A 112,751-nucleotide genomic window follows, 5' to 3' on the forward strand; every position below is an offset into this window, starting at 1 on the left:
GGATGACGTGTGGCTAGGGGTGAAAGGCCAATCAAACTCGGAAATAGCTGGTTCTCCGCGAAATCTATTTAGGTAGAGCGTCGGATGAAGACCCTCGGGGGTAGAGCACTGGATGGGCTATGGGGACTCACCGTCTTACTGATCCTAACCAAACTCCGAATACCGAGGAGTCCTATCCGGCAGACAGACGGCGGGTGCTAACGTCCGTCGTCGAGAGGGCAACAACCCTGACCTCCAGCTAAGGTCCCCAAGTCATGGCTAAGTGGGAAAGGATGTGAAGATCCCAAAACAACCAGGATGTTGGCTTAGAAGCAGCCATCATTTAAAGAAAGCGTAACAGCTCACTGGTCTAAACAAGGGTCTTTGCGCCGAAAATGTACCGGGGCTGAAGCCATGCACCGAAGCTGAGGACTTGTCTTATGGCAAGTGGTAGCGGAGCGTTCCATAAGCCTGTGAAGCGGTATCCGTGAGGAGCCGTGGAGGTATTGGAAGTGCGAATGCTGACATGAGTAACGATAAAGGGAGTGAGAGACTCCCTCGCCGAAAATCCAAGGGTTCCTGCTTAAAGTTAATCTGAGCAGGGTTAGCCGGCCCCTAAGCCGAGGCCGAAAGGCGTAGGCGATGGGAACCACGTTTAATATTCGTGGGCCTGATGGAAAGTGACGGATCGCGTGTATCGTAATCTCTTATTGGATTGAGGTTGCGGTGAAGCGGTTCCAGGAAAGAGCTCCATCTTATAGACCGTACCCGAAACCGACACAGGTGGATTGGTAGAGAATACCCAGGCGCTTGAGAGAACTGTGCTGAAGGAACTCGGCAAATTGCACGCGTAACTTCGGAAGAAGCGTGACCTCCATTTACGCAAGTAGGTGGGGGTGGCACAGACCAGGGGGTAGCGACTGTTTATCAAAAACACAGGGCTCTGCGAAGTCGCATAAGACGACGTATAGGGTCTGACGCCTGCCCGGTGCTGGAAGGTTAAGAGGAGAGGTTCACGCCTTGAATCGAAGCCCCAGTAAACGGCGGCCGTAACTATAACGGTCCTAAGGTAGCGAAATTCCTTGTCGGGTAAGTTCCGACCTGCACGAATGGCGTAACGACTTCCCCGCTGTCTCCAGCACAGACTCAGTGAAATTGAATTCCCCGTGAAGATGCGGGGTTCCTGCGGTCAGACGGAAAGACCCCGTGCACCTTTACTATAGCTTTACACTGGCATTCGTGTCGGCACGTGTAGGATAGGTGGTAGGCTTTGAAGCGTGGACGCCAGTTTGCGTGGAGCCATCCTTGAAATACCACCCTTGCCGTCATGGATGTCTAACCGCGGTCCGTCATCCGGATCCGGGACAGTGTATGGTGGGTAGTTTGACTGGGGCGGTCGCCTCCTAAAGCGTAACGGAGGCGCGCGATGGTGGGCTCAGAGCGGTCGGAAATCGCTCGTCGAGTGCAATGGCATAAGCCCGCCTGACTGCGAGACAGACAAGTCGAGCAGAGACGAAAGTCGGTCATAGTGATCCGGTGGTCCCCGAGTGGAAGGGCCATCGCTCAACGGATAAAAGGTACGCCGGGGATAACAGGCTGATGACCCCCAAGAGTCCATATCGACGGGGTTGTTTGGCACCTCGATGTCGGCTCATCGCATCCTGGGGCTGGAGCAGGTCCCAAGGGTTTGGCTGTTCGCCAATTAAAGCGGTACGTGAGCTGGGTTCAGAACGTCGTGAGACAGTTCGGTCCCTATCTGCCGTGGGTGTCGGAGCATTGACAGGATCTGTCCCTAGTACGAGAGGACCGGGATGGACGGATCTCTGGTGGACCTGTTGTGGCGCCAGCCGCATTGCAGGGTAGCTATATCCGGTCGGGATAACCGCTGAAGGCATCTAAGCGGGAAACCCACCTGAAAACGAGTGCTCCCTATCAGGGCCGTGGTAGACCACCACGTCGATAGGCCGGGTGTGGAAGCAGGGCAACCTGTGAAGCTTACCGGTACTAATCGCCCGAACGAACTTGATCGTTCCCATTCGCCCATGATCATCGAAACCGGTTCGGCCGAAAGGCCGAAGGCGAACCATGTGTTCGCCAGGTTGAAATGCCCGAGCCCTCTTGGGGCGAGGGCCGAGCCAGATCAAAGGCAATCAACATTCTTCTTGGCGCTCGCGCCAGATCGCTCTCGCGATCGGCTGCGCGGGCGCGGCGCAAAAGCGCCGGCGGGCAGTCGCCCGACGCCAGCCTTCGGGGAGATCCTTCGCGGAGATCTCCACGGGACTTCACCGCGATCTCGCGCGAGCCACCACCACCGCTCGAACGAGCGCCGGCCGGTCAGGCCGCGCACGCGCAGGCGGCTTGCGATAGCAAGCCTGCCGTGAGCGACAACAAACTCCCAGCTTCTCGCCCTGCTTGGTATTTGCCGACCTGGTGGTCATAGCGGTGCGCCCCCACCCGATCCCATTCCGAACTCGGCCGTGAAACGCACCAGCGCCCATGATACTTCGTCTCAAGACGCGGGAAAGTCGGTCGCCGCCAGGTCCGCAAATCCCAAGCAAAACAAAACCCTTCTTCTCAGAAAAACACACACACACAGCACACCCAAAAACCCCGCTCCAACACCGGGGCATTTTTGCGTTTATGTCAGGGATTGCCGGACGGGTGACCCGAGATGGATCACGAACAGACGCCGTTCACTGCGCCTTTCCCTTCGACCCCCTCGACCTCACACGGTATATGCGCGACATAGGCGCAAAGATGCTTTGTCCTTTGCGGTAAAGCCGAACCGAACCGTTCGAGAGGCACGCGATCCATGTCGAAGATTCCCGCCACCGTCATCACCGGCTTCCTGGGCGCGGGCAAGACGACCCTGATCCGCAACATGTTGCAGGATGCGGGCGGTCGGAAGATCGCCCTCATCATCAACGAATTCGGCGATCTCGGTGTCGACGGCAATATCCTCACCGGGTGCGGCATCGAGACCTGCACCGAGGACGACGTCGTCGAACTGACCAATGGCTGCATCTGCTGCACCGTCGCCGACGATTTCATCCCGACCATGACAAGGCTTCTTGCCCGTGAGGACAAGCCCGATCACATCGTCATCGAGACCAGCGGGCTCGCGCTGCCGCAGCCATTGGTGGCCGCGTTCAACTGGCCGGAGGTGAAGACGAACGTCACGGTCGACGGCGTCGTGACCGTGGTGGATGCTGCCGCCGTCGCCGACGGGCGCTTCGCCGACGACGAGGCGAAGGTGGCCGCCCTGCGCGCGGCGGACGAGAGCCTCGACCATGACAATCCGCTTGAGGAGCTTTTCGAAGATCAACTGCGCGCGGCCGACCTCGTCGTTCTCAACAAGGCCGATCTGATCGACCGCGAGGTGCTGGAAAAGGTGCGCTCCGAGATCGCCGGCAAGACCGAGCGGACGGTGCGCACGGTAGCGAGCGAACACGGCAAGCTGCCGACCGACGTGCTTCTCGGCATCGAGGCCGGGACCGAGAATCTGATCCTGGACCGCAAAGCCCATCATGAGATGGAGCACGAGAGCGGCGAGTCGCACGAGCACGACCACGACGAGTTCGAAAGCTTCGTCGTCGATGCCGGCTCCCTCGCCGATCGCGACGGCTTCGAAGCGGCGTTGCCCGGGCTGATCGCACGGCACGACATCCTGCGCCTGAAGGGCTTTGCCGATGTGCCCGGCAAGAAGATGCGGCTCGTGATCCAGGCCGTCGGCAAGCGGCTCGAAACCTATTTCGACCGACCGTGGAAGGCGGACGAGACCCGGGAGACGCGCCTCGTGGTTATCGGGCTGCATCATGATCTCGATGCGGCGGCGCGCGACGAGATCACGAACGAATTGAATGCGATCGTCTCGGGAGAGGCGCGCCAGGCCGCGGAATAAGCGGCTCGAAACATGCATCTTCTTCTCGCCCAGAAAGGAACGATCGACGACAGTGGTGAGGCGGTCGATCTCGGGCAGTCGCCAGCCGATGTCGTCGTCATGACGGCGGCCGATACCGAAATTGCGAGTCTCGCCGGCGCCGCGCGCCGGCTTGGCGGCGAGGCGCCCTCGCTCAGGCTCGCGAACTTCCTGCGGCTCAAGCATCCTATATCGGTCGACGCCTACATCGAGCGGACGGCGCGGCATGCGAAGCTGATCGTCGTGCGGCTGCTCGGCGGGCGCACCTACTGGCCCTACGGGCTCGATGCGCTCCATGCCGCTGCGAAGAAATTCGGCGCGCAGCTCTGCGTGCTCCCGGGCGACGACAAGCCGGATGCTGGTCTCGACGACTACGACACACTCGATCCGGCGACACGAGCGCAGCTTTGGCGCTATCTCATCGAGGGTGGTGCGGAAAACGCCGACAGTTTCCTGCGCGCCTGCAATGCGGTTCTCGACGGATCGGAGATGCCGGAGGATGCACGGCCGCTGCTGAAGGCGGGGCGACTGGACTTGGCGCAGGACGAGCATCATCAAGACAGACCCCACGCCGCCATCGTCTTCTACCGCGCCCTCGTCCAGAGCGCGCAGACTCAGGCCATCGAGGCCTTGGCACGGGCGATGAACGAAGCCGGGCTCGAAACGCAGGTGATCTTCATCTCCAGCCTCAAGGACCCGGTTTCAATCGAGACCGTACGCGGTCTTTTCGAGAAGGACCCACCTGACGTCGTCGTGAACCTCACCGGCTTCGCGGTCTCTTCGCCCGGTGGCGAACGCGTGCCGACCGTATTGGAAGAGAGCGGCGCCTTCGTCCTGCAGGCGGTGCTGGCGAGCGGCGATGCCGAGGCGTGGGAGGCGTCGAGCCAGGGGCTTTCAGCGCGCGATCTTGCGATGAGCGTTGCCCTGCCGGAGGTCGATGGCCGGGTGCTCTCCCGAGCTGTCGCCTTCAAGACCGCCGGCGAATGGGACCAGCTCACCGAGACGGATATCGTCGCCCATAAGCCGGTGGCGGATCGGGTGGAATTCGTCGCCAAACTCGCCGCGCGATGGGCGCGACTGCGCGGCAAGGCGAATGGCGACAAGCGGATCGCGTTGATTCTCGCAAACTATCCGAACCGCGACGGACGCCTCGGCAACGGCGTCGGGCTCGATACGCCGGCCGGCACGATCGAAGTGATGCGCGCGATGGGGAAGATGGGCTTTTCGGTGGGCGACATCCCGACCGACGGCAATGCGCTGATCGAACACCTCTTGGCCGGGCCGACGAATGCCGGGATGGCTGCGCGCGAAATTCGCGAAACGCTATCATTGGCGGATTATCGCGCGTTCTTCGAAACGCTCCCCGAACTCGTCCGTACGCAGGTGATCGAGCGTTGGGGTGCTCCGGAGGCCGATCCTTTCGTTCTGGGTCACGAGACCGAGACCGTCTTCGCCCTGCCGATCGCGCGCTTCGGCGAAACCCTGATCGGCATCCAGCCGGCCCGCGGCTACAATATCGATCCGAAGGAGACCTACCACTCGCCGGATCTCGCGCCACCACACAATTATCTCGCCTTCTACGCCTATCTGCGGACGAAGGTCGATGCGGACGCGGTGGTGCACATGGGCAAGCACGGCAATCTCGAATGGCTGCCGGGAAAGGCGCTGGCGCTATCGAAAACCTGTTTTCCGGAAGCCGTGTTCGGCCCGATGCCGCATCTCTACCCGTTCATCGTCAACGATCCGGGCGAGGGGACGCAGGCCAAGCGGCGCACGAGCGCGGTGATCGTCGATCACCTGACGCCGCCGCTCACCCGCGCCGAGACCTATGGGGACCTGAAGGATCTCGAAGCGCTCGTCGACGAATATTACGAAGCCTCGGGCGCCGATCCGCGCCGGCTGGCGCTGCTGAAGCCCCGTATTCTCGATCTCGTGCGCGATATCGGCCTCGATCAGGACGCCGGGATCGGCGCAGACGAAACTGACGAGACGGCGCTCGAAAAGCTCGACGCCTATCTCTGCGATCTGAAGGAAATGCAGATCCGCGACGGGCTCCACATCTTCGGCAAGGCGCCGGAGGGCCGTCTTCTCACCGATCTCACCGTTGCGCTGGCGCGGCTGCCGCGCGGTCACGAGGCGGCGGATGGATCGCTCCATCGGGCGATCGCGGCGGACTTGCTGGGGCGGACGGACTTCGATCCGCTGGATTGCGACATGTCGCGGCCATGGGAGGGGCATCGTCCACAGCAACTTCAGACGATTTCCACCGATCCGTGGCGGACGAATGGCGACACGGTCGAGCGAATCGAACTCCTTGCAGCACAGCTGGTTGCGGGTGAGGCGAGCCCGGACGGGATGCAGCAGACGGCGGTAATTCTCGGCGCGATCCACAACCAACTGATGCCATCGGTAGAGGCGTGCGGCCGTGCCGAGATCGACGGCCTGCTAACCGGGCTTTCCGGCCGCTTCGTCGCGCCGGGTCCATCAGGTGCGCCGACGCGAGGGCGTCCAGATGTGCTGCCTACGGGGCGTAACTTCTTCTCGGTCGATACACGCGCCGTGCCCACCGAGGCGGCTTTCGAGCTCGGGCGGAAATCGGCGGAGCTGCTCGTCACGCGACACATGCAGGACCATGGCGATCATCCCGAGAGCATTGGTCTCACCGCCTGGGGCACGTCGAACATGCGCACGGGCGGCGACGACATCGCTCAGGCGCTCGCGTTGATCGGCGTGACACCTGAATGGGACCGTGCCTCGCGCCGGGTGACCGGCTTTCGCGTGCTGACACTGGCTGAACTCGGCCGCCCGCGTGTCGACGTCACCCTTCGCATCTCCGGTTTCTTCCGCGATGCCTTTCCGGATCAGATCGCCCTTTTCGATCGCGCCGTGCGCGCCGTCGCGGCGCTCGACGAGGACGAAGAAGACAACCCCATCGCGGCGAGGATCGCGGCCGAGACGAAGGAGCTCATCGCATCAGGAGCTACCGAGGACGAGGCGGCGAAGCGGGCCGGTTTTCGGGTCTACGGCTCCAAGCCCGGCGCCTACGGAGCGGGCCTTCAGGCGCTGATCGACGAGAAGGGCTGGGACTCGGCCGCCGATCTTGCCGAGAGCTACCTCACCTGGGGCGGGTATGCCTATGGCCGCGATGCGGACGGCGCGCTGGAGCGGGAAGGCTTCGAGAAGCGCCTCGCCGGCATCGACGCGGTGGTCCAGAACCAGGACAACCGCGAGCACGATCTCCTCGATTCCGACGACTATTACCAGTTCGAAGGCGGGATGACGGCCGCCGCCGAGCATCTTTCCGGTTCACGTCCCGCGGTCTATCACAACGATCACTCCCGGCCCGAACGCCCCGTCATCCGCGCCCTTGATGAGGAGATCGGCCGGGTGGTGCGCGCCCGCGTCGTCAATCCGAAATGGATCGCCGGCGTCATGCGGCACGGCTACAAGGGCGCCTTCGAGATGACGGCGACGGTCGACTATATGTTCGCCTTTGCCGCGACAACCGGCGCGGTGAAAGATCACCATTTCGACGCCGTCTACCGCGCCTTCGTTCTCGATCCGGAAGTGCGGGCCTTCATGGAAGAGAACAACCGCAAGGCGTTTGAGGAGATGGCGGATCGGCTGGCCGAGGCGATCGAACGGGGGCTCTGGACGCCGCGGAGCAATTCGGCGCGGGCCGAACTCGGCGAGATCGTGCGGCGGCGGGACGAGACCGCGCCTTCGAAACACGAGAGCGCCGGTGTCTGAACGCCCGGCGATCGAACTCCCTGAGGGCGTTCTCCGGGTGACGGCGGACAATTCAGGCCCAATGACCTTTCGCGGCACCAACACCTATGTTGTCGGATACGGCGATACCTGCTGCGTGATCGATCCCGGTCCGGAAGATGCCTTTCACCTCGAAGCGATTGTGGAGGCCGTCGGCGCGCGGCAGGTGGAAGCGGTCATGCTCACCCATCGCCATCGCGATCACAGCGGGCTCGTGAGAAAGGCAAAGGAGCGCTTCGGAGCGCCGCTTTTCGCGGCGCCGTCTCCCGCCGTCGCCTACCAGGCCTCCGTCGATTTTGCAGCGCTCGAATCAGACCGCTCGCTCATCGACGGCGGGTCTCTGCAGATTGCCGGCCACCGTATCGAAGTGGTCGCAACGCCTGGGCACACCTCCGATCATCTGGCGTTCGCGCTGCCCGAGCACGGCGTCCTTTTCACCGGCGATCACGTGATGGGCTGGTCGACTACGGTCGTGATCCCGCCTGACGGCTCGATGCGGCGGTATCGGGAATCGCTGAAGAAGTTGGTCCCACGAGACGAGCGACTCTACCTCCCCGGCCATGGCGACCCCATCGAACGACCGGAACGGCTGGTCCGCAATTTTCTTCATCATCGCCGGCAACGCGAGGAAATGATTCTGTTGAGCCTGCAGGAAGCACCCGTGACCATCACCGGCCTCGTCGAGCGCCATTATCCCGCCGTCGAGGGAGCCCTTGCGGTCGCTGCCGGCTATTCCGTGAAAGCTCACCTTGTCGAACTATTCGAGCGCGGGACGCTCGCTGGGCCCGATCCCCTCGTCAGCGACGGGCCGTTCGAACTTGCCTGAGCGCGTCGCGGTGACCCGAGCGGATTTTTCTCCATCGGTCGGCTAAGTCCCGGCACGGTTTATGCCTTCCTTAAAAACTCTGCGGCATTCTCGGCTTCGAACTTCTCCTCGAAGTGAAGCGGCCCGGTCCGATTCATCGGCCTGTTTCACGAATGGCATGAAGAGTTTTGCGTATGGTGTTCTTAGCGAGCGAGGCAGCGACTGGATCGGGCTCCGGTTCCAGGTCGAGGGAAGGGCACGCATACCAGCCTTTCTCAAGCGCGCCGGCCCGCGGATCGCTCTTAGGTTTCAAGCGCTCCCATCTCACAGGCGGCCTTCTGAGCGGCGCGTTGGTGGCATCCGTCGCAACCCCGGTCATGGCTGCGGCGGACATGAGCGGCGCGATCGTCGCCATGCCGCTGTTCTTGGCCGGTATCGCTGTCGCAGCGGCGTCGCTCTTAGGTGGATCCAACGTAACCGATGGAACCGAAGCGACCAGCATTAAGCTATCCGCGGCGCATCCGACCGCCGACGCGGCCCTGCCGCTCGCCGATCTCTTTGGGGCTGCGGCTTATGTCGTCTCCTCCGCCGGCTGCATCATGAAGGGCAACCGGGCGGGCGAGGTTCTTTCAGACGAGATCGGGACACATGCGGGTCCACCCGTTCTATTCGATCTTCTGGACTCTGCGAGCCGGGCGACTGCAATGGCCGCGCTTCGCGAACATACGTCCCACCCCGTGACCGTGCGCTTGAAAAACGACGAAACCCGCCTTCTTCACGTCCTGACGCTCGATGGTGAGACGAACGTGCTGACGGTCCTGAGACCGGTCGCCGGGGACGCGAAAGGCGCAAACCAGCTAGCCGAACCAGAACCGGGCCGTCTTTCCGAAGCGATGCTCGCGACCGTCAGCCACGAGTTGCGTACGCCGCTCAACGCCATCATTGGGTTTTCCGGCATCTTGGAGAACGAGCTTTTCGGTGCGCTGAATTCCGACAAGCAGCGCGAATATGTCGGCCTGATACAGAGTTCGGGTCGCCATCTTCTTTCCGTCGTCAACGATATTCTCGATGTCTCGAAGATCGAGGCCGGCGCATACCAACTCCATTGCGAGCACTTCTTGCTCGACGAGGTGGTCGAGGAGGCGAGCGCAATGGTTCGCTGCCAAGCCGACCAGAAGGGCGTTTCAATCGAAATCGCATGCCCGCCTGGCGGAACAACAATCCACGGCGACCGGCGGGCGCTCAATCACATGCTGGTCAATTTGCTCGCCAATGCCGTGAAGTTTACGGATGCCGGCACCGTCACGCTCTCCTGGGAACGCGCCGGGCGCGACCTCAGGCTGAATGTCGCGGATACCGGCATCGGCATCCCGGCCGACCAGATCGGCAAGCTCGGCAAGCCTTTCGTGCAGGCCTCCTGCGGCATGTCCCGCCGTTACGAAGGCACAGGCCTCGGCCTCGCCTATGTGCGGGGCATGTGCGAACTGCACGGCGGCGCAATGACCATTGAGAGTACGGAAGGCGAAGGAACGCGGGTAATGCTCGACATGCCGCTCGTGCCGCGCCAGGCAACCACAATAGAAGACAAGAACATCGTAGCGTTGAACCATGCCCGTCATTCGAAGAACACCGGTGTCACAGATACCCCTCAACGCCGCACGGCCTGACGACATGGGCCGGCTCTCGGGGCGGGTCATGAGCGGTCTCGTCGCAGGATTTCTCAAGGGGTGGAAGGCCTTGCGAACACACCCAGGCGTTTCGCTGGGAACGGCCGCGTTCGCGCTTTTCTTCATCTGGGTCTCCGGCAATGCTCTCTTTGCACAGTCAGAGCACCATCAGTCGCCGCTGATCGCAACGCGTGGAATGCCGCAGCCGAGCCTCAACACCGTGGAGGCGACCAAGGCCGATCCGTTGCTCGCCGAACTACAACAGGCCCTCGCCGAAACGGGGCATTACACGCGGGCGATCGACGGCCGGTTTGGACCCGGTACACGAGCGGCGATCGAGCGTTTCCAACACGAAAATGGACTTTCGGTGGATGGGCGTCCGTCAACGGCACTTCTGCGGCAGGTAAAGGTAATCGGTGCTTATGCAGCTCCGCGACCCTCGTCGAAACCGGTCGAGTGGACCGATGCCGAGGAGTACGAAATCGCCGAAACAGAAGACGGGCGCAGCAGCCGGGTGATTCAGAACGTCGATCAAGTCTCTTCAATCATCGAACTCGAGCGCGCCGAAGCCATGAGCGAGGATGAACTCGTTCGGAAGATACAGACGGGCCTCACCGCTATTAATCTAGCAACACTTGAAGCGGACGGTATTCCAGGCGCCCGGACCAAGGCGGCGATCCGCGAATTCGAAGAGGTCGAAGGGCTCGACATCACGGGCGAGCCTAATCTCGATCTCCTGGAACGTCTCGTGCGGGTTGGTGCCTTCTCCGGCTGAAAGAAAGCTGACGCCTCCCTCTGGTCTCGCTCTTGTTCGCCGGGTAGAGCGGCGGCATGCGGATCACCAGCGAACTCTTCGTCTCTCAGCTCATGCGGCGCGTCTTCAACGATGGTGGATTCGCTGCGGTAGAGCGAAAGGGCGCAGAGTCCGCCGGTGCGATCTATATCGTCACACGCGATCGGCTCGGTCAGGTCACGCTCTATGCCCCGGCCTTTCAGAGCCTCGTCGAGGAGAGTGGCACACGCGCCTTCGTGCGCGAGGCCCAGACGGAAGAGGTCGAGTTTAGAGCTCGTTTCGAGCGCGAGGCCCGTTTCGATCCGGACTTCTGGCTCGTCGAAATCGAGACGAGCGAGCCGGAGAAATACCTCGAGATTTTAGAGGCGTGATACCCGGCTCCGAGTATGCCGGTCAGGTCGATAGTTCCGGGCGACCTTTAAATTCCTCTAGCGCCTGAGGGTTGGCGAGCGCCTCGATGTTCTTGACCTCGCGGCCCTCGACGACTTCCCGCACCGCCAGTTCGACGATTTTGCCGGATTTGGTTCGTGGGATGTCCTCGACCTTCAGGATCTTCGCCGGCACATGGCGAGGAGAAGCGCCATTCTTCACAGCCTTCTGGATGCGTGCGATGAGTTCGTCGCTCAGTTCGACGCCCTCGGCCGTCCGCACGAAGAGGACGACGCGCTGATCTCCGTCCCACGCCTGGCCGATGCAGATGGCTTCATCGATCTCGTTGAACTGTTCGACGATGTTGTAGATTTCCGCCGTGCCGATCCGCACACCTTGCGGGTTCAGGGTCGCGTCCGATCGGCCATGGATGATGATTCCGTCGTTCTCGGTCCATTCGGCGAAGTCGCCATGGGCCCAGATATCCTCGAACTGCGAGAAATAGGCGTTATGATAACGCTCGCCGGTCTCGTCGCCGAAGAAGTAGATCGGCATTGACGGGAAAGATTTGGTGCAAACGAGTTCGCCCTTCTCGCCGCGAACCGGCTTGCCGTCGAGATTCCAGACATCGACCGCCATACCGAGGCCGGGGCCCTGGATCTCGCCTTCGTGGACCGGCAGCCAAGGCACGCCGAGCACGAAACAGGAGACGATGTCCGTGCCGCCGGAGATCGACGCGAGATGGACGTCCGGCTTGATGCCCTCGTAGACGAAGTCGAAGCCTTCCGGCGAAAGCGGCGAGCCGGTGGACGTCATCATCCGCATCGCGGACAGATCGTGCGTCTCTTTCGGTTTCAGCCCGGCATTGCGCACCGCGTCGATGAACTTGGCGCTGGTGCCGAGGAAGGTGAACTTCTCCTCGGCCGCGTAGTCGAAGACGACATTGCCGTCCGGATAGAAAGGCGAGCCATCGTAAAGCATCAGCGTCGCGCCGTTGGCGAGGGCAGAGACCAGCCAGTTCCACATCATCCAGCCGCAGGTGGTGAAGTAGAAGACCCGGTCGCCGTCGCCAATCCCGCAATGAAGCTGGTGCTCCTTGCGATGCTGCAGCAGGGTGCCGCCGGCCGAGTGGACGATGCACTTGGGAACGCCCGTCGTGCCGGAAGAGAACATAATGTAGAGCGGCGCGTCGAACGGCATCGGCTCGAAGGCGATCTCGTCGGCCTCGAAAGCCGAGAGGAAGGACTCCAGCGTGGTGCCGTTCACGGCCAAGCGGGCGACTTCATCCTCGTTCCCGACATAGGGCACCACTATGGTCGCCGTCGGCTCCAAAGCCTTCGTGATAGGCCCGAGCTTCTCGGCGACGTCAATGGTCTTACCGTTGTAGAAATAGCCGTCGCAGACGAAGAGCAGCTTCGGCTCGATCTGGCCGAAACGATCGAGCACGCCGCGTTCGCCGAAATCAGGCGAGCAGGATGAGAAGACCGCGCCGATCGATGCCGTTGCCAGCATCACGGCCACGGTTTCAGGCATGTTTGGAAGCATTGCGGCGACCCGGTCGCCCTTGGTCACGCCGGCCGCTCGCATCGCTTGGGCGAGAAGCGAGACCAGCGAATGAAGTTCCTCCCAGGAGAGCCGGCGCTTTACCTTGTCCTCGCCGCGAAAGACGATCGCGTCCTGACCGCCTCGCTTGGCGAGGAGATTCTCCGCGAAATTCAGTCGGGCCTCGGGGAAAAACCGGTCCTTTCGCATCGAGTCGGTCTCGTCGAGAACGGTGCCACCCTTCTCGCCGATCGTCCCGGAGAAGTCCCAGACAAGGTCCCAGAAGGCAGATCGCTCCTCGACGGAGAATGCATGCAAGGCGTTGTAATCATGAAACATGCGGCCGGCGATCGTCGCTGCCCGCTCGGCGAACTGCGTCATCGGGTGATGCTTCAGTCCATCCTCCGTCGGTTCCCAGAGGCGCTTTCCGCTCATAACAGTCCCCGTTCCGTCCGATTTCGACTGGTCTGTGCGGCCATGTTCATGCCACGAGGCTATCGCAAGACCGATGGTAGGCACACTGCGCTGCTGAACGCCGCCGACCTTTGGTGGTCCTCGTTGTAGCGGCGGCGCAGCGAAAGAAAATGGGTGCCGAGAGAACGCGCCGTCCCCGACCCTCCCTGTAAATGGGCCGGGGCGATGGGCCAAGAGCCAGGAGACGCATCTGCCGAATGCCCTTTAAGCGAACACTGATTTGGGGCATTTGCGCATCGCTCGTGCTGATCGTCATCGTCACGGTCATGCCGGGCTTCGTTTTGGCATCCGATGGCGCGCGCAGCGAACTCGTCGCAAAGATGGAGGCGCTTACTGGGACCCCGGTCGAAATCTCCGGGCCAATAAGCTTTTCCGTTCTGCCGCGGACGCGCCTTGTTGCGGACCGCATCTCGATCGGCTCGGGTGTCGACATCACGATCGATCGGATCGTTGCCGATTTCGATCCCGTCGATGCCCTGTTCGGGCGCGCCACGATCGCTCGGATCGTCCTGGTTCGTCCAGAACATCAACCCGAAATCATCGTAGCAGAGGGCGAAGCCGACGAGATCGGAACAACCGTATTGACGGTCGCATCCGACATCAGCGCGAGCGTTGAACGGGACCGGAATGCTGCTCAGATGATCGCCGGACTGGAAGACCTCGCGCGCCGCGCGATCGATCGTCTCGACCAACTGCAAATCCTGGAGATCCGAAACGGCGTCTGGCGCCCCGGCTTGGACGAGGCCGGGCCGACCGGGATTAGCAATGCCAATCTGACGATAACGCGCAGTTCCAGTCAGAGCGCCTTCCGGATGACGGGCGGGTTCACATGGAACGGCCAACCGGCCGATATCGACATGCGAGTCGATTCAACCGCGAACCTTCGCAATGGCGGAACGAGCAATGTCTCTCTTTCCTTCTCCTCACCACCGCTGACCCTCGATTTCGAGGGCATCATGGACTTCGGCACGCTTCCGCGATTGGTGGGGCGATTTGAGGGACGAGGCGATTCCTTCGCAACGACTGCCGCATGGCTCGCGAATTCCGATTATCGGATACCGCAGCTGGGACCTGTCAGCCTGAACGGCGACCTGACGCTTGCCGGACGCACGCTCGAAGTCACGAACGCCGAATTGCGTTTGGCGCAGAGTTCGGGCGTAGGCGCCCTCGAATACGATCTCGACGCTGACCGTCTGGACGGCACGCTGGCTTTCGAAACGCTCGACCTCACGCCGGTCGCTGAGGCGATCGTGCCGATGCCGGCCGGCCCGTTCGGTTTTGCAAGGCCGATCGAGGCCGAGTTCGCGCGGTCGGCGCACCTTGCCCTCAGAGTTTCGGCGAACCAGGCCAGGTTCGGATCTCTCGACTTCTCGGACGTCGCAGCCGTCGTCACGGTTGCAGACGGCGACGTCTCGCTTGAACTCGGCGATGCCGGTCTCTACGGCGGCCGTGCTTTTGGTCGAATCGCGCTGTCGGATAAGTCCTCGCCGTGGATCAGCGGCGAGTTGAGCGGATTTGGGGTCGATCTCGCGAACCTCTCTTCCACGTTCGGCGGCGCGAGGCTCAGACTGTCCGGGTCAGGCGAATTTCATGCAAGCCTGTCGACACCGGCCACGGACTGGCGGACCATCACGCGCAGCGCGAAGACCAGCGTATCGCTGACCGCAGGCAACGGAACGCTCAGTGGCTTCGATCCGGCAGTCTTTTCCGAACCGGGTACGAGTTTGCTTTATACGGGTCTCACGGGCGGTTCGCTTCCGTTCGAGACATTGAAGGCCGAACTCGGTACGTACGGACCAGAGCTCGCCATTGAATCGTGGTCGATGAACAATGCGAACTATCGTCTCGAAGCGCGAGGCGACGCCGCTCTCAGCAGCGGGCAACTGGCCCTTGAAGGTATCTCGGAGTCACTTTCTCAAACGGCTTCGGCGGGCCAGTCCCAGGAAGAGTTCATTCAGCCGAAACCAATTCCCTTTACCGTCGAGGGAACTTGGCCCGATCCACGTGTCGTGACCGGAACGTCAGAGCGTTCTAGAAGCGGAGACAACCCCATCGAGCCGTAATTCGTCGAGGGACGCTTCGCTTCGTAATGGCTCGTATGATCCCCGTCGTCCTGCTCGCACTTGTCGCTACAGTCTCCTCTGCCTCGGTCGAGGCTGTCGAGTTTTCGCCCGAAAGATGCGCGGAAATTCTCTACGAGGAGCTACAGGGCAAGCCGGCCGAGGCGTTTGCGGCTATCAAGCCGTTGCGCGATGTTGCCAAGGGCGGTGACGAAAGGCTGCCGGGACAATTCATCATCGATCCTCCGAGCGAACGACGCCAAGGCAATGCACGCGATGCAATCCGCATCGCCGCCGATCTCGCAAAGGGGCAGGGGCGCCCGTCTTGGGTCTCCAGCGCCAACAGTCGCTGGATCATCGACCGGCTGGTTACCGACCTTTCCGACTTCATGGGACAGGACCTCTCTCCATATCTCTGTGGAGGCGTGGAGAGCTATGTCGTCACACTTCGCGGTTACCTGGACCAGGTCTCGACGGGCAGCGGCCGTTCCCTTGAAGAAATCAAGGAAGCGCAGATCGAGCGGACTCGTGGGACTATCGAAGCAGCTCACACCGTCATGCGGCCGGTGCCAACACCACGCTACGCGCCCGATCTGCGCCCAATCGCCGTCATCGAAGTACCATCGGAACGCTACCACGGCTTTGCTCTGCGTCGCGGTCGGGACGATATCCGTTTGGTACTTCCAGCGGCGCAGAATGCCCGATCGACCGTGTACGGCCCGAGAATCGATCCTGACTTGCCGTTGAAGCAAAAGGTTGAACGGGCGCTGGATAGCGATGAAGCGCGCTTCAAGGCGATCGACGACCTCCTTGCAGCGGCCGTAGCAGGTGGTTTCGTCAATGAGGTCTCGGCAATAAAGCGGGCTTCGAACGCAACAGAGCCGTTCATGCCACCGGTGCTGGCGAAGCTCGCCGAGGCAAATCAGATACTCACGGACGACGAGGTGCGGATCAGCGATGCGCTGACGCGCGGTCGTCTCGCCGCCGCGCTCTCCGATATCGAGATTCTCGACTACGTCGCGCGAGCGGCCGATGAGGAAGCGGATCCGCTGGTCGCACAGATCGAGGCGACATTCGACGCAATTCTGGAAGCCCGGCGCGCAGCTCTTATCGAAGCCGGCGGCTAAGAGCGCAGGAAGTGCTCTCGCTTTCCTTACTCTGCGTGGTATCGGGCAAACGAACCCGATGCCGATCAGGAGCGCTCCGACATCGCCTCAGCCCCCTCAGCGAACACTGCCTTTCAGCGCGCCGAGGGTTCCGCGCGGATTCAACTCGGCTGCGTGGATAGCCGAACACGGCTTCGCACGCTACACCAGTCGGGCTGTCTGAAATTCCGCTTTCCACGTCATGCCGACGGGCGTGCGGAGGCCATTGCGATCAACACTTCGGGCGGGCTGACAGGCGGCGATCGCCTGTCATATGGCGTCGATCTCGGGACGAATGCTTCGGCGACGTTGACGACCCAAGCCTGTGAACGGATCTACAGGGCGCATTCGGGTGATGCCTCACTCGAAACAACTCTGCGAATCGGTTCCCACGCCTCGCTCAACTATCTTCCGCAGGAGACGATCCTCTTCAACGGCGGCCGCCTGAAGCGGTCTCTGGAGGTAAACGCCGAAGACACGTCGCGCTTCCTGCTTCTCGAACCCGTTATTCTTGGCCGCGAAATGATGGGAGAGCGCGTCGAGGTAGGGCTCTTGCGCGATCGTTGGCGCGTAAGGATCGCTGGCCGGTTGGTCTTCGCCGACGATCTCGCCCTTGATGGTCGGATGGCCGATCTCGCTGCAGCGAGAGCCGGCCTGGGCGGTATGCGAGCCTTCGCGACGATTTTGATGAAGGCCGAGACGACCGAGGCGCAACTCGAGACTGTGCGAGTGATCTTGGGCGAGTCGGGTGGGGCGAGCCTGATAGCCGGGCTTCTCGTCATTCGCCTTGCCGAAAAAAGCGGCTTTGCGCTCAGAAAACAGCTTCTTCCATTGCTTGAAACGCTAGGCGAAGCTCCTTTGCCGCTTGTATGGTCTCTGTGAGTTATTCGAAGGACAGGAAGCCTCTACGATGCAACTGACTCCGCGCGAAAAGGACAAGCTGCTCGTTGCCATGGCGGCGCTGGTTGCGCGCAAGCGTCTCGAACGCGGCGTGAAGCTCAACTATCCGGAGGCCGTTGCGCTGATCACCGATTTTGTCGTCGAGGGTGCTCGGGACGGTCGCACCGTCGCCGATCTGATGGAGTCCGGCGCCCATGTTCTGACCCGCGGTCAGGTGATGGACGGCATTGCCGAGATGATCCACGACGTCCAGGTGGAAGCGACTTTCCCGGACGGAACGAAGCTCGTCACAGTGCATGAGCCAATCCGGTGAACGATCGGACGACACGAAGGACGATGCCATGAAGATCTTATCCCGCGAGGAGACGATCGACGCGCTGCCTTTCAGAGAGCTCGTGGCGGCGATCGATGCGGGTTTTCGCGAAGAGGTTACATCGCCGCTTCGACATCACCATTCACTTCACAATGCGGACCGAAGCGACGACACACTTTTGCTCATGCCCGCCTGGCAGACGTCTGGGTGGGGTGGGATCAAGCTGGTAAACGTTCATCCAGGAAACAGCGAACTCAGTATCCCCGCGGTCTCGTCCACCTACGTGCTGTTCGATCGTAAGACCGGCCAGCATCGCCTGATCCTCGATGGCGGCGAGCTTACCGCTCGGCGGACCGCAGCCGCCTCTGCCCTTGCAGCGAAACGCCTTGCGCGTCCAAAAGCCTCGCGGCTGCTTGTTGTCGGCGCGGGACGCGTTGGCTCGAACATTCCGGAGGCCTATCGCGCCGTTCTGCCTATTGAAGAAATTGAAGTCTGGAACAGGACGCAGGGGAGTGCGGAGCGTTTGGCGAGAAGCTTGAGCGACGCTGGCTTATCGGCGCGCGCGGTTGTCGATCTTCAAGAATCGGTCTCTCGCGCGGACGTCATTTCTTGTGCGACGCTGGCAACCGAGCCGTTCCTCGAAGGAAAGTGGCTGAGGCCAGGCCAGCATGTCGATTTGATCGGCAGCTTCACGCCGGGCATGCGCGAGGCCGACGACGATGTGCTGCGGCGGTCCACGATCTACATCGACACCGAGCATGCCAAGGTCGAAAGCGGGGAAATCAGGACGCCGCTCGAAGCCGGCGTAATATCAGAAAGTGATATCGCGGGAATGCTCGTCGAACTCTGCCGGACGGATGTCTATCCGCGCCTTTCCGACGAGGAGATCACGCTCTTCAAGGGCGTCGGGACGGCGATCGAAGACCTCAGCGCGGCGATTCTTGCCTATGAACGTGTCGGCGGCTGAGGCCGGCCCGACGCGCGGACACAAGCTCAATCCTCGTCGCCAGTCGTGCCTTCGACAATTTCCTCACGCCGTTCCTGCTTCTTCAGCTCTTCGAGATCCGGCATCGACATGATGTTGTAACCGGCGTCGACATAGTGGATTTCGCCGGTGACGCCGTTAGCAAGGTGCGAGTTGAGATAGAGCGCCGCGCCGCCGACCTGATCTATCGTCGTGTTCCTGCGCAGCGGCGAGTTCCGACGCTGATAGTTGAACATCAGCCGCGCATCGGAGACACCAGCACCTGCAAGTGTTCGAACGGGACCGGCCGAAATGGCGTTCACTCGGATGTTACGTGGGCCGTAATCAGCCGCGAGATAACGAACCGAAGCCTCCAACGCGGCTTTCGCTACACCCATGACATTGTAGTTCGGCATGACACGCGTCGAGCCGCCGTAGGTCATGGTGATCATCGATCCGCCATTGTTCATGAGGTCGGCAGCTCGTCGCGCGATCTCGGTGAAGGAAAAGCAGGAGATCACCATCGTCCGCGTGAAGTTTTCTCGCGAGGTGTCGGCGTACAGACCCTTGAGCTCGTTCCGGTCCGAGAAGGCGATCGCGTGTATGAGGAAATCGATCTCTCCCCATTCGCTCTTAAGATCATCGAATACCTTGTCGACCGTCGCCAAATCTTCGACGTCGCAAGGCAGAATGAGCTTCGATCCGATTTTATCGGCTAGCGGCTTCACTCGCCGCCCGAACGCTTCGCCCTGATAGGTGAGGGCGATTTCGGCTCCTTCGCCAGCCAGCGCCTTCGCCGCTCCCCATGCGATGGAGTTGTGATTGGCGACGCCCATTACGAGCCCGCGCTTTCCCTTCATCAAGTCTGCCATGGTTTTCCCTCATGACCGAGTCCGCAAGTCATGCGGTACGATCGTAATGTCTGCGTCGAAATCCGGGCGGCACTAAGCAAACCGTCATTCGGCGCGTTGAAAGACCAGGCACGCGTTGGTGCCGCCAAAGCCGAACGAATTCGACATGATCCGGTCGAGTTTCACACCGTCCTGCCGCTCAAAGGCGATCGGGAACCCTTCGAATTCGGGATCAAGTTCGCCGATGTGTGCGCTTTGGGCGATGAAGTTCTCCTTCATCATGATCAGCGAGTAGATCGCCTCATGAACGCCAGTTGCACCCTGGCTATGTCCAGTGAGTGCCTTTGTGGCTGAAACCGTTGGGATTGACTCGCCGAAGACCTCGCGAATTGCGCGGACCTCTGATTTGTCGCCGACCGGCGTCGCCGTCGCATGCGGATTGATGTAGTCGATCGGACCGTCCAGCCCCTGCATTGCCATCTTCATGCAGCGAACCGCACCTTCACCGGAAGGCGCGACCATGTCGGCGCCGTCCGAGGTAAGACCATAGCCGACAATCTCGCCGAGGATGTTGGCACCCCGCGCTTTTGCGCGTTCGTATTCCTCAAGAACCAAAACGCCGGCGCCTCCCGCTATGACGAAGCCGTCGCGGTTCTTGTCGTAAGGTTTGGAAGCATGCGCCGGATCGTCGTTGAAGTCTGAGGAAAGGGCACCCATCGCATCGAAAAGATTCGACAGCGACCAATGCAAGTCCTCGCAGCCGCCTGCGAACATCGCGTCCTGCTTGCCGTAGGCGATCATTTCGTATGCATTGCCGATGCAGTGGCTTGAGGTCGAGCAAGCAGAAGAGATCGAATAGTTGACGCCCTTGATCTTGAACCAGGTCGCGAGCGTCGCCGAGGCGGTCGAGGACATCGCCTTCGGGACTGCCGTCGGACCAATTCTCTTCGGTCCTTTATCGCGGGTCGTATCAGCCGCATTCATGATGGTCACGGTGGATGGGCCACCCGAACCCATGACGATACCGGTACGTTCGTTCGAGATGTCCTTTTCATCGAAGCCGGCAGCTTCGATTGCCTGGTTCATCGCGACGTGATTCCACGCCGTGCCGCCACCATGAAACCGAAGCGCACGCCGGTCGAGCACGTCCTCCGGGTTGAGTTTTGGCTTGCCATGGACATGGCTGCGGAAGCCAAGCTCCGCGTATTCCTCGGCGAAGACGATACCTGATTTCGCTTCGCGAAGTGATTGGGTGACTTCGGCGACGTCGTCGCCGATCGACGATACGATTCCCATTCCGGTTACGACGACGCGTCTCATGATCCGCACCCCTGTTTGAAGCTTTGCTCGCTACCTCTTTCGCGGCGGCTCAGGCCGAAGCCGCTGCGGCCTGCTCATCCGTGAAAAGACCGACGCGCATATCGCTCGAGCGGTAGATCACCTCGCCATCGGCTTTCATCCAGCCATTCGCGATGCCGAGCTTGAGCTTGGAACGCATCACTCGTCGAAATTCGACGCCGTATTCGATGAGCTCGACCTTCGGCGTGACCTGTCCGGTAAACTTCACTTCGCCGACGCCGAGCGCGCGGCCGCGACCGGGTTCGCCCAGCCATCCAAGGAAGAAGCCGGTCAACTGCCAGAGGGCGTCGAGGCCGAGACAGCCAGGCATCACCGGATCACCCTGAAAATGGCACTGGAAAAACCAAAGATCGGGCTTCACGTCGAGTTCGGCGTAGATCGCGCCTTTGCCGTGCTCGCCACCGTCCTCGCTGACATTCGTGATGCGATCGAACATCAACATCGGCGGAAGCGGAAGCTGCGCATTGCCCGAGCCGAAAAGCTCGCCGCGGCCACAGGCGATAAGATCGTCGTAGTCGAAGGATGTCTTGCGCGTCATGAACGTTTGGTTTCCGCCTTCTCCGCCGCTTTTCCGCGGACGATTTTGATTTGTCTCGGCCTTACCATGGGAACCCGATTGTGGGAAACAATGGAGATGATCCGATTTCGATCCAAAACGCCGCTTGGATTGCGAGCATTTGGGCGCCTATTCGCTGGCTTCTGTGCGCTCACGATGGTCTTTGCCGCGCCGCCGGCCGGAGCGCAGATTTGGCGCAACAGCGGGACGACGTCGGGCTACTATGTCGATGACCGCCCGAACGGAATCTTCCTGCGCTGCGCGGGACCGAGCCTTACCGTGAACTTCACTGGCTACGATGCGGAGCTGCCGACAGGTGCCAGCTATCGTGTCGGGATTTCCGTAGATGGCATCGCACGCCTGTTCAGGACACGCTCATACGAGGTTCGTGGGCGTTCGATCCTCGTCCATCAAGATACGCTCGCAAATCTGCGGCCGCTGATTGAAGATCTGAGACTGGGCAAGGTAGCCGAGGTCACAACGCCGGCCGGCCGCTATAACGTTCCCCTTACGGGTTCGGGCGCGGCGCTCGGGGCCCTCTTGGAGCGTTGTGGCTGATCGCTCGTTCGTATCCGTTTGTCAGGCTACGAGGGATTTGTGATCTCGTTTTGCTTGTATTATGTAGAGGGTGCACAGGCCTTACCGATACGCCAAGACCTGTGTGAACACCGAAATCGGGCAGGCAGATAATTACCATGCAAACTCCGGCGCGTAGCCAGTCATTCTGTGTCTTTTCGAAGCTGCGATCCGTCGGCCTTCGCCCGACACGTCAGCGCGTCGCTCTTTGCAACCTGATGTTCGGACGCGGCGACCGTCACTTGTCGGCGGAAGATCTCCATGCCGAGGCTCAGGACGCGGGCGAATCGGTCTCGTTGGCGACCGTCTACAACACATTGCATCAGTTCACGGATGCCGGGCTCGTGCGTCCCCTCTCGGCAGAGGGTCAGAGGACTTACTTCGACACCAACGCTTCCGATCACCACCATTTCTTTATCGAGGACGACGGCGAAATGGTCGACATCCCGGCCGGTGCTCTCGATCTCGGCCAGCTTCCTGAGCCGCCGGAAGGCATGGAGATCGTGAATGTCGACATCGTTGTGCGCCTGCGCCGCAAACCGACGGCTTGAGCTGACCCACGACACTGAATTCTGATTTGGTTTCGGCACGTGCCGAAAAGTCAGTGCGTTTTCGTATCGATAATTCGGACGGCCGAGCAGAATTCCGTTCTGGTGTAATCCGATAAATGCAGCTTCGGTCGATCGCGTGGACTGAGGTTCATCCGTGTGACCGCGCGTACTAGAGGATCTGAAAGTCGTCGGTGGTCGAATCCTGCCGCCCGACTCTCGGCCGTCAATTCTCGATCGGCTCGTCCGGGTACACACCCCAGATTTCGTTCTGCTCCACGAAGCCGACACGCTCCGACACGGCAATCTCACACCAGCCGGCATTGCATTTTTCGACTTTCGAAACGACGCCTGGCTCCATTCTGACGATTAGCGGCGCGTCTTTCGCTGGGCTCATATGGACATCGACCAGCGCGTCCTTTCCCCGAAGCCAAGGCGCGGCGATTGCCGTACGCTCGCCCGACAGCAGCGAGTGATAGACCCATCCTTCCGTTCCGTCGGCGTCGCGTATCTTGCGCCAATGGTCGAATTCCTGGATGATTTCTACCGGGAGCCCTGACTTCAGATAGAGCCAGTTGACCTTGTGCTCGCGGCCGGGTCCGTTCCGGAGGTTCACGCGGCTCGATTTCAAGCTGACATAACGGGGTAGCGGCAGTTTCGAATAGCGTCCGACTTCGACAGCCGCGGACGGCAAGGGCATCGTTGTCAGCGAGACGACGAAGACGCTGCCGGCGAGAAGCAGACGTGAAGCTGCCTGCACGGCACTGCGGGCTGAGTGGATCGTCGACTTGATGAGCGTGCGCGGCATGAGCCCCTCGATCTGCAATGCGTTCTACCGACCTCAGCGTCCAACCTGCCGCGTGAAACCTTTTGTTTTCGCGGTCGCGACTTGTTAGGACGGTGGCGTGAGCGGTTGGAAACGATCATCGCCCCGTTCGGTTAATGATTGCTTGAGGTGGGTTCGATGTCGGAGCGCCAGAAACCGCTCGTCGTGATCACGCGCAAACTCCCCGCTCCGGTGGAATTGCGCATGGCCGAGTTGTTCGACGTCAGAACGAATGTCGACGACCGGCCAATGTCGCACCTCGATCTCGTTGCCGCAGTCCGCGAAGCCGATGTTCTGGTGCCGACTATCACCGATAGGATCGACCGCAACATCATCGAAAAGGCCGGCGAGAAGCTCAAGCTGATCGCCAATTTCGGCAACGGCATCGACAATATCGACATCTCCGCCGCGCACGAGAGAAGCATCTACGTCACCAATACGCCGACGGTGCTCAACGAGGATACCGCCGACATGACGATGGCGCTCATCCTTGCGGTGCCGCGACGGCTGGTAGAGGGAGCAAACCTTCTTCAGGCGCCGGAACCCTGGGCCGGATGGTCTCCGACCTGGATGCTCGGGCGACGTATCTGGGGCAAGAAACTCGGTATCGTCGGGATGGGCCGGATCGGGACTGCGGTTGCAAGGCGCGCGAAGGCGTTCGGCCTCGAAATCCATTATCACAACCGGCGACGGGTCAATCTGCAGACTGAGAAGGAACTCGGCGCTACCTACTGGGAAAGCCTGGATCAGATGCTGGCTCGCGCCGACATCATCTCGGTGAACTGCCCGTCGACACCCGCAACCTTCCACCTTTTGTCGGCCCGTCGACTGGCGCTCATCCAGCCGAATGCTTTTATCGTCAACACGGCACGCGGCGACGTCATCGACGAGAAGGCGCTGGTCGATCTGATCGAAGCAGGAAAACTGGCCGGGGCCGGCCTCGACGTCTTCGAGACGATGCCTTCGTCGAATCGCAAGCTGATGAAGCTTGCCGCGTCCGGAAAGGTCGTACTCCTACCACATATGGGCTCGTCTACATTGGAGGGCCGGATCGACATGGGGGAGAAGGTGATTATCAATGTGCGGACACTGATGGACGGGCACCGTCCACCAGATCGGATCCTCCCGGACCGAACCTGACCGAGGGCGGCAATTGTCGATTTTGGGCTAGAGGATCAGCACTTGCCCGTCCGGCGCGCGAGATGCGCAGAATTGCGTGTTGACCGGCGGAGACAGTCTCCACTGCCGCTTCATTGATTGAGGTCGATCCCGCGGAGCCGGGCATTCTCTAATGCAGGGCGATCGCGCCCTAACTGAAGCTATCGTATGTGCAGCTTTTCCGGTGTCTCACTAGGGAGCACGCCCGACCGCTAGAGTAGTCTTTTCTTCGCTGAACAGTTGCGCCTGAAGGCGTCTCTTGGGGTCGTGCTCGAAGGCCCCACTAACGGGCTAAAGAGAACGTGAGACCAACGGCGATCGTTGCGCGGGTTGGCAGCATCCGCCAGAGGCGCATACGCGCCCGAAAATTCAGAACTTTGCAGTCGCAGAGAGCGGCATCCGCTCGATCTTGCAGACAATGCCCTGAGTGTAATCACAGTGATCGCCTGCGATAGACGCCACAGCGCTGTTCGGACGTTCGACCGTGTTCTGAGCAAGCGCACTCATTGCCATACCGAAGAGAGCTATGAGTGTCGTTACGAACGAAAGTCGCTTAACCATGAGCGTTTCCCCCTTTGTCGTACCGTCTGTCATGTCATGCCAACCTGTACCCAGGCTGACTGCGGGGGTGCGAATGTCCGATTTTATGAACGCTGCGTCCCCAACCCCACATTGGCACCGTCCCCACGGCACCTAGCTGCCACCTAGCATAGACCACGGATGGTGGCAAAAATGGGCCGAAACAATGACGGCAAGGACTTTTCTGGCCTTAGAGGCGCTTTCCGTGGGCGAATGTGCGGCATTTTTAAGCGAAGGGTAATCATTTATGACGAGCCAAACCAAACCGATCGAGCTTTACTTCTGGCCGACCCCGAACGGCTGGAAAATTTCTATCATGCTCGAAGAGCTTGGCGTTCCCTATGACGTAAAGTTCGTCAATATCGGTGCGGGAGATCAATTCGAGCCGGACTTTCTGAAAATCTCCCCGAACAATCGAATGCCGGCAATCGTCGATCCAGAAGGCCCTGGCGGCGAGCCGGTGTCCATCTTCGAATCCGGAGCGATCCTGCAATATCTCGGACGCAAGTTTGGCCAGTTCTATCCGCAGGGCGGCCGTGAGCAGATTGCGGTGGAGGAATGGCTGTTCTGGCAGGTCGGCGGTCTCGGTCCAATGGCCGGGCAGACGCACCACTTCCGCAACTATGCGCCGGAAAAGATCGCCTACGGCATCGACCGCTACACCAACGAGACCAATCGCCTCTATGGCGTGATGAACAAGCGGCTTGCCGCGAACGAGTATCTCGCGGGCTCGCTCTATTCGATCGCGGACATCGCCTCGATCGGCTGGGTGGTGCCCTACGAGAATCAGGGGCAGGACATCAACGACTTCCCGAATCTCAAACGCTGGTTCGAAACGATGCTCGCGCGGCCGGCGGTCGAGAGGGGGCTGGCGCTTGGTAAAGAAGAGCGCGAGAAGATGAAACTCGAAAGCGACGAGAAGGCGCAAAGCATTCTCTTCGGTCAGCGTGCCAGAGACTGACTTGGGCCATCCAGGGTAACCACCAATCCGCGCTCCTGAGGCGAGTTTCGTTCCAGCCGAGCGTTCAACTTCGAGAGGCCGTCGGCCGATGCCCCATGTGACAATCAAGCATTTTCCGATCGATCTCGACGACGAACGCAAAGAGATCCTTTCCAACGAGATCACAGCGACCATCATGAAGGTGTTCGGGTCTCGGGAGGGCGCGGTTTCGATCGCGCTCGAGGCCGTTGAAAAGGATCGCTGGAAGAGCGAAGTCTACGAGCCTGATATTCAGCGGTGTCCAACGTTTCTTCTAAAGAAACCTGACTACTGAACGTAAACTGAGTCTGGTTCGCGCCTATTACGCATTCGTGTCTTGCGCGCGATGCTCGCGAAGGGTGAGCTTGCAAGCATGTCAGGACTTCTTGACCACCTTGCACCGCTCGCCCTGCGGCGTGTCGGCCTCCTGGTCGCCGTGTTCTTCGTATGCGCATTGCCGACCGAGGCCAAAGCGCAAGGACGCGGCCTCGGCGATTTCAGTGCTGGATCAAGTGCGTCGATGGACGACGGCCGGCCGGTCGATGTCGAATTGGTCGTTGCAGTCGATGTCAGCTGGTCGATGAGCGACGGCGAACAGATCATTCAGCGCGACGGTTATGCAGCGGCTTTCAGATCTCAGGAGGTCCAGGATGCTATACTGGATGGGGTCCACGGTTCGATCGCCGTTACTTACGTCGAGTGGGCCGGAGAGTTTTCACAAGCCACGGTCATCCCTTGGACTTTGCTCGATTCCAAGGCCAGCGCGGATGCTTTCGCCTATCGCTTAGCGACGGAGCCGCCCAGCCGGAGACGGCGGACCTCGATTTCCGGCGCCGTCGGCTACGGCGCCCGGCTATTTGAAGAAAACGGATTTTCCGGCATGAAAAGGGTGATCGACGTTTCGGGAGATGGGCCCAACAATCAGGGTCCTGCCATCACGAATGCGCGCGATCAGGCGGTGGCTGCTGGGGTCGTCATTAATGGTCTGCCACTGATGACAGCCGACAGATATACATCCTGGGCGGCAATCGACAATCTAGACGACTATTACGAAACGTGCGTCATCGGCGGCCAGGGCTCCTTCGTTATCCCGGTCAACGACTGGTCGCAATTTCCGCAAGCAGTGCGCCGCAAGCTGGTCCTTGAACTTGCCGCCGACTGGCCGGTGGACAGGACCGATCCGCGGCATCCTTCATTCGACGCGCCGGTCGTTCAAACCCAGCAATCCGGTGACGTCGACTGCCTTATCGGCGAAAAGCTGTGGCAGCAGCGCCAGTGGCGCTGGCTCGATGACGACCGGTAGGAACCGCTATTTTCTATTTCGAGAGGCGCTTACGATTGGCCCGCACGCGCTTGCTGTAGGGCTTTATGGCAGCGGACGCGACCGTATCCATGGATTTCGCCAGCGGATTGGCGCTCATCATCGCGAGCGGGACGTCCATCGCCGCCTTGAACATCGCTTGATTGAAGGCGAGCGCAGACTGCTGAGCCGCCGCGACCTTTTCGGCGACCATTCTCTGAGTTTCCCGCCTTTCCTTTTCGCTCGGCTGAGGTCCAGCCATTGCCATCTGCATCATGCGTGCGCCAATGACGAACGGAGCGCCCAGCATGATCGCGTTTGTCTCGATCATGGATTTGGGAAAGAAAGGGACGGCGGAGGTGCTAGTTCTGCGTCTGCGTTTGGTGGCCATCGAGTTTGCGTCTCCTTCTAGCGGGTGTCGTGACCGGAAACGCACGAAGTCCGATTTCGGCCCATCCCATCGGCAAGAAATCGAAGCAAACTGGGGATCAATCAGAACATGTGAAGCAGTGCGAGCACCGCGCCGCCGTAGACGCCGACCAGAAAGAGGACCGATGCGAGACCGAGGATCGCCGCGGCAATCAGCCACAAGCCGTCGCGCGCTGTGATCGCGATGCCCGCGATCGCGATGGCAATGCCAGGTGCCATGTTGGTAAGCGGGAAGGGGATTGTGACAATCAACGCAAGGAACAGGCAGACCCAGCCAACGAGACTTAGCAGCATAGCTTCGGGCTGAGGCCAGAGCCGGTGTCGGGCAAGTCTTTCGGCACGGCGGATGAAAGGACCGATCCGCGTCATAAGCGAGGCGAGCGTTTCCGGCTTGAGGCTGATCTTGCGCACCCGCTGGGGCAGCCAGACCTTGTGGCGACCTAGAGCAAGCTGCAGCGTGAAGAGGATCAGCGGCAGGCCGAAGATGGTGGAGGCGCCCGGTGGAAGTGGCACGAGGTTGAGGCTTCCGAAGAGTACGAAGAAGGCCCCAAAAGCCCTCGTGTCGAAGGCGAGCGAAAGATCCTCGATCGTGGGGTCGCTTGCCGTCCTGCGATTGGAGAACGCCCTGAGGATCGCCGAGATCCGCCTCTGCCGCTTGCCTTTGCGCCGGCGGAATTCACGCCGGATACGGGAGAAGGCAAGGGGCGACACGGATACTGACTCTCATTCCTGATTGGTTTCGAAGCGGCCTTCTGAGTGTTCGGGCCTTGCCCGAGCTTGACCACTCGTAGTCCTACGATGTCTGCAATCGACGACTTGCGTCGATGCGGCGCCATTAGACAGAATCTAATGTTAAGTCGAGGTCTGGAGCCGTTTCGTCAAGATGAACGGCGCTGACCGACACCGTTCGATCGGCCATGTGACAGATCCTCTCCGGTGCCGAGGTCGAGGACCTCGATTGCGATGTCGGGTTTCTTCCGATTGATATAGGCCGGATGGTTGAGGGTGCGCATGGCATCCTGATAGCCGTCGCTCCAGCGTTCATCGATCGTATGACGCGAGAATTCGTAGTCCTTCGACCCGCGGCTGTGTTCACGCGCCCGGTTGATGAGATGGACCACGGTGACCGAGGCGTCGGTTTCGTGTTCGCTTAGGAAACGCGCGTCGGCATCGTCCTTCAGCGTATCGGGCAGTTTTTGGAGAAGCCGGTGGACCGCGCGGCGCTCGCATTGACGCTCTTTCACATAGTTGGTGACAAGTCGCGTGCGGCTGGAATAGCGGATGTCCTTCTCACGCTGCGAAACGTCTTCGATCGTTTCCGGCAACTCGCCGCGCGAAGAGAAGAGATCGATCTGAAAAGCCACCATGTCGTGTACGTGATCGCGCTCCAGGACGTATTGCAGCGGCGTGTTCGAGACGATGCCGCCGTCCCAGTACCATTCACCGTCTATCTCCACTGGCGGGAAACCCGGCGGTAGCGCTCCGCTCGCGATGACATGTTCGGGCGCGAGCCGGGTGTCGGCGCTGTCAAAATAGCAGAAGTTTCCAGTTCGCACGTTTACGGCGCCGAGGCTCACGCGTGGTCCCTCGTCGTTAAGATAGTCGAAGTCGCAGAATTGCAGCAGCGTGTCCCTGAGCGGCGCCGTGTCGTAATAGCTGAGGTCGCCGGGGTCGTTGCTCGGGAACATGTAGGTCGGCGGAAAGCGCGGCCTGAAGAAACCGGGAATGCCGAGCAGCGCCGAGGCAGTGGCGCTGCCCTCGTTGAAGACACTGCGGGCGACGACGCCTGGAAGCGGCGGATCGAACGTCACCAGCGACGAGATGGTGTGCCAGAAGCCGCGCAGCGCCTCCACGCGACGCTCCGGCGGGTTGCCGGCGATCAGTGCCGCATTGATCGAGCCAATCGAAATGCCGGCGATCCAGTCCGGCCGAGCGTCCCGTTCGGCGATCGCTTCGAAGACCCCGGCCTGGTAAGAACCGAGGGCGCCGCCGCCTTGAAAGACGAGGACGAGAAGCTCACTCGGGTGGGAGATTGCCGTGTCGAGGGATGCCTGACTTGTCACGATTGGCTCTCGCTGTTCGGTAGGCTGGATCTGGAGTAGGCCGCCCGTTCGCGGCGCTCGTTCCGCAATTTGTTTCGCACTGCGGCAAATTCCAACATGTTCCTCGAATAATCCTTTGGAGACAGTTCGAGCGACACCGGTAGCCAGGCAATCTACTCTTTGGGGAACCGGCAAGATCGTTCAAGCATTTGAGAAAAGCACGATTCCTGTCACCGCAAAGGCGCCAACGATGACCATCAGATTGACCGCAGCTTTCATACTCCTCGCATCGCTCTTTGCCCTTGGTGCCTGCGCCAATACAGTTCGCGGCGTCGGCGCCGATGTCGGGAACACCGTGGATGCCGGTGAAGCCGCGGCCAATGATATCGTCTACTGAGAACAGCTCACCATCTGGTTCGGCAATTTCTGACCGATCGACGAAAGGCGTTCCGCTTCTGCGGGGCGCCTTTTATTATGTTCCCTGGCACCGGGTCGGCGCTCACCCGTCCGTCCTCCTATTAGCAGCCGATGGAGACGCGCCAGCGCGGCGTGCCGGTTGATGTCGTAGCGGGCGTCGGAAGTTCGGGCGAACCGCTTCATGGTCGCAAGTTCGCGGCGGACCCTTTCGACTAGCGTCGCCCGTTCATCATCCGGGATTGCCGAAAGAGTAGGTCCGAGTGCGCTCGCATCGCATTCCTGTCGAGAAAACCGAGTCTTCGGCATATTCCGTTCATTCAGACGGATTGAGGCCACCACGTCGCTCAGACCGGCGTTCATAGCGATGAAGCCGAGCTCGGCTACCTCAAGCGGAATCTGATGAGCCCGCCGGCAATTTTCGGCATAGGTTTTTGCCGCCTGTCGAAGCGCGGCCTTGAGTTTTCTTTCGTCCATGCAGTCCTGCCGTCAGGGTTGATCACCCTCATAATCACGGCATGCGATTGAGATGAGGAAAAAATACCTATTAACTAACGCCTGTGTTCACGATCGAGGCGCGCGTATCCCCCGCGGAAAAGGTTCGCAGGAAAGCTTGTGTGAAAACCGCCGTAGCAATATAGGAAAATTGTCCCCGTCATGAGAAATGGCTTCTCAATGAGTTCAGTCACACTCTGGAAGGACGCCATGAACCGAATTTTGGAAACCCATCAACCAGTTTTACCGGCGAAGTCTGTGCTGCCGGCCCTCGATCCGGGCAAGGACCGGCGCCTCAGCGCGCAGGAGGACGCCAAGCTCTGCCGCGTCGCCATCGCTATCGCGGCCGTGTTTCTCGATATCGATCCCGAAGCGATAGAGAAGCCGAACCGATCGCTCGCACCGGTCTGCGAGGCACGGCATGTGGCGATGTACATTGCTCATGTCGTTTTTCAGGTTTCACTCATCCGCTCCGGCATGGCTTTCGGTCGGGATCGGACCAGCATCGCCCATGCCGTGCGGCGGATCGAGGATCGCCGGGACGACCCCGAATTCGATGCGCGGATCGGCCATCTCGAACGACTGGCTCACCTCGTGCGGAGCGCACTCCTCGAAGATAGCGCACGGAACTGGCTTGCATGAACTTTCAGGCGGAGAAGGATTGGGCGGTCACACGGCTATCCGTCGAGCGGGGCCGGCAGCCGGCCTTTTTGTCCGAGGCCGAGCGTGACGCAGCGGAGCGTTTGCGGGCTGACTACACCCGTGGTTCGTTGATGCCATCGGTCGCGCAGAGTTGGAACTTCCAGCCGCGCGAGAGGTCGGTGCCGGGCGGGGCGCGCGATCTCTCCGACAACGCGATCGACGCGCGGAACCGGATCGAGAAGGCGGTTGCAGCGATCGGCCCGGAGCTTTCGGACCTCGTCCTCGATGTGGCCTGCCATCTGAAGGGGCTTGAACTTGTCGAGCGGGAGCGCGGCTGGCCGGCACGCTCGGCCAAGATGCTTCTGAAGGCGGGGCTGGGCATCCTCGCCCGCCATTACGGCTTCACCGGCGCCCCAGTTCGCCGTGCCAGCGCCATGCGGACATGGAGGCAGGCCGATGCAAGGCCGAAGATTGCTAACCGCTAGGAACCGCGGTCAGGCGGATCAGACGCTTTCGAGCGCGGCGTTCGCGTCGCGCTTGATCCGGTCGACCATCGCTCTCAGACCGTTCGAGCGTTGCGGTGTCAGATGCTCTTGAAGGCCTATCTCGTTGAAAGTGGCGCTCGCATCCGTCTCGATGATCTCCGGCGCGGTTTTGTTGGAGAAGAGCGCGAGCGCAATCGCCACGAGACCCTTCACGATATGGGCATCTGAGTCCCCGCGAAAGATGAGGCGCGGCGGCGAAGACTGGTCGATCTCACTGACGAGCCAGACCTGACTGACACAGCCTTGGACTTTCGTCTTGTCGTTCATCTCCGCCTCGTCCATGGCGGGCAACGAGCGGCCGAGTTCGATGAGGTAACGGTAGCGGTCTTCCCAATCGTCCAGAAATTCGAAATCAGAGAGGATGTCCTCGATCGATTGCAAGGAAGGCCTCCTTCGTGGCTCTGCGTATGTCCGGCATATAGACCGGCGCATGCCCGATTTACAGGCCGGGACGGGAGCGCGGCGTCGGAACCGCCGAGAGGGTAGGGGTACTCATCCATGCTTCGGTGCCCGCCTCCTTCGACGGCACCGCAGGTGATGCATCGGCTGGCGTACGGCGTCCGGCAAGATCGGCGGCTCTGCGAACCGCGTCGACAAGTTCGGGTGAGATTTCCCCCGCCTCGATTCGCCCGTCCGTTTCGACGGCGCGGAACAGTTCATTTAGCAGCGCGGGATGGATCGCGGCCCAGTCAGTCCCAGGGTCGGCTTTCTCGTCGCTGATGGCCAGACCCTCAGCGGCATTCGTTGTCACGCTCGGGCCTGCGGCGTCGAGAGCCACTGCGAATCCGCTTTCGACCCGATCGAGCGCGAACTGGCCGAGTTGCGAACCAACCTCGCAAGCTTCCGGCGCGCGGGTGCAGAACCCCATGACATCCTCGACGGCAGCGCGCATGCCCATCAGCCCCTGAAAGGGATCGAGTTCGACATCCTCCTCGCCCGAGCCAAGGCCGGGAATGAGGAGCGAGGCGAGGCCGATCACGAACGCCGATTTGAGGACGAAACGAATCATCGAACTTTACCGGAGGCGATCCCTGATCCTGAGGACTAAAGGTCGGCTCTCAAAGCCGCGTCGCCAAGGGCAGACGTCCCTCGAGCCACATGATTAGAACGCGAATTTGATAAGGAACGGTTCCGAGGGATGCCTTTGCTCGTCCATGTCTCGCGCGACCTTGAGCCGCCATGCGCCGAAGAAGCGGCAGGCGATCAGCTAGAGACATCTTCCTCGCCGGCCATGGCGAGGTCGAGCGCGGTAAAGAAGCTTTCGATGAAGCGGCGGTTCTGGCCGAAATCATAGGCGATCTCGCGGGAGGCCGCGCGAACGTCGACGATGGTGCCGTTGCCTTCGGCAAGGATACGGACCGTCACGTCGCTCGGCAGGCCGAGCAGCCAATCGGACGCAGTAGCCTCGACGTCGTAGGCCTCGCGCACCGGCAGGTCGAGTCGGTCATCGACACTCTGAGTATCGACACTATCACGCGGGGTCGGGAGCGGCACCGCGCCGCTGTCGCGGATGACGCCGAGCGGATCGTCGGTCGTGTCCGATCCGTCTTCGGCATCTACAGCCAGGATCTCTTCGATCCTCCATCCGGAATCGAGTGCAGCCGTGCGCGCCGCTTCGACCACTTCGACGGGCGGAGCGGCGTAGCGGCGGGCGGGGATTGCAGCAGCCGCGGCCGCAACGGTCACCGGCTGGCTGCCACTCGCTCCGTCCCCAGCCGTTTCCGTGGTAGCGAAGCCGCCAGTATAAGCGATGTTGGTGGCCGGATTTTCCGCGGCCAGCATCGCGATGAACGCGAAAGGCAAAAGACCGATAAAGGCAATGAAGGCAGCGCCGAATGCACTCGATCCGCCGCGTGCTGCCTGAAACCAAGCCCGCGCCATACCGGTCAGGCCGACGACGAGGGCGACGATGAGCATGGCACAGGAGAGCGAGAGCGTCGCCGTCAGTGCGGTCGTGGAAATGCCGCCCAGTCGATAGAGCGGGATGCCAACGAGGAACAGCGTGAGCCCGAACCAGGCGAGCTTCTTCGCCGGTTTCGCAAGGCCGAGCCGAGGCCGGACGAAATGGCCCTGTGCTGGCAGGAAGAGGGTTTGGCGACTCATGGACAGTGACCGGTGTACGTCTCTCGATGATATCTCGCCATCGAAGCGCAATGAAAACTTCGCAGACAATGTATGGCGCCCCGCCCACGCGCAAGGGCTCCACGGGCACTTGAAGCGAGTTCGGGCCCGCCTGTTGCCTTCCTGAGCAACCGTTTTGAATAAAACGGTTCCAGAGACCTGCTTCAGACGCGTCCAATCGCTGTTTCACCGCGTTGCGAAACGCTGTCCGATGGCTTAGATCGGTCGCGACTCCAAATCCCGCATTTGACCGATATCGGAGAGCCAAGCGCGCCATGGCACGCCAATTCATCTATCACATGTCCGGCCTTTCGAAGACCTACGGCAACAAGAAGGTCCTCGACAACATCCACCTCTCCTTTTACCCGGACGCCAAGATCGGCATTCTTGGGCCCAACGGCGCCGGTAAATCGACCCTCCTCAAGATCATGGCGGGCGTCGATAAGGAATTCACGGGCGAGGCCTGGGCGGCCGAGGGGGCGACCGTCGGCTACCTGCCGCAGGAGCCGCAGCTCGACGGAACGAAGAACGTCTTCGAGAACGTGATGGAGGGTGTCGCCGACAAGCAGGCGATCCTCGATCGCTACAACGAACTGATGATGAACTATTCCGACGAGACGGCGGACGAGGGTGCTAAACTCCAGGACATCATCGACAGCCAAGACCTCTGGGATCTGGAGAACCAGGTCGAGATGGCGATGGACGCCCTGCGCTGCCCGCCGGGCGATGCCGAGGTCGGCCCGCTCTCCGGCGGCGAGAAGCGCCGCGTGGCGCTGTGCAAGTTGCTCCTGTCGAAACCCGACATCCTGCTCCTCGACGAGCCGACCAACCATCTCGACGCCGAAACCATCAACTGGCTGGAAAAGCACCTTCGCGAATACGAAGGCTCCGTCCTCATGGTGACGCACGATCGCTACTTCCTCGACAACGTCACCGGCTGGATCCTCGAACTCGATCGCGGCCATGGCGTGCCCTACGAGGGAAACTACTCGGTCTATCTGGAAAAGAAGGCCAAGCGCATGCTGCAGGAGGGCCGCGATGACGATGCCCGCATGCGGGCGATCAACCGTGAGCGCGAGTGGATCAGCCAGGGCGCCAAAGGCCGTCAGACAAAGTCCAAGGCCCGTATCCGCGCCTACAACGAGCTCGTCGAGGCCGCCGAGAACCGCAAGCCGGCCGACGGCAAGATCGTCATCCCGACGGGGGAGCGCCTTGGTCAGAAGGTCATCGAGGTCGACAACCTCACCAAGAGCTATGGCGATCGCGTGCTCATCGACGGCCTCTCCTTTAAGCTTCCGCCCGGCGGCATCGTCGGCATCATCGGTCCGAACGGCGCGGGCAAGACGACGCTGTTCCGTATGATCACCGGTCAGGAGGAGCCCGATTCCGGCAAGATCGAGATCGGCGAGACGGTCGACCTCGGCTACGTCGACCAGAGCCGCGACGATCTCAACGCCAACAAGAACGTCTGGGAAGAAATCTCGGGTGGCGTCGACATCATGAAGCTCGGCAAATATGAGATGAACTCCCGCGCCTATGTGGGCAATTTCAACTTCAAGGGTCCGAACCAGCAGCAGAAGGTAGGCACGCTTTCTGGCGGCCAGCGCAACCGCGTCCATTTGGCCAAGATGCTGAAGTCCGGCTCAAACGTCATCCTCCTCGACGAGCCGACCAACGACCTCGACACCGAAACCCTGACGGCGCTGGAAGACGCGCTGGAGGAATATGCCGGCTGCGCCGTGGTCATCAGCCACGATCGGATGTTCCTCGACCGCATGGCCACCCACATCCTCGCCTTCGAGGGCGACAGCCACGTGGAATGGTTCGAGGGCAATTTCGAGGACTACGAGCAGGACAAGATTCGTCGTCTTGGACCGGAAGCTGTGAACCCGAAGCGGCCAACATATAAGCGGCTAACACGGTAACTTTCGAACCGGCGGCGATGGATAGGACTTCGCCGCTGTGTTCCGCCTAAGTTGTGTTGGTCCTCTGGCGGGCCGTCGGGCGCGGCCTGCAGGGCTCACTGAGGCGATACTGAAGGGCGTATTTTGTGCTTCAGATACGTCAACACAATATGATCGAGACACAGCGGCGATTGCACACTGCTCGATCGTCTCTTCCTCTGATTTCTGAAGATCTGAGCGCAAGTACTGGGCGGACCTGTTTTTCGGCAATGGTGTCCGACCGACTACGTGTGCTTTAGACGAACGCAGCTTCACGCCGCTCGCTGAAGCGGTGGGTTCGAAGCGATACGTTCCATCGAAAAAGATCCGCGCAGGTCCGCGGTGGCGACAGATTGCTGCGCTTCGCCTGGTTCGCGACGTTTCCGGACCCTGGGGCCAAGACACAGACGGCCGCCTGTGGCATCAGGGTGCTTATATGCATCGCTAGTGATCAATCCGGCCGCGCGCTCACGCTGAAACTTGGCGAACGAGGCTTGCAGTACCGGTTCGAGATCGTTCAGACGGGGGCAGGGGACATTGAGACGTCAATCACATAAGTCGACGGAAACCATTTCCGGCCTCTCGGTCTTCGTTGTTGAGGACGAGGGCGTAATCGCGATGCAACTCGAGGACTCGCTGATCGAGGCTGGCTGCGAAGTCGTAGGACCGGCCATGCGACTGAAGGTGGCGCAGCGTATGGTAGAGGCAGATACGAAAGTCGGCGTTGCGGTACTCGACGTCAATCTTGGCGATGCAACTGTGTTCCCCATCGCCGAATCCCTTCAGGATATGGGCATTCCGATCGTCTTCGCGACTGGATACGGCCGCGAAGGCGTGCCCTATGAGTGGACGCGTTATCCGATCCTCCAAAAGCCCTATACGGCGCGGCAAATTGAAGAGGCAATCCTCACGGTGATTGCCACGGAGTGAGCGGTACGCCGCTTTCTTTGAGGGAAGGCCACCGAGGTCCGAAACCCTGAACGCGCCTTTTCTTCGAAGGCCCTTTTTCCTGCGTCCCACCGCCGTATGTGCCGCCTCTCGGGCACTCTCTCAGCCGCCTGCAACGATCAAGACCAACAGAACGGGATCCATATGGACGCCTTCGTCAGCGAGATGATGAACACGCTCGGGCCGTTCGGCATCGCACTTCTGATGTTTCTGGAGAACATATTCCCACCGATCCCGTCAGAGCTGATCATGCCGCTCGCCGGCTACGAGGCGGCGACCGGTTCAATGAGTATTGCGACCGTCATTATTTCGGGCACGATCGGTTCGCTGCTTGGCATTATTCCCTGGTACTACGTCGGAGAATGGATGGGGCTGCGCAGGACCAAGCGATTCGCAGCCAAGCACGGCCGCTGGATTACCATGGGGCCACAGGACGTCGACAAGGCGAATGACTGGTTCAATCGGCATGGCCCGGAAGCAGTACTGTTCGGCAGGCTCGTACCGACCGTCCGTACGCTCATCTCGGTGCCGGCCGGCATCGCCCACATGTCGCTCTGGAAATTCCTGATTTATTCGGCGATGGGCAGTGCGGTCTGGACGAGTCTCCTAGCCTTCGCAGGGTATTTTTTGCGCTCTCAATACGAAGCCGTCGAAAACTATGTCGGTCCAGTGTCGAACGCCGTCCTCGTGATCATTCTGATTGTATATCTTTATCGAGTATGGACGTTCGATTCGGAATCGGAGAACACGGCCGGCGGAAGCTGACGGCCCCCTCAACTATTGCCAATCGACAATCTCGTCAGCCTCTGCGGGCTCGCCGCCATCGACCGGGTCCTCCGGCCGCTTCTCTTCGTCCGCATCCGGATCGAGCCGGCGAGAGGCGCCCCAATCGTCGAGGATATCGTTGGTATCGTCGAGGACGAAGAATCGCGCCGCATCCTTCTCATAGCCGTCGTTCATCAACTCGTCGTAGTCGGTGTGCTGGTGCCGGATATGGGCGATCGTCGCGAGCCAGACGGCCACCTCCGGCTTCAGACCACGCATGTGCTGGGCACGGGACGCCTGGCGGATCGCTTCGGCGTCGAGGAACGGCGCACGCGGGATAAGGGCGGTGACCGCCCTCTTGATCAGCCGGTGGCGCTCGGTCGCCATTCTTAGCCGTCGCCCTCGGGCGGTGTATCGACGCTCGCGAGATAAGGCTTGATGTCGATCAGCGGCGTGCCGTCTAAAACGTCGACAGCATCGATTTCGAGACGACCGGCTGTCTGATCGACGGAGAGAAGTTTGACGAGATGCAGCCCGATGGGGTTCGGACGCACCGGCGAGCGCAGGGAGAACGTGCCGCGCGGAGCCTCGGCATGGCGAGGCATCTGAAGTGCAAGGTGGCGCTCGGCCCGGTCGAGGAACGATAGCAGGATGACATGGGCGCCGCTCTCGATGCCGGTCAGCGCTTCTTCGAAAGGAGGAAAGATCTGAACGGCCGCCGCCTCGTCCCGCTCACGCGCCTGGCGCAGGTTCTTCGGGCAGTCGCGGCGCTGCTTCCACGGTGACTCGATGCGGCCGATGAACCGCAGACCGGCGTCCCAAGGCCGGTCTTCGGAAAACGAGAAGCGGACTTCGCCCTCTCTTGCGGCCGCGTACTCAGTCATCGGAGAAGCCTTCCCAAATACTGCGTTTCCGTGATCCGGACCGCGAAATCGATATCAGAATTCATCCCTTGCGAACCATTTTGAAATCACATAAACATATCTTTATGTCGATATAGGAGACCGCAATGGCTTCGGCCCCGACACTCGATTTCGAACGCATCGTCGATGTCCTCAAGGCATTGGCTGAGCCCACCAGACTGCGCCTCGCTATGGTGCTGAAGTCGTGCGACCTGACTGTCAGTGAATTGACGACCATTCTCGGTCAATCGCAACCGCGGATCTCGCGTCACCTCAAGCTTATGTCCGAATGTGGCGTGCTCGAGCGCTATCAGGAAGGGGCCTTTGCCTATTTTCGCGTGGCCGACCGGCACCCTGCTGGAATTCTCGCGCGTTCGCTGGAAACTGGAATAGAAGTGGACGACGCGATCATCCGCAAGGACCGCGAGCGCCTCGAAGAGGTGAGGGCAGATCGGGCTCGCCGTGCCGCCGATTATTTCGCGCGAAATGCCGAACATTGGGACAAGATACGCGCGCTGCACGTGCCGGATGCCGAAATTGCTGCTGCTCTCGACCGTGTTCTCGGCAAGCAGCGGATCGGGACTATGCTCGACATTGGCACCGGCACGGGTCGGATGATGGAGATGCTCGCAAATCGCTGTGAACGCATGCTCGGTGTCGACACCTCGCGCGAGATGATCTCGGCAGCCCGCGCCAAGCTTGACGACGCGAAGGTCAAAAATGCGCAGCTTCGCGTCGGCGACGCCTACAATCTTCCCGCAAACGGCGAGACCTATGATCTCGTCGTTCTTCACCAGGTGCTGCATTACCTTGACGAGCCCATGCGCGCCGTGCGTGAGGCGTCCTCGGTGCTTGCGCCGGGTGGCCGGCTGGTCATCGTCGACTTCGCGCCGCACGAGATGGAATTTCTGCGAACCGAACACGCCCATCTGCGCCTCGGATTTCCCGAGGACAGCCTCAAGAGCTTTCTGGACGAGGCTGGGCTCGAAACCCGTGCGGTCGAGCATCTGCGCTCCGGCGCGGCGGAAACCGGCGGGCTCACCGTCACCATCTGCATCGGCCAGGATCGGCGCATGCTTCTCGCGCCGGACGAGGTCTACCCTTCCATGGCCGTCGCCTGAACTCGTCCAGTCAGCCGTAAACCAAGTTCATCAGCCGGGCACCGGCGAAGAAACGGAGATCAGAAAATATGTTGAAACCGCGTCCGACTTCGCAGCCAATTCGCGTCTCGTTCGAATTTTTCCCTCCCAAGACGGAAAAGATGGAGCAGACCCTTTGGCAATCGATCGAAAGGCTCGCTCCTCTACAACCTGACTTCGTCTCGGTTACCTATGGCGCCGGCGGTTCAACCCGCGAACGCACGCATCAGACGATCGAGCGCATCCTGAAAGAAACCAATCTTACTCCGGCCGCACATCTGACCTGCGTCGACGCCTCGAAGGAAGAGGTGAACGAGGTCGTGCGTCAGTACCGCCAGACGGGGGTCAAGCATTTCGTCGCCTTGCGCGGCGATAGCCAGCTCGGCGTCGGCGAGGAGTGGCATGGCCACGAAGACGGCTATCGCAACGGTGCTGAACTGACAGAGGGTATCAAGGAGATCGACGAGGATATCGAAGTGTCTGTCTCGGCCTATCCGGAGAAGCATCCGGAGAGCGCCGACCTGATGACGGATATCGATCTCTTGAAGCGCAAAATGGATGCGGGCGCGACGCGCGCAATTACCCAGTTCTTTTTCGATAACGATACCTTCGAGCGTTATGTCGAGCGCGTGCGCAAGGCGGGTATCTATATCCCCATCGTTCCGGGGATCGCGCCGGTGCATAATTTTACAAAGATTGCCAGCTTCGCAGGCAAGGCGGGCGCTTCGATCCCAGACTGGGTGCAGGCCCGTTTCGAAGGACTGGAAGACGATCCGCTGACACATAGCCACGTGGCGGCGGCCTGTTGCGCCGAACAGGTGCTCGACCTGTCCCACCGCGGCTTCTCGGACTTCCACTTTTACACGATGAACAAGGCCGATCTCGTCTATTCGATCTGCCACATCCTCGGCCTCAGAGGCCGTCAGGCCGAGACGCCGGTCGCCCTGCAGGATGCAGCTGAGTAAGGTAAACCTTTCAGCACGGCCATGAAAAAGGCCCCGGATCAGGACGATCCGGGGCCTTGTTCGTGTGGACTTGGCGGTCGCGCTTACTGCGCCGACGAAGTCTGCACCGGCTTCACCAGCGGCGTGATCCGACGGACCGTCACGCGGCGGTTCTCAGCGTTCTGATCCTGAGTATCCACTTTCAGGAACTGCTCGCCATAGCCCTGGGTGATCAGGTTCTCCGGCGGAACGTCGAAGAAGTTGGTCAGTGCCGCCGCCACCGTCTCGGCCCGCTGGTCTGAGAGCTTGAGATTTGCGAGATCGGTGCCGACGGCGTCCGTGTGACCCTCGATGATGAAGGTCTCGTCCGGGTTCTGATCGATCACCTCCGAGATCGCCTGTGCAAGCGCTTCGAGATTCGAAACCTGTTCCTGTGAAATCTCGGCTGATCCAAACCCGAAATTGATCGTGTTGAGATCGATCCGGCGGACCTTGTCGCGAATGCGCTTGGAACGGCGCACCTCGTCAACCGAATAGATCCGTTCGACCGTCTCTACCGGCGGAGCGACGATGGTGCGGTAATAGAGAGCCTGATCGGGCTCGGCGACGTCGACGATGTAGTCCGATTCCGGGATCGCGTACTGGATCGGCGGCAACTCGGCGCCGGGATCGTAGTAGAATTGCGGCTCGGCGGTGTCGCTTTCCGCATAGGGATCGTAAAACAGCACGACCTCCCGGCCGTCCGGCAGGATACGCGAACGCTGGATCGTTTCACCGTAGCGATTGGTGATTGTCACGACCTGCACGCCGTTCTCGCGAACGATCGTCTCGCGCACCCGGCCACCGCCGAGTCTCTCGTAATACTGGTCCTGAGCATCGACCGCGACGCGACTCGTGTCGTCGCTACGGATGAAGTAAGCCGCGGCGGCACCCGCTGCGGCTCCGGCAAGGCCGGCTCCCACGAGCGAAAGGATTTCGCGACCGTCGTCGTCACGCTCGACCACCTCCACGCCCGGAGGTACTTCCGGCTGCGGACCTCGCACGATGGTCGTGTTGTTGACCGTCGTATTGTTGGTCGTCGTGGTGTTGTTCGTGGTCGTCGAGTTATCGGTGACCGTCGAATTGTTGATGGTCGTAGAATCGATCCGCTCACCCTCTTCGGCTGTGGCCGACGGGATCTCCCCGACAGGCGCGGCAAGCGTCTGTACGCGGGCATCGCTTGCGGCAACGCCTCCCTCGGGAACCTCTTCGGTCTGGATCTCCTCAGAAACTGCCTGCGGCTCCTCTTCGGCGGGTCCGGTCGCCGCAGCCGCAGATGGCTCCTCGCCACCATCGGCTGGCGCGTCCGATGCCGCTGGTGCTTCCTCGCCTGCAGCTTCCGGTGTTCCGCCTTCCACTTCGGCCGCCGGCTCTTCGGTGGCTTCCGGCTCTGCGGTCGCCTCCGGAGCAGCGTCTTCGGCGGGTTCCTCCTGCTGAGTCTCCTCTACGGCAGGCGGCTCCTCGGTAGCGGCAGGCTCTTGGGCCTGAGGCTCATCCGCAGCAGGAGCATCCGCAGCAGGACTTGCTTCTTCGGCCGGCGCGGCATCCACCTGGGGCTCCGGCTCGGGAGCAGGAGCTGCCTCGGGTTCCGCAGGTGCTTCAGGCTCTGGCTCTGGGGCCGGCTCTTCGGCAGGTGCGGCTTCCTCGGCAGGTGCTTGGGATTCCGACTCGGGTGCTGGCTCTGGTTCCGGCTCAGGTGCTGGCTCCGGTTCCGGCTCAGGTGCTGGCTCCGGTTCCGGCTCAGGCGCTGGCTCTGGTTCCGGTTCGGGTGCTGGCTCTGCTTCCGGCTCGGGTGCTGGCTCCGGTTCCGGCTCGGGTGCTGGCTCCGGTTCCGGCTCGGGTGCTGGCTCCGGTTCCGGCTCGGGTGCTGGCTCCGGTTCCGGCTCGGGCGCTGGCTCTGGTTCCGGCTCAGGTGCTGGCTCTGGTTCCGGCTCAGGTGCTGGCTCTGGTTCCGGCTCAAGCGCTGGTTCGGGCTCGGGTTCCGGCATAGGCTCCTGCGCGTCGGGAGCCGGCTCTTCTGCCTGCGGGGCCTCTTCGGGGGCCGGCGGTGCAGCGTCCGGTGGCAGTTCCTCTTCGGCTTGAGCAACCCGGAATGCGGCCTGATCCGCCGCAAAGGCTGAGATCGGACCGGCTAGCGCGGTCGAGGCCGCGAGCGTCGCGACGGACGCGAAGCGGCCGGCTTTCTTGATGTCAAACATGATTTTTCCACTCACGTTTCGGTTCTTAACGCGGTGTCAGACACTTAACGCCGCGCACGGTATTGTAGGTGTCCAGATAGGGCGCCCCAGATGAACGCAAGCTGACTTCTGTGCGATCAAGCCGAATCGGCCAGGTCCCAGTCGTAAAGCCAGGCTAGCGACTTCTGCAGACGAGACGGCGGCATGGCCGCCATGACGAGATCTCGACCGAGGGAGAGCGGTGGCGGGAGGTGATAGACGAAGCGGTGGAAGCGGGCCCTCGCCGCTACACGTGCGACGCGTTCGCGCCGCTGAGCCTCAAAGAGGCCGAGTGCCGCATTAATATCTGGATCGTCGTAGATCGTGCGAGCGAGTACAAACCCGTCCTCGATGGCCATTGCGGCGCCCTGTGCAGCGTAGGGCAGGATCGCATGGGCGGCGTCGCCTATCAGCACCGTGCGCCGGTCCGCCATAACCCAAGGTCGCTCGGCCGGTGCCGTCAGCAGTGGCCAGGGCGTGAAGGCGCCGGCTTCGTCGATGAGACGTCGCAAAACGGCATCCCAATTGGAGAAGCCCCGGGGAACGGTCTCGCCACCTGCTGCATGTTCGGCGCCGGCCTTTTCGACGAGAACGAGGTTGGTTTCATTTCCAAAGCGGATCGGGTAGGCGACGGCATGTCTTGCGGGGCCGAGCCACGCGGTGATGCCTCCCGAGCGCGCGTTAAAATCCAGTGCGACCTTTCCTGTCACGCGTGCCCGCCAGGCAATGGCGCCGGCGAAGGTCGCAGGGGAGAGCACGTTTAGTGATGCGACGCGGCTGTTTACGCCGTCCGCAGCAACGACGAGGTCGGCCGCGGAATGGGCGCGTTCGCCGTTCGCGCTCACGAATTCAGCGTCGACCCCTCGCGACGAGGCTGTCAGCGCGACGAGTTCACGGTCGCTTTCGAGATGGATGAGTGACTCGACGCGAACGGCATCGAGGAGAACGGACTGGAGATCGGCCCGGTGCATCGAGAAGTAGGGCGCATCGAGACCCGATCCGACCGGCACAGCGGCCAGCTTGCGTCCGCTTTTTCCAGCGCGAAGTGTGACCGAAATCGCCGAGACGGCGTATGGCCGAAGCCTCTCGGTCAGGCCCAGGCGGGTGAGGACGCGCAGGGCATTGGGCGGAATCTGGAGGCCCGCCCCGACCTCGTTGAGGGTTTCGGCGCGCTCGAAGATCGTCGATGAGATCCCATGCCGAGCGAGTGCTAGGGCTGTCGTGAGGCCTGCGATACCGGCGCCGACAATCACGATTGTCCGGTCGCCTCCTCCTCCGAGCATGTTCCCGGCCTTGGCCAGCGGCTCAGCCTTCGAACAGACAGCCGGCCGGCCTCGTCTCGGTGGCTTTCAAATCGCTGGAGTATTTGAAGAGGGTCGAGCAGTAGGCGCAGATTTTTTCCCGCTCATCGCCCATGTCGAGAAAGACATGCGGATGGTCGTGCGGCGGATTGGCACCGCAGCACATGAACTCGGTGACGCCGATTTCGATGACGTCGTAGCCTGCATCGTTCTGGAAGTGCGGGATCTGGTGTCCGGCCATACATTGCCTCGTTTTGGCGGTCGTTCCTGGTCGGCGAGACCATAGGGAGACCGTCGGTCGATTGCCAGCGCCGGAAATGCAAAAAGCGGACCGTTTGGCCCGCTTTCCAGTCGCTTCAAAATTGCTTCAGCCGATGGGTCAGCTGGTGATGTCTACACCCGGGATCGTATCGTAGCCAGGGTTGGCCTTCTTGAAGGCAGCGACCCAGTTTCTCGGGAGGTAAAGGTGATTGACGCCACGCATGCCCATGAATTCCGCAACATCGTTGTTGAAAGACGAGCAGTTGTAGGCGACAGCGCTCCATACCTTAAGGCCGGCCTGCTTGTCCCGCACGTAGGCCGAGAGACGCTGGTACTCGGCGGCGGTGAGCGGGATGGTCATTTCGTTCTGTAGGTAGGCGATCTCCGTGTCGCCGTCTGTCGGCCCGGTGCCGGACGGGACGGGGACGAAATGGCCCATCGAATACATGCCGGGTCCGCCTTCAGGCCAGAAACCGGCGATGTCTACCATTGAGGGGACCAGGACGCCCGAGCGGTCGTAGGGGACGCGCCCAGTCGAGTCGAGTTGCCCAAATGCTATGAAGGAATGGCCGTAGCTTTCCGCGTTTCGAGCGCGGAAGGACATGAAATAAGGCTTGTCCAGAATACCGACAGCGCTCCGCCCGGACCAGGGTGTGAAGCTGACCTGATCGGAAGCCGAGGTGAAGTTGGTGCTGGGTGCGCCGAGCGTTACGTTGCTGGACGTGGATGTCGAGGAACAGCCGGCGAGGGCTGCGACGACGAGCGCTATTGCGCCGATCTTTACGAAACTTTTTGCCATATCGGCCGATCCTAAACGCTTGCGACGACAGTCCTGCGTTCGAAACAAGAACGTCACGTGCTGAGTGTAGAAAGGGGAACGCTTGGCTGATACTGGCCGATTGAGGCCGAATTTGGGGGAGCGGCTACTGCCAACCCCCCCAATTTCTGCAAGGGATTAGCCCTTGGTGACGTAGGTCTCTTCATAGACAGGAGCCGGAGCAGCGACGGGCTCTTTGCCCTTGCCCTTACCCTTGCCCATGCAACCAGCGAAGGAAGCGACTGCGAGGGCCGCGACCGAAGCGATGATGATCTTTTTCATTTCTATACCTATCAGTGCCTGACGGATGATGCCGCAGTTAAGGTTCGGTCGCGTTGACCGATACCTCTCTGCAAACTGTTGCGATTTGGCGATAGGAGCAAGTGCGAAACCGCAACACTCGCCCGCCATCGCTATTACCTAAACCTCAGCGGCTTAATCTGTGGTTACCGAGGTTTGGTTCCCCTCTCTCAAAGGGCCGCAACCCCTTTATTCGCAAGCGTTTGTCACATCAAGCGCTCATTGGGCCAGACTGGTGCGCGGCGGCATCACGTCTTTTGAAACCTGGAAATTCTTCGCGAGATTGAGGGCGTGAATGGCAGCGAAGGCAGCCCCGAACCGATGACCTTTGAGAATGTCGGACACGATCTCGCCACGAAGAACCCGCCGACCCGATTCTCCTCACCCAAGCCTTTGATGGAAAAGCCCGCATCGACCCGGACGCGCGCCGTTGCCTCGTCGCTTCCTTGTTTGGCGGTAAGCGTCAGCGGGTCACGATCTCTGGTCCCATGAGGGCGTTCGGGATAAGCGTCGATAGAACTGGCACGTAGGTCACAAGGATCAGGAAGACGAAGAGGACGCAGACGAAAGGCGCTGCCGCCTTGACCACCTTCACGAGACTCATGCCCGTGATGCCGGACGTCACGAAGAGGTTCAGGCCGATCGGCGGTGTGATCATTCCGATCTCCATGTTCACCACCATGATGATGCCGAGGTGGATCGGGTCGATCCCAAGCTCCATCGCGATAGGGAACACCACTGGTGCGACGATGAGGAGCAGACCCGAAGGCTCCATGAACTGTCCGCCAAGAAGCAGCAGCACGTTCACCGCGATGAGGAAGGTGAACCAGTTGAAGCCGTAGTCCAGCATCAGCGATGTAATCGCATCCGGAATGCGTTCGGCGGTCAACGTGTGGGCAAAGAGCAGAGCGTTGACGATGATGAACATCAGCATGACGGTCGTCTTCGAGGCGTCGACCATCACTTTTCGCGTCTCGTCGTGGACGAGGGCCGGAAAGAACCGCACGGTCATCAGGCGGAGGTTGCGGCCCCATATGGGCAGGCCTGCCGCGAGCGAGCCGGGAATCTGACCAAGGACTCCTGCTCCAACGGTGCCGGTCGCGACGTAGGCCGAGCTTCCGTCAATGCCGACCGCCTGGGATGCCATGCCGTGCTGCAGGCGCCAGAATGGGTAGACGAACAGGATGATAACGACGCCGACGAGACCAATCATCGCTCGGAAGTCTATCGTGGTCACGCCCGGTTCGCCCATGGCGAAGAACGACAGGATCAGCCAGATGAAAAAGAAAGCGATCGCGTAGACTGTCGCCTTGAAGCCAACAACAGCGCGATGACTACGGCCCTGGTCGATCCAGGGTTCTTCCTTGAGCGGCCCCATGTCGCGGTAGATGAAGAGCGCGACGAAGCCGGAATAGACCGCCGCGACGGCCGCCGCTTCGGTAGGCGTGAATACCCCGCCATAGATGCCGCCGAGAATGATGACGACGAGGAAGACGCCCCAGCCGGCTTCCTTGCCGCCTTCGACGATTTCGTGGAAACCCTTCCACTCTTCGGCTGGCAGATTTTTCCAGCGGGCGACGACGTAGATCGCGAGCATCAGCATCACACCAGCGAGGATGCCCGGGATGATGCCTGCAAGGAACATGCGGCCGACCGAGACGTTCACGGCCGCCGCGTAAACGACCATGACGATCGACGGCGGGATGAGAATGCCGAGCGTACCGGCATTGGCGATAATCCCGGCAGCGAAGCTTTTCGAATAACCGACCTGCATCATGCCCGCGATTGCGATGGTGCCGATTGCGACCACGGTTGCAGGAGAAGAACCGGAAAGAGCTGCAAAGAGCATGCAGGCGAGTACCGAGGCCATTGCGAGGCCACCCCGCAGGTGGCCGATGGTCGCAATTGCGAAACGGATGATGCGTTTCGCGACTCCGCCGGTCGACATGAAGGCCGAGGCGAGGATGAAGAAGGGGATAGCGAGTAGCGTGTAGTTTTGGCTTGCTGTGAACAGTTGGAGGGCGACCGAACTCATCGAATCGGACGAGAACAGCGCGATGACCAGTATCGAGGATAAGCCCAGCGAGATGGCGACCGGCACGCCGAGAAAGAGCAGGCCGAAGACCATGATGAAGAGGAAACCCGTTTCCATGGTCCGGTCAGTCCTTCAGCGTATTGAGGTTCTGCTGGACGAGATCTTCCGCCTCGTGACCCGCAACGATCAGTTCCTTTCTGCCCTGCGCGATCTCGACGAGCGCCTGAAGCGAGCGGAAGGAAAGGAGGGCAAGCCCAACCGGCAGCATCAGATACGCGATCCAGCGTTGGACACGATCCTGAAGGCCAAACGTCGTCTGCATCCATTCGGGGTAGCGCAATTCATCGAGGCCAGTCCCGCGGTCGAACATGAAGGTCCAGTAGCCGATGGCGCCGCTCTGGCGCCAATTCGAGGACACGTCGGCGCCGAAAAAGGCGAGCCAGCCAGAGTAGAGAAGCAGCATCCCATAAGCGAAAGTCGCGAACGCGCCGAATATCGCCGCGGCTTTGAAGAGCGGTTTGGGGAAAAGGCGGATGACGGCATCGACCCCCAAATGGATTCCCACCTTGATGCCATAAGCCATGCCGAAGAGGATCAGCCAAGCAAACAGGATCCGAGTCGCTTCGAGCGCGCCCTGCCAGCCGGAGTTGAAGCCGTAGCGACCGACGACCTGGAAAAAGGAGATGAAGGTGATCAACGCCATCAGAATAGCGATTACGTTCTCTTCCAGGCGTTCGACTGCGGCGGGAAATGCCCGCTCGGCCATGAACAGCACCGCGACCAGCACAATAAGCGCAATGGTCATTCCCATGAGTTCCATGGGTGATCCTCCCCTTTAATCCCCAAGGGCATGCAACCACAGGCCGCGCGTCTACCGCGCGGCCCGCCTGTCTAGAGCGCTATCAGTTCGCAGCCTGTTCGCTGGAACCCTCGCTTCCCGCGTCTGCCTTCTGGGTTGAACCATAGCTCTCCGCGGTCTCGATGACTTCGGCACCGATATCGCCTTCGAACTGATCCCAAACGGGCTTCATGGTGTCGACCCAGGCCTGGCGCTGGCTGTCGTCGAGCTCGCGGATTTCGGCTCCCGCTTCTGTAATCGAGTTGCGGCAGTCGCCTTCCTGATCTGCGACCTGCTGGTTCGCCTGTTCAAGCGTGTCGCCAAGAATTTGCAGGAACTGCTCGCGCACGTCCTCTTCGAGGCCATCGAGCCATTCCTGGCTGGTGATCACGCCATAGGCGAGGAGCTGATGGTTCGTTTCGGTGATTCCGTCCTGAACCTCGAAGAACTTCTGGGTATAGATATTACACCAGGTGTTCTCCTGACCGTCTACGACGCCAGTCTGCAAAGCGCCATAGACTTCCTTGAACGCGAGCTTCTGAGCCGATGCGTTCATGGCTTCGATCATGGCGACCGCGACATCCGAGGTCTGAACGCGAAATTTCAGACCCGCAGCGTCTTCGGGTAGCATGAGCGGCTTGTTGGCCGAGAACTGTTTGAGGCCTGACGCGATGTAGCCAAGCCCCTTGTAGCCTTCGTCCTCAAGCGCTGCGAGGAGAGCAGTGGCGTCTTCCGAGGCGAGGTAACTGTTGGCAGCTTCCAACGTCGGGAAAAGGAACGGCAGATCGTACAGACGCAGTTGGAGAGTATAAGCTTCGAACTTGGACAACGAAGGCGCAGCAAGCTGTACATCACCGAGAAGCAGCGCTTCCATCACTTTGTCATCGTCGTAGAGCGTCGAGTTCGGGAACACCTGCATGCAGGCCTTGCCGTCCATCTGCTCGTTGATATTCTTGGCGAGCAGCTGCGCCGCATCGCCTTTTGGATGACCGCTATCGGCGACGACGTGGCTGAACTTAATGACCGTTTCGCCATCCCCGCAGGCATCGCTCTGCGCCTGCGCTGCGCCGGCGGCCATGACGAGTGCAAGGCCCGAAATCGTACCAAGCATGAGATTCTTCATCGGAATTCCTCCTCGGCGGCGAATCTTCTCGATCCGCACTCAATTGCTATTCTTCTTCGTCGAGCCGGGACGACCCGGTTCGTGGGCATAGGTTCGCATGCAATGTGCGGGATATCCAGAGAGACAGTTTCGCCAGTATGAAGATGGCTGCCGAGAGCTTCTTCTCAGACGATATGAGGTCGCTCGCTACGCGCTCCATACGGCCCGCGAGTTGACCCGGAATTACAGATTTGGGGAGGATGGCCCGTCGCGGCGCTCCAGCACAAGTCAAAGCGTTGCCGACACCGGTTCGGCTTTCTGTATCGCTCGAGCCCCTCAGAACAATTCTTTCCACGATGGAACTTCGCGTTGGACCCGAGGGTGCGAAAAGCTGAGGTATTACTTCCGATATGAGAGCCTCGCAAAGAAAAGGGCCGGCAGTGAGCCGGCCCTCAGGCATTCGAAATTTATCGCGTGATTTACGCGACCTTGCGATCTTGGTGCCGGCCTTCCTCGACTTCCTCGATGATCTTGTCGATGAAGGCGGGGAGGTCACCGGGATTCCGCGACGTAATCAGCGCTTCGTGGCAGACGACCTCCTGATCGAGCCAGTTGCCGCCGGCGTTGACGATGTCCGTCCTGATCGACTTGTACGAGGTCACGTCGCGGCCCCGCACGACGTCAGCCTCGATAAGCAGCCACGGTGCGTGACATATCGCGGCGAGAGGCTTCTTCGAGTTGAAGAATTCGCGGACAAACGAAACAACCTTCGGATCGGCGCGCAGGACATCCGGATTGATCTGTCCGCCCGGGAGAACAAGTGCGTCATAGTCGGTGACGCGTATCTCTGAAAGCTGCTTGTCTACCTTGATCTCGCGGTTCCAATGGTCCTGATCCCAACCACGGATCGTGCCGGATTTGTTCGAGATAACATGGACGTCGGCGCCCGCAGCCTGAAGCTTGCCCAGAGGTTCTGTAAGTTCAACCTCTTCAAAACCGTCGGTTGCGAGAATTGCGATCTTTGCGTTGGAAATCCTTGTCATGATCTGCTCCGTCTTGTTGCGTCCCGCGGCCGAGCAGGCCGAAACAAAGCGAATCCATCTAGCCGCGCGCACGCCTTCGAGCGCACTGGGGTGCCGATCATGATGCCGGGTTTCAGGCTTCGATCCGAACACGCGGATCGATACAAAACAGCTCGACTGCAGGACATTGCATTTGATCACAGAACGGCAGGTAACGGCGAACGTTCCATCCAATCCATGTGATGCAAAACTCATCGAATCAGTGAGCTTCGACACCTTATCTTACAGCCGGATTGGCACCCTTCGGCTCGCTTCCAGAGACCAATAGTGCGGTGTCATTCTGATACGCTGTAGTCAGAAGCGCAGATCGATCACTGCGGCTCGCCGAAGAAATGGGCGCTCGCGAGCGGGCTGGCGAATGCGCGCCAACCAACCCATGTAGCGGTGCGAAGCAAAGGCGGGTTGGCCCGCCGGAACCCGACAGGCCGGCCATGCCGCCAAACCTTAAACGAGCCATGACAGATTATTCTCCCCGCGAGATCGTATCCGAACTCGACCGCCACATCATTGGGCAAAAGGACGCAAAGCGCGCCGTTGCGGTGGCGCTACGCAATCGCTGGCGCCGGCAGCAACTTGAGCCTGGTCTGCGCGAAGAGGTGATGCCGAAGAACATCCTTATGATCGGCCCGACCGGCGTCGGTAAGACCGAAATCTCACGCCGGCTTGCGAAACTCGCGGGCGCACCTTTCATCAAGATCGAGGCGACGAAATTCACCGAGGTCGGCTATGTCGGTCGCGATGTCGAGCAGATCATCCGCGACCTCGTCGAGATCGGTATTGGGCTGGTGCGCGAGAAGAAGCGCGAGGAAGTTAAGGCCAAGGCGCACAAGGGCGCCGAGGACCGTGTGCTTGAAGCGCTCGTTGGCAAGTCCGCTTCACCCGCCACCAAAGACTCTTTTCGAAAGAAGCTGCGCAGCGGCGAACTCGACGAGAAGGAGATTGACGTCGAGGTATCGGACACGTCGAATCCCATGGGCGGAATGGATATACCGGGCATGCCCGGCGCAAATATCGGTGTCCTCAACCTGTCGGAAATGTTCGGCAAAGCGATGAATCGCACCAAGCAGGTGCGCACGACTGTGCGCGACAGCTACGATCTCCTGATCGGCGAGGAGTCCGATAAGCTACTCGATCAGGAGCAGCTGACGCGCGAGGCAGTGGAAGCGGTACAGAACAATGGCATTGTCTTCCTCGACGAGATCGACAAGGTGGCGAACAAAGACGGCCATTCCGCTGGCGTATCGCGAGAGGGTGTGCAGCGTGACCTGCTTCCCCTCGTCGAGGGCACGACGGTCGCGACGAAGCACGGTCCAGTAAAGACCGACCACATCCTCTTCATTGCCTCTGGCGCGTTCCACGTCTCCAAGCCGTCCGACCTGTTGCCTGAGCTTCAAGGTCGTCTTCCCATTCGTGTCGAGCTTCGTGCGCTTACCCGCGAAGATTTCCGGCGTATCCTTACCGAGACGGAAGCCTCGCTCATCAAACAGTACGTAGCGTTGATGAAGACCGAGAATGTCACCCTCCATGTCACAGAGGACGCGATCGATGCTCTGGCCGATACGGCGGTGAAGCTGAACGGCTCCGTGGAGAACATCGGTGCGCGCAGGCTTCAGACCGTAATGGAACGCGTCCTTGATGATATCTCCTTTGAAGCGCCGGATAAGGGAGGGGAGACGTACACGATCGATGCAGCCTATGTGCACAAGGCACTCGACGGCATCGCTGGCGACACTGACCTCTCGCGCTTCATTCTTTAGGTCAAGTCAGCCGGGCAACCGCAGCCAAAGACTTCGGGTCGATAATTTGGGGCACATCACCCGCGTGCGCCCCCCTCGTTACGCGGCCCAGGTAACCGCTAACCTCCCCGCAAAGGGTCAAGGCAAAACCCCAGCAGCTATCGTTGCCAGAAAACAAACCTTTCGTGTATGTCCGGGGCAGATCATCGCTCGAAAGGTACCCGAATGGCGACACAACCCAGCTACGACACCGACAACCCCGCAGACATGGACTATGCGGAACACCACCGCACTTACGCGCTGTTCCTCAGTCTGTTCAAATGGGGCACGATTATCGTTGTCGCACTTCTGATCGCAATGGCGGTGAGTCTGGTCGGTTCCGGCGGGATATTGGGCGGCGTCGGCTCGTTCTTGATTGTGCTCGCCATCGCCTATTTCCTAGCAAAATAACTAAGAACATACCCGTGGAAAGCGCGGGTGCAGGGGGGCCTTGTCCGGAGGCTTTTGTAGAAGCGGGAGGGAAAGCGACGGATGAAGGTCTTCATACCGCGTGAGCAGGAGGGGGAAACGCGCGTTGCGGCTTCGCCTGATACGGTCAAGAAGCTTAAAGGCCTTGGCGCTGAAGTCGTTATCCAGTCCGGCGCCGGCGAACACTCCAAAATTACCGACAAAGCGTTCGAAGAGGCGGGCGCCAAGATCGGCGACGACAAAAGCGGCGAGGATGCCGACGTCGTCCTGAAGGTAATCCGACCCACCAAGCCCGAGGCCGCCGGTTACAAGGACGGCGCCGTCGTCCTTGCTCTGATGGACCCCTATGGCAACGAAACGGCGCTCCGCGATCTCGCCGAAGCCGGTATCCTTGCGTTCTCCATGGAGCTGATGCCGCGCATCACCCGCGCACAGGTGATGGACGTCCTTTCATCACAGGCAAACCTCGCGGGCTACCAGGCCGTCATCGACGCTTCCCACGAATTCGATCGCGCGTTTCCGATGATGATGACCGCTGCCGGCACCGTTCCTGCCGCAAAGGTCTTCGTGATGGGCGCCGGTGTTGCCGGCCTCCAAGCGATCGCGACGGCCAAACGCCTCGGGGCACGCGTCTCGGCCAACGACATCCGACCGGCCACCAAGGAACAGGTCGAATCGCTCGGCGCGAAGTTCATCGCCGTCGAGGACGAGGAATTCAAGGAAGCCGAGGATTCGGGTGGCTACGCTACCGAGATGAGTGCCGAGTACCAGAAGAAGCAAGCCGAACTCGTTGAGCAGCATATCGCTGCGCAGGACGTGGTTATCACCACCGCGCTCATCCCCGGCAAGCCGGCGCCCAAGCTCGTTTCAAAGGCAATGATCGAGGCGATGAAACCGGGCTCGGTCCTCGTCGACCTTGCCGTAGAGCGAGGCGGCAATATCGAGGGCTCGAAGGCCGGCGAGATCGTGGACGTCGGCCCCGCCAGGGTGATCGGTTACAAGAATGTCGCCGGCCGGATCGCGGCGAGCGCTTCGTTGCTCTACGCAAAGAACCTCTCTTCATTTCTCGAGACGATGATCGACAAAGAGGCTGAAACAGCAGCGCTGAAGATCGATTTCGAAGACGAACTCGTCAAGGCGACGCTTCTGACGCGCGGCGGAAAGGTCGTGAACGAGCGGTTCGGTGGCACGTCTTCTGCGGATTCTCAGGAGTCCTCCGGTGAAACAGCGGCCAAGGGCAACAAGGGCGAGGGGGATAGCTGATGGAAAACGAGACCGCTCAGAACACACTCCAGAAGCTCAACCAAGCCGGCGCGGCCATACGCGAGGCGCGTCAGGGTGTCGAGCAGATGATCGGGGAGGGCGCCGTCAGCGAAGCGGCGGGACATGCGGCCGCGTCGGGCGTGCCCTTCGTCTTCTATCTCGCAATCTTCGTACTTGCCTGCTTCGTAGGCTACTACGTCGTATGGTCGGTGACCGCAGCATTGCATACGCCGCTGATGAGCGTCACCAACGCTATCTCCTCGGTGATCGTCGTGGGCGCGATACTGGCCATCGCACTCTCCACCTCATGGGCTGCCACCATCTTCGGCTTTATCGCCCTCGTCCTCGCCTCGGTGAACATCTTCGGCGGGTTCCTCGTGACCCAGCGCATGCTCGGCATGTACAAGAAGAAAAGCTGAGGGGAACGAATAGATGGCTCAAAGCCTGGCAACACTCGCATATCTCGTCGCCGCGGTTCTCTTCATTCTAGCGCTTCGCGGCCTCTCGCATCCTTCGACCAGCCGGCAGGGCAATCTCTACGGTATGATCGGTATGGGGATCGCGGTCCTCACCACGCTTATCTATGCCGGTACATCCTTCGGCTCGCTGGTTCTGATCGTGCTCGGCCTTGCGATCGGCGGTTCGGTCGGCGCCTTTATCGCCCGCAAGATTCCGATGACAGACATGCCGCAGCTTGTCGCGGCATTCCACTCGCTTGTCGGTCTTGCCGCCGTCATGGTCGCGGCCGGCGCGCTCTATTCGCCGCAGGCATTTGGGATTGGCTCGCCAGGCGACATCCAGGTCCAGGCGCTTATCGAGATGTCGATCGGCGTCGCCATCGGCGCGATAACTTTCACCGGTTCGGTCATCGCTTTCGCCAAGCTCGACGGGCGAATGAGCGGCAAGCCGATCGTTTTGCCCATGCGGCACTGGATCAATATCGGCCTGGGCGTCGCGATCTTTGTACTGATCGTCATCTTTGCGACGACTGGCAGCACGCTCTCCTTCTGGCTGATCGTCCTCGGCTCGCTCGCACTCGGCATCCTGCTCATCATCCCGATCGGTGGTGCGGACATGCCCGTCGTCGTCTCGATGCTGAACTCCTATTCGGGCTGGGCAGCGGCCGGCATCGGCTTTACCCTCCAGAACCTCGCGTTGATCGTCACTGGCGCGCTGGTCGGGTCCTCTGGTGCGATCCTTTCCTACATCATGTGTAGAGGTATGAATCGTTCCTTCTTCTCGGTCATTCTCGGGGGCTTCGGCGGCGAGAGTACCGGTCCGAGCCAGGACGACATGGGGGACAAGACCGTCAAACAGGGCTCGGCGGAAGATGCCGCCTATCTCATGAAGAACGCCAACCAGGTGATCATCGTGCCGGGCTACGGTATGGCGGTCGCTCAGGCGCAGCATGTGCTGTCGGAAATGGTGGATGCACTCAAAGAGGAGGGCGTCACGGTCAAATACGCCATTCATCCTGTGGCAGGCCGCATGCCTGGTCATATGAACGTGCTCCTCGCCGAGGCCAATGTGCCCTACGACGACGTCTTCGAACTCGACGACGTGAATTCAGAGTTCAAGCAGACCGATGTCGCCTTCGTCATTGGGGCGAACGACGTGACCAATCCGGCAGCGCGCGACGATCAGTCTTCGCCGATCTACGGCATGCCTATCGCCAACGTGGATGAGGCGCAGACTTGCCTCTTCCTCAAGCGCTCGCTGTCCTCCGGCTATGCCGGCATCGACAACTCGCTGTTCTACAAGGATGGTACGATGATGCTGTTCGGCGACGCTAAAGCGATGGTCGAAAAAATCGTGAAGTCGCTGGAGGCATAAGCGCCTCCGCCAAAGCCTTTCCATGAAACGACAAGCGGCGGGTCGTGCGGTTGCGCGGCCCGCCGCCTTTGGTTTTACAAGTTATCGAGTTTGCCTGCCAAACACTCCCGGCAATATCTTCAGCGCTCCGACATTTTAATTCAGGAGTTTCTTGTCATAATAGATCGGATGGTCTTACCGACGTGCGGCCACTTGATCGGCTGGCGGCCGGTTCGTCTGGTCACGGTCGAATGAGAATGCGCAGGTGGCAGCGCCCGCAAAAAGCCAAATCGGCGGCAGGCTCAATGCCCCGCTGAGCGCGGCGTTTCGCGCGGCTTGCACGACCTAAGCGAAAGTACGATCTAGACGGCGCATGAGCGAGCTTTTCCCACCTGCGCCCACCACACCCACGCTGTTCGACGAACCGGTGTCGTTTATCGTGCGGGTGATCGACACCGAGACGGCAGGGCTGCGGCTGGAGGAGGACGCGGTCATCGAGATCGGCTCCGTCGATCTCGATCTTGTCACTGGCGCGATCTTCAATCCGATGCAGACCTTCTGCGATCCAGGCGGAGCGGTAATCAGCGACGGCGCGCGGCGCGTGCATCAAATAACCGATGAGATGCTCGTCGGCGCTCCACCCTTCTCCGATGCAGTCAAGCCCTTCAACACGGAGACCTATGCCGCCCAGCGCGCCGATTTCGACCGCTCGCGCCTCAGACTGACGGGTCGCTGGCTCTGCACTCACAAGCTTGCCCTGCGCGCCTTTCCGAATGTTCGTGCACATGGCCTGCAAAGCCTGGTCAAATACGTTCCTCTCGATCTTTCGAGCGTCGACCAAATGCTCGCCGGCCTGCATCCCCATCGAGCCCTGTTCGACGCTGTCTGCACCGCAGTTCTCCTTCGCCGGATCGCCGAGGAGCTGACGCCACATTGCCATGACCTTTCAGACTTCCTGGAGCGGGCGGAAAAGGTGTCGAACGAACCGGCACTACTCGCGAAACTTCGCTTCGGCCGGCATAAAGGCATCCCGATCCGAGAGGTGCCGACCGATTACCTTCAATGGCTCGTCGCCGAGCCCGAGATGAACGCTGATGCGGTGTTCACGGCGAAGCGGCAACTGGCACTGCGTCAGTTTCGAGGGGAACGGGCTCCGCCATCTGCCAACGGGTGAGGAGGGACGGCGAAGTGTCCCGGCGCGGGCGACTCGTCGGGATCCAGTCGGAAGCTACTTCACGCGGCATGAAGCCATTTGCCGACCTCATCGATGCGCTGACCCTGACGCCTTCCCGGAACGGCAAATTGCGGTTGATGGTGGAGCATTTCACGTCCGAACCGGATCCTGAGCGCGGGCTGGCGCTAGCAGCGATTACGCGCGATCTCGACATCAAGTCCGTCAAGCCTGCGATGCTGCGGGAACTGGTCACCGCGCGGATGGACCCGGTGCTGTTCGGCTATTCCTACGACTATGTCGGCGATCTCGCCGAGACGATCTCGCTCGTCTGGCCATCGGTCGAGGGTGGCGGGTCGGAGAATGATCGGCCTGGGCCCGCTTTGTCAGAGGTGGTCGAGACCCTGAACGGCACGACGAGGAACGAGGGGCCAAAGCATGTCGAGGCCTGGTTAGACCTGCTGGACTCGTCAGGTCGCTATGCGCTGTTGAAGCTGGTGACCGGGTCGATGCGGATAGGCGTCTCCGCCCGGCTCGCCAAGCAGGCGCTGGCGGATTTCGGTAAGGTCGATGTGACCGAGATCGAGGAACTCTGGCACGGTCTCGCTCCGCCGTACGAGGGGCTTTTCGCATGGCTGGAGGGCCGGGCGGAGAAGCCGGTCTCGGCGGCCAAGGCGCCGTTCAGGCCGGTGATGCTCTCGACGCCGCTGGAAGAACCGGACTACGGGATCGCGAAGCCGGAGGATTATGCCGCCGAGTGGAAGTGGGACGGCATCCGCGTTCAGGCGAGCGCGGAAGGCGGCGTCGCCCGGCTCTATTCGCGCACCGGCGACGACATTTCCGGCGCCTTCCCCGATCTCATGGACTTCATGACCTTCGATGGCACGCTTGACGGAGAGCTTCTCGTCGCGACGCCGACGGCGGAAAAGTCAGGCAAGCCGGCCGTGGAAGAGCACGCCGGCAAGCGCGGTGACGACATCGTGGTCGGCACCTTCTCCGACCTTCAGCAGCGGCTCAATCGCAAGACGGTCTCGGCGGCGATGCTGAAGACCTACCCGGTCTTCCTGCGCGCCTACGATCTACTCTTTGAGAACGGCGAGGACCTGCGTGGCTTTCCCTTCGCTGAGCGGCGCAAACGCCTGGACGTCTTCGCCGAAAAGCTCGAACCGACGCGCTTCGACGTCTCTCCCTTCGTGCCCTTCGAAAGCTTCGACGATCTCTCGAAGTTGAGAGCGGAGCCGCCGCATGCGGTCATTGAGGGGCTGATGCTGAAGCGCTGGGATTCGACTTATGTTCCGGGCCGACCGAAGGGCCCATGGTTCAAGTGGAAGCAGGATCCCTATCTGATCGACGCCGTCCTGATGTACGCCCAGCGGGGCCATGGGAAGCGGTCGAGTTTCTACTCGGACTACACCTTCGGCGTCTGGACGGGCGAGATGGACGCGCCAGAACTCGTGCCTGTTGGCAAGGCCTATTTCGGCTTTACCGACCAGGAACTGAAGCAGCTCGACAAATATATCCGCGACAACACGATCGAGCGCTTCGGTCCGGTGCGCTCGGTCCGCGCCGAGCCGGACCATGGCCTCGTGATCGAGGTGGCCTTCGAGGGGCTCCAGCGCTCCGGCCGTCATAAATCCGGCGTCGCGATGCGGTTTCCACGGGTGTCGAGGCTGAGGTGGGACAAGCCTGCAGCCGAAGCCGACCGGCTGGAGACGTTGCAGGCCATGCTGAAATAGGCTTGCCTCGCGCGAGCCAAAAGCAATTCGTCCGGTGAAGAGCGAGGGCCTCGTCCATTATCGTCGAGGCCCTCGCACCCACGCGGATCGCGTATCTTCGTTCAGGCCGCTCGACCGACAACCTCGCCGCGCGTCGGCGAGGCGATCTCGCGTGCTTTGCCCTTACCGTCGGCGTCGTCCTTGAGCGACTTCATGTCGATGACGTGCCGATAGCGCGGATTGCCGTTGCGAAGTTCATCGTAGATTGCGTCGATCTCTTGGATCGTAACGACTTTCGTCAAAGGCGCGATATCGTGCTTTGCGCAGAGATCGAGAATTTCTTGCGTATCCTTGATCCCGCCAATCAGTGACCCGGCGATACCGATCCGATTGAACACGAGTGGTCCACTCTCGACATTGTCGAAGCCGTTCATGTTTCCTACCAGAAGCAGCATGCTGTTCGGCTTCATGAGCGTGACATACGGGTTGATGTCATGCTTCACGGGTATGGTGTTGACCATCATGTCGAGGCTTTGCGCGGCGTTCGCCATCGCTTCCGCATCGGTCGTGATGAGGACGTCGTCGGCACCGAGTTTCATGATCTCGTCCCGCTTGCCCGGGCTCGTAGTCAACGCGACTACTCGTGCTCCCAAAGCCTTGCCGATCTGGATCGCAATGTGCCCGAGGCCTCCTATGCCCGCAACGCCGAGCGTATCGCCCTTCTTCAGGCCGAAATGCTTCATGGGCTGATAGGTCGTTATGCCCGCGCAGAGGATCGGACCGACGACCTCGTTCGATATCGCGTCAGGGACTTTGAGTACGAATTCCTCCCGCACGATGATCGAGTCGGTATAACCGCCATAGGTGTTCGAACCATCGCCGGCCTTCGTGCCGTTATACGTCAACGTACAGCTTTTGGGTCCCGAGCAGTACTGCTCGTCGTTGTTCCTGCACGATTCGCATTCCTGGCAGGAATCGATCATGCAGCCGACACCGACCCTGTCTCCCACCTTGAATTTCTTCACGCCGTCGCCGATCGCGGTGACGACGCCGGCAATTTCATGACCCGGAACGCAGGGATAGTTCGTATTGCCCCAGTCGTTGTCGACCTGATGGAGGTCGGAATGGCAAACACCGCAGTGCGTGATGTCGATCGCGACCTCGCCAGCGCGAAGATCGGTGCGATCGAATACGACCGGCACGAAATTCGAACCCTTCTCGGTGACCCCGTATCCGTAAACTTGCATCGCTTGTCTCCAGACTTTGCAACCGACTTTCGAGCCGGTCTTACCGTTAAGCTTTGGTCGGCTTATCATGACCCCAAATGGGCAAGAACAGGCCGAAAGAAGTCAGCTCCTCTGGAAGGATCGTTCACATTCAAATGATGTAAGCGCGGCTTGGGACCGGCACCCAACCTCGTAGGGGAGGGCAGGGATCGATCGAACAGGTTGTTCACGGCGAGGGAAGTTGATCTCTGCTTACGAGAAAGGCGGCGCAGATTAGCGCCGCCTTCAAAAGCATCAGGTTCGGGTGATCCTTGCTGCGAAGGCTCTGCCGATCACATACGGTCCTCTTCCGTTGGAACGAGGATCTCGCGCTTGCCGGCGTGGTTGGCCGGGCCGACGACGCCTTCCTTCTCCATCTTCTCGATGATCGAGGCGGCGCGGTTGTAGCCAATGCCGAGGCGGCGCTGGATGTAGGAGGTGGACGCCTTGCCGTCGCGCAGGACGACCGCGACCGCCTGGTCGTAGGGATCGTCACTGTCGTCGAAATCGTCATCTGCAGGCGCCGCGTTCTTCGAGGCGGCGCCGTTGCCGCCGCCCTTTCCGCCTTTGCCCGAACCGGCCTTGCCATCGTCCTCGTCTTCGTCGTCCTCGAGAACGGCATCGAGATAGTCCGGCACCCCTTGTGCCTTCAGGTGGCTGACGATGCCCTCGACCTCGGCGTCGTCGACGAACGGTCCATGGACGCGCTGAATGCGGCCGCCGCCAGTCATGAACAGCATGTCGCCCATGCCGAGGAGCTGCTCGGCGCCGCTCTCGCCCAGCATGACGCGCGAATCGATCTTCGACGTCACCTGGAAGGAGATGCGGGTCGGGAAGTTCGCCTTGATCGTGCCGGTGATGACGTCGGTGGAGGGACGCTGGGTCGCCATGATGACGTGGATGCCTGCTGCACGGGCCATCTGCGCGAGGCGCTGGACGGCACCTTCGATCTCCTTGCCCGCGACCATCATCAGGTCGGCCATCTCGTCGATGATGACGACGATGTAGGGGAGGGGCTGCAGATCGAACTCTTCGGTCTCGAAGATCGGCTCGCCGGAATCACGGTCGAAGCCGGTCTGCACCGTGCGCGACAGGGTCTCGCCCTTCGCCTGTGCCGTCTTCACACGCTGGTTGAAGCCGTCGATGTTGCGCACGCCGACCTTCGCCATCTTGCGATAGCGGTCTTCCATCTCGCGCACGGTCCACTTGAGGGCGACGACCGCCTTCTTGGGGTCCGTGACGACCGGGGAGAGCAGATGCGGAATGCCGTCGTAGATCGACAGTTCGAGCATCTTCGGGTCGATCATGATCAGGCGGCACTCGGCCGGCGAATGCCGGTAGAGCAGCGAGGAGATCATGGTGTTGATTGCCACCGACTTGCCCGAGCCGGTCGTGCCGGCGACGAGAAGATGCGGCATCTTGGCGAGATCGGCGATGACCGGCTCGCCGCCGATCGTCTTGCCGAGCGCGACCGGCAGACGGCCCTTGTGCTGGGCGAAGGTCGGCGAATCGATCATCTCGCGGAAGTAGACGGTCTCGCGCTTCGGGTTCGGCAGTTCGATTCCGATGGCGTTCTTGCCGGGGATGACGGCGACGCGGGCGGCGATCGCGCTCATCGAGCGGGCAATGTCGTCGGCAAGGCCGATGACGCGGCTCGATTTGATGCCGGGCGCGGGCTCCAGCTCGTAGAGCGTGACGACCGGGCCGGGCCGCACTTCCATGATCTCGCCCTTCACGCCGAAATCCTGGAGCACGCTCTCCAGAAGCCGCGCATTGTCGGCAAGGGCCGCTTCCGAGAGCGTCTCATCGAGATAGGGAGCCGGCGGCGGGGTCAGGTATTCGACCGAGGGGAGTTCGAAGGTCTCCGGATCGGGAAGTTCGAGCTTGGGTTGCATGGCGAGTGCCTTGCCGGAACCGCCGCGCAGCTGGGCCTGCTGACCGGTGATAGTGCGGGTCTGAGGCATGGCGCGGGCGGCCGGCATATCCTGCGATGACGGTGAGGCCGGCACATGAGCACGCGGCATCTGACGTTGCTGGCGTTCAGCCTGCTTCGGTTGTGCTGCAGGCTGACCCGCATCGAAACCCGGCTCGTTACGCGGCGGCTGTGGTGTCTCGAACTTCGGGCGCCGGCCCGGGAAAGCGACGATGTTCCCGGGCAAGAGACCGCGCCAACCGCCTGCGGCGGGTTGGGGCGCCGGTTCCGTTTGGGGCTCGAAATATGCGTTCTCGTTGACGGAGCCGTCGTCATAGCTCTCAAAGTTTCGGTCGACCTCCGCATTCGGATCGCCAGGACGATACCAGGCGTGGTTCGCGAACGGATCGGCGTCGGCAGCCGGCTGAACTGGCGCTTCGAACGGCGCGTCGAAACGACCGGTTACCTGCGGCAGGCCATATGGGTCCCTGGCCGGTTGCGGAGCAGGGGCCGGACGGGTCTGCATCGCCGGCTGTGCAAAGTCGTCTTCGTCGATTTGATCGGCGAACGGATCGAAGAAGCCGGCATCCTGGCCTTGGCCGGGCATGCGGATCGAGACGCCACGATGTGCGACTTCCGGTTCGTGAGGCGGCTGGACGGCAGGCATTTCAGGATGAAACGAGCCAAGTTGCGGCTCGGCACGACCCAGCAATGAGGGATTGCGAACGGGTGGTGCGGGCTCGCCCTGGTCGTTCCAGTCATCGAAGCGGTCGCCAAATTCGCGGCGGCTTTCCGCGCGTTTAGTGCGCACGCGGTCGATCGCCGAGCGGGCTGAGAACACGACATGAGCGAGCGCTCCCATGACAAGGGCGAACTTGCCCTCCTGCCCGTCGAGATCGTCCTGCGGCAAACGGCGGGCGTGGGATGCATGCCGGACCGGCGTAGGGGCTGGACGATTGCCCATTTTCAGATCCCAAAGGCCGGACCCGCCGAGGAAAAGGCGCGCGCCCGGAGCAACCGCGAGAAGACCGACCAGAACTGCGAAGAAGCCGGAAGGATAACCGCCGAAGAAGAGCGCTGGCACTTTGAGAACAATATCGCCGATAACGCCGCCGAGGCCGATCGGAAGCGGCCAGCTCTCGCTTTCGGGCAGGCAGCCGAGAGCGGCGCAGACCAGGGCAATGCCTGCGACCGCAAGCCAACCCTTGCGCGACAGCCTGTCGAGCGGCTTGCCGATAAGATAGAGAACACCCCAAATCAGTGGCCAGACGACGATCAGAGCCGCACCGAGACCGAGTACCTGCATCAGGATGTCGGCGGTGATTGCGCCGGGTGCACCGGCCGCGTTCTCAATCGCCTGACGGTTTGCCTGGCTCCACGACGGATCGGCGACGTTCCAGGTGGCGATCGAGGTGGCGAAGAAGGCCGACAGGGCGATCATGCCTAGCCCCGCACCAAGTTCGGCCTGTCGCTTGAGGTTCATGCGCTTGCCGCTTGCGCCATCCGCCGTGATCGTCATTTCGCCGCCCGTCTTGAGGTGGAATAAAAGTCATTTCGCCGCGCTTCGAAGAGCCCGGACGAGTCTTCGCCACATTAGGTCCGCGCTGGTTAAGCGGCGTTTAAGCTTAAGGCGCCGTTACCTGATCCAGCTAGCGAAGGTGGATGAAAGGCTTGTAGGAAACTCGAAATATTCACTCGTCTCGAGTAGGGATTCACGTGTGATGCAGAGGCGTCACGAAACGAAAGGCCAGGTAATGTTGGATATCGAACATGAGACACGCGAAGGCGGGGGCCGTTTCACGACGTCCAGAGGAGCGGCCGAACTCACATATCGTCGCCGCGATGCCGACACCGTCGTGTTCGATCACACATTCGTGCCTCCCGAAGAACGCAGCAAAGGCATTGCAGCCGAACTCGTGAAGGCCGGCGTCGACTGGGCACGGGCGGAAAATCTGAAGGTCGTGCCGCAGTGCCCCTATGTGGCGGTGATGTTTCGGCGCGAACCCGAGAAATACACGGATGTCGCCGCCTGATTTGCCTGAGCCGAGCCCAGATCTTCGGCGTTACACTTTTGAAGAGGTTGGCGCTGCCGATCTCCCACGACTTCGTGATTGGGTCGCAAGGCCCCATGTCGCTGAATGGTGGGACGACGACGAGCCGTTCCGTGACGAGGACCTTGCCGACCCCCGCGTCGATCTCCGTCTAGTATCATTCGATGGCCGGCCGTTCGCTTTTATGCAGGATTACGACGTTCGCGGCTGGGTGGGGCACTACTTTGGCCATCTGCCGCCGGGTTCACGCGGCATCGACCAGTTTATCGCCGAGCCCGACATGGTGGGTATCGGCCACGGTCCCGCTTTCATCTCCCTGCGGATCAAAGAACTCTTCGATGGCGGCGCGCCTGCTGTGGCGACCGATCCACATCCCGATAACAAGAGAGCTGTTGCCGCCTATGAGAAGGTGGGGTTCCGCGCGACCGGCGAACCGATGACGACCCAATGGGGACTGATCCTGCCGATGGTGTTCTGGCGAAAGTCTTTGTGAAGGCGCGCCGTAGTGCCTCAACGAGAAGAAGCGTCCTCACGGACGCTTCTCTCAGATCGCCACGATCTCAATCCGATTAGGAATGATAAGCGACTTCGCCATGATAGGCGAGGTCGAGCCCCTGGCGCTCATCGTCCTGAGACGGACGAAGACCGATGGTCAGATCGACGATCTTGAACGCGATCACCGAGACGACGCCGCTCCAGACGATGGTGATGAGGACGCCGACGATTTGCGCCCAGACCTGCGAGACCATGGTCACGCCTTCACCGTAGCCGATGCCACCGAGAGCGCTCGAGGTAAAGACTCCTGTCCCGACGGCGCCGATGATGCCGCCGATGCCGTGGATGCCGAAGACGTCGAGGCTATCGTCGTATTGCAGCTTGTTCTTCACCACGGCGACGAAGAAGTAGCAGCCTGCGCTGGCGATCGCGCCGAGAACGATCGCGCCGACCGGACCGATCGTGCCGCAGGCGGGAGTTACGGCGACAAGCCCGGCAACGATGCCGGATGCACCGCCCAACATCGACGCCTTGCCGCGGGCCGCCGCCTCGATCGCGGCCCACGCGACGAGCGCACCAGCGGTGGCGGTGAATGTGTTGATCATCGCGAGAACGGCAGCCGCCGTCGACTCGAGGTTCGAACCGGCGTTGAAGCCGAACCAACCGACCCAGAGGATTGCCGCTCCCACCATGGTCAGCGTCATCGAATGCGGGGCCATATTGTCCTTGCCGAGACCGAGGCGCTTGCCAACGACAAAGGCGCCAACGAGGGCCGCGATGCCTGCATTGATATGGACGACGGTACCGCCGGCGAAATCGACCGCCGCTATGCCGCCCGAAAGAGCGCCGTTGAAGATCAGCCCCGCTCCGTCCCACACCATATGGGCGACCGGATAGTAGGAGAAGGTTGTCCAGATGAGGACGAAGGCGATAACGGCAGAGAACTTGATGCGTTCGGCGAAACCGCCGACGATCAGCGCTGGCGTGATGACAGCGAAGGTCATCTGGAAGGCGATGAAGAGGTATTCCGGTATCTCCACCCCATCGGTGAACGTCGCTGCCGTCGAATCGACCGTGACGCCAGCCAGAAACAGTTTTCCAAGGCCACCCCAGAAATAGCCGGTGCCGCCGCCGAAGGCGAAGGAATAACCGTAGACCACCCAGGCGATGATCATGATGCCGCATATCATCGTGCACTGCATCAGCACCGAAAGCATGTTCTTGGCGCGTACGAGCCCACCGTAGAAGAGTGCAAGACCCGGCATCGTCATGAAGAGGACAAGGAGGGTGGCGGTCATCATCCAGGCGACGTCGCCCTTGTCGACTGTCGCCGCGGCTGCTTCCGCTCCGGCTCCCGCATCCTGCGCTAAGGCCACCGAGGCCTGAAGAAAAGCCGCAACAGTCACGGATGCAGCCGCCATGGGCCGCAAGATGCTTTGTCTGGTCACGTCGGACGCCCCTCATACTCTCGAATGCCGGCGCAAGACGAACTGCGCAGCATCATTCGAGAGACCGGCAATCAAGCAGCGTGCCAAACTTGACATGCCCTAGCCAGAATGGCGTCTCTTCGAAGTTCAGACCAAGAATTGGTGAAAAAGCGGGCATGTGCCCATGCATCAGGCAACGTCTGCCGCGAAGCGCAATCCGTTCGATCCAATACGAAGAGGGGCCCGCCGCACGGCGAGCCCCTCTTAAGATCCTGCCTAGAAGGCGGTGTTTGACCGCCAGCCGATCAACGTTGGCCAGTCGCAAACTCCGGATAAGCCTCGACACCAACTTCGGACCGGTCGAGCCCCAGGGCCTCTTCCTCTGCCGAGATCCGCAAGCCCATGATCGCCTTGACGATGCCAAAGACTACGAGGCTCGCAACGAAGGTGAAGATACCGTAGGCGACAACGCCGATCAGCTGCGTGACGTAGCTCGCATCGCCGTTCGTCGCGGGCACGACGATCGTGCCCCAGATGCCGGCGAAAAGGTGGACCGGGATGGCGCCAACCACGTCGTCGATCTTCAGCTTGTCGAGGAGCGGAACCGTGAAGACCACGATGACGCCGCCGACGCCGCCGATGAGGATCGCCTGCCAGGCCGTTGGAGCAAGAGGTTCTGCAGTGATCGATACGAGACCGGCAAGGGCGCCGTTGAGAACCATCGTCACGTCGACACGCCCGTAGATGACCTGCAGAAGGATCATGGTCACGACGACGCCGCCGGCTGCTGCCAGGTTTGTGTTTGCGAAAATGCGGCTGACATCGGTGACGTCGCCAATCGTGCCCATTGCAAGCTGGGAGGCTCCGTTGAAGCCGAACCAGCCGAGCCAGAGAATGAACGTGCCGAGAGTTGCAAGCGGGATCGAGGAGCCCGGCATCGGAACGGCCGTACCGTCCTTAGCGAAGCGCCCCGTGCGCGAACCAAGAAGCAGAACGCCCGCGAGCGCCGCCCAGCCACCGACCGAGTGGACCAGCGTCGAGCCGGCGAAGTCGGAGAATCCCATTTCCGAGAGCCAGCCAGCACCCCACTGCCAGGAACCGGCGATCGGATAGATGAACCCGGTCAGGATGATGACGAAGACCATGAAGGAACCGAGCTTGATGCGCTCCGCGAGTGTGCCCGACACGATGGAAGCGGCCGTCGCTACGAAGACCATCTGGAAGAACCAGTCCGAGGCGGTCGAATAGCCTGTCGACAAGGCGTCCCCGCCGACTGGGTCCCATGAATAAGGCGCGAGCGTGCCGATATACCCGCCGTCTACGCCGGTATACATGAGGCTATAGCCGCAGGCCCAGTACATGATGCCGGCTGTCGAATACAGCCCTATATTCTTGAGGCACTGCATCGACACGTTCTTGGAACGGACCAGCCCGGCCTCGAGCATAGCGAAGCCTGCCGCCATCCACATGACGAGGAATCCGCCCATGAGGAAGAGAAGCGTGTTGAAAATATAGGCGGTCTGATCGCCGGGGGCTTCCCCAGATGCGGCGGCATCGGCTGCCGGAGCAGCCGCGTCTGCTGCAGCTTCGGCGGCCGGAGCCGCGGCGTCCTGCGCGAATGCCGCCGTGGCTGTGAGGCCGGCACCGAGCGCGGCGAAGTAGAAAATTTTCTTCAGATTCATTCGTTCGTCCCCTATCGGCCTCAAAGTGCGCTCGAATCGGTCTCGCCCGTGCGGATGCGAACCGCCTGGTCGATGCCGTAGACGAAGATCTTGCCGTCGCCGATCTGGCCGGTTTTTGCGGCGCTCTGGATCGCTTCGATGGTCTTGTCGACGGACTCATCGCCAACGACGACCTCGACCTTCAGCTTGGGTAGGAAACTCACAGCGTATTCGGTGCCGCGATAGATTTCCGTATGTCCCTTCTGGCGCCCGTAGCCTTTGACTTCGGTGACAGTCAGCCCCTGGATTCCGACGCCGGTGAGCGCTTCGCGCACCTCGTCGAGTTTGAATGGCTTGATGATCGCCATTACGATTTTCATGTTCACCTCGAACCTGTTGCGGCGGCTCAAGCCGCAGGTGTTGAGCCAAGAATGCGCCGCAGCAAAAACGCGGCGACTGCCCAACCCGGAATCAAGCTCCGTGCCAAACTCTTGAAATATGTTAAGATATTAATAGAATCAGAGACTTGGGAGCAGTGGAATTCTCCAGGCGATAGCGCAAGCCGAAGTGCCTCAGAAATAAGCGAAATCGCATTGCACCATCTGCCTAAAAAACGTGCAGTGCAGATACAGCGCTTCTTCGCTGTCTAAAATCAGAGCGTTTGCCCACCGCGTCTGAACAGCGCTCAGCCTTTGCGCGGTCGGATCAAGCCTTCCTGTGCGACCGAGGCGACGAGCCTGCCTTCACGGGTGTAGAGGCTTCCGCGCGTCAGGCCCCGCCCACCCGATGACGAAGGGCTGTCCTGTGCGTAGAGCAACCAGTCCGACACCCGGACAGGCCGATGAAACCACATGGAGTGGTCGAGGCTCGCTGCCTGGACGCGCTCGTCGAAGACCGAAAGACCGTGAGCGAAGAGCGAGGTATCGAGCAGCGTCATGTCGGAAAGGTAGGCGAGGACGGCCGCGTTGAGGCTCGGATCGTCGCCTATCTCGTCGTTGCACCGAACCCATATCCGTTGGATAGGCTCGAGCTTGTTTTCGGTAAGGTAGTGGTCGAGCATGATCGGCCGAAACTCGATCGGTCGCGGACGTTGCCAATAGCGCTTCACGGCCGGGGGAGCGTGTTCGAGAATCCGCTCTTTCAACGCATCCCCGTGGGGTATCTCGTCCGGTCCGAGCACATCGGGCATTTCGATCTGATGATCGAACCCTTCTTCGTGAAGCTGAAAGGAGGCCGAGAGCAGGAAGATGGCACGGCCATGCTGGATCGCGACGACACGCCTTGTCGTGAACGACCCACCATCTCGGATACGATCGACATCGTAGACAATGGGAGCGGACGGATCGCCGCCGCGCAGGAAGTAGCTGTGTAGCGAATGGCAGAACCGATCGGCAGGCACCGTGCGTTGAGCTGCGACCAACGCCTGCGCTACCACTTGGCCGCCGAAAACGCGTTGCCAGGTCTGGTCGGCACTTACCCCTCGGAAAAGGTTCTCCTCGATCTTTTCGAGATCAAGGATTTCCAGAAGTTCGGATACGGCATTCATGCTGGCGATAATCCCCTTTGTCCGGCGGCCGTGCGGCGATTGAACCATTCGAAGCTCTGGTGTTCCGTGCCCAGCAAACCATATGCTTCAGGGAGAATTCGTCCATATTGCACCGGGCTAGAGGCAAGGAGAGAGCGACAATGGCGGAGGCGACGGATCAATCGTCCAGTGGCGTCACAGCCGGCGAACGCGCCGATATCTTGATCGCGGGCGCAGGCTATGTCGGGCTGACGCTGGCAGTCGCCGTGAAAACCGCTGCGCCATCCCTCGATGTCCGTCTCGTCGACATTGCTCCGGAAGGCGTGTGGAAAAAGGATGGTCGCGCTTCCGCGATCGCTGCCGCTGCCATCCGCATGCTGGAACGGCTGAACATCTGGGACGAAGTCAGGGATGACGCGCAGCCGATCACCGAGATGATCGTGACCGACTCCAAGACGAGCGACGTCGTTCGCCCTGTTTTCCTGACTTTCGGCGGCGAGGCAGAGCCGGGCGAACCGTTCGCACACATGCTGAGCAATCAGGTGCTGAACGGTGCGCTGCGTGCGAAGGCGGCAGCACTCGGCGTCTCGGTGGAGCAAGGCATCGGCGTCTCTGCGATCCATCCGAAATCGGCCGCGATCGACATCGACCTGACCGATGGTCGCAAGTTGACGACGCGGCTGCTCGTCGCCTGCGACGGGGTCAATTCGAAGATACGCTCGATGGCCGGCATTCAGACGATTCGGAAGGAATACGATCAGGCCGGCATCGTCGCGACGGTTGGCCACGAGCGCCCGCATAATGGAAGAGCAGAAGAGCATTTCCTTCCCTCGGGCCCATTCGCTATCCTGCCGCTCAAAGGCAACCGCTCGTCTTTGGTCTGGACCGAAAGCGCTCGCAAGGCCAAGGAACTCGTCGAGGGCGACGAAATGGTATTCGAACTCGAGCTCGAACAGCGCTTTGGCCACAAACTGGGCGCGATGACCCTCGAAAGCGGTCGAAGGGCCTTCCCCATAAGTTTGACACTCGCCCGCAGCTTCGTGAAGCCACGCGTGGCGCTCTGCGGCGATGCCGCCCACGGCATCCATCCGATCGCCGGGCAAGGCCTCAATCTCGGCTTTAAGGACGCTGCGGCGCTCGCCCAGACCATCGTCGAGGCCGAACGTGGAGGGCTCGATATCGGGGCAATCGACGTTTTAGAGGAGTATCAGCGCTGGCGCCGTTTCGACACGGTGCAGATGGGCATTACGACCGACATTCTGAACCGCATGTTCTCGAACGACAGCAGTCTCTTGCGTTCGGTGCGCTCCTTCGGCCTTTCGCTTGTCGATCGCGCGCCGCCGCTTAAGGAGTTTTTCATCGCCCAGGCCGCCGGGTTGACCAAGGGGCCTTCGCCGCGCCTGCTACAAGGCGACCCGATCTGAAACATTCTCGTTTCACTTTCCGGCGGTCAGCGGAAGCGAGCGCAGAACGATTGCGGTTCTCGCCTTGGAAGGCTAGGAAGCGTTCCGAATCCATGGCCGAACCGCCTGCGGCTACATGCGGGTACGACTGAGGCCTCTATAAAGCAGATCGGAGCCACAGACGCATGACGACCGGCGGCATCATTTTCTTACTCCTCCTGATCGTACTGATCGCCGTTCTGCCAATTTGGCCGTATGCGCGCCGCTTCACGATCGGCCCGCTGATGGTCGTGGGTGTGCTCCTGGTCACCGTGCTGATGCTGATCCTCATCGGCATCTTGTGATCGCTTCAAACTGCACATGCGAAGCGAAAGCGGACATCCCTGGGGATGCCCGCTTTGCCGCAGTTATCGATTAATCCTGCCTGAGCCCGTTCAGAACTTCGGCGCTTCCTTTCCGGCGGCGCGATAGGCTGACCGGAGCGTGTTCGCCATCAGCATGCCGATCGTCATGGGGCCGACACCCCCTGGCACCGGCGTGATGGCCTTCGCCTTTTTGGCCGCTTCGTCATAAGCGACGTCGCCGACAAGGCGCGTCTTTGGCGATCCGTCTTCCTTCATACCCTTCTCGGGAGCATCAACTCGGTTGATCCCCACGTCGACGACAACTGCGCCTTCTTTGACATAGTCGCCGGTCACCATCTCCGGCCGGCCGACGGCTGCAACGAGAATATCCGCATTGGCGCAGACAGCTGCCAAATTCTTCGTGCGCGAATGGGCGATGGTAACAGTGGCATTGGCGGCGAGCAGCAGCTGCGCCATCGGCTTGCCGACGATGTTGGAACGGCCAACGATGACAGCGTTCAGCCCCGAGAGATCCTCGCCGAGCATGTCGCGGATCATGACCATACATCCGGCTGGAGTGCAGGGCACGAAGGCCTCGTCCGCCGCACCCGTTGCGATGCGCCCGACGTTGACGAGATGGAAACCGTCGACATCCTTGTCCGGGTCGATCGCCTGTATCACCTTGCCGTCGTCGATTTGTTTCGGGAGGGGCAGCTGGACGAGAATCCCGTGGATCGTATCGTCCTTATTGAGGTCGTCGACGATCTTCAGGAGATCGGCTTCGCTCGTTTCCGCGGGCAGTTCGTGCTTGACGGACTTGAAACCGCATTCTTCCGCGCGTTTTGCCTTCGAGCCGACATAGACCTGGCTGGCCGGATCAGAGCCGACGATGACCACCGCGAGGCCCGGCTGCATGCCCGTCTCGGCCTTCAGCGCTTTGGTCTTCTCGGTGACTTCCTCGAGGATCGACTTCGATCGCCCCTTGCCGTCCATGATCGTCGTGTCGCTCATGATTATGCTTCCTCCCGAATACGATGCGCGGCGCCCGCCACTTTCTTTCGAATAGGAGGAACTATAGGGCGAGGGCAAGGATGGCACGGAAGGCGGAAGAGCCCGATCGGGTGGAAAATGCTGGCCTTATGGGGATTGGATGCGTCGAAGCACTGACGACCAATCTATTCACTCTCCCTTGCCGAACATCCGCTTCAGCATCTCGGCCATCGGGCCTTTATCCGGCAGCTTGACCTGGGGACCAGTTCCGCGAGCCTGATGGATGTGACTCTTGCCCTTCGCCGGCTTGGCTGGATCATTCGGCTTGGATGAGGCGGAGGCACTCGAGCCGCCGGCCACCGAGACCTTGTTCATGAAGCTCGCGTCTTCCCCCCTCACGAGCGGCTCGAGATTTCGGGCGATGGTGGTGAGGAGGGGCTGCAGCCATTCCCTATCGGCTTTGGAGAAGTCGCCCAGGACATGAGGCGTCACCGCCTCCTTGCGGCCCGGATGGCCGATGCCGAGGCGCATGCGGCGATAGTCCTTCGTGCCGAGATGGGCATCGGTGGAGCGCAGGCCGTTATGGCCGCCATTGCCGCCGCCGGTCTTCACCTTCACGCGGCCCGGATCGAGGTCGAGTTCGTCGTGGACGACGATCACATCCTTCGGCTCGATCTTGAAGAACCGCGCGGCCTCTCCAACCGAGCGGCCGGAGTCGTTCATGAAGGTGAGGGGTTTAAGGAGCAGCACCTTCTCGCCGCCGACCTGGCCTTCAGAAATCTCGCCGGAGAACTTTTTCGACCAGGGCGAGAAAGCTGGATCGCGCGCGATCTCGTCGACGGCCATGAAGCCGATATTGTGCCGGTTGCCGGCATATTTGGGACCCGGATTGCCGAGGCCTGCGATCAGGATCATGGGGCGTTCCTTTGGTCGGGACCGTCATGCGAAAACGGCCGGATCGAGACCCGGCCGTTCAGTAAATCCATCGAAAAAAGCGTCGGATCCCGGCTTACTCTTCGTTGGCCTTGGTTTCGCCTTCGACGGTCTGAGCGTGCTGCTCGGTGACTTCGGTCTCTTCGACCTCGCCGTCCTCCGGAGCCTCCTCTTCGGAGATCTCACCTTCTTCTTCCTCGGAGCGGAGCGCTGCCGGGGTCGCGATCGTCGCGATCGCAAAGTCGCGGTCGGTGATTGTGAACTTCACGTCGTCGGGCAGCGTGATCGACGAAGAGGCCAGCGTGTCGCCGATCTCCGTGCCGGTCAGGTCGATGGTGAAGTATTCCGGAATTGAGTTCGCGGAACACTCGACCTCGACCGCATGGCGCACGACATTGAGGACACCGCCGCGTTCGAGGCCCGGCGACTCTTCCTCGTTCTCGAAGTGGACCGGGATTTCGACCGTGACGCGGGTCTTTTCGCCGACGCGCAGGAAGTCGACATGCTCCAGGAAATCACGCACGGGATCGAGCTGGTAGTCGCGCGGGAGAACCTTGATCTTCTCCTTGCCGACCGTAATCGTCGCGAGATTGGTCATGAAGCCGCCGGCGTGAAGCGCAAGGAAGGTTTCCTTGTAGGGGAGCGCGATCGGCAGGGGATCTTTGTTGTCGCCGTAGATGACGGCTGGAATCATGGCGTTGCGGCGCAAAGCTCTGGCGGCCCCCTTGCCGACCTTTTCGCGCTTCTCCGCCTTGACCTCGAAGGTCTGATGCATGGTTTCGTCCTTTGACTGTTGAGGTGGCCGTGACCGACGCTCGCGCCGGAAACGACGAAAAGCGGTTTGCCGCCGGCAAACCGCCCAACTCCGCGCTGCCTCCAAGGGTGTCTGCGCGGACGGGGAGCCTATAACGCAGGCTTGCCATCCGGGCAAGCAGGCCGCTGACGGCCAACTAGATGTCCCGTCGCTTCCAATCATCCGACAAATGCGGGTTCCGCATATAGCCAGGACCTATGGTCAACGGCGCTGGCGGTACGACCGCGTCGGACATTTGAGACGTGACAGTGAAGCTCTCTTCGAACAGCACTGCATCGTCGAGGTTCTGGATCAGCCTAACGGAGACCCTGTAAGGCACGCCCTTTTCGACACCCCGCACAGGCGGCGACCGGACGCTGTAGCGGGTCGAGCGCGGCGTCAGCTTCTCGATGATCTCGAGTGGCGGCCCGCCCATGGGGTCTTCGAAAGTCGCGATTATCCTTGAATACTTGCGGACCGGCTTGTTCACCACGGCCGCGAAGCCATAGCTGACCTCGCCGATCCGGTAGTTGAACATGAAGCCCGCGCCGGCGATCGTCAGATAGGGCGTCTGGCTCGGCGGCGTTCGGGTCGCGAAGCCGATCGCCAAGAGAAGCAGGATGAAGCCGGCAAGCCCGATGGCGATGTGGCGTAGACCGAGCTTACGGGCCTGAAAGGTGAGCGTCTGCATGAGCAAGTCCAAGCACCAATGATGTCGAGGCCGAGCTTACGCCCGCGTTTCGCTTTCGTCACCGTCCGCCTCGTGTGCGCGTGGGGGACGGCATTGCCGAAGATCGCCGAGCCGTTCGAGATCGTATCTGGTCTAGAAATACCGGCTCGCCCAAGCGGCGATGATGCTTGCCGCATATTCCGCGTCGACGCCCTCGGTCAGATAATGCGTTGCGCCTTCGAGCGAGACGAAGCTCTTGGAGTGTTCGGCGCGATCGTGGATCATTCGGGCGTTCTCGATGCCGACGACGTCGTCCGTCGGCGAATGCATGACGAGGAGGGCGGCGTCCAGCGCGTCAATGCGTTTCGGTTGCGGCTGGTCCTTCAGATCATCGACGAACTTCTCGGCGATGGTGAAGGTGCGCCCGCCGAGTTCCACCTCGGCCCGGCCGTCCTTTCGGATCGCGTCGAGGGCCTCGTCGAAATTGCGGGTGACATGCCAAGCGTCGTAGGGCGCGGCGATGGTCGCAACGGCGGCGCATTCGTCGATTTCGTTCGCCGCGGCGATCGCCACCGCGCCGCCGAGGCTGTGGCCGACGATCAGTTTCGGCGCGGCGTAGTGCTCGCGGAGAAATTCGGCGGCCGCGATCGTGTCTGCGAGATCGGTCGAGAAGTTGGTGTGCTCGAAATCGCCCTCGCTCTGGCCGATGCCGGCAAAGTCGAAGCGAAGCGTCGCGATGCTGGCCCCGGCAAGCGCGCGGCTCACCTTGACGCTCGCGAGGAAATCCTTGCCGCAGGTGAAGCAGGAGCAGAAGAGGGCGTAGGCGACCGGATCGCCATCGGGCACTTCGAGCCGGCCGGAAATCCTGGTCCCGTTGGAGCCCGTGAACTCGACTGCTCTGCTTTCGGTCATCGCGCCTTCCGCCTCGCCGCATGACGAAAAGGGTAGGCTCGGATTGGCCGAAGGCCAACTTCAGCACTCCAGCCGAGCCTCGATCGAAGGGCGAAATCGTTCAGTCGAACAGGCTGGAGACCGATTCTTCCGAAGCTGTGCGAGCGATCGCTTCGCCAAGGAGATTGGCGGTTGTGACGATGCGGATATTGTCGGTCTCGCGGATCGTCTTGGTCGGCTCGATCGAATCAGTGATGACGAGTTCGAGGAGGCTTGATGCAGCGATGCGTGCAGCCGCGCCGCCGAGAGGACGCCGTGGGTGATATAGCCGAAGCGCTCTCGCACCGGCATCGACGAGGGCTGCGGCCGCATTGCAGAGCGTGCCGCTGAATCGATGATATCGTCGATCAGGATGCAGTTCCGGCCTTCGACGTCGCCGATAATGTTCATCACCTCCGATTCGCCGGGCCGCTCGCGCCGTTTGTCGACGATCGCCAGCTGGGCGTCCAGCCGTTTGGCAAGGGCTCGGGCGCGCACCACGCCCCCGACGTCCGGTGAGACGACGGTGAGGTTCGATAGATCCTGATGCTCCTTGATGTCTCGGGCAAAGAGCGGGATCGCGAAGAGGTTGTCGGTGGGGATGTCGAAGAACCCCTGGATCTGTCCGGCGTGGAGATCGAGGGTCATGACGCGGTCGGCGCCGGCATGGGTGATGAGGTTCGCGACGAGTTTTGCAGAGATCGGCGTACGGCCGCCGGCCTTCCGGTCCTGTCGAGCATAGCCGAAATAAGGGAGCACAGCGGTGATGCGTCTGGCGGAGGCGCGACGCATGGCGTCTATGATGATCAGCAGCTCCATCAGATGGTCGTTTGCCGGATAGGATGTCGACTGAACGACGAAGACGTCCTCGCCCCGAACGTTTTCCTGTATCTCGACGAAAATTTCCTGATCGGCGAAGCGACGCACCAGAGCCTCACCAACCGGAAGCTCCAGATACTTCGCCATCGCTTGCGTAAGCGAGCGATTGGAGTTTCCGCTGAAAATTTTCATTACGCCTGTCCGTGTTCCGGCTGTTCCGTCACACCCCCTGTCACCGGAAGCCTGCCGGGAGGCTCCCGCGGATGCGCCGCTTTCGCCAGCGCGCTTTACCAGCATGTCGGGAAACTTCAACCCGGCGACCGGTCGCCGCCGATTGGGCGATTGGGCAAAATGCATGGTCGCTAGAGCCTCAGGCCGGGGGAAGGCCTTGTGCTTCCTGAAGCGTTGCTCGGGCGACTCGATCGAGCACTGCGCGATCGACGCCAGCCCATGGACTATCGGCTGCCTTCGAGAAGCGTTCCTGGCCTTGGATCCGGTGAATGCGCTCGTCGTTCTGGTCGAGAACGTCCCAGACATAGACCAAAACCGACTGCTCGCCCTCGTCGAAGGCGCTGAAATAGCCCTTCAAGCGAACCGCTGCCTGACCGTCGGCGGCCGGGCGAATAGTGACGCTCGATCTCGCCGCCTCGTCGGCGAGGGCCTGTGCAAGTAGGTTTGCCTGTTCGTTCGGAGCGCCGACCAGTGGCAGAAACTGGACTTCAGAGGATGGCTGGCCGAGAGCGGCGGTCTGCGTCGGCGGCTCGGTCGGTGCGTTCGCCTGCGGGACGGGCGTGCTCGCCTGTTGCGGCGGGGCTATTTCGCTGTCGTTGGAAAAGGACGGGTCCGGCTGCGAGTAGCTTTCGGAGGGCTGCGCCTGCGGCGGGGACTGCGAAGGTGGCGCGAGCAGAGGCGCTGACTGGATGCCGCTGGAGGACGGGGCCGCCTGCAGGTAACCGCCATCTTGGTTGAAGGTGCCGTTCTGTTGGTAACCTGAATCCTGCTGAGCCTGCGTTTGGTAGCTTGTATTTTGGGGCTGATAGCCGTCCGGCAGCTTCGAGACGGGATAGGGCGGCGTCGGCGCGGAAATGCCACCATAGGCGCCCGGCACTTCGTTCCCAGACCCGACCGCGTTCATCGATGGCGAGCCATATGTTCCGCCGCCCGAGCCGATCGAGGCCGGCGGAATCAGGCTCCCGTCCAGACCGGACATCATGTCACCACCGGTACAGGCGCTCAGCATCCCGGGCGTAAAGGCGGCGACGAGAAGGGTCGCTCGCGTTCGATCGAAGCGTCGCTGTGCGGTCACGGTGTTCTGGCCCCCTGCTTTCCCGCCCATCGCATCGTCCGGCCGTGCGAACGTACGGCGTTCGACGCTGGGAGAAAAAGCTTGATGGGTCGTGAAGAGGGGCCCGCTCCGGTGCCTTTAAGTTATTCCTCAAAGTAAACGGAGTCTTAACGACGAGAAGTCCAGAGTCTCAGGGGCGGATTACAGGAAGGTCGAGGGGTAGTTTCGAGAAGGGTTCCGGCGCGCCTTCGGTCGTCAGATAGGTCCGGCCAAGCGTCATGGCAGTGCCAGTCTCGGAGTCCATGATGATCATGTGAGCGAACAGCGTCATGTCAGGTTCGATCGCAGCGGCGTTCCCTGCCATGAACATGGGGGCGTCCATCCAGGAAGGCGCGTAACGCGCACCGAGTGAGTAGCCGCACGCTGAAAGTCTGTGGCGGGCGAGATCGTGATCCTCCATGACAGCGGCATGGGCGTCGAAGACGTCGCCAAAGGTGTTACCGGGACGCATTGCCTTCTCCACCGCTTCGAGTGCCTCGGTCGCGGCGGTATGGAGTTCCAGGTGGCGCTCGGTTGGTTCTCCGATGATGATCGTGCGCATCAATGCCGAATGGTACTGCGCTTTTACGCCGGCCCATTCGAGGGTGAGCTGGTCCTGGTCCTTCAATTTGGTGCGGCCGGACTTGTAGCGGCAGAGAAGGGCAGCTTCGCCCGAGCCGATGATGAAGGGATTGGCCGGATAGTCCCCACCCTTCTTCAGGATCGTCCCTTGGAGCACCGAAAGGAGTTCGCCCTCGTCGGCGCCCGGTTTGATCAACGGGAGGATCTCCTGATAGGCGTCGTCGGCGAGACGGGTCGCCTCACGAACATGCGTGATCTCGGCTGGTGATTTGACGGCCCGGATCATCGGAACGAACAGCGATGCGTCCTTGAGCGAGGCGAACGAGCCGAGGCGTTCTTCGACGATCTTGCCGTTTGCCGCAGTGAGGCCGTGAGTCGCCCATTCCACGCCGATCTTCGCCCCGAGAAGATCCATGTCCTCCAGCATGTCGCGCAATTCGATCACCGGATCAGCGTTGCCGCGGTCGCGCCAGACGACGACGGTCTCAATGATCGATGTCTGGCGCGCTTGCCTTATGTCGGCCGATCGCGTGAGGAGCCGCATCTGGCCTTCGGCGGTGAAGACCAGGCATTGAAAGAAGCAGAAGCCGAAGGAATCGTAACCGGTGAGCCAGTACATCGATTCCTGTGAGAAGAGCATCAAGGCATCGAGCTTCTCCTCTTTCATGCGCGCTGCAAGACGCGCCTGTCGAGCCTCGAATTCCTCGGGGGTGAAATGCAGCATTCCGTTCAGCCTTTGACCGCGATTGCTGAAAGCTGGCGCCCGTAATCCGGATCGCCGCGATGGGTCGCCCGGCGGAACGAAAAGAACCGCTGATCGCCATAGGTACATATGTCGACGGATCGTCCGTCGACACCGGCCTTTCGGAGACGCTCGATGATGAGGCCCGGCAGATCGAACTGATACTTGCCGGCCGCGACACCGTCCTTGAAGAACCTGCGAGCACCAGGCCCGGCCGCTTCTATGGCCTCGTCGAGCCGCTCCGCGCCCACCTCGTAATTTGCCTGGCTGATCGTCGGGCCGAGGACCGCCGTTATGCATGAGAGTTTCGCGCCGAGCCCGATCATCGCCTCGAGGGTTGCCTCGATAATGCCGCCCGTCGCACCCTTCCAGCCGGCATGGGCGGCAGCGACGACGCCGGCTTCTAAGTCCGCAAAGAGGATCGGGCCGCAGTCAGCTGTGACAACGCCCACCGCGAGCCCCGGGGTCTCTGTCACCACGGCATCTGCTTTCGGTCGTTCTGCCCCGAAGGGCGCGTCGACCACGACTGCCGTTGCCGAATGGATCTGCCACGGCGTCGCGAGCCGGTCCGGCGCGATCCCCAGATAGGCGAGGGCGCGCGTGCGGTTCTCCTTGACCGCTTCGCGCTCGTCGTTCGAGCCGAGACCCATGTTTAGCGAGGCGTAGAGATCTGTCGACACGCCGCCGCCCCGGGTGAAGAACCCGTGGGTAATCGCCGGTCCGAAAGCTTCGGCCGTTTCAACGTCGATTTCGTTCAGCACTCTTGAGCCGCCCCGTGCCGTCATGTCGTGACCGGCGGGGATGGTGGTGGAGGCACAGGGCGAAGTCAATCGCCGTTCCCCATCGAGAAGGGCGGAATGTCGAGCGGCGCGGAGGCGACGGCGAACACCTTGAAGAGGTCGCCCATGTCTTCCGGGCCGCTTCCGGCAAGACGTTGAACATCCATGCGGATTCGGTCCCGGCCGGCCTCGTCGAGCGGCGCGCCGAGGCGTCCGGCGCGTTCGAGAAGGCCTAAGGACAGAAGGAACTCGCCCTGTGTGCGGACCGGCGAAGACGTAAGCCCGGCCTCGCCGAAACGGCGGGTAAGACTTTCGAAATCGACATGACTCGTAAGGTCAGCCTCGCCGGGATTGTCGAGAACCGGGACGTAGCGGTGGGCGGCTACCGCTTGAAAGGTGTCGCCGACAGCCGTCTGGGCGTGCCCGTAGTCGATGAAAAGGCCGGCGCCGCTGGTCCGCCGTAATCGTGCACCAAGTTCGGCCGCAAGCCCCTCGCGGGCCGGCGAAAATTCCGCGATCGCTCCGTCTTCGATACCGTGCATTTTAATGACCGACAGGCAGGCGGGCAGGCTGTCGAGCGTCTTGCCCATAGCGAAGCCCAAGCTGCCGTCATTCTGAAGCTCGATCGTCCGTTCGTGCCAGCGGCCCTCATGAAAGACGGTCTGCCGGATCGGCACCGCGTCGAAAAGTTCGTTCGCTACGACGACTGCCGGCATTTCTTCCAATTCGCCGATGCGCCGCACGCGCTTGATCGGCAGATCGAACCCTTCGAGCCGGCTCGCCTGAAGCGCGGCAAGGCGTTCGCTGGTTTCGACAAGCCGGATGCGGGCCGCAGCGAGGCAATCGGGTGCAGTTCGACGAAGCGTGCGCAGTAGATCGGCCATCAGGGTGCCGCGGCCGGGACCGATCTCGGTCAGGAGAAACGGCACGGGACGTCCGAGTTGGACCCAAGCGCCCGCGCACCAAGCCCCGATCAGTTCGCCGAACATCTGGCTTATCTCGGGGGCGGTGGTGAAGTCGCCGGCACGCCCGAACGGCTCATGCGCCGAGTAATAACCATGCCGCCGATCGAAGAGCGCGATCTCCCAGAAGCGCTCGACCGTCATCGGTCCGCGCTCGCGGATTTCTTGCGTGATCTTCTCAGAGAGGACGGAGGTCAAGCCGCCTTCGCGCCCTCTTCAGCTTTCGCCCGCTTGGCGATTATGCGTGGGTCAACTGCGTAGGAATGATATCTCGAATACGCCATGCCCCAGAGGCCGATGAGCAGCATCGGGATCGACAGGATCATGCCCATCGTCAGCCAGCCGCCGAAGAAATAGCCGAGATGGGCATCCGGCATTCGGAAGAATTCCACGAAGATGCGCGCCGCAGCATAGGTGAAGAGAAACAGCCCACCCACGAAGCGGGGCCGCTTGAACATGCCGAAATGGTGGGTCGCGATGCGAAGGACGACGAAAAGCAGGATACCTTCAAGCGCCGCTTCGTAAAGCTGGCTCGGATGGCGGGGTTCGGGTCCCGCATCCGGAAAGACCATCGCCCAGGGTACATTGGTCGGCGCACCCCAGAGTTCGCCGTTGATGAAATTGGCGACCCGCCCGAAGAACAGACCGAAGGGGACGCAGGCGGCCGCGATGTCGAGCATCGACCAGAGCGGCACCTTGTGGACACGGCAGAAGATGAAGATCGCGATCACGACGCCGATCAGCCCGCCATGAAAGGCCATACCGCCTTCCCAGACCCGGAAGACAGCCAACGGATCGGCGAGGTAGCGTTCGAAATCATAGAACAAAACGGAGCCAAAGCGTCCGCCGAGAACGATGCCGAGAGTAATGTAGAGGACGAAATCGTCGGCCTCGGTCTTTGTCAGGGGCGAGACGCGGTCCGGCCAGAGCTTCGGATTGCTCGCGATGCTTCGTCCGTAGAGCCACCCGCACAAGATGCCGACAACATAAGCAAGCCCATACCAGCGCAATTGCAGAAAGCCGAGATCAAGAAACACGGGATCGATCTGCGGATAGGTCAAGACGCCGAACGTCGTGAAGGGGATCATCGGGCGGTCCTGTCATTCTGGGCATGCCCGAACACGGTCGGGGCCTGATTCATCTTGCGGTCGGTTTGGCGAGGCAGTTTGGCCGGGTCAAGGCGGGCATCCGAAGCCGATCTGTCTTGCCGATATCGGCCAGAGAGATTGCCTAGTTCGCAATATCGCGACCGGTCGACCCAACCGGCATTGCCGCTGCGCCCTAGCATCTCTACCTCAAAGGTCTACGCATCACCGACGAACCACGCAAAACGGAGCAAATTTCATGCGAAGCCAGGGACCCAACCGCGTTCTCGACGAGTTCGCGCGCGTGATGACCGATGCAGCAGGCGCCGCCCAAGGGGCACGGCGCGAGGCCGAGACGTTCTTTCGCGCACAGGGCGAACGCCTGATGAGCCAGATGGATATCGTCCAGCGCGAGGAGTTCGAAGCAGTCCGCGAGATGGCGATCAAGGCACGCTCGGAAAACGAGACCTTGAAGGCGCGGATCGCGGCGCTCGAGGAAAAGCTCGGCGGCCAATCGTCCTGACCGGTCGCGCGCCACTCTCGCGGAAGGCGTCGCACGCTGTTATCCACAGCCCTTCCACAGGAATTTTCACGGCGCGTTGACAGCTGCAAAGCCCTGTCGCGACTCACGTTTCGACTCACTTGAGCTCAGGTGTTGAATCGAGAATTGTTTCGGAAGTGTGAAAAAGCAGAAGAGGGACTTAAGCGCCGGACTCGGCGTCTGTATGCTGGTCTTCGAAGGTGATTCGCCATAGGCGGCGGCGATCTCCTTCGGGCCACACCGCACCGGGTGGCAAGATGCGGCACACGAGGAAAATTCATGAGTCATCTTCTCGAAGACGGGGGCTTCAGGCAAGCGCACCCGGTCGATACGATTGAATGGGTCGCGGCGGCGCGCGACTGGGTGTTCGAGCGCTCCTGCGAGGACGAGCTTGCGATGACGGTCCAAGGCATCTGGACCGATTATGCGGTCTCTTTCTCTTGGATCGACAATCTTGAGGCGCTGCATCTTGGTTGCGCCTTCGATCTGAAAGTTCCACCCCATCGCCGCGAGGAAATCGGGCGGTTGATCGCTCTGGTCAACGAAAAGCTGGTTCTGGGGCATTTCGGCTACTGGGACGCCGAGGGTGCGGTGATCTTCCGCAATGCGCTTCTGTTGGCAGGTGGCGTCGAGGCGACGAGCACCCAGGCGGAGGCGATGCTTGCGAACGCGCTCGATCAGTCGGACCGCTTCTATCAGGCGTTTCAATATGTGATCTGGGCCAACAAAGCGGCTCACGAGGCGCTCGCAGCGGCAATGTTCGACACGGTCGGCGAGGCCTGAGCAGCGTGACATTGCAGGGGAAGCGGATTCTCGTTCTCGGCGGCGGCAATATGGGCTGCGCTCTCATGGGCGGTTGGCTGAATGGCGATGTCGATCCTAATGGACTGCTGGTCGTTGACCCGAACCGCGGCGAGGCGCTTGCCAAGCTGATCGAAAAGCACCGGTTTCGACACGAGACATCGGTGCCGTCGGATTTCCAGGCGGACGTCGTCCTCGTAGCGGTGAAGCCGCAGATGATGGGGAAGGCGCTTCCAGCGCTGATGCCTGCACTCGGCAAGAGAACGCTGGCCGTCTCAATCGCGGCCGGAACAACAGTTGAAACACTGTGCGTTCATCTCGGCGATCGGCCGATCGTGCGCGCTATGCCAAACACGCCGGCGCTCATCGGGCGAGGCGTGACCGGCGCCTTCGCCAACGACAATGTCTCTGAAGAGCAAAAAGAGATTGCGGACCAACTCCTGTCGGCATCAGGCCAGGTGGAATGGGTCGAGACCGAGGAACTGATCGACGCCGTCACCGGCGTTTCGGGCAGCGGTCCGGCCTATGTCTTCCACCTCGCCGAATGCATGGCGAGAGCTGGCGAGGCGGTCGGGCTTCCCGCCGATCTCGCAATGCGCCTTGCAATGCACACGGTGGCGGGGGCGGGAGAACTCATGATCCGTTCGGACGAGGCGCCGGCCAAGCTGCGAAAGAACGTGACGTCGCCGAACGGGACGACCGAAGCTGGCCTTTGCGTGTTGATGGACGAGGAAAACGGCCTTCCGCCGCTCATCGAAAAGACGGTGAAAGCTGCGCGCGACCGTGCGATAGAGCTTTCAAAGGATTGAATCCTTTCGCTTGAAGCAGGCTGCAGCGGGTCGGAAATGTATGCTGAAGACACAGAGACGATTTCGTTCGACGATTTCCTGAAATGCGATATTCGCGTAGGGGTGATCGTCGAGTCGGAGCCCTTTCCGGAAGCTCGCAAACCGGCGGTCAAGCTGAAGATCGATTTCGGCGAGGACATCGGCGTCAAGAAATCATCCGCGCAGATTACCAAGCACTATGAGCCGGGCGAGCTCGTCGGAAAACAGGTTATGGCCGTGGTGAACTTTCCGCCCCGCCAGATCGGGAAGTTCATGTCGGAGGTGCTGACACTGGGCGTGCCGGATGATGCCGGCGAGGTTGTCCTGATACGGCCGGACAAGGATGTTCCGATCGGCGGCCGCCTCTACTGAAGGCTCGGCCACAATCTGTTACGATACATCATCGCGGGGGTCGTCCGCTTCGTTTTCTCCAGCCACCGTTCCGATCATCTCCTCGCCGCCGATCGCGTTGACGAGAATGCGCAAGCCGGCAGAGAGGCCCTCCCGCTGATTCGCGTCGAGCTCGCCGATTGCGGTCTCGATCGTCTTCATCGGGTCCTTTTTCAGCAGCGCACGCCCGCGTTCGGTCAGTTCGAGCTGCTCCGCCCGGCCGCGACCGATCGTGCCCTTCTTTTCGATGAAGCCCTTACGGATGAGCGTGCGAACGGTGCGGGCGACCGCGCCCGAGGCGAGACCCTGGAAGCGCGCGAGATCAATTGCGGTTCGCAAATGCTCCGGCGCGGTGTGGATGTAGCGCAACGCGGCCCACTGCGCGGGAAAGAGCCGTGCGGCAAAGCCCTGCGAATGCATCCGCCTTGTCAACTGCTCTAACAGGCCGGATATCCTCGAAGTTTCGGAATTCGGATCTCTCTTCTTTCCGCTCATCGTGACCGCCGAGTTTCTGGAAAGAGGCCGTGTCGGTGCGTTTCAAACTTCGCCCGTCAGCTATGCATCAAAGCTCGATTTTGGCGCCCGACCTATATCGGTTGTCGCCGGCCCTATTGGAAACCCGGCTCGGCTCGAAAAACCGGACGACATCGCTCTAACTGCCTTTCCGTTTAGCATGGGCTCTCTGCGAAAGCTGACTGAACGCATGACAGACTGTGACTGACTATCCATGAGGCGCACGCAAAAATCAATCTGGGATAGCTGACTTTTGCGCTCGATAGGTTCCAATCTTATATGTGACGGCGATACGCGCCTATCGTCCCTCGCGATACCAGGTGGCCGATAGAGCAAGCAGCAACACGGCGAGACCGAGGAAGCCACCGAAGAGTGGCGTACGATCTACACCTCTGAGCACCGTCTCCTCGGTCGTGCGAAGACCGATCCAGTTCCGGCCTTCTGCGCTGGCGCGGCCAGAGATCGGAACGACCCGAGGCACCTCGACCTCGTCGCCCGCCGCGATGCGACGGATTGAGCCACGGGTTTCTTCTGCGATCGGCGCAAGTTTCTCGCCGGTGGAGACTGCTTCACGATACTCGCGCGGGTTAACCGGTCCGACATTGGCGAGCGCCCTGAGATCGCCATTTGCAACTTGGAAAAGCCCGAGTTCTTCGGTTTCCAGCCGACCTTCCCATAGACCCGGCTCACCCTCCGACAGTTCGATTTCCGTCGCCTCACCGGACGGGGTGATGATCGTCGCCGGGCCCGGATCGTCGCCGATTGTCTGGCGCGTGACGACAAGGTCGGAGGCGACGGCTTCGGCGCGCAGCGCCTCTTCTTCAAGTTCTGGCTCGCGCATCAGCCAGTGGGCGAGGCGCCGGAAGAGCGCCACATGGGGTCCGCCGCCCTCGTAACCGCGCGACCATAGCCATTCTTGATCTGACAGGAGAAGTGCGATGCGGCCTTCGCCGACGCGGTCCAGCAGGAGCAGCGGCTTGTCGTTCGGCCCATTCATCACTGCGTCGCCTTCAGTGTCGCCGACATCGATGTACCGAAACCACGGGGACCAGTCCGGCGGTTCGACGTTCGAGCCGGGCAGGTCACGTGTCACAGGATGCTTTGCGCCGAGCTCTGAGAGTGTCGGATAGTATGCTTCCTCGTCGATCCCGCCACTTGGCAGGGCCGGCAGGATCGCTTCGAGCGGCGTGGTGGCGATACTGTCGCGACCGGCATATTCCGGCCCGGAAGCGACAAGCATGGCGCCACCGTTTTCGACATATTGCGCGATGTAATCGAAGTAGAGTGCCGGAAGCACACCGCGTTCCTGATAGCGGTCGAAGATGATCAGGTCGAAATCCTCGATCTTCTCGACGAAGAGTTCGCGGGTCGGGAAGGCAATGAGCGACAACTCGTTGATCGGCGTGCCGTCCTGCTTCTCCGGCGGCCGCAGGATTGTGAAATGCACGAGATCGATCGCTGCGTCCGACTTCAGGAGGTTGCGCCAGGTCCGTTCGCCTGCGTGGGGCTCGCCCGAGACGAGAAGCACGCGCAGGTTCTCGCGGATACCGTCTACGATCGCGATCGAGCGGTTGTTGACGTCCGTAATTTCGGTGGGCTCTTCCTCGACCGCGACTTCGAGGATGTTCCGGCCGGCGCGGGGCAACTCGAACGAGAGCCGCGTCTCTTCGCCCACCTGAGCAGTTTCGCGAGAGATGAGATCGCCGTTAAGGAATATGTCCACCGAGACCGGCCCGCCGTCGGACGGACCGCTCTCGTATACCTGATAGGTGAGATCCTGCGGCTCGTCGACGAGACCGAAACGGGGGGCGGAAAGTATCTCGACGCGCCGGTCGAATTCGTCTTCGCGTCCGGTGATGAGGCCGTGCAGCGGCGCAGAAAAACCAATGCGCGAAGCGTTTTCCGGAATGTCGTGCACCTGACCATCCGTCACCAGGATCGCACCAGCTACCCGCGCGGGCGGCACGTCGTCGAGCGCGCCGGACAGCGCGGAGAAGAGCGCGGTCGTTGCATCGCTATCCGGTGTTTCGCCGGAACGGGCTTCGACGGTGCGCACTTCGAATTCCGGAAAGCGCGCAAGGCTGGTTCGCAGCGCCTCGACGGCCTCTGTCGTCTCGTCGTCGCGATCCTCAATCGTCTGGCTCTGGCTTCGATCGGCGATAATGGCGACGACAGATTGCAGCGGATCGCGTTCCTCGCGGAGCATTACTGGGTTAACCAGCGCCACGATGAGCGCCGCGAGCGCAGCAACGCGCACGAAGGCGCCTCGCATCCCCGCGAAGACCAGCCCGGCCGCGATCAGCGCAGCTGGCACCGCCAGGGCAAGGATCGTCGTCCAGGAGAAGAACGGGGCAAAGTCGAGGGACCAGTTCATTATTGACCGAGCCTTTCGAGAAGCGCCGGAATGTGAACCTGATCGGCCTTGTAGTTTCCTGTCAGCACGTACATCACAATGTTCACGCCGGCGCGGTAGGCGAGCTCACGCTGCGTTGGATCGGAGGTGTTGGTGGGGAAGAGGAAGAGTCCCGCATCGTCGACGGCCCAAGCGCTGGCGAAGTCGTTTGAGGTTATCATGATGGACGACACGCCGTCGCCGCCCCGGGCCGGGCGCATTTCGCCCTCGGCGTCTTCGACGAGGCTTTCCACCCAGAGCTCGGAGTCGGTATAGCGCCCGACGAATTCTTCGAGGATATAGAAGGATTTGGTCAGGACATGATCCTGCGGCACGGGCTCTAAAGGCGGTATGTCGAGATCGCCGATGATGTCGCGCAGTCGCATTTCGCCCGACGATGCATTGCCGCTTGAAAATCCTGTCATGGCGTCGCTCGCGACGTCGAAGAGCACCGTTCCACCCTGTTTCATATAGGCGTCGATCCGGCTGATGGCGTCGTCGGACGGCATCGGCGTGGTCGGATCGATCGGCCAGTAGATCAGCGGATAGAAGGCGAGTTCGTCAGTCTCGATGTCGACCCCCATAGGATCGCCCGGTTCGAGTGCGGTCTTGGAGGCGATGAACTGGGTGAGGCCGGAAAGGCCCGATGCTGAAAGATCGTCGACAGCGGAATCTCCCGTCTGGACATAAGCAAGATGAGTGGTCTCGGTTGCCCGGATCGCACGCTCCATGTCTTCGAGGTCGAGCGGGCCGGAGGATGCCTGTTCGCCCGGCTCCGTATCCTGCGTTTCTTGCGCCATGGCAGGGCCGGGTGTCATCGCGAGGACTGATGCACCGAAGGCTGCCGCGAGGACGACGGGCAGAGCCGTTTCGCCGCGGCGCGTCGCTAGGCTGCGAAGACGGGCAAACCCGCCGTTCAGCCAGAGAAGGGCCAGCGCATCCAGTGCGAAGAGGAAAAGTGCCGCCGCGAGCAGCCAAGGCGCCAAGTCCACGGCTTCTTCGTTCTGATACTGCATGTCGGCCGTGTTTGGTCCCCATTCGAGGGCGGGGAGTGGTGCAAGTTCGTCATCCGCGGCGAAGAGATTGATCGCCCGGTAGCCGTCCTCGCTCCCGTAGAGACCCGGCGGATGCGCGGCATCGACCGCAACCTCCGAGCCGGTTTCGAGTGGCTCCGCATCCGGGCCGGGCGCGATGAGGCGCCCATCAGCGGAGAGAACACGATAGGGCGGCAGGCTCTTTGCTGCCTCGTCGGCATCGGCAGGAGCACCACCATCGGCTCGCGATTGTGAAACGATGCGCCTCAGCATGTCGACGAAGGCACCGCTGATAGGAAGGTTCGACCATGTGGCCTCGGCCGTAACGTGAAATAGCACGATTGTGCCCGCGCCCAGGCTTTCGGCGGTGACGAGGGGTGTGCCGTCGGCAAGGCTCGCCCAAGTACGCTCGGAGAGTTCGACCGAAGGTTCGGCGAGCACCTGCCGCGCAACAGTGACGTCGTCGGGCACCGCGATGCCGGCGAACGGGCTCTGTCCATCCATCGGCGCGACGGTCTGCGGCTCGACCCAGGACATGGCGCCGCCGAGTTGACGTTCGCCTTGCCGCAAATTGACGGGGACCAGAGTATCTTCGCCTGTGGTTGCCGCAAGACGTGGGCCGGCGAAACGCACGAGATAGCCACCGTTCTCGACGAAGGTCTCGAGCGCCTCGCGGGCACTGTCAGGCAGGACGCCGATATCGGCGAGGACGACGACGGACGGGCGCTGTTCGAGAAGGTTCGGGATCGCATCCGACAAATCGGCGCTCTGAGCTCGCACGATGTCAGCAAAGGGCTCGAGCGCTCGGCTGATGTAGTAGAGCGGCGAGAGCAGCGGCTGGGCAAGGTCGGCGGCCTCGCCCGAGACGAGCGCGACACGACGGCGGCGGAAGGAGTCGTCCACGAGCCGCACTTCGGCGGCGTTTTCGCGGTTTTCGACCTCCAGACGTGCGATGTCGTTGCGCAATTCTACTGGGATCGCGAAGCGCGCCTGGGCTTCGGTCTCGCCCGTGCCAAAGCCCAACTGCGTGCGTGCGACCTCACGTCCCTGCGAGTCGACGGCTAGAATATCGGCCTGATAGCCGGTTTCGCGGCCCGAGGGGCGAATGGCATCGACGACGAGGGCATCGGTCGAATTGTCGGCGGCCGTCAGCGCGGTGATTCCCTCGATCGAGGGCTCGTATAGAAGCGTCTCGCCTGCGCCGAGTTGGCCTGCGATCTCGGCTGCGGCGTCCGTCGCCTCGGCGTCGAGACCGTCTGAGAGAAAGGCAAGGGAGCCAAGCTGATCGCCTTCGAGGGCTGTCGCAAGGCGTTCGAAGGCGGCGATCCGGTCGACGGGGATCGGTCTCGGGCTTGCCGCTGCAAGACGCTCCAGCGCCGTCGCCGCCTCGACCGGCGTCGCATCGTTGTCGGTGTTCTCGGCAGTGAAGACGAGGGAAACGGGACGACCGGCATCCGTTGCCTGGCCGATGATCGTTCCAGCAGTCGAGACCGTTTCGTCCCAATTGGTGGTACTGGCCCAGCCGTTGTCAATCACCAGGGCGACTGGCCCGTTGCCGGAAATCAGCGTCTCGCGCGGGTTGAGCGTCGGCGCCGCAAGCGCAAAGATTATGAGCGCGGCCAGCAGGAGCCGCAGAAGCGTCAGCCACCAGGGCGACTTCGACGGCGTCTCCTCGCTCTTCAGAACGCGCTGGAGGATGCGAAGCGGCGGGAAGGCCTCGGTCTGCGGACGCGGCGGCGTCAGTTTCAGGAGCCACCAGATGACCGGCAGCGCCAAGAGGCCGGCAAGAACCAGCGGCGCTCCGAAGGATAGGCTGAGACCTGCGATCACGCGCTTCTCCGTGGGGCTTGCGGGACGCCGGAGAGCTGGCCGTGAAGTGCGACGAGGACTTCCGAAGCGAGATTGTCGGTGCGGTGCGCGATGAAGCTCCAGCCGAGCCGCCGGCAGTGGCGTGCCAATGTTTCACGCCGGGCTGCCATGATGTTCTGGTAGTCGGCCTGCAGCGTCTCGGCGCGGCCGGCCGTCAACTTGGCTCCGGTCTCCGGATCGCGGAACTCAGTGCGGCCGCTGTAAGGAAAGACCTCTTCTGCCGGATCGTTGACCATCACAAGGTGGCCGCGCACACCGCGCCCGCCTATTCTGTCGATCCGGGCAAGCGTCTCGTCGATCGGATCGAGAAAGTCCGAGATCAGCACGACCTCCGAATGCTGGCGAAAGCGGTCGTCCGGGGGGAAGTCGTCCTCTGGGCGCCGCGTGGTGAGCGCCGTGGCGATCCTTTCGGCAGCATTCCTCGCCGACAGCGGATCGATAACTCCCGGGTAGCCGATGCGCTCGCCGGAGCGCGATAGAATCTCGGCAAGCGCCAGGATAAGAACCAGCGCGCGCGATTCCTTCGAGACTTGCGCCGCTTTCGACTGGAAGCGCATGGAAGGCGAGGGATCGGCCCAGAGCCATACCGTGTGCGCTGCTTCCCATTCCCGGTCGCGCAGATAGATATGGTCGTCGCGGGCCGAGCGGCGCCAGTCGATGCGCGAGACCTGCTCGCCATGTACGAATGGCCGGAACTGCCAGAAATTTTCCCCGACGCCGCGGCGCTTGCGGCCGTGCCAACCGGCGATGACCGTCGCGACCACCCGGTTCGCCTCGACGAGAAGGTCCGGCATGAGGGCCGCGCGCTGACGAGCCCTGACAAGGGCGTCGGAGGAACTGGTCAGGTCCGTTGTCGTACCGATCGGCATCCGCAAATATCGAGCCTATCGTTTCACAATCATGCGGCGTCGCGCTTGAGAGCGCCGATCACGTCGCGCACACTCATGCCCTCGGCGCGCGCCGCGAAGTTCAGCGCCATACGGTGCTGGAGGATCGGTTCGGCCAACGCCATCACATCGTCGATAGATGGTGCGAGGCGGCCTTCGTAGAGCGCGCGCGCCCTGACGCAGGTCATGAGCGCCTGGGATGCGCGGGGGCCAGGGCCCCAGGAGATATGGTCGTCGGCTTCCTTGTGGCCGTTGCCGGGACGGGCCGAGCGTACGAGGCGCAGGATTGCCTCGACCACGCTTTCGGCAACCGGCATGCGGCGCACCAGCGACTGGATCTCGATCAGGCGTTCGGCAGTCACGACGCCATCGACGGTCTCCTCGGTCGGCCCGCCTGTGGTCTCGAGCAAAATGCGGCGCTCGGCGTCGATATCGGGATAAAAGACGTCGATCTGCATGAGGAATCGGTCGAGCTGGGCTTCCGGCAGCGGATAGGTGCCCTCCTGCTCCAGCGGGTTCTGGGTGGCCAGGACGTGGAACGGTCTCGGCAGATCGTGCCGCTCGCCTGCCACCGTCACGTGATATTCCTGCATCGACTGCAGGAGAGCCGACTGAGTGCGGGGAGATGCGCGGTTGATCTCGTCGGCCATCAGGAGTTGAGCGAAGACCGGACCCTTCACGTAACGAAATGAGCGGCGACCGGCTTCGTCCTGGTCCATCACTTCGGTGCCGATGATGTCCGACGGCATGAGATCGGGTGTGAACTGGATGCGGCGTGCGTTGAGGCCGAGCGCACCACCGAGCGTTTCGACGAGCTTGGTCTTGGCCAAGCCCGGAACGCCAACCAGAAGACCATGGCCGCCGGCGAGGATCGCGATCATGCTCTGTTCGACCACGCTTTCCTGGCCGAAGATCACCGTTCCTACGGACTTCTTTACCTTGGCGATATCGGCGAGGGCACGCTCAGCCTGTTCGACAATCTCGCTTTCGGAGAGCCGTGCCTCGGTGGATGCATGAGCCGTCATGTCAGGTCCTTCGATCGTCCTGCGAGAATTTGGGCGGCGGTGTTGTGCATGCGGATATAGCGCCTCACAACACAATCTTCAGTTCGTTGCCGCGCAGGTTTGCCCGATAGCCCGCATCGTTTTCGCTGCCCGGCGCTTGAAAGGCTGGCCGTTTCGACACCGCCGTTTCAAAACAGTTTCGAGTTATGAAAGCGGTTCGCCCCTTTTGAGGCAAGCGCCGCCGTTGAACACTTTTGTGACCTTCAACGATCGGGTCCTCGATCGTTTGGCAAGGGGAGGGTCCCGGTATGGGTAGATCTCTTCTATATGGCGCCATGATGAATGATACGAACCGAACAGATTCTGCAGGGCTCGCAGCGCTTGCTGCAAGGGCCGAAGGTGCGTCTGCCACAGGCGCGCCGGTCGAGCGGTGGAACCCGCCCTATTGCGGCAAAATCGACATGCGGATCGCCCGAGACGGGCGGTGGTTCTATCAGGGAAGTCCCATCGAACGACCCTCCCTGGTGCGTCTCTTCGCCTCGGTTCTGAAGGTGGAGGGCGATGGAGAGACCTATCTCGTCACGCCTGTCGAGAAGTTGATAATCACAGTCGAGGACGCGCATTTCATCGCAGTCGAGGTGGCGCGACACCTAGAAGGCGAGGAGCCGGCACTGACCTTTCGTACCAATATCGGCGATCTCGTCACGGCCGGTCCCGACCATGCCATTGAGCTTCCAGACGTCTTGGACGACGCATTCACGCCCTATCTCCTCGTACGCGCCGGGCTTCGCGCCAAACTGTCGAGGCCGGTCGCGATGGAGGTCGCCGAATGGCTGGAGAAAGACGCGGACGGCATCTTCCTGAGGTCAGGCGGCGTGCGCTTTGCGGGACCGAAAGGCGGTCTCGCCGATGAGTGACATGGCAAACCGTGCGAGCGCCGAGTACGAGCTCTTCACGGCAGATGACCTGCGTCTTCGTTTCGAATCACGGTCAGACCAGCCGGCGCCGGATCGTGAATTCGGTGATCACCTCCTCAACCCGGACATCGTCCAGCTGATGGAACGCGAGGGTGCCCGCGAAGCCGCAGTCCTCGTGCCCATAGTCGATCGCCGGGACGGCGCGAGCGTAATCTTGACCCAGCGCACGCAGTCCCTCCGAAAGCATTCTGGCCAGATCGCCTTTCCGGGTGGATCGGTGGACAAGACCGATCCATCGCCTGAAGACGCCGCGCTCCGAGAGGCACATGAGGAGATCTCACTCGCGCCGGAGGAGGTTAAGATTCTCGGCCGGCTACCGCGCTATCTAACGACGACGGGATTTCGAATTACGCCCGTCGTCGGCATCGTCAGGCCGGGTTTCGAGCTCGAAGCCAACCCGGCGGAGGTCGCGGACATTTTCGAGACGCCGCTCTCTTTTCTCATGACCGAGGCGAACCATGTCAGGGCCTCGAAAGTCTGGGGCGGCGTCGAGCGCCATTTCTACGAGATGCCTTATGGTGAACGCTACATTTGGGGCGTGACGGCCGGAATCCTCAGAACGCTCTACGAGAGATATTACGCATGACGGCGACCCGTATCGAGGAAGACTGGCTGCGCGATCCCCTGTTGCAATCCGTATTGGCTGTGCTCAATGAGGGCGAGGAGGAGGCGAGGATCGTCGGTGGCCCGGTTCGCAACACGCTTCTTGGGCAGCCAGTCTCCGATATCGATATAGCGACTACCTGTCTGCCGGATGAGGCTTCGAGGCGTATCGAGTCGAGCGGCTTCAAAGTCGTGCCGACGGGGATCGAGCATGGTACGATCACTGTCATTGCCAACGGCAGGCCCTTCGAAGTCACGACACTGCGGGAGGACCTCTCGACCGATGGGCGGCATGCCGAAGTGAAGTTCGGCCGCGACTGGGAGGCCGACGCCTGGCGCCGGGATTTCACAATCAACGCGCTCTACGCGAAGGCTGACGGCGAGATCGTGGATCCCGTGGGCGGGCTTGCCGATATCGAGGGCCGTGTGCTGCGGTTCATCGGTGACGCGGAAGCCCGTATCAAAGAAGACTATCTGCGAATTCTTCGTTTCTACCGCTTCTTCGCTTGGTATGGCAGAGGTCGGCCGGACGCCGCCGGTATCCGAGCCTCGGCGAAGTTGAAAGCGGGCCTCGCGCATCTCTCCGCCGAACGGATATGGATGGAGTTGAAGAAGCTGCTCGGCGCGCCCGATCCGAGCCGCGCGCTTCTCTGGATGCGGCAGGCCGGGGTCCTGACGGCGGTGCTGCCCGAGAGCGAGCGCTGGGGGATCGACAACATCCATCCGCTGATCGACACCGAAACCCAGTTCGGCTGGTCGGCCGATCCGCTGCTGCGCCTCCTTGCGATCATTCCGCCCGATGCCGCGCGGATCGGCGAACTGGCCGGCCGGCTTAAGCTCTCCAAGAAGGAGCGCGACCGGCTTCTCGCCTATGCCGATGCCGAGAACCCAAGCGCTGAGGAAAGCGACGGCGCGCTCCGAGCGCGCCTATATTTCGGCGATCCGACCGCGATAGCCGACCGTTTGAAGCTGGCGCTCACGCTTGCGCGTCAGAAGGAGGACCTGCAAGTATCGAGCCGTCTTACTGCGCAACTCGCTGTTGCTTCCGGTTTCGCGCCACCCGACTTCCCGCTCAATGGCGAGGACATGCTTGCGGCGGGCTATTCGCCAGGGCCCGATCTCGGCAAGGCAATGCAGCGGATGAAACGGCTTTGGGCCGAAGGCGGCTTCGTAATGAGCCGCGAAGTGCTTTTGGATAAGGCCATGTCCGAAGACGCAAATCGTTAGAAGGGTGTTAAATCAATCTTCGGACCAGCGAAGCCCGCTAGCGTGCCCGTCCAACCGAACAACGGACTTACGGGCAATTTTCGATGAGCATCAACGGCGTCTTCCGCACTAGCGTCTCGGGCATGAACGCCCAGTCCAACAAGCTCTCCGCCGTGTCAGATAACATCGCGAACAGCGCAACGACGGGGTATAAACGCGCCGATGTCGAGTTTTCTTCACTCGTCATCAATAGTGGCGGGCGCGGCAACTACACATCGGGCTCCGTCCTCTCCCAGACCCGGTACGACATCAGTACGCAGGGCCTCGTCACGACAACGTCTTCGAAAACCGACCTCGCCATCAGTGGCGACGGCTTCTTCGTCGTTGAGGACCAGAACGGCCAGCCCTTTTTCACGCGTGCCGGCTCCTTCGTACAGCGCACCGAGCCCGACACCGGAGAAACATTCCTTGTCAATGCTGCCGGCTACAAGCTGACCGGTCAAAACGGTCCTGTTCAGGTCCCGGTCGGCGAGATCGTGGCGCCGCAGGCGACGACGACCTCAGAATTGTCGATGCAGCTTCCGTTGAATGGGACCGGGACCCATACGGGCTCTTTCACGGCCTTCAACTCACGTGGTGAAGCGGTCAACGTGTCGATGACGGCGACGCGAACCGGTGCAGACCAATGGGACCTGACCTTCGATGCGCCGTCGGCGAGCGCGCCGGTTACAGTTTCGGTCACATTCGATGCCGCAACGGGGCTTCCAAACCCGCCGATCACAACGGCAGGCAATCTACAGATCGTGCCGCCCGCAAATGGTGGTGGTGGCGCACCATCGACGGTCGCTCTCAACCTGGGGCAATTGACCAGCTACGACGCCGCTTTCACGTTCCAGGCGGAAGCCAACGGAAATCCAGCCACCGGGTTTAGCGACTTCACGATCAGTGATGACGGCCGTGTCTTCGGAATTCTGACGACAGGCCGGCAGATCGAACTCGATCGCATCCAACTCGCAAGGTTTCAGAGCCCGGACCAGCTAGATGTCATCAGCGGCAACGTCTTTCGGCCCAGTCAGTTGTCTGGAGACCCGCAATTTGGTTTCTCGGGCGAACTCGGTTTTGGTGATCTGATTTCTGGTGCGCTCGAGGAGTCGAACGTCGATCTCGCGAGCGAACTCACGGACATGATCGTGACGCAGCGCTCCTATGCCGCGAACTCGAAGACGTTCCAGACCGGTTCGGAAATGCTGGACCTGCTCGTCAATCTGAAACGCTGATTCCGTTCAATCGCCTTCTTGCAGCCGGGAAGCCTCCGCTTTCCGGCTGCTTTCGTTTCCGGCTTTCAAAGGGAGCCTCCTTCCTTCCGGACATCACGTTCATCGAAACGAAAAGAGAGCGCCACTCGCAACCAGCTTTCTGTGGATCGTGCGCAGGTTCGGCGCCGTGGTCTCGTTCCCGTCGTGTCCGTAGAGCGAGCGGTCGAGATCGGCAATCAGCATTTCGTGCGATGCGCCGGAGCGGCGGATCAGTCGACCCGCATGTCTTCGATAGGCTCGCACATCACGGCGCCACAGCGCCAGTTCGAGCGCAAGCCGGTCGCGCGAAGGGAACGCCCGCGCAATCCGTGAACCAAGGAGCTTTGCCGGTAGGAAGCGTCGTCCGGGCAAGATCGCAGCCACCGGAACGAGAAGGCCTAGCAGGGCGGGCAGCGCGAGACCGGCGAGATCCGCGCCAAGATTCTCCTCCGCTTCGTCTTCCTCGATGGCCGCGAAAGCGACGCGTTGAGAGTCGATCACGAGCTCGCGCATATGCCGGCTTGTCGTATCGAACCAAGGGATTCGGAAAGCACGAATCTCGCCTGGTTCAGCGTTCGAGGGGCGTAGCCGCCAGGTCCATTCGACCGTGCCAATCGGACCATTACGCGTAATTTCTGTCGAGCGTTTTTCCGGCGCGATGAAGGAGATCAGCCAGTTGGCAGTCATCATAGGCGGATTGGGTAGCATCTCCGCCGGCTGTCCTTCGGCGACAATCCTGATCGTCCGTGTCGCGGTTGCCCCGTTTGCCATGCGTGAGGGATCCATGTCCCAATCATCCGTCATGACGACCTCTTTGGCCGGAAACCACCATCCGCCGTTGGTCTTCGGTTTTGGCTTGATCTCGATATCGATCTGTTCGGAAACGACCTGATGCTTGAATCGGTCGGACTTGCCCTCCATCAGCGTGAGGTTGTGTTTGAAGGGACCAATACGCTGAACGCCGGCCTTCTGGGGATAAAGCGCGAGTTTCCGCTCCATCGTAACGAACTCGCGGCCGCCGATCCGCCCGCGCGACCACACGTCCCGGCCGAGCTGAATCCACGTGAAATTCGGCAGTTCGATACCCTCGAAATTTTCGAGCGTAATGGTGACATCGTAATAGCCGGTTATGGTGACGAGGATCATCTCGCCGACAAACGGCGTCTCGCTGCCGGCTTCGATCTCCACGAGAAGGCGGGTGTCGCCCTCCGCGACCCTCGGATCGGCCTGCGCCATAGCCGCCGTCGGCAGCGCGAGAAGCGAGAGCCCGGCGAGGCAGACGGCGCGTCGGTTGAAACGCTGCATCACCATGCGTTGTCCTCCGGTGGGTTGGCGAGGCCGAGATCCTGGCGGCGCTCGTTCTCCGCGCGGATGCGGCGAGCGAGATAGACCGCCGGCTCATCTGGCAGGGTTTCGAGCCACCCTTCGGTCGCAGCGGTCATCCGCTCGACCCGAGGATCGAGGATGCTGCGCTGAGCGAGAACGGGTTGGCTTTCGAGGATGTCGCGTTCGGTCGCCTGCGCTTCCGACTCCTCGGTCTCGACGGTCGCCGCCACGCCGTCGATCTCGTTCGATTCCGAGACGACGTCCGCGACCCTCGCCGCGACGAGGTCGCGGTTGAAGCGGGCGTCTTCGTCGGTCGGATCGACGAAGAGGACGGCATCGAAATAGGCAACGCTGAGGGCATAGTCGCCGAGCGCGGCGAGCGACATGCCGCGATTGTAGGTCGCCTCCTTGCCGGATGCGGCGAAGGCCTCGTCCGCAGCCTGATAGTCGCCGGCTTCGAAGCGGGCGATCCCGTCTATCTGCGGGTCATCAACAAGACGCGCGGCAAGGTCCGGAAAGCCGGTGACAAGCGCGATCTTGCCGAATGCCTGGGGTCCGGCAGCGAAAGCCGCTGCCGCCGAGCCTAGAATGCAGGAGAGAATCAGGGGCCAACGCATATCAGGTCGCCCGTCTGAAGAGGAGAAGCGCGAAAGGCAAAGCGATCAGAAGAAGATAGCGCCCGTAATCACGGAAGAACAAGGCGGAGGCGTCTCCACTTGCAAGGTCGCTCGCCGCACGCCGACCGATCGAACGCGCGAGCGCCGTCGGGGCGATCGCCTGGCCGAACCCGCCATCCCCGATCAGGGTGAGACGTTCAAGTCCTGCCTCGTCTGGCGCCGGCATATCTTCGTGATCGCCGCTCGGCTCGACCAGAAACGCGCTGACATGGATGTCGCTCTCGGCAAGATCCTGCGCGGTGTTGAAGGCTTGAGGCGTCAGTTGATCGCCGTCCGTGACGACGACAACGTCGCCCGACAAGATGTCGGCTTCCTCGAAGATGCGGGCGGCGAGTGTCAGTGCCCGGTCGGTCCGTGAACCGGGATTGGGCACGATGTCCTTCCCAAGGACCGCGATCAGCGGTGAGAGGGCAAGGGCATCGCTGGTAAAGGCACTCGCGACATAGGCCTCGCCGGCATAGACGAGAAGCGCGACCGGCCGGCCGGCCGAATTCTGAAGGACGCTTTGGGCGGCGACCTGAGCGTCGTCCAGACTGCCGCCCTCGACGATCGATCGCGAGAGATCGACGGCGATGACGACCCCATCGAGATTGCGGAAGGTCTCCGGGTTGGCGATCCGCGTCGCCGGGCCGGAAAGGGCGAGGATGAGGGCGGCGGCCGTGCCGATCGGCGGCAGGATACGGCGGGCCTTGCCGGGCACGACACGCCCGAACCGCTCCATGGCCGACAGCAGCGGTCGATCAACGGCACTTTCCCAGGCGCCGAGGCCTCGCGCGCGGCGCAGCGCGATGACAGCGAGAACCACGAGGCCTGCGAGCGCGAGCAGCCACCAGGGCCTCAAGAGGATCAGCGATCCAAGCTCCCACATCAGATCGCCCTCCGGCTGGCGATGAGGAGAATGGAGAGGCCAAGGGCGAGGACAGCCGGATAGGGCCAGTAGTCGCGCCGCACGGTGGCGGCCGGCTGATCGAATCCGCTGGCTTCCAATCGGTCGATCTCGGCGGTGACCGCGCGCAGATCGTCGGTGTTGCGCACGCGAAAGGTCCGGCCGCCGCTGAGTTCAGCGATGTCGCGAAGCGTCGCGGTGTCGACGGCGTCGCGGGTCTGCGGGGCCGTCTCCATGTCCTCCGGGCCGAGCGCGATCGTATGCACCGTCACGCCCAGTTGTTCGGCGAGACGCGCCGAATCGCGCGGCAGAACGTTGCCGCTGGTGTCGGAGCCGTCGGAGAGGAGGATGACGACCCGCGACTGCGCGTCCGACCGTTTCAGCCGCTTCAAGGCAAGGCCGAGACCACCGGCGATCGCCGTGGACCGTCCCGAAATGCCGATCGTCGCTTCGTCGACGATCCGCGAGACGGCCGCGACATCGAAGGTCAGAGGGGCGGCCGTGTAGGCGAATTCGGCGAAGAGGATAAGCCCCACCCGGTCGCCTGCGCGGCTGGTGACGAACTCCTTGGCGACGGCCTTCACGGCGTCGAGGCGCGTCACGGTGCGCCCGTCGAGGTCGAAGTCCTCGCGCTCCATGCTGCCCGAGAGATCGATGGCGAGGATGAGGTCACGTCCGGTGGCGGGCAGGGCGTCGACCGGTTCGAGCTTCTGGGGACCGGCGATCGCGGTGACGAGGGCGAGCCAGAGGACGATCGGGATCGCACGTTTCGCCCGCAGCCGCACGGCATCGGCCGCATTCTCCGGAAAGCTTCGGCCGATCGTCGCCGGGACCAGAAGCGCGCCGGTCACCGCGCGGCGTCCCGGCAGGAGCCGCATGGCGAGAAAGGGCAGCGGCAAGAACAGGAAGGCGAGGGGACTTGCGAAACTCCACATCGCGGTCAGGCTCGTCCGGTCCGCGTAAGCGCGAGAATGTCGCGATCGATGCGGTCGCAGTCGAGGCCGGGTTCACGTCGGTAGATCGCCTCGGAAATCTCGGTCTTCAGCCGCCCAATTAGATCGAAGGCATCGATTTTCGGCTTCCGGCGCTTTCGCGCAAACGACGTCTCCAGTAATCCCAGTGCCTGCGCTTGTGCAAGGAGCCGGTCTCCGGGCTGCAACGCCTTCGCGGCCTCGAGCTTCTCCGTGACGGCCCGGCGAATCGAGGGTTTCGGCTCCGTGGCAAGGCGCAGCATCAGTGCGAGCGCGAGGCCGGCCAGAACCGCGATAGAGAACACGGCGAGGGTTCCCGAGAGATCGAAGGCTTCGAAACCTGGCGGGAGGCGGATCGGGCGTAGCTCAGCGATAAGATCGGGGTCCATCCACCGTCTCCAGAACACGTGCCATGTCGGTCCAGTCCGCATCTGTATCGATGACGCGCAGATCGATACCCGCGCTGCGCAGCCGATCGATGCGCACATCCTGCCGCGCCTCGCTCGTTTTCGGCACGAAGGCCCAGCGCATCGAGGCCGATTCCGGCTCGCCGATGACGAGATAGGGATAAGCGCCGCGCGGCGCGGCCTTCTCGAACCGGTCGCGGATCAAGAGGACGACGATGTCGAAACGCCGGCGTGCGGCGAGAAGCAGCTGGTCGAACTCGGCATCCGCATCGTCCAGCGAGGAGGCGAGCACGATCGTCGTGCCGCTGGAAGACCGGGCGATCGCCTGCTCCAGCATGGCGACGATGGAGATCTCCTTCAGGGTCCCGTGCTCGAGGGCCGCGATGCTCGCCCTGTGGGTCTGTTCCAGCGCCGCGGTCGTCGCTGCCATCGCGTGTTCCCGCGACCGCGGCGGCAGATAAAGAATGCCGTCGCAGCCCTCGGCCATCAGCGAGACGCGCCCGCCGCCCTCGATCACGCGCCAACCGACGAGCGCCAGCGCGCCGGCCGCCGCGACGGATCGGAGGCGGGTCTTCGTGCCCCAGAGCATCGCCGACCGAAAATCGGCGATCAGCAGCGCTGCCCGATCGCGCTCGTCGCGGAAGGTGCGCACATGGGTCTTGGCGGTCCGGGCGGTGGCGGCAGCGTCGATATGGCGGGCATCGTCGCCCTCGGAGAAGAGCCGGACGTCGACGATCTCGAGACCGTTTCCGCGTTTCTTGCCGATATAGCCGCCGGGCCGGCCTGTTGGATTGAGCAGGCGTTCGGGGACGTTGCGCACGATATGGCGCATGGCGAACATCGCCTCGGCATCGATCCAGGTCGGCCCTTCTGCCGCACGTTGGCCCGGCAAAGCCATCAGCTGGGCTCGACCTTATCGAGGAGCTTGGCGACGAGCGAGCGCCCCGTCGCGCCCTCGGCCGAAGCTCGCCAGGTGGGAATGATGCGGTGGGCGAGGATGTCGGGCGCGATCTCCATCACGTCCTCCGGGATCGCGTAGTCGCGGCCTCTCAGATAGGCTCGCGCCCGGGCACCTGCCGCAAGTGCTAACGTGCCACGCGGGCTCACCGCATGTTCGATCTGGCCATGCACTTCGGGTGCTGCGTCCGGATCGCGCGTTGCCATGACGAGCCGCACCACGAAATCCTTCAGCGCTGGTGCGAGGTGGATCTGAGCGGCTTCCGCGCGGGCATCGAGGATCTGCTGGCTGGGGATCGGCTTACCCGCCTGCGGAGCTGTCCCGGCGCCTTCGCTTTCGACGAGTTCGAGGATCGCCAGTTCCGATTCGGCGTCGGGCAGATCGATCATCACATGCATGAGGAACCGGTCGAGCTGCGCCTCTGGAAGAGGGAAAGTGCCTTCGTGCTCGATCGAGTTTTGTGTCGCGACGACCATGAACGGGGCAGGAAGCGCGTAGGTGACGCCACCGGCTGTCACCTGGTTTTCGGCCATTGCTTCCAGGAGCGCAGACTGGACTTTTGGCGGGGCGCGGTTGATCTCGTCGACGAGGACGAGGGAATGGAATATCGGGCCCTCGACGAATTCGAATTTGCCGGCCTCTGGGCGGAACACTTGCGTGCCGGTCAGGTCGGCCGGCATCAGATCCGGTGTGCATTGGATGCGCGAAAAAGAACTTTCAAGGCCGTTTGAGAGCAGTTTGACTGCGCGGGTCTTGGCGAGGCCGGGCGGGCCTTCGAGCAGCAGATGGCCTCCACACAACAACGCAATCATGAGGCGTTCGACCAGGCCCGAGCGACCAATCAGCCGCTTCTCTATTTCGGCCTGAAGGCCGGCGAGATGATGGGCAGGGCGATGCGCGCGATGTATGGGGGAAAACTGGTCTGCGGGCGTCTGTCGTTCGGCAAGCGATGACGTCAAAACGATATTACCTCCCTTGCAGCCACAGGGCCGGAAGTGCCCTCATCCCTTCCTGCGGCCTGCTCTGTTATTGCGCAGATGATCACAAAGCGAAATGGGCTATTCCCCGGTTTGGTCGGGGCATATTGCCCGACGGTTCCGATGTCGACTTGCGTGAACGTGCCGGATCGGTGCTGATAGGCGTGATCTGGAAAGGGAGGCGTCGGGACAGGTGAGCCTCACGATCAAGCTCGCAATCCGGCTTGCGGCGGTCGCCATACTGGCGCTCGGCGTCGCACTGGTGGTCGTCGCGCGCGATACAAGCCTTGCGATCGAAAACGACATCGCTTCGACCCAGGCTCGAGTTTCGTATCAGCTTGAGCGCATGCATCGCGGCGGCAACGGATATCCGATCGAGAACATGCTTCAACTCAGTTCGATCGATATCGTACTCGTCATGACGCCAGGGACGTGCGTGCTCTTCACTCAAGAACGCAATGAGGACATGAGCCGGCGTCTTTGCGCTGGCTGGAACATTTTCGGCGAGGTTGCGCCAAGCTGGTTTCGAAAAGGTGTTGGCGCAGTGCTTGGGCCGTTCGATCCGGTCGTAGGCGAGGTGCCCATTTACGGCCGCGACGGCTACGGCCTGAAGACCTTCTACGACCCTGTCGCAGCTGCGACCCGAGTTTGGCAGCAGGCGCGCCTCCTTACCGGGCTCGCAGCCGGTCTCGCCGCAGCCATCGCGCTTCTCTCGATCGTCGCAGTCGCGCATGCTCTGCGCCCCGTCGGCTCGATCGTACGCGGGCTCGATGCGCTTAAGAATGGCGCATTGGAAACGCGAATTCCGCGGTCTGGCACGCACGAGTTCGACCAGATCGCAGCCGCCGTCGATGCGCTCGCCCAGCGTCTGGAACTGTCGCTGGAAGACCGGCGCGTGTTGATGAAGCGCTTGTTCGCTGTTCAGGAGGAAGAACGTCTCAACCTCGCCCGCGACCTGCATGACGAATTCGGCCAGTGCCTGACCGCCGCCGTCGCACTCACCTCATCGATCGAAGGCAATGCTGGCCCGGACCGGCCCGACATCGCCAGGGACGCGGCAACGCTCTCGCGGATCGAGCGGCGGATGATGGAAACTCTGAAGGGCGCATTCTCGCGGCTCCGGCCGCCGGACCTCGAAGAATTCGGGCTGCGCACCTCGCTCGACGCCCTCGTTCACGAATGGAACGCCAGCCTCTCCGGACGGACGCGTGTGTCGCTTCAGGCGCCGGATGGCCTCGACGAGACGCCGCACGAGGTCGCCGTCGCGATCTATCGAATCGTCCAGGAATGTCTGACCAATGTCGCGCGTCACGCCGATGCAAGTGAGGCTCGCGTAGTGGTCGCCTTTCCCGAAGATGGTCTGCAGCCTTCGATTGCCGTGAGCGTGAGCGACGACGGGGTAGGCTGCCAAACGATGGGTGAGGAGGGACGTGGTTCCGGGCTCATCGGCATGCGCGAGCGGGTAACCGCGTTCGGCGGTCGCCTCTCGATCGTCGACACCGGACGGGGCACCCGGATCGAGGCGCGCCTTCCGCGCAATGTGCCTCTTGCCGCTGCGGCCGAGTGATGAACAGCAAGGCCATCCTTCTCGTCGACGACCACCCTATTGTCCGGGAAGGTTATCGCCGGCTGATCGAGAGCCGGACCCCGCACCGCATCGTCGCCGAGGCGGAAAGCGCATCGGAAGCCTACCGCACCTACCGCATGTGCGAGCCGGATCTTGTCGTCATGGACCTATCTCTACCAGGGCCGGGCGGGCTGGAAGCGCTACGCCATATCCGGCAGTGGGATGGGACAGCGCGCATCCTGGTTTTCTCGATGCACCAAAACCCTGCCTACGCGGTGAAGGCGTTCGAGGCAGGTGCAGTCGGTTATGTCACGAAGAGCAGCGATCCGACCGAACTCTTGGCAGCAATTGAAGAAGCGCTCGAAGGTCGGCGGGCGATGAGCTCGGACATCGCGCGCGAACTCGCCGACGTGCACCTGAACGGCGTCACACCGCTTGCCGGCCTCAGTCCGCGCGAAACGGAAATCCTGAGGATGATTGCGCTCGGCATGACTGACGAGGCGATCGCCGACGGGCTGTCGCTTAGCTTGAAGACGGTGCAGAACAATCACTATCGCATCCGCGCCAAGCTCGACGCTCCGACGGATGCTCTACTAACCCATATCGCGATCGAAGCGGGTCTTCTCGGTGAGAAAAACAGCGCTCGGACCAACAGCTAGTCTTGTCCGCGACGGGTCCGTCCTTTTGGCCGATACCGTCGTGCACTCAGAAGTGGACGGGGTCTCATTTCTAGAACCTGTGGATCTCAACATCTTCGCAAACCCTGCCAGTGGAGCGTTAGAGCAGCACTGACCCGGAAGGTCCTACGCCTGTACCTTTACATATGAACCGGGGGCGTCCTCGATCGCCTTCATTTTCCCGCCGCCCGGCTTGCGCGCTTTGACTTTCTTCGTGCCGGACTTCTCGGCGATCCATTCGGACCAGTGCGGCCACCATGAGCCCGGATGCTCCTCGGCCTTCTCGAACCATTCTTCGAATGTGCCGTCCGCATGCGGCGCGGAGCCCGTCCAATACTGGTACTTGTTGCGGGATGGATGGTTGACGACGCCGGCGATGTGGCCAGAACCTGCGAGGACGTAGCTGACATCGCCGCCGAAGCTTTTCGAACCTCGATAGACGCTCTTGGCCGGCGCGATATGATCTTCCTTCGTGGCGAGGTTGTAGATCGGGATGTCGACAGCGCGAAGATCGATCTTCGTATCGCCGATGACCATCTCGCCCCTCGATAGATTGTTCTCCAGATAACAATTCCGCAGATAGAACAGATGGTTTGCTTTTGGCATCCGTGTCGCGTCGGCGTTCCAGAACAGAAGGTCGAACGGCATCGGATCCTTGCCGCGCAGATAGTTGTTGACGAAGTAGGGCCAGATCAGATCGGCCGAGCGCAGCATGTTGAAGGCCTGCGCCATCTGCGATCCATCAAGGTAGCCCTTTGCCTCCATCGTGGCTTCCAGCGTTTTGAGCTGCTCCTCGTCGACGAAGACGAGGAGATCGCCCGCATATTCAAAATCTACCTGGGTCGCGAAAAGCGTCGCCGTCTGCGGGCGGGTGTCGCCCTTGGCCTTCAGATAACCGATACCGGCGGAAAGCAGCGTTCCCCCGACGCAATAGCCGACCATGTTGAACTCTTTCTCGCCGGTCGCCTTTTCCGCCGTGTCGAGGCCGAACTTGATGCCGTCCTCAATATAGTCCTTCCACGTCTTCATGGCGTGCCGCTCGTCAGGATTGACCCACGATATTAGGAACACCGTGTGACCCTGCTCGACGAGCCAGTTCACGTAGCTTTTCTCGGGCTTCAGATCGAGAATGTAGAATTTGTTGATCCACGGCGGCGTGATGATGATCGGCCGCTTGAAGACCTCGTCGGTCTGCGGTGAATACTGGATGATCTGGCAGATGTCGTTTTGGGCGATCACCTTGCCTTCGGTCAGGGCGATGTCCTCGCCGATCTTGAAGGCGGAATAGTCCGCCTGCCGGACCCTGAGATTGCCCTTGCCGGCGGCGATGTCCTCAGCGAACATCTTCATTCCCTTGACGAGGTTCTGGCCGTTCGACTGGATCGTCTCGCGATAGAGCTCGGGATTGGTCATGATGAAATTGGTCGGCGATAGGGCGTTCGAGACCTGCCGCATGTAGAAGGCCGCTTTGTGCCTCGTATGGTCGTCGAGTCCGTTCGCCTCCTCCACGAGCTCGTCCGCCCATCTGGTCGTCATCAGATAGGCCTGTTTGAGGAAGTCGAAGAAGAAGTTCTGATTCCATTCCTCGTCGGAGAAGCGCTTGTCGCCCTTCGTCGACGACGCGGCCTCGCCGTTCACGCTTTCGCCGGCGAGGCGCCGGATCGAATTGTTCCAGACCGTCATATAGCCGGCAAAGAGGCGCGTCTGAGCCTCAATTGCGCGGGTTGGATCGGTCATCCAATATTCGCCGACCTTGGACAGAGTCTCAACAATCTCGGCCATGGTGACCGGTCCCGTCTCAACGTGATCGCCCTTCTCACGCGGCTCTACCCAAGCGCTCGCCGCCTTGCCGATATGCTCGAACATCCTCGCCATGTTCATAGCGAATTGTTCGGGATCCTTTACTGCGTATTCGTTCGAGAAAGGTACCGGTTTCGTGGTGGGTTTCGACTCGGATTTCTTGTCCGCCATCGTCTTATCCTCCCTGGGCGATCCCTCCAGGATGCGTTCCCATTTCCGCCTTGAACCGGGTCTTAATGCGTTCTGATGACGGTCATTCTTCCGGAACGATGGCGGTTTTGTAAATCGTCTCTTTTAAGGTAAGACACGATCGACGATTTCAAACAGGCCTCTCGTCATGTCGTACAGGTTCGACGCATTGTTTTTTCCGGGCATCTTCGCCGGCGCGCTCGCGCTATCGGGGTGTCAGGCGATTTTCCCCGGCGAGGAAGACGCCTCTCTCGGTGCGCTTCGTCTGAGCCAGGCCGACGCAGTCGCCTCGCAACAGAGGCTCGATGAGGACGGCTATCCGCTACTTGGCGCATATCCCGGTGCCGCAGCGCCACAATTGGCCGATGAAAACGTCGCCGCGCTTAACAGTCGATATAATGGCATTGCGGCCCAGCGCGAGGCCGCTGCGGATGACACCGGATATGCATCAGCGATCTCCCGCGCGGCGAGCGCTCGCGAGCGTCAGGCTGCCGCCGTTTCCACGCTGGACGCTGAGGCGGCCAGCCAGCCCGCTGCTTCCGGGACGACGGAGCGCGGGCCGCGACCGGAAGACGTCCTGCGCCAGATCGAAGCTACGGACGAAACGACCAACTGAATTCGCTTCGGTCTTTCTGGAATCCCAATATCGCGGCCATGAGTTGCCGCACGGATAATCGACCCATGGAAGACTATTACAAGATCCGCCGGCTGCCGCCTTACGTTTTCGAGGAAGTCAACCGGTTGAAGGCCGCGGCCCGTGCGAAGGGCGCCGACATTATCGACCTCGGCATGGGAAACCCGGACCTGCCGACGCCCGCCTTCATTGTCGACAAGCTCTGCGAGGTCGCCCGGGATCCACGTGCCCACCGTTACTCGGCCTCGCGCGGCATCAACGGGCTGCGCAAAGCACAGGCGGCCTTCTACGAGCGACGCTTCAACGTAAAGCTCGATCCGAACCGGCAGGTCGTTGCGACGCTCGGCTCGAAAGAGGGCTTCGCGAACATGGCGCAGGCAATCACAGCGCCTGGCGATGTGATCCTCTGCCCGAACCCGACTTATCCGATCCATGCGTTTGGGTTCATCATGTCCGGTGGGACAATCCGTTCGCTGCCCGCCAAACCTGACGAGGACTTTCTGCGCGCCATGGAGCGTGCGGTCGTCCACTCGATCCCCAAGCCGATCGCCGTCGTCTTGAATTTTCCGGGCAATCCGACCGCCTTCACCGCGACCCGCGAATTCTACAAGGATGTCGTCGACTTCGCGAAGAAGCATGAGATTATCGTCCTGTCCGATCTCGCTTATTCCGAGATCTATTTCGACGATGTTCCACCGCCCTCGATCCTCGAGGTCGAAGGCGCGATGGACGTGGCGGTCGAGTTCACGTCCATGTCGAAGAGCTACTCCATGCCGGGTTGGCGGATCGGCTTTGCCGTCGGCAACGAGCGGCTCTGCGCCGCGCTCGGCCGGGTGAAGTCCTATCTGGACTATGGTGCCTTCACGCCGGTCCAGGTCGCGGCGGCAACCGCGATCAACCAGGGCGACAAGGCCGTCGCCGAGATCCGGCAGGTCTACAAGAAGCGCCGCGACGTTCTGGTCGATTCGTTCGGTCGTGCCGGTTGGGACGTGCCACCGCCGCCTTCGACGATGTTCGCCTGGGTGCCGCTGCCGGCGGCCTACAAGCATATGGGTTCGCTCGAGTTCTCCAAGCTTCTCGTCGAAGAGGCGGACGTCGCGGTCGCGCCCGGCGTCGGTTTCGGCGAACACGGCGACGATCACGTGCGCATCGCGCTGGTCGAGAACGAGCATCGCATCCGCCAGGCTGCGCGCAATCTCAAGCGGTTCCTCGCCAGTGACGAGGGGGAGGGCCAGAAGGTCGTCCCCATGCGGGCTCGCGCCTAGGGTCGCGTCAGAAAGGCCGGCCGGTCCGGCCTTTCAATCTCGCCGCGTTCGGGTTAGCGAAGCCGCACTCGAAACCCTGTCGACGCGCGTCTTTTTCGAAGACTGCTCTTCGCGCCGACCGCTGACGAATTGCGACAAACATTCATGACGACACCATTGCGGATCGGGATCGCCGGCCTAGGCACCGTCGGTGCAAGCCTTGCGCGACTTCTCCAGACCAAAACAGATTCGATCACTCGACGTGCCGGGCGGCCGATCGAGCTCGTCGCAGTCTCGGCGCGCGCCAAAACGAAGAATCGTGGTTTCGACGCGAGCGGCCTTGCTTGGTACGACGATCCCTCCGCCCTCGCTCGCGAGGCCGAGATCGACGGATTCGTCGAGCTGATCGGCGGTTCTGAGGGTGCTGCGCTGGAATGCGTGAGGGCCGCGCTGGAACGCGGCGTTCCGGTAGTGACGGCGAATAAGGCGCTTCTCGCCCATCATGGAGTGGAACTGGCTCGGCTCGCGGCAGAGAACGGCACCGAGCTTCTCTACGAAGCGGCTGTTGCAGGCGGAATACCGATCATCAAAACAATGCGCGAGGGCCTGTCCGGCAACGAGGTGAGCCGCGTCTACGGCATTCTCAATGGCACCTGCAACTACATGCTGACGCGCATGGAGCGCGAGGGCCTTTCCTTCGATCTCTGCCTGAAGGACGCGCAGGATCTCGGCTATGCCGAAGCCGATCCGACCTTCGATATCGGCGGCTTCGATGCCGCCCATAAGCTCGGAATCCTGACCTCTCTCGCTTTCGGCACGGAGATCGACGCCGATTCGATTTACGTTGAGGGAATCGAGGCTGTGACGGCAGAGGACATCGCTGCAGCGGGCGAACTCGGCTATTCGATCAAGCTTCTTGCGGTTGCGCAGAGGACCGATACCGGAATCGAGCAGCGGGTCCATCCGGCGCTGATCCCGGCCGCCGCAGCGATGGCGCAGGTCTCGGGCGTCACGAATGCGGTCGCGGTCGACACTGATCTTCTCGGCTCGATCATGCTGGCCGGGCCCGGCGCAGGTGGTGATGCCACCGCTTCGGCCGTTCTCTCCGATATCATGGACATCGCGACCGGTGTCGTATTGCCGACCCTCGGAATTCCAGCCGACAAGCTACAGCCCTACGTCCGCGCTCGGATGCGCGCTCACGAGGGTGGATACTACATCCGTCTCTCCGTGCACGATCAGGTGGGTGCCTTTGCCTCGATCGCAACGCGCATGGCGGAGAACGGAATTTCGCTGGAATCCATCGTTCAGCGTCGACGTGCCCGTGCCGGCGACAAGGCCAATGCACAGGTGATCCTCGTAACTCACGAAACGACGGAAAACGCAGTACGTGAAGCTCTTCGGGCGATCTCCGACGACGGCCATCTTGGCGGCCAACCGCAGATGCTACGGATTGAGCGGTTGGACTGATCGGGCTCAGGCGACGCAATCGTCGCTGCCGCTTCTCCACCTTTCGATATCGGCTTGTGCACGCTGGCCGATCTCTTCGGTGAGCAGCGGTCCATACACTGCGACATCGCCCGAACCGGCCTGACCTTCGGCGACCAGTAGCGGACGTGCTTCGGGCTCGCCGGCCGGCGTCAGCAGGAAACGCGGCTTGCCGGAGAAGGAGGCGAGTTCCGGCGAAAGGCCGTAAGGTTCGAAGGCCGGGTCGCCTGATTTGAACCAGCAGCGATCGGCATTCAGGGTGAGCCGCTCCATCAGGTCGAGACCCATCTCGGATGGATCGGTCTCAGGCGTTTCGGATGTTGTCGAGCAGGCCATCAGCCCAAGCGATGCACCAAGCGCGATTGGAAGCAGCCCGCGCCTGTTCACGCTCAGCATCAGGCTGCTTCCTGCTGTGTAAGGCCGAGTGCGCCTTCGAAGATCGCGCGCCCGTCGATGCCGCCGTGTTCAGGCTCGATGAGGTTTTCCGGATGGGGCATCATGCCGAGAACATTGCCGTCCGCGTTGACGATGCCAGCGATGTCGTTGATCGCGCCGTTTGGATTGGTGCCCTCGGCATAGCGGAAGACGATACGTCCGTTGTCTTGAAGCGCAGCGAGTGTGTGAGCATCCGCAAAATAGTTTCCGTCGTGATGAGCGACTGGACAGCGGATGATCTGACCTGCCGAATAGCCGCCGGTGAAACGCGTTTTAGCGTTCGTCACCTCGAGCTTCACCTCGCGGCAAACGAAGCGCAGTGTCGTGTTGCGCATCAGCGCGCCAGGCAGCAGGCCGGCCTCGCAGAGGATCTGGAAACCGTTGCAGACGCCCAGAACCGGAACGCCCTTTTCGGCGGCTTCGGCGACGGCGCGCATGATGGGAGAGCGCGCCGCAATCGCACCCGCGCGGAGATAGTCACCGAAAGAGAAGCCGCCCGGAATGACGATCAGATCGGACGGTGGAAGGGATGTTTCGGTCTGCCAGACCGTCTGCGGCAGCTTGCCGGTGATGGTTTTCAGAGCCGCGATCATGTCGCGGTCGCGATTGAGGCCGGGGAGGAGGACGACGGTCGTGTTCATGCGTTCGGACTGTATGGAGTTCCAGGCTCTGCCATCTCGCGCAATTCCAGCCGACGCTCGATCCGGTCGAGGCGCTGGTCGATGCGGGAAAGGACGCCGTAGATGTTGGTCGTATCGGCTTGGATCGAGCCGGCATAACCTCGGATCGCGTTCATTCCTTGAGCTTGTTCGACACCGAGAAGTTCGATGTTGGAAATCCTCTGCTGAAGACTCTTCAGGATTTCCGTCATCAGTTCGTTCGTGACTTCGACCATCGAATTGTCTCCACGCTACCCTCAGTCGATAGAGATAGTGTAATTCTCGATGACCGTATTAGCCAGAAGCTTCTCGCACATCTCCGACAGTCGCTTCTCGGTTGCCGTCTTATCGTCGCCATCCAGCTGCAGGTCGAAGACCTTGCCCTGGCGCACTTCGTCGACGCCGTCGAAGCCGAGATGGCCTAGGGCACCTCCAATGGCCTTGCCCTGTGGGTCTAGGACGCCGTTCTTCAGCGTTACGACGATGCGCGCCTTAATCACGGGATCTGCCTGTCTTTGGAATGGATGATCTTCAATGCCGGTGCCGGCTGCTTGACGGGTTTTTGCCGTCTCACTTGACCAACACCGGCCCGGAGGGGCGGGGCGGCTCGTTCTCGTTCATGATCCCGAGCCGTCGTGCGACTTCCTGATAGGCTTCGACCAATCCGCCCATGTCGCGGCGGAATCGATCCTTGTCCATTTTCTCCTGTGTGTTGATGTCCCACAGGCGACAGGAATCCGGGCTGATCTCGTCGGCAACGACAATCCGCATCATGTCGCCTTCGAAGAGCCGGCCGGTCTCGATCTTGAAGTCGATCAGCTGGATGCCGACGCCGAGGAAGAGGCCGGAAAGGAAATCGTTGACGCGGATGGCGAGAGCCATGATGTCGTCGATTTCTTGCGGGCTCGCCCAGCCGAAGGCAGTAATGTGCTCTTCGGAGACCATCGGATCGTCGAGCTGATCGGCCTTGTAGTAGAATTCGATAATCGAGCGCGGCAGCACGGTGCCTTCCTCGATACCTAAACGTTTGGCCAGCGAGCCGGCCGCGATGTTGCGGACGACAACTTCCAACGGAATGATCTCGACTTCCTTGATCAGCTGCTCTCGCATATTGAGCCGCTTAATGAAATGTGTCGGGATGCCCATCTTGTTGAGATGGCCGAAGATATATTCGGAAATACGGTTGTTGAGGACGCCCTTGCCGTCGACGATCTCGTGCTTCTTCTTGTTGAAGGCGGTCGCGTCGTCCTTGAAGAACTGCACGAGAGTGCCGGGCTCGGGCCCTTCATATAGAATCTTGCCCTTGCCTTCGTAGATGCGGCGGCGACGTGTCATATCATACTCTGTTCTTGGCTTGCGGGACCGAGCCGGAAACCGTCTCAAGGGCCGCTTTTTCTGCGTGAATAGACCAAAGCGCCCGCCATCACAATCGGCGGGCCGGGCTCTGTAGGGAATGAGCGCGATCAAGGTCGGTATTGGCTAGCTGAACGTCAAGCCGCGCTGGGGTCAAGGAGGTAGAACGCAGCCATCTCGTCTGGATTTTTGTACTCCCGCAGATCGCAACGGGCTTATCTCGGTCGCCCATCTCGTCCATAGTGGAAACTGTGAGAATTAGCCGCCGCGCGGACATCTCGCCGCTCGGTGGGCAACGGCAAGGAGACCCGCAATGACGATGGCTGACCGCGAGCGTGATTTTGAGAATCGCTTCATCCACGATCAGGAACTGAAGTTCCGCATTCGGGCTCGCCGCAACAAGCTTATCGGGCTCTGGGCGGCGGAAAAGCTCGGCAAGACAGGGCCGGATGCTAATGCCTATGCGCAGGAGATCGTTCGTGTCGACTTCGAGAAGCCGGGCGACGACGACGTCTTCGATCATCTCATGGCCGATCTTGGCGAGATGGGCATCACCG

Annotated in this window: 109 protein-coding genes and 2 rRNA genes (2 of these 111 cut by a window edge); 53 read left to right on the forward strand and 58 right to left on the reverse strand. The window is 61.3% G+C overall.

Annotated features, from left to right (window positions below; genetic code table 11):
• From FP2506_RS02080 to FP2506_RS02115, 8 genes are all read left to right on the forward strand, one after another.
• Positions 1–2,009: ribosomal RNA gene (locus FP2506_RS02080) — 23S ribosomal RNA — on the forward strand (it extends 1,319 nt beyond the left edge of the window).
• A 396-nt stretch (positions 2,010–2,405) separates the two neighbouring features.
• Positions 2,406–2,520: ribosomal RNA gene (gene rrf, locus FP2506_RS02085) — 5S ribosomal RNA — on the forward strand.
• A 271-nt stretch (positions 2,521–2,791) separates the two neighbouring features.
• Positions 2,792–3,880, forward strand: coding sequence for a cobalamin biosynthesis protein CobW (cobW, locus tag FP2506_RS02090; protein WP_007065712.1), 1,089 nt, complete (start codon positions 2,792–2,794; stop codon positions 3,878–3,880).
• 12 nt (positions 3,881–3,892) lie between these two features.
• The gene (gene cobN / locus FP2506_RS02095) at positions 3,893–7,648 is read left to right on the forward strand and encodes a cobaltochelatase subunit CobN (RefSeq protein WP_007065713.1); all 3,756 of its coding nucleotides are present in this window, start codon (positions 3,893–3,895) and stop codon (positions 7,646–7,648) included.
• Positions 7,641–8,492 (forward strand): MBL fold metallo-hydrolase, encoded by an 852-nt coding sequence (locus FP2506_RS02100; protein WP_007065714.1) that lies wholly within the window; start codon positions 7,641–7,643, stop codon positions 8,490–8,492. Before cobN ends, FP2506_RS02100 begins: the two co-directional genes overlap by 8 nt.
• Before the next feature lie 332 nt (positions 8,493–8,824).
• Positions 8,825–10,138 carry a sensor histidine kinase gene (locus FP2506_RS02105; protein ID WP_187289018.1) on the forward strand — a complete coding sequence of 438 codons (1,314 nt, stop codon included), beginning with the start codon at positions 8,825–8,827 and terminating at the stop codon, positions 10,136–10,138.
• A complete protein-coding gene (locus tag FP2506_RS02110) occupies positions 10,104–10,913 on the forward strand; it encodes a peptidoglycan-binding domain-containing protein (protein WP_007065717.1) in 810 nt (269 codons plus the stop codon). The genes FP2506_RS02105 and FP2506_RS02110 overlap by 35 nt, the downstream gene beginning before the upstream one ends.
• Before the next feature lie 56 nt (positions 10,914–10,969).
• Positions 10,970–11,302 carry a DUF1491 family protein gene (locus FP2506_RS02115; RefSeq protein WP_007065718.1) on the forward strand — a complete coding sequence of 111 codons (333 nt, stop codon included), beginning with the start codon at positions 10,970–10,972 and terminating at the stop codon, positions 11,300–11,302.
• A 22-nt stretch (positions 11,303–11,324) separates the two neighbouring features.
• On the opposite strand, the gene FP2506_RS02120 is transcribed toward FP2506_RS02115, so the two are convergent.
• Positions 11,325–13,277 carry an acetoacetate--CoA ligase gene (locus tag FP2506_RS02120; RefSeq protein ID WP_007065719.1) on the reverse strand — a complete coding sequence of 651 codons (1,953 nt, stop codon included), beginning with the start codon at positions 13,275–13,277 and terminating at the stop codon, positions 11,325–11,327.
• A gap of 236 nt (positions 13,278–13,513) precedes the next feature.
• Between FP2506_RS02120 and FP2506_RS02125 the strand changes: the two genes are divergently transcribed.
• The 5 genes from FP2506_RS02125 (at position 13,514) to lhpI (ending at position 18,701) form a co-directional block, all read left to right on the forward strand.
• Complete coding sequence (locus FP2506_RS02125; RefSeq protein ID WP_040488844.1) at positions 13,514–15,379, forward strand: AsmA family protein; 1,866 nt, start codon at positions 13,514–13,516, stop codon at positions 15,377–15,379.
• A 26-nt stretch (positions 15,380–15,405) separates the two neighbouring features.
• Positions 15,406–16,503 (forward strand): hypothetical protein, encoded by a 1,098-nt coding sequence (locus tag FP2506_RS02130; RefSeq protein WP_148227443.1) that lies wholly within the window; start codon positions 15,406–15,408, stop codon positions 16,501–16,503.
• Positions 16,504–16,656: 153 nt separating this feature from the next.
• Positions 16,657–17,403: an urease accessory protein UreD gene (locus tag FP2506_RS02135; protein ID WP_007065722.1), complete on the forward strand. Its 747-nt coding sequence runs from the start codon at positions 16,657–16,659 to the stop codon at positions 17,401–17,403.
• 28 nt (positions 17,404–17,431) lie between these two features.
• Positions 17,432–17,734: an urease subunit gamma gene (locus FP2506_RS02140; protein WP_007065723.1), complete on the forward strand. Its 303-nt coding sequence runs from the start codon at positions 17,432–17,434 to the stop codon at positions 17,732–17,734.
• A 28-nt stretch (positions 17,735–17,762) separates the two neighbouring features.
• Positions 17,763–18,701 carry a bifunctional Delta(1)-pyrroline-2-carboxylate/Delta(1)-piperideine-2-carboxylate reductase gene (gene lhpI, locus FP2506_RS02145; RefSeq protein ID WP_040489308.1) on the forward strand — a complete coding sequence of 313 codons (939 nt, stop codon included), beginning with the start codon at positions 17,763–17,765 and terminating at the stop codon, positions 18,699–18,701.
• A 26-nt stretch (positions 18,702–18,727) separates the two neighbouring features.
• Here lhpI and fabI read toward each other — a convergent pair whose 3' ends face one another.
• From fabI to fabA, 3 genes are all read right to left on the reverse strand, one after another.
• Entirely contained in the window at positions 18,728–19,570 is an 843-nt protein-coding gene (gene fabI / locus FP2506_RS02150) for an enoyl-ACP reductase FabI (protein ID WP_007065725.1), read from the reverse strand.
• Between the two features lie 84 nt (positions 19,571–19,654).
• Positions 19,655–20,869, reverse strand: a complete 1,215-nt coding sequence (gene fabB, locus FP2506_RS02155; protein WP_007065726.1) for a beta-ketoacyl-ACP synthase I — start codon at positions 20,867–20,869, stop codon at positions 19,655–19,657.
• A 49-nt stretch (positions 20,870–20,918) separates the two neighbouring features.
• Positions 20,919–21,446, reverse strand: coding sequence for a 3-hydroxyacyl-[acyl-carrier-protein] dehydratase FabA (gene fabA / locus FP2506_RS02160; protein WP_007065727.1), 528 nt, complete (start codon positions 21,444–21,446; stop codon positions 20,919–20,921).
• Positions 21,447–21,542: 96 nt separating this feature from the next.
• On the opposite strand from fabA, the gene FP2506_RS02165 reads away from it, so the two are divergent.
• Together FP2506_RS02165 and irrA are read left to right on the forward strand one after the other, a co-directional pair.
• Positions 21,543–22,022, forward strand: a complete 480-nt coding sequence (locus tag FP2506_RS02165; RefSeq protein ID WP_148227444.1) for a hypothetical protein — start codon at positions 21,543–21,545, stop codon at positions 22,020–22,022.
• A 137-nt stretch (positions 22,023–22,159) separates the two neighbouring features.
• Positions 22,160–22,591, forward strand: coding sequence for an iron response transcriptional regulator IrrA (irrA, locus tag FP2506_RS02170; RefSeq protein ID WP_040488846.1), 432 nt, complete (start codon positions 22,160–22,162; stop codon positions 22,589–22,591).
• 223 nt (positions 22,592–22,814) lie between these two features.
• Here the strand turns inward: irrA and FP2506_RS02175 are convergent, their stop codons facing one another.
• Positions 22,815–23,396, reverse strand: coding sequence for an SH3 domain-containing protein (locus tag FP2506_RS02175; protein WP_148227445.1), 582 nt, complete (start codon positions 23,394–23,396; stop codon positions 22,815–22,817).
• Positions 23,397–23,552: 156 nt separating this feature from the next.
• Between FP2506_RS02175 and FP2506_RS02180 the strand changes: the two genes are divergently transcribed.
• Positions 23,553–24,554, forward strand: coding sequence for a 2-hydroxyacid dehydrogenase (locus FP2506_RS02180; RefSeq protein WP_007065731.1), 1,002 nt, complete (start codon positions 23,553–23,555; stop codon positions 24,552–24,554).
• Positions 24,555–24,941: 387 nt separating this feature from the next.
• Here FP2506_RS02180 and FP2506_RS02185 read toward each other — a convergent pair whose 3' ends face one another.
• Entirely contained in the window at positions 24,942–25,133 is a 192-nt protein-coding gene (locus FP2506_RS02185; RefSeq protein ID WP_040488847.1) for a hypothetical protein, read from the reverse strand.
• A gap of 265 nt (positions 25,134–25,398) precedes the next feature.
• Between FP2506_RS02185 and FP2506_RS02190 the strand changes: the two genes are divergently transcribed.
• The 3 genes from FP2506_RS02190 (at position 25,399) to FP2506_RS02200 (ending at position 27,433) form a co-directional block, all read left to right on the forward strand.
• Positions 25,399–26,112: a glutathione S-transferase N-terminal domain-containing protein gene (locus FP2506_RS02190; protein ID WP_007065733.1), complete on the forward strand. Its 714-nt coding sequence runs from the start codon at positions 25,399–25,401 to the stop codon at positions 26,110–26,112.
• Positions 26,113–26,200: 88 nt separating this feature from the next.
• Entirely contained in the window at positions 26,201–26,425 is a 225-nt protein-coding gene (gene pptA, locus FP2506_RS02195; protein WP_007065734.1) for a tautomerase PptA, read from the forward strand.
• A gap of 78 nt (positions 26,426–26,503) precedes the next feature.
• Positions 26,504–27,433, forward strand: coding sequence for a DUF1194 domain-containing protein (locus tag FP2506_RS02200; RefSeq protein WP_148227446.1), 930 nt, complete (start codon positions 26,504–26,506; stop codon positions 27,431–27,433).
• Positions 27,434–27,446: 13 nt separating this feature from the next.
• Here the strand turns inward: FP2506_RS02200 and FP2506_RS02205 are convergent, their stop codons facing one another.
• From FP2506_RS02205 to FP2506_RS02215, 3 genes are all read right to left on the reverse strand, one after another.
• The gene (locus tag FP2506_RS02205; protein ID WP_210160423.1) at positions 27,447–27,740 is read right to left on the reverse strand and encodes a hypothetical protein; all 294 of its coding nucleotides are present in this window, start codon (positions 27,738–27,740) and stop codon (positions 27,447–27,449) included.
• A gap of 182 nt (positions 27,741–27,922) precedes the next feature.
• The gene (locus FP2506_RS02210) at positions 27,923–28,570 is read right to left on the reverse strand and encodes an exopolysaccharide biosynthesis protein (protein WP_007065737.1); all 648 of its coding nucleotides are present in this window, start codon (positions 28,568–28,570) and stop codon (positions 27,923–27,925) included.
• Positions 28,571–28,737: 167 nt separating this feature from the next.
• Positions 28,738–29,922, reverse strand: a complete 1,185-nt coding sequence (locus tag FP2506_RS02215) for a patatin-like phospholipase family protein (protein WP_007065738.1) — start codon at positions 29,920–29,922, stop codon at positions 28,738–28,740.
• Between the two features lie 229 nt (positions 29,923–30,151).
• On the opposite strand from FP2506_RS02215, the gene FP2506_RS18895 reads away from it, so the two are divergent.
• From FP2506_RS18895 to FP2506_RS02230, 3 genes are all read left to right on the forward strand, one after another.
• On the forward strand, positions 30,152–30,298 hold the full coding sequence (locus FP2506_RS18895; RefSeq protein ID WP_007065739.1) for an entericidin domain-containing protein: 147 nt from the start codon (positions 30,152–30,154) through the stop codon (positions 30,296–30,298).
• A 692-nt stretch (positions 30,299–30,990) separates the two neighbouring features.
• Positions 30,991–31,452, forward strand: a complete 462-nt coding sequence (locus tag FP2506_RS17845; protein WP_202814191.1) for a helix-turn-helix domain-containing protein — start codon at positions 30,991–30,993, stop codon at positions 31,450–31,452.
• Positions 31,449–31,937, forward strand: a complete 489-nt coding sequence (locus FP2506_RS02230) for a DUF6456 domain-containing protein (RefSeq protein ID WP_007065742.1) — start codon at positions 31,449–31,451, stop codon at positions 31,935–31,937. The genes FP2506_RS17845 and FP2506_RS02230 overlap by 4 nt, the downstream gene beginning before the upstream one ends.
• A gap of 18 nt (positions 31,938–31,955) precedes the next feature.
• Here FP2506_RS02230 and FP2506_RS02235 read toward each other — a convergent pair whose 3' ends face one another.
• The 3 genes from FP2506_RS02235 to FP2506_RS02245 all read right to left on the reverse strand — a co-directional run bounded on the left by FP2506_RS02235 (position 31,956) and on the right by FP2506_RS02245 (position 34,100).
• Positions 31,956–32,378: a SufE family protein gene (locus FP2506_RS02235; protein WP_007065743.1), complete on the reverse strand. Its 423-nt coding sequence runs from the start codon at positions 32,376–32,378 to the stop codon at positions 31,956–31,958.
• A 58-nt stretch (positions 32,379–32,436) separates the two neighbouring features.
• Positions 32,437–33,006, reverse strand: coding sequence for a DUF5330 domain-containing protein (locus tag FP2506_RS17850; RefSeq protein ID WP_007065744.1), 570 nt, complete (start codon positions 33,004–33,006; stop codon positions 32,437–32,439).
• A 194-nt stretch (positions 33,007–33,200) separates the two neighbouring features.
• Positions 33,201–34,100 carry a DUF1499 domain-containing protein gene (locus FP2506_RS02245; RefSeq protein ID WP_007065745.1) on the reverse strand — a complete coding sequence of 300 codons (900 nt, stop codon included), beginning with the start codon at positions 34,098–34,100 and terminating at the stop codon, positions 33,201–33,203.
• Positions 34,101–34,393: 293 nt separating this feature from the next.
• On the opposite strand from FP2506_RS02245, the gene ettA reads away from it, so the two are divergent.
• From ettA to FP2506_RS02265, 3 genes are all read left to right on the forward strand, one after another.
• Positions 34,394–36,043, forward strand: a complete 1,650-nt coding sequence (ettA, locus tag FP2506_RS02250; RefSeq protein WP_007065746.1) for an energy-dependent translational throttle protein EttA — start codon at positions 34,394–34,396, stop codon at positions 36,041–36,043.
• Positions 36,044–36,598: 555 nt separating this feature from the next.
• The gene (locus FP2506_RS02260) at positions 36,599–36,991 is read left to right on the forward strand and encodes a response regulator (RefSeq protein ID WP_007065748.1); all 393 of its coding nucleotides are present in this window, start codon (positions 36,599–36,601) and stop codon (positions 36,989–36,991) included.
• A 162-nt stretch (positions 36,992–37,153) separates the two neighbouring features.
• Positions 37,154–37,774, forward strand: coding sequence for a DedA family protein (locus FP2506_RS02265; RefSeq protein ID WP_040489314.1), 621 nt, complete (start codon positions 37,154–37,156; stop codon positions 37,772–37,774).
• A gap of 12 nt (positions 37,775–37,786) precedes the next feature.
• Here FP2506_RS02265 and FP2506_RS02270 read toward each other — a convergent pair whose 3' ends face one another.
• Positions 37,787–38,161, reverse strand: a complete 375-nt coding sequence (locus FP2506_RS02270; RefSeq protein WP_007065750.1) for a DUF2293 domain-containing protein — start codon at positions 38,159–38,161, stop codon at positions 37,787–37,789.
• A gap of 2 nt (positions 38,162–38,163) precedes the next feature.
• Complete coding sequence (tsaA, locus tag FP2506_RS02275) at positions 38,164–38,658, reverse strand: tRNA (N6-threonylcarbamoyladenosine(37)-N6)-methyltransferase TrmO (protein WP_007065751.1); 495 nt, start codon at positions 38,656–38,658, stop codon at positions 38,164–38,166.
• A gap of 125 nt (positions 38,659–38,783) precedes the next feature.
• Between tsaA and FP2506_RS02280 the strand changes: the two genes are divergently transcribed.
• Together FP2506_RS02280 and metF are read left to right on the forward strand one after the other, a co-directional pair.
• Positions 38,784–39,797: an ArsR/SmtB family transcription factor gene (locus tag FP2506_RS02280; RefSeq protein WP_007065752.1), complete on the forward strand. Its 1,014-nt coding sequence runs from the start codon at positions 38,784–38,786 to the stop codon at positions 39,795–39,797.
• 68 nt (positions 39,798–39,865) lie between these two features.
• Positions 39,866–40,780 (forward strand): methylenetetrahydrofolate reductase [NAD(P)H], encoded by a 915-nt coding sequence (gene metF / locus FP2506_RS02285; protein WP_040488848.1) that lies wholly within the window; start codon positions 39,866–39,868, stop codon positions 40,778–40,780.
• Positions 40,781–40,863: 83 nt separating this feature from the next.
• Here the strand turns inward: metF and FP2506_RS02290 are convergent, their stop codons facing one another.
• The 9 genes from FP2506_RS02290 to FP2506_RS02330 form a co-directional block, all read right to left on the reverse strand.
• A complete protein-coding gene (locus FP2506_RS02290; protein WP_007065755.1) occupies positions 40,864–42,996 on the reverse strand; it encodes an OmpA family protein in 2,133 nt (710 codons plus the stop codon).
• A 116-nt stretch (positions 42,997–43,112) separates the two neighbouring features.
• Entirely contained in the window at positions 43,113–44,297 is a 1,185-nt protein-coding gene (locus FP2506_RS02300) for an FAD-dependent oxidoreductase (RefSeq protein ID WP_007065756.1), read from the reverse strand.
• A gap of 22 nt (positions 44,298–44,319) precedes the next feature.
• Positions 44,320–44,556 carry a zinc-finger domain-containing protein gene (locus FP2506_RS02305; RefSeq protein ID WP_007065757.1) on the reverse strand — a complete coding sequence of 79 codons (237 nt, stop codon included), beginning with the start codon at positions 44,554–44,556 and terminating at the stop codon, positions 44,320–44,322.
• Between the two features lie 138 nt (positions 44,557–44,694).
• Entirely contained in the window at positions 44,695–45,375 is a 681-nt protein-coding gene (locus tag FP2506_RS02310) for a hypothetical protein (RefSeq protein ID WP_007065758.1), read from the reverse strand.
• Between the two features lie 156 nt (positions 45,376–45,531).
• The gene (locus tag FP2506_RS18640; RefSeq protein WP_007065759.1) at positions 45,532–45,675 is read right to left on the reverse strand and encodes a hypothetical protein; all 144 of its coding nucleotides are present in this window, start codon (positions 45,673–45,675) and stop codon (positions 45,532–45,534) included.
• A 481-nt stretch (positions 45,676–46,156) separates the two neighbouring features.
• Positions 46,157–47,845: a TRAP transporter large permease gene (locus FP2506_RS02315; protein WP_007065761.1), complete on the reverse strand. Its 1,689-nt coding sequence runs from the start codon at positions 47,843–47,845 to the stop codon at positions 46,157–46,159.
• Positions 47,846–47,852: 7 nt separating this feature from the next.
• Positions 47,853–48,548 carry a TRAP transporter small permease gene (locus FP2506_RS02320; RefSeq protein WP_007065762.1) on the reverse strand — a complete coding sequence of 232 codons (696 nt, stop codon included), beginning with the start codon at positions 48,546–48,548 and terminating at the stop codon, positions 47,853–47,855.
• 82 nt (positions 48,549–48,630) lie between these two features.
• Positions 48,631–49,689 (reverse strand): DctP family TRAP transporter solute-binding subunit, encoded by a 1,059-nt coding sequence (locus tag FP2506_RS02325; RefSeq protein WP_007065763.1) that lies wholly within the window; start codon positions 49,687–49,689, stop codon positions 48,631–48,633.
• A gap of 458 nt (positions 49,690–50,147) precedes the next feature.
• Positions 50,148–50,711, reverse strand: coding sequence for a type 1 glutamine amidotransferase domain-containing protein (locus tag FP2506_RS02330; protein WP_040489320.1), 564 nt, complete (start codon positions 50,709–50,711; stop codon positions 50,148–50,150).
• Between the two features lie 494 nt (positions 50,712–51,205).
• Here FP2506_RS02330 and hslU point away from each other — a divergent pair, with 494 nt between their 5' ends.
• The 7 genes from hslU (at position 51,206) to FP2506_RS02365 (ending at position 58,936) form a co-directional block, all read left to right on the forward strand.
• Positions 51,206–52,507 carry an ATP-dependent protease ATPase subunit HslU gene (gene hslU / locus FP2506_RS02335; protein WP_007065765.1) on the forward strand — a complete coding sequence of 434 codons (1,302 nt, stop codon included), beginning with the start codon at positions 51,206–51,208 and terminating at the stop codon, positions 52,505–52,507.
• A 204-nt stretch (positions 52,508–52,711) separates the two neighbouring features.
• Positions 52,712–52,936: an aa3-type cytochrome c oxidase subunit IV gene (locus FP2506_RS02340; RefSeq protein WP_007065766.1), complete on the forward strand. Its 225-nt coding sequence runs from the start codon at positions 52,712–52,714 to the stop codon at positions 52,934–52,936.
• 81 nt (positions 52,937–53,017) lie between these two features.
• Positions 53,018–54,217 carry a Re/Si-specific NAD(P)(+) transhydrogenase subunit alpha gene (locus tag FP2506_RS02345; RefSeq protein WP_007065767.1) on the forward strand — a complete coding sequence of 400 codons (1,200 nt, stop codon included), beginning with the start codon at positions 53,018–53,020 and terminating at the stop codon, positions 54,215–54,217.
• Complete coding sequence (locus FP2506_RS02350) at positions 54,217–54,636, forward strand: NAD(P) transhydrogenase subunit alpha part 2 (RefSeq protein WP_007065768.1); 420 nt, start codon at positions 54,217–54,219, stop codon at positions 54,634–54,636. The genes FP2506_RS02345 and FP2506_RS02350 overlap by 1 nt, the downstream gene beginning before the upstream one ends.
• Before the next feature lie 13 nt (positions 54,637–54,649).
• Positions 54,650–56,050, forward strand: a complete 1,401-nt coding sequence (locus FP2506_RS02355; protein ID WP_007065769.1) for an NAD(P)(+) transhydrogenase (Re/Si-specific) subunit beta — start codon at positions 54,650–54,652, stop codon at positions 56,048–56,050.
• Positions 56,051–56,402: 352 nt separating this feature from the next.
• Positions 56,403–57,203 (forward strand): exonuclease domain-containing protein, encoded by an 801-nt coding sequence (locus FP2506_RS02360; protein WP_007065770.1) that lies wholly within the window; start codon positions 56,403–56,405, stop codon positions 57,201–57,203.
• 68 nt (positions 57,204–57,271) lie between these two features.
• Positions 57,272–58,936, forward strand: coding sequence for a cisplatin damage response ATP-dependent DNA ligase (locus FP2506_RS02365; protein ID WP_040488849.1), 1,665 nt, complete (start codon positions 57,272–57,274; stop codon positions 58,934–58,936).
• A gap of 101 nt (positions 58,937–59,037) precedes the next feature.
• On the opposite strand, the gene FP2506_RS02370 is transcribed toward FP2506_RS02365, so the two are convergent.
• A complete protein-coding gene (locus tag FP2506_RS02370) occupies positions 59,038–60,162 on the reverse strand; it encodes an NAD(P)-dependent alcohol dehydrogenase (protein ID WP_007065772.1) in 1,125 nt (374 codons plus the stop codon).
• Positions 60,163–60,473: 311 nt separating this feature from the next.
• Positions 60,474–63,611 carry a DNA translocase FtsK gene (locus FP2506_RS02375; RefSeq protein ID WP_007065773.1) on the reverse strand — a complete coding sequence of 1,046 codons (3,138 nt, stop codon included), beginning with the start codon at positions 63,609–63,611 and terminating at the stop codon, positions 60,474–60,476.
• 235 nt (positions 63,612–63,846) lie between these two features.
• On the opposite strand from FP2506_RS02375, the gene FP2506_RS02380 reads away from it, so the two are divergent.
• Together FP2506_RS02380 and FP2506_RS02385 are read left to right on the forward strand one after the other, a co-directional pair.
• A complete protein-coding gene (locus FP2506_RS02380) occupies positions 63,847–64,125 on the forward strand; it encodes a GNAT family N-acetyltransferase (RefSeq protein ID WP_148227447.1) in 279 nt (92 codons plus the stop codon).
• Positions 64,112–64,636 carry a GNAT family N-acetyltransferase gene (locus FP2506_RS02385; protein WP_007065775.1) on the forward strand — a complete coding sequence of 175 codons (525 nt, stop codon included), beginning with the start codon at positions 64,112–64,114 and terminating at the stop codon, positions 64,634–64,636. The genes FP2506_RS02380 and FP2506_RS02385 overlap by 14 nt, the downstream gene beginning before the upstream one ends.
• A gap of 76 nt (positions 64,637–64,712) precedes the next feature.
• On the opposite strand, the gene FP2506_RS02390 is transcribed toward FP2506_RS02385, so the two are convergent.
• The 4 genes from FP2506_RS02390 to tesB all read right to left on the reverse strand — a co-directional run bounded on the left by FP2506_RS02390 (position 64,713) and on the right by tesB (position 69,272).
• Positions 64,713–66,059, reverse strand: a complete 1,347-nt coding sequence (locus FP2506_RS02390) for an ammonium transporter (protein WP_007065776.1) — start codon at positions 66,057–66,059, stop codon at positions 64,713–64,715.
• A gap of 311 nt (positions 66,060–66,370) precedes the next feature.
• A complete protein-coding gene (locus tag FP2506_RS02395; RefSeq protein ID WP_007065777.1) occupies positions 66,371–67,747 on the reverse strand; it encodes an ammonium transporter family protein in 1,377 nt (458 codons plus the stop codon).
• Positions 67,748–67,767: 20 nt separating this feature from the next.
• Positions 67,768–68,106 carry a P-II family nitrogen regulator gene (locus tag FP2506_RS02400; protein WP_007065778.1) on the reverse strand — a complete coding sequence of 113 codons (339 nt, stop codon included), beginning with the start codon at positions 68,104–68,106 and terminating at the stop codon, positions 67,768–67,770.
• 305 nt (positions 68,107–68,411) lie between these two features.
• Positions 68,412–69,272, reverse strand: a complete 861-nt coding sequence (gene tesB / locus FP2506_RS02405; RefSeq protein ID WP_040489323.1) for an acyl-CoA thioesterase II — start codon at positions 69,270–69,272, stop codon at positions 68,412–68,414.
• A gap of 140 nt (positions 69,273–69,412) precedes the next feature.
• On the opposite strand from tesB, the gene FP2506_RS02410 reads away from it, so the two are divergent.
• Together FP2506_RS02410 and FP2506_RS18265 are read left to right on the forward strand one after the other, a co-directional pair.
• Positions 69,413–70,675: a ubiquinone biosynthesis hydroxylase gene (locus FP2506_RS02410; protein ID WP_007065780.1), complete on the forward strand. Its 1,263-nt coding sequence runs from the start codon at positions 69,413–69,415 to the stop codon at positions 70,673–70,675.
• A 164-nt stretch (positions 70,676–70,839) separates the two neighbouring features.
• Positions 70,840–70,998 carry a DUF3309 family protein gene (locus FP2506_RS18265; protein WP_007065781.1) on the forward strand — a complete coding sequence of 53 codons (159 nt, stop codon included), beginning with the start codon at positions 70,840–70,842 and terminating at the stop codon, positions 70,996–70,998.
• Positions 70,999–71,088: 90 nt separating this feature from the next.
• Here the strand turns inward: FP2506_RS18265 and folD are convergent, their stop codons facing one another.
• The 11 genes from folD to lgt form a co-directional block, all read right to left on the reverse strand.
• Complete coding sequence (folD, locus tag FP2506_RS02420; RefSeq protein ID WP_040488853.1) at positions 71,089–72,009, reverse strand: bifunctional methylenetetrahydrofolate dehydrogenase/methenyltetrahydrofolate cyclohydrolase FolD; 921 nt, start codon at positions 72,007–72,009, stop codon at positions 71,089–71,091.
• A 168-nt stretch (positions 72,010–72,177) separates the two neighbouring features.
• Complete coding sequence (gene pth, locus FP2506_RS02425; protein WP_007065784.1) at positions 72,178–72,903, reverse strand: aminoacyl-tRNA hydrolase; 726 nt, start codon at positions 72,901–72,903, stop codon at positions 72,178–72,180.
• A gap of 94 nt (positions 72,904–72,997) precedes the next feature.
• Positions 72,998–73,696: a 50S ribosomal protein L25/general stress protein Ctc gene (locus FP2506_RS02430; protein ID WP_007065785.1), complete on the reverse strand. Its 699-nt coding sequence runs from the start codon at positions 73,694–73,696 to the stop codon at positions 72,998–73,000.
• A gap of 175 nt (positions 73,697–73,871) precedes the next feature.
• Entirely contained in the window at positions 73,872–74,405 is a 534-nt protein-coding gene (locus tag FP2506_RS02435) for a hypothetical protein (protein ID WP_007065786.1), read from the reverse strand.
• A gap of 132 nt (positions 74,406–74,537) precedes the next feature.
• Positions 74,538–75,296: an alpha/beta hydrolase family protein gene (locus FP2506_RS02440; RefSeq protein WP_007065787.1), complete on the reverse strand. Its 759-nt coding sequence runs from the start codon at positions 75,294–75,296 to the stop codon at positions 74,538–74,540.
• A 60-nt stretch (positions 75,297–75,356) separates the two neighbouring features.
• Positions 75,357–76,325 carry a ribose-phosphate pyrophosphokinase gene (locus tag FP2506_RS02445; RefSeq protein ID WP_244404110.1) on the reverse strand — a complete coding sequence of 323 codons (969 nt, stop codon included), beginning with the start codon at positions 76,323–76,325 and terminating at the stop codon, positions 75,357–75,359.
• A 178-nt stretch (positions 76,326–76,503) separates the two neighbouring features.
• Positions 76,504–77,469 carry a hypothetical protein gene (locus FP2506_RS17855; protein WP_007065789.1) on the reverse strand — a complete coding sequence of 322 codons (966 nt, stop codon included), beginning with the start codon at positions 77,467–77,469 and terminating at the stop codon, positions 76,504–76,506.
• Positions 77,470–77,608: 139 nt separating this feature from the next.
• On the reverse strand, positions 77,609–78,763 hold the full coding sequence (locus FP2506_RS02455; RefSeq protein ID WP_007065790.1) for a M24 family metallopeptidase: 1,155 nt from the start codon (positions 78,761–78,763) through the stop codon (positions 77,609–77,611).
• Positions 78,764–78,768: 5 nt separating this feature from the next.
• The gene (gene pgeF / locus FP2506_RS02460; protein WP_007065791.1) at positions 78,769–79,566 is read right to left on the reverse strand and encodes a peptidoglycan editing factor PgeF; all 798 of its coding nucleotides are present in this window, start codon (positions 79,564–79,566) and stop codon (positions 78,769–78,771) included.
• 41 nt (positions 79,567–79,607) lie between these two features.
• Positions 79,608–80,720, reverse strand: coding sequence for a class I SAM-dependent methyltransferase (locus tag FP2506_RS02465; RefSeq protein WP_007065792.1), 1,113 nt, complete (start codon positions 80,718–80,720; stop codon positions 79,608–79,610).
• Complete coding sequence (lgt, locus tag FP2506_RS02470; RefSeq protein WP_007065793.1) at positions 80,717–81,610, reverse strand: prolipoprotein diacylglyceryl transferase; 894 nt, start codon at positions 81,608–81,610, stop codon at positions 80,717–80,719. Before lgt ends, FP2506_RS02465 begins: the two co-directional genes overlap by 4 nt.
• A 256-nt stretch (positions 81,611–81,866) precedes the next feature.
• On the opposite strand from lgt, the gene FP2506_RS02475 reads away from it, so the two are divergent.
• From FP2506_RS02475 to FP2506_RS02490, 4 genes are all read left to right on the forward strand, one after another.
• Positions 81,867–82,130 (forward strand): accessory factor UbiK family protein, encoded by a 264-nt coding sequence (locus FP2506_RS02475; RefSeq protein WP_007065794.1) that lies wholly within the window; start codon positions 81,867–81,869, stop codon positions 82,128–82,130.
• 297 nt (positions 82,131–82,427) lie between these two features.
• Complete coding sequence (locus FP2506_RS02480) at positions 82,428–82,931, forward strand: type III secretion system chaperone family protein (protein ID WP_007065795.1); 504 nt, start codon at positions 82,428–82,430, stop codon at positions 82,929–82,931.
• 11 nt (positions 82,932–82,942) lie between these two features.
• The gene (gene proC, locus FP2506_RS02485; RefSeq protein ID WP_007065796.1) at positions 82,943–83,758 is read left to right on the forward strand and encodes a pyrroline-5-carboxylate reductase; all 816 of its coding nucleotides are present in this window, start codon (positions 82,943–82,945) and stop codon (positions 83,756–83,758) included.
• Positions 83,759–83,794: 36 nt separating this feature from the next.
• Entirely contained in the window at positions 83,795–84,148 is a 354-nt protein-coding gene (locus FP2506_RS02490; protein ID WP_007065797.1) for a tRNA-binding protein, read from the forward strand.
• Between the two features lie 18 nt (positions 84,149–84,166).
• Here FP2506_RS02490 and FP2506_RS02495 read toward each other — a convergent pair whose 3' ends face one another.
• The 5 genes from FP2506_RS02495 to FP2506_RS02515 all read right to left on the reverse strand — a co-directional run bounded on the left by FP2506_RS02495 (position 84,167) and on the right by FP2506_RS02515 (position 91,886).
• A complete protein-coding gene (locus FP2506_RS02495; RefSeq protein WP_007065798.1) occupies positions 84,167–84,586 on the reverse strand; it encodes a MarR family winged helix-turn-helix transcriptional regulator in 420 nt (139 codons plus the stop codon).
• A gap of 391 nt (positions 84,587–84,977) precedes the next feature.
• On the reverse strand, positions 84,978–87,053 hold the full coding sequence (locus FP2506_RS02500) for a hypothetical protein (RefSeq protein WP_007065799.1): 2,076 nt from the start codon (positions 87,051–87,053) through the stop codon (positions 84,978–84,980).
• Positions 87,053–89,932, reverse strand: coding sequence for a DUF4159 domain-containing protein (locus FP2506_RS02505; protein ID WP_040489328.1), 2,880 nt, complete (start codon positions 89,930–89,932; stop codon positions 87,053–87,055). Before FP2506_RS02505 ends, FP2506_RS02500 begins: the two co-directional genes overlap by 1 nt.
• Positions 89,932–90,843 carry a DUF58 domain-containing protein gene (locus tag FP2506_RS02510; protein ID WP_007065801.1) on the reverse strand — a complete coding sequence of 304 codons (912 nt, stop codon included), beginning with the start codon at positions 90,841–90,843 and terminating at the stop codon, positions 89,932–89,934. The genes FP2506_RS02505 and FP2506_RS02510 overlap by 1 nt, the downstream gene beginning before the upstream one ends.
• Positions 90,844–90,872: 29 nt before the next feature.
• A complete protein-coding gene (locus tag FP2506_RS02515) occupies positions 90,873–91,886 on the reverse strand; it encodes an AAA family ATPase (protein ID WP_007065802.1) in 1,014 nt (337 codons plus the stop codon).
• 287 nt (positions 91,887–92,173) lie between these two features.
• On the opposite strand from FP2506_RS02515, the gene FP2506_RS02520 reads away from it, so the two are divergent.
• The 4 genes from FP2506_RS02520 (at position 92,174) to FP2506_RS02535 (ending at position 95,928) form a co-directional block, all read left to right on the forward strand.
• On the forward strand, positions 92,174–92,782 hold the full coding sequence (locus FP2506_RS02520; RefSeq protein ID WP_244404112.1) for a DUF1285 domain-containing protein: 609 nt from the start codon (positions 92,174–92,176) through the stop codon (positions 92,780–92,782).
• Position 92,783: 1 nt separating this feature from the next.
• Entirely contained in the window at positions 92,784–93,428 is a 645-nt protein-coding gene (locus tag FP2506_RS02525) for a CoA pyrophosphatase (RefSeq protein ID WP_007065805.1), read from the forward strand.
• The gene (locus tag FP2506_RS02530; protein WP_007065806.1) at positions 93,425–94,672 is read left to right on the forward strand and encodes a CCA tRNA nucleotidyltransferase; all 1,248 of its coding nucleotides are present in this window, start codon (positions 93,425–93,427) and stop codon (positions 94,670–94,672) included. Before FP2506_RS02525 ends, FP2506_RS02530 begins: the two co-directional genes overlap by 4 nt.
• An 83-nt stretch (positions 94,673–94,755) precedes the next feature.
• Positions 94,756–95,928: a flagellar hook protein FlgE gene (locus FP2506_RS02535; RefSeq protein WP_007065807.1), complete on the forward strand. Its 1,173-nt coding sequence runs from the start codon at positions 94,756–94,758 to the stop codon at positions 95,926–95,928.
• Positions 95,929–96,027: 99 nt separating this feature from the next.
• On the opposite strand, the gene FP2506_RS02540 is transcribed toward FP2506_RS02535, so the two are convergent.
• The 7 genes from FP2506_RS02540 to FP2506_RS02570 are packed head-to-tail and all read right to left on the reverse strand — an operon-like array spanning position 96,028 to position 102,028.
• On the reverse strand, positions 96,028–97,257 hold the full coding sequence (locus FP2506_RS02540; RefSeq protein WP_007065808.1) for a BatD family protein: 1,230 nt from the start codon (positions 97,255–97,257) through the stop codon (positions 96,028–96,030).
• A complete protein-coding gene (locus FP2506_RS02545) occupies positions 97,251–97,889 on the reverse strand; it encodes a hypothetical protein (protein ID WP_007065809.1) in 639 nt (212 codons plus the stop codon). Before FP2506_RS02545 ends, FP2506_RS02540 begins: the two co-directional genes overlap by 7 nt.
• Before the next feature lies 1 nt (position 97,890).
• The gene (locus tag FP2506_RS02550) at positions 97,891–98,817 is read right to left on the reverse strand and encodes a VWA domain-containing protein (RefSeq protein WP_007065810.1); all 927 of its coding nucleotides are present in this window, start codon (positions 98,815–98,817) and stop codon (positions 97,891–97,893) included.
• On the reverse strand, positions 98,817–99,770 hold the full coding sequence (locus tag FP2506_RS02555; protein ID WP_007065811.1) for a VWA domain-containing protein: 954 nt from the start codon (positions 99,768–99,770) through the stop codon (positions 98,817–98,819). The genes FP2506_RS02550 and FP2506_RS02555 overlap by 1 nt, the downstream gene beginning before the upstream one ends.
• A gap of 5 nt (positions 99,771–99,775) precedes the next feature.
• Positions 99,776–100,195 (reverse strand): hypothetical protein, encoded by a 420-nt coding sequence (locus FP2506_RS02560; RefSeq protein WP_007065812.1) that lies wholly within the window; start codon positions 100,193–100,195, stop codon positions 99,776–99,778.
• Positions 100,173–101,111, reverse strand: coding sequence for a DUF58 domain-containing protein (locus FP2506_RS02565; protein ID WP_007065813.1), 939 nt, complete (start codon positions 101,109–101,111; stop codon positions 100,173–100,175). Before FP2506_RS02565 ends, FP2506_RS02560 begins: the two co-directional genes overlap by 23 nt.
• A complete protein-coding gene (locus FP2506_RS02570) occupies positions 101,111–102,028 on the reverse strand; it encodes an AAA family ATPase (protein ID WP_244404241.1) in 918 nt (305 codons plus the stop codon). The genes FP2506_RS02565 and FP2506_RS02570 overlap by 1 nt, the downstream gene beginning before the upstream one ends.
• Between FP2506_RS02570 and FP2506_RS18900 the strand changes: the two genes are divergently transcribed.
• The 3 genes from FP2506_RS18900 to FP2506_RS02580 all read left to right on the forward strand — a co-directional run bounded on the left by FP2506_RS18900 (position 101,957) and on the right by FP2506_RS02580 (position 104,374).
• On the forward strand, positions 101,957–102,124 hold the full coding sequence (locus tag FP2506_RS18900; protein WP_007065815.1) for a hypothetical protein: 168 nt from the start codon (positions 101,957–101,959) through the stop codon (positions 102,122–102,124). The two genes, FP2506_RS02570 and FP2506_RS18900, sit on opposite strands and share 72 nt — an antisense overlap.
• 217 nt (positions 102,125–102,341) lie before the next feature.
• Positions 102,342–103,715: a HAMP domain-containing sensor histidine kinase gene (locus FP2506_RS02575; RefSeq protein WP_007065816.1), complete on the forward strand. Its 1,374-nt coding sequence runs from the start codon at positions 102,342–102,344 to the stop codon at positions 103,713–103,715.
• A complete protein-coding gene (locus FP2506_RS02580; RefSeq protein WP_007065817.1) occupies positions 103,715–104,374 on the forward strand; it encodes a response regulator in 660 nt (219 codons plus the stop codon). The genes FP2506_RS02575 and FP2506_RS02580 overlap by 1 nt, the downstream gene beginning before the upstream one ends.
• Before the next feature lie 144 nt (positions 104,375–104,518).
• Here the strand turns inward: FP2506_RS02580 and phaC are convergent, their stop codons facing one another.
• A complete protein-coding gene (gene phaC, locus FP2506_RS02585) occupies positions 104,519–106,363 on the reverse strand; it encodes a class I poly(R)-hydroxyalkanoic acid synthase (protein ID WP_007065818.1) in 1,845 nt (614 codons plus the stop codon).
• Positions 106,364–106,529: 166 nt separating this feature from the next.
• Here phaC and FP2506_RS02590 point away from each other — a divergent pair, with 166 nt between their 5' ends.
• From FP2506_RS02590 to FP2506_RS02600, 3 genes are all read left to right on the forward strand, one after another.
• Positions 106,530–106,997 carry a hypothetical protein gene (locus tag FP2506_RS02590; RefSeq protein ID WP_007065819.1) on the forward strand — a complete coding sequence of 156 codons (468 nt, stop codon included), beginning with the start codon at positions 106,530–106,532 and terminating at the stop codon, positions 106,995–106,997.
• A gap of 65 nt (positions 106,998–107,062) precedes the next feature.
• The gene (locus FP2506_RS02595; protein ID WP_007065820.1) at positions 107,063–108,280 is read left to right on the forward strand and encodes an LL-diaminopimelate aminotransferase; all 1,218 of its coding nucleotides are present in this window, start codon (positions 107,063–107,065) and stop codon (positions 108,278–108,280) included.
• Positions 108,281–108,424: 144 nt separating this feature from the next.
• Positions 108,425–109,729: a homoserine dehydrogenase gene (locus FP2506_RS02600; RefSeq protein ID WP_007065821.1), complete on the forward strand. Its 1,305-nt coding sequence runs from the start codon at positions 108,425–108,427 to the stop codon at positions 109,727–109,729.
• A gap of 6 nt (positions 109,730–109,735) precedes the next feature.
• Here FP2506_RS02600 and FP2506_RS02605 read toward each other — a convergent pair whose 3' ends face one another.
• From FP2506_RS02605 to purC, 5 genes are all read right to left on the reverse strand, one after another.
• Complete coding sequence (locus FP2506_RS02605) at positions 109,736–110,143, reverse strand: hypothetical protein (protein WP_007065822.1); 408 nt, start codon at positions 110,141–110,143, stop codon at positions 109,736–109,738.
• Positions 110,143–110,823: a phosphoribosylformylglycinamidine synthase subunit PurQ gene (gene purQ / locus FP2506_RS02610; RefSeq protein ID WP_007065823.1), complete on the reverse strand. Its 681-nt coding sequence runs from the start codon at positions 110,821–110,823 to the stop codon at positions 110,143–110,145. Before purQ ends, FP2506_RS02605 begins: the two co-directional genes overlap by 1 nt.
• Complete coding sequence (locus FP2506_RS02615; RefSeq protein ID WP_007065824.1) at positions 110,820–111,077, reverse strand: hypothetical protein; 258 nt, start codon at positions 111,075–111,077, stop codon at positions 110,820–110,822. Before FP2506_RS02615 ends, purQ begins: the two co-directional genes overlap by 4 nt.
• A 21-nt stretch (positions 111,078–111,098) precedes the next feature.
• Entirely contained in the window at positions 111,099–111,341 is a 243-nt protein-coding gene (purS, locus tag FP2506_RS02620) for a phosphoribosylformylglycinamidine synthase subunit PurS (protein WP_007065825.1), read from the reverse strand.
• A 70-nt stretch (positions 111,342–111,411) separates the two neighbouring features.
• On the reverse strand, positions 111,412–112,176 hold the full coding sequence (purC, locus tag FP2506_RS02625; protein WP_007065826.1) for a phosphoribosylaminoimidazolesuccinocarboxamide synthase: 765 nt from the start codon (positions 112,174–112,176) through the stop codon (positions 111,412–111,414).
• 331 nt (positions 112,177–112,507) lie between these two features.
• Here purC and FP2506_RS02630 point away from each other — a divergent pair, with 331 nt between their 5' ends.
• Positions 112,508–112,751 carry the 5' portion of a DUF1476 domain-containing protein gene (locus FP2506_RS02630; RefSeq protein WP_007065827.1) on the forward strand. 68 nt of this gene lie beyond the right edge of the window, so 244 of the gene's 312 nt are visible here — the first part of the coding sequence; it begins with the start codon at positions 112,508–112,510; its stop codon lies off the right edge, out of view.

This window comes from Fulvimarina pelagi HTCC2506 (assembly GCF_000153705.1).
GTDB classification, from domain to species: Bacteria; Pseudomonadota; Alphaproteobacteria; order Rhizobiales; family Rhizobiaceae; genus Fulvimarina; species Fulvimarina pelagi.

Excerpts from the sequence above, each read along its gene's own strand:
- fabI (WP_007065725.1), bottom strand. The coding sequence starts at position 19,570 with ATGGCAGACTTGATGAAGGGAAAGCGCGGGCTCGTAATGGGCGTCGCC.
- FP2506_RS02325 (WP_007065763.1), bottom strand. The coding sequence starts at position 49,689 with ATGAAGAATCTCATGCTTGGTACGATTTCGGGCCTTGCACTCGTCATG.
- FP2506_RS02520 (WP_244404112.1), top strand. The coding sequence starts at position 92,174 with ATGGGTAGATCTCTTCTATATGGCGCCATGATGAATGATACGAACCGA.
- FP2506_RS02525 (WP_007065805.1), top strand. The coding sequence starts at position 92,784 with ATGGCAAACCGTGCGAGCGCCGAGTACGAGCTCTTCACGGCAGATGAC.
- FP2506_RS02310 (WP_007065758.1), bottom strand. The coding sequence starts at position 45,375 with ATGGCAAAAAGTTTCGTAAAGATCGGCGCAATAGCGCTCGTCGTCGCA.
- metF (WP_040488848.1), top strand. The coding sequence starts at position 39,866 with ATGTTGAAACCGCGTCCGACTTCGCAGCCAATTCGCGTCTCGTTCGAA.
- FP2506_RS02540 (WP_007065808.1), bottom strand. The coding sequence starts at position 97,257 with ATGGTGATGCAGCGTTTCAACCGACGCGCCGTCTGCCTCGCCGGGCTC.
- FP2506_RS02345 (WP_007065767.1), top strand. The coding sequence starts at position 53,018 with ATGAAGGTCTTCATACCGCGTGAGCAGGAGGGGGAAACGCGCGTTGCG.
- FP2506_RS02175 (WP_148227445.1), bottom strand. The coding sequence starts at position 23,396 with ATGCCGCGCACGCTCATCAAGTCGACGATCCACTCAGCCCGCAGTGCC.
- irrA (WP_040488846.1), top strand. The coding sequence starts at position 22,160 with ATGCAAACTCCGGCGCGTAGCCAGTCATTCTGTGTCTTTTCGAAGCTG.
- lgt (WP_007065793.1), bottom strand. The coding sequence starts at position 81,610 with ATGATCCCCTTCACGACGTTCGGCGTCTTGACCTATCCGCAGATCGAT.
- FP2506_RS02605 (WP_007065822.1), bottom strand. The coding sequence starts at position 110,143 with ATGCTGAGCGTGAACAGGCGCGGGCTGCTTCCAATCGCGCTTGGTGCA.
- FP2506_RS02190 (WP_007065733.1), top strand. The coding sequence starts at position 25,399 with ATGACGAGCCAAACCAAACCGATCGAGCTTTACTTCTGGCCGACCCCG.
- FP2506_RS02380 (WP_148227447.1), top strand. The coding sequence starts at position 63,847 with ATGTTGGATATCGAACATGAGACACGCGAAGGCGGGGGCCGTTTCACG.
- FP2506_RS02230 (WP_007065742.1), top strand. The coding sequence starts at position 31,449 with ATGAACTTTCAGGCGGAGAAGGATTGGGCGGTCACACGGCTATCCGTC.
- FP2506_RS02315 (WP_007065761.1), bottom strand. The coding sequence starts at position 47,845 with ATGGAAACGGGTTTCCTCTTCATCATGGTCTTCGGCCTGCTCTTTCTC.
- FP2506_RS02320 (WP_007065762.1), bottom strand. The coding sequence starts at position 48,548 with ATGGAACTCATGGGAATGACCATTGCGCTTATTGTGCTGGTCGCGGTG.
- FP2506_RS02300 (WP_007065756.1), bottom strand. The coding sequence starts at position 44,297 with ATGCTCGGAGGAGGAGGCGACCGGACAATCGTGATTGTCGGCGCCGGT.
- FP2506_RS02430 (WP_007065785.1), bottom strand. The coding sequence starts at position 73,696 with ATGCATCAGACCTTCGAGGTCAAGGCGGAGAAGCGCGAAAAGGTCGGC.
- FP2506_RS02590 (WP_007065819.1), top strand. The coding sequence starts at position 106,530 with ATGTCGTACAGGTTCGACGCATTGTTTTTTCCGGGCATCTTCGCCGGC.
- FP2506_RS02440 (WP_007065787.1), bottom strand. The coding sequence starts at position 75,296 with ATGACCGAAAGCAGAGCAGTCGAGTTCACGGGCTCCAACGGGACCAGG.
- FP2506_RS02490 (WP_007065797.1), top strand. The coding sequence starts at position 83,795 with ATGTATGCTGAAGACACAGAGACGATTTCGTTCGACGATTTCCTGAAA.
- pptA (WP_007065734.1), top strand. The coding sequence starts at position 26,201 with ATGCCCCATGTGACAATCAAGCATTTTCCGATCGATCTCGACGACGAA.
- FP2506_RS02510 (WP_007065801.1), bottom strand. The coding sequence starts at position 90,843 with ATGCCGATCGGTACGACAACGGACCTGACCAGTTCCTCCGACGCCCTT.
- purC (WP_007065826.1), bottom strand. The coding sequence starts at position 112,176 with ATGACACGTCGCCGCCGCATCTACGAAGGCAAGGGCAAGATTCTATAT.
- cobW (WP_007065712.1), top strand. The coding sequence starts at position 2,792 with ATGTCGAAGATTCCCGCCACCGTCATCACCGGCTTCCTGGGCGCGGGC.
- FP2506_RS18900 (WP_007065815.1), top strand. The coding sequence starts at position 101,957 with ATGGCCTCCACACAACAACGCAATCATGAGGCGTTCGACCAGGCCCGA.
- purQ (WP_007065823.1), bottom strand. The coding sequence starts at position 110,823 with ATGAACACGACCGTCGTCCTCCTCCCCGGCCTCAATCGCGACCGCGAC.
- FP2506_RS02385 (WP_007065775.1), top strand. The coding sequence starts at position 64,112 with ATGTCGCCGCCTGATTTGCCTGAGCCGAGCCCAGATCTTCGGCGTTAC.
- FP2506_RS02535 (WP_007065807.1), top strand. The coding sequence starts at position 94,756 with ATGAGCATCAACGGCGTCTTCCGCACTAGCGTCTCGGGCATGAACGCC.
- FP2506_RS02435 (WP_007065786.1), bottom strand. The coding sequence starts at position 74,405 with ATGCAGACGCTCACCTTTCAGGCCCGTAAGCTCGGTCTACGCCACATC.
- tesB (WP_040489323.1), bottom strand. The coding sequence starts at position 69,272 with ATGAATGCCGTATCCGAACTTCTGGAAATCCTTGATCTCGAAAAGATC.
- FP2506_RS02165 (WP_148227444.1), top strand. The coding sequence starts at position 21,543 with ATGATCCGATTTCGATCCAAAACGCCGCTTGGATTGCGAGCATTTGGG.
- hslU (WP_007065765.1), top strand. The coding sequence starts at position 51,206 with ATGACAGATTATTCTCCCCGCGAGATCGTATCCGAACTCGACCGCCAC.
- FP2506_RS02615 (WP_007065824.1), bottom strand. The coding sequence starts at position 111,077 with ATGGTCGAAGTCACGAACGAACTGATGACGGAAATCCTGAAGAGTCTT.
- FP2506_RS02200 (WP_148227446.1), top strand. The coding sequence starts at position 26,504 with ATGTCAGGACTTCTTGACCACCTTGCACCGCTCGCCCTGCGGCGTGTC.
- FP2506_RS02390 (WP_007065776.1), bottom strand. The coding sequence starts at position 66,059 with ATGGCGGCTGCATCCGTGACTGTTGCGGCTTTTCTTCAGGCCTCGGTG.
- folD (WP_040488853.1), bottom strand. The coding sequence starts at position 72,009 with ATGAGCGACACGACGATCATGGACGGCAAGGGGCGATCGAAGTCGATC.
- FP2506_RS02595 (WP_007065820.1), top strand. The coding sequence starts at position 107,063 with ATGGAAGACTATTACAAGATCCGCCGGCTGCCGCCTTACGTTTTCGAG.
- FP2506_RS02545 (WP_007065809.1), bottom strand. The coding sequence starts at position 97,889 with ATGCGTTGGCCCCTGATTCTCTCCTGCATTCTAGGCTCGGCGGCAGCG.
- FP2506_RS17850 (WP_007065744.1), bottom strand. The coding sequence starts at position 33,006 with ATGATTCGTTTCGTCCTCAAATCGGCGTTCGTGATCGGCCTCGCCTCG.
- FP2506_RS02400 (WP_007065778.1), bottom strand. The coding sequence starts at position 68,106 with ATGAAAATCGTAATGGCGATCATCAAGCCATTCAAACTCGACGAGGTG.
- FP2506_RS02355 (WP_007065769.1), top strand. The coding sequence starts at position 54,650 with ATGGCTCAAAGCCTGGCAACACTCGCATATCTCGTCGCCGCGGTTCTC.
- FP2506_RS02205 (WP_210160423.1), bottom strand. The coding sequence starts at position 27,740 with ATGCTGGGCGCTCCGTTCGTCATTGGCGCACGCATGATGCAGATGGCA.
- FP2506_RS02350 (WP_007065768.1), top strand. The coding sequence starts at position 54,217 with ATGGAAAACGAGACCGCTCAGAACACACTCCAGAAGCTCAACCAAGCC.
- lhpI (WP_040489308.1), top strand. The coding sequence starts at position 17,763 with ATGAAGATCTTATCCCGCGAGGAGACGATCGACGCGCTGCCTTTCAGA.
- FP2506_RS02530 (WP_007065806.1), top strand. The coding sequence starts at position 93,425 with ATGACGGCGACCCGTATCGAGGAAGACTGGCTGCGCGATCCCCTGTTG.
- FP2506_RS02125 (WP_040488844.1), top strand. The coding sequence starts at position 13,514 with ATGCCCTTTAAGCGAACACTGATTTGGGGCATTTGCGCATCGCTCGTG.
- FP2506_RS02495 (WP_007065798.1), bottom strand. The coding sequence starts at position 84,586 with ATGCATTCGCAGGGCTTTGCCGCACGGCTCTTTCCCGCGCAGTGGGCC.
- FP2506_RS18640 (WP_007065759.1), bottom strand. The coding sequence starts at position 45,675 with ATGAAAAAGATCATCATCGCTTCGGTCGCGGCCCTCGCAGTCGCTTCC.
- FP2506_RS02550 (WP_007065810.1), bottom strand. The coding sequence starts at position 98,817 with ATGTGGGAGCTTGGATCGCTGATCCTCTTGAGGCCCTGGTGGCTGCTC.
- fabA (WP_007065727.1), bottom strand. The coding sequence starts at position 21,446 with ATGACGCGCAAGACATCCTTCGACTACGACGATCTTATCGCCTGTGGC.
- FP2506_RS02340 (WP_007065766.1), top strand. The coding sequence starts at position 52,712 with ATGGCGACACAACCCAGCTACGACACCGACAACCCCGCAGACATGGAC.
- FP2506_RS02280 (WP_007065752.1), top strand. The coding sequence starts at position 38,784 with ATGGCTTCGGCCCCGACACTCGATTTCGAACGCATCGTCGATGTCCTC.
- FP2506_RS02330 (WP_040489320.1), bottom strand. The coding sequence starts at position 50,711 with ATGACAAGGATTTCCAACGCAAAGATCGCAATTCTCGCAACCGACGGT.
- cobN (WP_007065713.1), top strand. The coding sequence starts at position 3,893 with ATGCATCTTCTTCTCGCCCAGAAAGGAACGATCGACGACAGTGGTGAG.
- FP2506_RS02455 (WP_007065790.1), bottom strand. The coding sequence starts at position 78,763 with ATGCTGCATTTCACCCCCGAGGAATTCGAGGCTCGACAGGCGCGTCTT.
- FP2506_RS02115 (WP_007065718.1), top strand. The coding sequence starts at position 10,970 with ATGCGGATCACCAGCGAACTCTTCGTCTCTCAGCTCATGCGGCGCGTC.
- FP2506_RS02265 (WP_040489314.1), top strand. The coding sequence starts at position 37,154 with ATGGACGCCTTCGTCAGCGAGATGATGAACACGCTCGGGCCGTTCGGC.
- FP2506_RS02120 (WP_007065719.1), bottom strand. The coding sequence starts at position 13,277 with ATGAGCGGAAAGCGCCTCTGGGAACCGACGGAGGATGGACTGAAGCAT.
- FP2506_RS02475 (WP_007065794.1), top strand. The coding sequence starts at position 81,867 with ATGCGAAGCCAGGGACCCAACCGCGTTCTCGACGAGTTCGCGCGCGTG.
- phaC (WP_007065818.1), bottom strand. The coding sequence starts at position 106,363 with ATGGCGGACAAGAAATCCGAGTCGAAACCCACCACGAAACCGGTACCT.
- FP2506_RS02395 (WP_007065777.1), bottom strand. The coding sequence starts at position 67,747 with ATGAATCTGAAGAAAATTTTCTACTTCGCCGCGCTCGGTGCCGGCCTC.
- FP2506_RS02185 (WP_040488847.1), bottom strand. The coding sequence starts at position 25,133 with ATGGTTAAGCGACTTTCGTTCGTAACGACACTCATAGCTCTCTTCGGT.
- FP2506_RS02515 (WP_007065802.1), bottom strand. The coding sequence starts at position 91,886 with ATGACGGCTCATGCATCCACCGAGGCACGGCTCTCCGAAAGCGAGATT.
- FP2506_RS02245 (WP_007065745.1), bottom strand. The coding sequence starts at position 34,100 with ATGAGTCGCCAAACCCTCTTCCTGCCAGCACAGGGCCATTTCGTCCGG.
- ettA (WP_007065746.1), top strand. The coding sequence starts at position 34,394 with ATGGCACGCCAATTCATCTATCACATGTCCGGCCTTTCGAAGACCTAC.
- FP2506_RS02445 (WP_244404110.1), bottom strand. The coding sequence starts at position 76,325 with ATGAAAATTTTCAGCGGAAACTCCAATCGCTCGCTTACGCAAGCGATG.
- FP2506_RS02565 (WP_007065813.1), bottom strand. The coding sequence starts at position 101,111 with ATGGCTTTGCCGGGCCAACGTGCGGCAGAAGGGCCGACCTGGATCGAT.
- FP2506_RS02370 (WP_007065772.1), bottom strand. The coding sequence starts at position 60,162 with ATGCAAGTTTACGGATACGGGGTCACCGAGAAGGGTTCGAATTTCGTG.
- FP2506_RS02130 (WP_148227443.1), top strand. The coding sequence starts at position 15,406 with ATGGCTCGTATGATCCCCGTCGTCCTGCTCGCACTTGTCGCTACAGTC.
- FP2506_RS02410 (WP_007065780.1), top strand. The coding sequence starts at position 69,413 with ATGGCGGAGGCGACGGATCAATCGTCCAGTGGCGTCACAGCCGGCGAA.
- FP2506_RS02290 (WP_007065755.1), bottom strand. The coding sequence starts at position 42,996 with ATGTTTGACATCAAGAAAGCCGGCCGCTTCGCGTCCGTCGCGACGCTC.
- fabB (WP_007065726.1), bottom strand. The coding sequence starts at position 20,869 with ATGAGACGCGTCGTCGTAACCGGAATGGGAATCGTATCGTCGATCGGC.
- FP2506_RS02600 (WP_007065821.1), top strand. The coding sequence starts at position 108,425 with ATGACGACACCATTGCGGATCGGGATCGCCGGCCTAGGCACCGTCGGT.
- FP2506_RS02140 (WP_007065723.1), top strand. The coding sequence starts at position 17,432 with ATGCAACTGACTCCGCGCGAAAAGGACAAGCTGCTCGTTGCCATGGCG.
- FP2506_RS02270 (WP_007065750.1), bottom strand. The coding sequence starts at position 38,161 with ATGGCGACCGAGCGCCACCGGCTGATCAAGAGGGCGGTCACCGCCCTT.
- FP2506_RS02365 (WP_040488849.1), top strand. The coding sequence starts at position 57,272 with ATGAAGCCATTTGCCGACCTCATCGATGCGCTGACCCTGACGCCTTCC.
- FP2506_RS18895 (WP_007065739.1), top strand. The coding sequence starts at position 30,152 with ATGACCATCAGATTGACCGCAGCTTTCATACTCCTCGCATCGCTCTTT.
- FP2506_RS02375 (WP_007065773.1), bottom strand. The coding sequence starts at position 63,611 with ATGACGATCACGGCGGATGGCGCAAGCGGCAAGCGCATGAACCTCAAG.
- FP2506_RS18265 (WP_007065781.1), top strand. The coding sequence starts at position 70,840 with ATGACGACCGGCGGCATCATTTTCTTACTCCTCCTGATCGTACTGATC.
- FP2506_RS02360 (WP_007065770.1), top strand. The coding sequence starts at position 56,403 with ATGAGCGAGCTTTTCCCACCTGCGCCCACCACACCCACGCTGTTCGAC.
- FP2506_RS02555 (WP_007065811.1), bottom strand. The coding sequence starts at position 99,770 with ATGTGGAGTTTCGCAAGTCCCCTCGCCTTCCTGTTCTTGCCGCTGCCC.
- FP2506_RS02500 (WP_007065799.1), bottom strand. The coding sequence starts at position 87,053 with ATGAACTGGTCCCTCGACTTTGCCCCGTTCTTCTCCTGGACGACGATC.
- FP2506_RS17845 (WP_202814191.1), top strand. The coding sequence starts at position 30,991 with ATGAGTTCAGTCACACTCTGGAAGGACGCCATGAACCGAATTTTGGAA.
- FP2506_RS02180 (WP_007065731.1), top strand. The coding sequence starts at position 23,553 with ATGTCGGAGCGCCAGAAACCGCTCGTCGTGATCACGCGCAAACTCCCC.
- FP2506_RS02560 (WP_007065812.1), bottom strand. The coding sequence starts at position 100,195 with ATGGACCCCGATCTTATCGCTGAGCTACGCCCGATCCGCCTCCCGCCA.
- FP2506_RS02305 (WP_007065757.1), bottom strand. The coding sequence starts at position 44,556 with ATGGCCGGACACCAGATCCCGCACTTCCAGAACGATGCAGGCTACGAC.
- FP2506_RS17855 (WP_007065789.1), bottom strand. The coding sequence starts at position 77,469 with ATGGGCGGGAAAGCAGGGGGCCAGAACACCGTGACCGCACAGCGACGC.
- FP2506_RS02480 (WP_007065795.1), top strand. The coding sequence starts at position 82,428 with ATGAGTCATCTTCTCGAAGACGGGGGCTTCAGGCAAGCGCACCCGGTC.
- pth (WP_007065784.1), bottom strand. The coding sequence starts at position 72,903 with ATGATCCTGATCGCAGGCCTCGGCAATCCGGGTCCCAAATATGCCGGC.
- pgeF (WP_007065791.1), bottom strand. The coding sequence starts at position 79,566 with ATGACGGCACGGGGCGGCTCAAGAGTGCTGAACGAAATCGACGTTGAA.
- tsaA (WP_007065751.1), bottom strand. The coding sequence starts at position 38,658 with ATGACTGAGTACGCGGCCGCAAGAGAGGGCGAAGTCCGCTTCTCGTTT.
- FP2506_RS02580 (WP_007065817.1), top strand. The coding sequence starts at position 103,715 with ATGAACAGCAAGGCCATCCTTCTCGTCGACGACCACCCTATTGTCCGG.